The sequence below is a fragment of the Gynuella sp. genome (genome assembly GCF_050297175.1).
Classification (GTDB): Bacteria; Pseudomonadota; Gammaproteobacteria; order Pseudomonadales; family Natronospirillaceae; genus Gynuella.
Genome location: NZ_JBNKSF010000019.1, coordinates 1 through 115,343, shown reverse-complemented (window position 1 = coordinate 115,343; position 115,343 = coordinate 1). Strand labels below are relative to the sequence as shown.

Annotated in this window: 80 protein-coding genes and 4 pseudogenes (1 of these 84 running past the window's edge); 32 read left to right on the top strand and 52 right to left on the bottom strand. The window is 48.8% G+C overall.

The window, feature by feature from the left end; genetic code table 11:
* Together dusA and nhaB are read right to left on the bottom strand one after the other, a co-directional pair.
* Positions 1 to 690, bottom strand: the 5' portion of a protein-coding gene (dusA, locus tag ACQY6I_RS07690; protein WP_428240891.1) for a tRNA dihydrouridine(20/20a) synthase DusA. The gene continues 279 nt to the left of window position 1, outside the view; only the first 690 of its 969 coding nucleotides appear in the window; the start codon lies at positions 688 to 690; its stop codon lies beyond the left edge, outside the window.
* Between the two features lie 5 nt (positions 691 to 695).
* A complete protein-coding gene (gene nhaB, locus ACQY6I_RS07685; RefSeq protein ID WP_428240890.1) occupies positions 696 to 2,240 on the bottom strand; it encodes a sodium/proton antiporter NhaB in 1,545 nt (514 codons plus the stop codon).
* Positions 2,241 to 2,507: 267 nt separating this feature from the next.
* Here nhaB and ACQY6I_RS07680 point away from each other — a divergent pair, with 267 nt between their 5' ends.
* The gene (locus ACQY6I_RS07680) at positions 2,508 to 4,178 is read left to right on the top strand and encodes a hypothetical protein (RefSeq protein ID WP_428240889.1); all 1,671 of its coding nucleotides are present in this window, start codon (positions 2,508 to 2,510) and stop codon (positions 4,176 to 4,178) included.
* 28 nt (positions 4,179 to 4,206) lie between these two features.
* A complete protein-coding gene (locus tag ACQY6I_RS07675; RefSeq protein WP_428240888.1) occupies positions 4,207 to 4,854 on the top strand; it encodes a hypothetical protein in 648 nt (215 codons plus the stop codon).
* 5 nt (positions 4,855 to 4,859) lie between these two features.
* Here the strand turns inward: ACQY6I_RS07675 and ACQY6I_RS07670 are convergent, their stop codons facing one another.
* Positions 4,860 to 5,174, bottom strand: a complete 315-nt coding sequence (locus ACQY6I_RS07670) for an SCP2 sterol-binding domain-containing protein (RefSeq protein WP_428240887.1) — start codon at positions 5,172 to 5,174, stop codon at positions 4,860 to 4,862.
* A gap of 152 nt (positions 5,175 to 5,326) precedes the next feature.
* Here ACQY6I_RS07670 and sohB point away from each other — a divergent pair, with 152 nt between their 5' ends.
* Positions 5,327 to 6,337: a protease SohB gene (gene sohB / locus ACQY6I_RS07665; protein ID WP_428240886.1), complete on the top strand. Its 1,011-nt coding sequence runs from the start codon at positions 5,327 to 5,329 to the stop codon at positions 6,335 to 6,337.
* Between the two features lie 46 nt (positions 6,338 to 6,383).
* Here sohB and ACQY6I_RS07660 read toward each other — a convergent pair whose 3' ends face one another.
* The gene (locus ACQY6I_RS07660; RefSeq protein ID WP_428240885.1) at positions 6,384 to 8,093 is read right to left on the bottom strand and encodes a LysM peptidoglycan-binding domain-containing protein; all 1,710 of its coding nucleotides are present in this window, start codon (positions 8,091 to 8,093) and stop codon (positions 6,384 to 6,386) included.
* 311 nt (positions 8,094 to 8,404) lie between these two features.
* On the opposite strand from ACQY6I_RS07660, the gene ACQY6I_RS07655 reads away from it, so the two are divergent.
* The 3 genes from ACQY6I_RS07655 to dnaQ are packed head-to-tail and all read left to right on the top strand — an operon-like array spanning position 8,405 to position 10,354.
* Positions 8,405 to 9,202: a methyltransferase domain-containing protein gene (locus ACQY6I_RS07655; RefSeq protein WP_428240884.1), complete on the top strand. Its 798-nt coding sequence runs from the start codon at positions 8,405 to 8,407 to the stop codon at positions 9,200 to 9,202.
* Complete coding sequence (gene rnhA / locus ACQY6I_RS07650; protein ID WP_428240883.1) at positions 9,195 to 9,650, top strand: ribonuclease HI; 456 nt, start codon at positions 9,195 to 9,197, stop codon at positions 9,648 to 9,650. The genes ACQY6I_RS07655 and rnhA overlap by 8 nt, the downstream gene beginning before the upstream one ends.
* A complete protein-coding gene (dnaQ, locus tag ACQY6I_RS07645) occupies positions 9,647 to 10,354 on the top strand; it encodes a DNA polymerase III subunit epsilon (RefSeq protein WP_428240882.1) in 708 nt (235 codons plus the stop codon). The genes rnhA and dnaQ overlap by 4 nt, the downstream gene beginning before the upstream one ends.
* A gap of 13 nt (positions 10,355 to 10,367) precedes the next feature.
* Here dnaQ and ACQY6I_RS07640 read toward each other — a convergent pair whose 3' ends face one another.
* Positions 10,368 to 10,910 carry a hypothetical protein gene (locus ACQY6I_RS07640; protein ID WP_428240881.1) on the bottom strand — a complete coding sequence of 181 codons (543 nt, stop codon included), beginning with the start codon at positions 10,908 to 10,910 and terminating at the stop codon, positions 10,368 to 10,370.
* Between the two features lie 42 nt (positions 10,911 to 10,952).
* Complete coding sequence (locus ACQY6I_RS07635; RefSeq protein ID WP_428240880.1) at positions 10,953 to 11,285, bottom strand: hypothetical protein; 333 nt, start codon at positions 11,283 to 11,285, stop codon at positions 10,953 to 10,955.
* Positions 11,286 to 11,369: 84 nt separating this feature from the next.
* Here ACQY6I_RS07635 and ACQY6I_RS07630 point away from each other — a divergent pair, with 84 nt between their 5' ends.
* A complete protein-coding gene (locus ACQY6I_RS07630; protein WP_428240879.1) occupies positions 11,370 to 12,404 on the top strand; it encodes an NADP(H)-dependent aldo-keto reductase in 1,035 nt (344 codons plus the stop codon).
* A 6-nt stretch (positions 12,405 to 12,410) separates the two neighbouring features.
* Here the strand turns inward: ACQY6I_RS07630 and ACQY6I_RS07625 are convergent, their stop codons facing one another.
* Positions 12,411 to 13,184: a hydroxyacylglutathione hydrolase gene (locus ACQY6I_RS07625; RefSeq protein ID WP_428240878.1), complete on the bottom strand. Its 774-nt coding sequence runs from the start codon at positions 13,182 to 13,184 to the stop codon at positions 12,411 to 12,413.
* Between the two features lie 116 nt (positions 13,185 to 13,300).
* Here ACQY6I_RS07625 and ACQY6I_RS07620 point away from each other — a divergent pair, with 116 nt between their 5' ends.
* A complete protein-coding gene (locus tag ACQY6I_RS07620) occupies positions 13,301 to 13,873 on the top strand; it encodes a YajG family lipoprotein (RefSeq protein WP_428240877.1) in 573 nt (190 codons plus the stop codon).
* A 50-nt stretch (positions 13,874 to 13,923) separates the two neighbouring features.
* Here the strand turns inward: ACQY6I_RS07620 and ppc are convergent, their stop codons facing one another.
* The 7 genes from ppc to ACQY6I_RS07585 are packed head-to-tail and all read right to left on the bottom strand — an operon-like array spanning position 13,924 to position 23,260.
* Positions 13,924 to 16,545, bottom strand: a complete 2,622-nt coding sequence (ppc, locus tag ACQY6I_RS07615; RefSeq protein WP_428240876.1) for a phosphoenolpyruvate carboxylase — start codon at positions 16,543 to 16,545, stop codon at positions 13,924 to 13,926.
* Positions 16,546 to 16,557: 12 nt separating this feature from the next.
* Positions 16,558 to 18,219 carry a BatD family protein gene (locus tag ACQY6I_RS07610; RefSeq protein WP_428240875.1) on the bottom strand — a complete coding sequence of 554 codons (1,662 nt, stop codon included), beginning with the start codon at positions 18,217 to 18,219 and terminating at the stop codon, positions 16,558 to 16,560.
* A complete protein-coding gene (locus ACQY6I_RS07605) occupies positions 18,213 to 19,958 on the bottom strand; it encodes a VWA domain-containing protein (protein WP_428240874.1) in 1,746 nt (581 codons plus the stop codon). Before ACQY6I_RS07605 ends, ACQY6I_RS07610 begins: the two co-directional genes overlap by 7 nt.
* Entirely contained in the window at positions 19,949 to 20,947 is a 999-nt protein-coding gene (locus ACQY6I_RS07600) for a VWA domain-containing protein (RefSeq protein ID WP_428240873.1), read from the bottom strand. Before ACQY6I_RS07600 ends, ACQY6I_RS07605 begins: the two co-directional genes overlap by 10 nt.
* A complete protein-coding gene (locus ACQY6I_RS07595; protein ID WP_428240872.1) occupies positions 20,944 to 21,393 on the bottom strand; it encodes a DUF4381 domain-containing protein in 450 nt (149 codons plus the stop codon). Before ACQY6I_RS07595 ends, ACQY6I_RS07600 begins: the two co-directional genes overlap by 4 nt.
* Positions 21,393 to 22,304: a DUF58 domain-containing protein gene (locus ACQY6I_RS07590; protein ID WP_428240871.1), complete on the bottom strand. Its 912-nt coding sequence runs from the start codon at positions 22,302 to 22,304 to the stop codon at positions 21,393 to 21,395. Before ACQY6I_RS07590 ends, ACQY6I_RS07595 begins: the two co-directional genes overlap by 1 nt.
* Positions 22,304 to 23,260 (bottom strand): AAA family ATPase, encoded by a 957-nt coding sequence (locus ACQY6I_RS07585; RefSeq protein ID WP_428240870.1) that lies wholly within the window; start codon positions 23,258 to 23,260, stop codon positions 22,304 to 22,306. Before ACQY6I_RS07585 ends, ACQY6I_RS07590 begins: the two co-directional genes overlap by 1 nt.
* Before the next feature lie 280 nt (positions 23,261 to 23,540).
* Here ACQY6I_RS07585 and ACQY6I_RS07580 point away from each other — a divergent pair, with 280 nt between their 5' ends.
* From ACQY6I_RS07580 to ACQY6I_RS07570, 3 genes are all read left to right on the top strand, one after another.
* Positions 23,541 to 28,361: an NAD-glutamate dehydrogenase gene (locus ACQY6I_RS07580; protein WP_428240869.1), complete on the top strand. Its 4,821-nt coding sequence runs from the start codon at positions 23,541 to 23,543 to the stop codon at positions 28,359 to 28,361.
* Between the two features lie 27 nt (positions 28,362 to 28,388).
* Entirely contained in the window at positions 28,389 to 28,619 is a 231-nt protein-coding gene (locus tag ACQY6I_RS07575; RefSeq protein ID WP_428240868.1) for a DUF2835 domain-containing protein, read from the top strand.
* 79 nt (positions 28,620 to 28,698) lie between these two features.
* Positions 28,699 to 29,715 carry a quinone-dependent dihydroorotate dehydrogenase gene (locus tag ACQY6I_RS07570; RefSeq protein WP_428240867.1) on the top strand — a complete coding sequence of 339 codons (1,017 nt, stop codon included), beginning with the start codon at positions 28,699 to 28,701 and terminating at the stop codon, positions 29,713 to 29,715.
* A 218-nt stretch (positions 29,716 to 29,933) separates the two neighbouring features.
* Here ACQY6I_RS07570 and lexA read toward each other — a convergent pair whose 3' ends face one another.
* Positions 29,934 to 30,539, bottom strand: a complete 606-nt coding sequence (gene lexA / locus ACQY6I_RS07565) for a transcriptional repressor LexA (protein ID WP_428240866.1) — start codon at positions 30,537 to 30,539, stop codon at positions 29,934 to 29,936.
* A gap of 205 nt (positions 30,540 to 30,744) precedes the next feature.
* Here lexA and ACQY6I_RS07560 point away from each other — a divergent pair, with 205 nt between their 5' ends.
* The 8 genes from ACQY6I_RS07560 to ACQY6I_RS07525 all read left to right on the top strand — a co-directional run bounded on the left by ACQY6I_RS07560 (position 30,745) and on the right by ACQY6I_RS07525 (position 44,620).
* Entirely contained in the window at positions 30,745 to 31,611 is an 867-nt protein-coding gene (locus ACQY6I_RS07560) for an alpha/beta hydrolase (protein ID WP_428240865.1), read from the top strand.
* Between the two features lie 592 nt (positions 31,612 to 32,203).
* Positions 32,204 to 36,055: a CHASE domain-containing protein gene (locus ACQY6I_RS07555; protein ID WP_428240864.1), complete on the top strand. Its 3,852-nt coding sequence runs from the start codon at positions 32,204 to 32,206 to the stop codon at positions 36,053 to 36,055.
* Positions 36,056 to 36,173: 118 nt separating this feature from the next.
* Positions 36,174 to 37,115 (top strand): GGDEF domain-containing response regulator, encoded by a 942-nt coding sequence (locus ACQY6I_RS07550; protein WP_428240863.1) that lies wholly within the window; start codon positions 36,174 to 36,176, stop codon positions 37,113 to 37,115.
* Positions 37,112 to 40,597 (top strand): ATP-binding protein, encoded by a 3,486-nt coding sequence (locus ACQY6I_RS07545; protein ID WP_428240862.1) that lies wholly within the window; start codon positions 37,112 to 37,114, stop codon positions 40,595 to 40,597. The genes ACQY6I_RS07550 and ACQY6I_RS07545 overlap by 4 nt, the downstream gene beginning before the upstream one ends.
* 33 nt (positions 40,598 to 40,630) lie before the next feature.
* On the top strand, positions 40,631 to 43,084 hold the full coding sequence (locus tag ACQY6I_RS07540) for a two-component system response regulator (protein WP_428240861.1): 2,454 nt from the start codon (positions 40,631 to 40,633) through the stop codon (positions 43,082 to 43,084).
* Between the two features lie 115 nt (positions 43,085 to 43,199).
* Entirely contained in the window at positions 43,200 to 44,054 is an 855-nt protein-coding gene (locus ACQY6I_RS07535; RefSeq protein ID WP_428240860.1) for a hypothetical protein, read from the top strand.
* A gap of 56 nt (positions 44,055 to 44,110) precedes the next feature.
* A complete protein-coding gene (locus tag ACQY6I_RS07530) occupies positions 44,111 to 44,362 on the top strand; it encodes a hypothetical protein (protein ID WP_428240859.1) in 252 nt (83 codons plus the stop codon).
* Positions 44,363 to 44,398: 36 nt separating this feature from the next.
* A complete protein-coding gene (locus ACQY6I_RS07525; RefSeq protein WP_428240858.1) occupies positions 44,399 to 44,620 on the top strand; it encodes a hypothetical protein in 222 nt (73 codons plus the stop codon).
* A gap of 359 nt (positions 44,621 to 44,979) precedes the next feature.
* Here the strand turns inward: ACQY6I_RS07525 and ACQY6I_RS07520 are convergent, their stop codons facing one another.
* The 5 genes from ACQY6I_RS07520 to ACQY6I_RS07500 form a co-directional block, all read right to left on the bottom strand.
* Complete coding sequence (locus ACQY6I_RS07520; protein ID WP_428240857.1) at positions 44,980 to 46,839, bottom strand: hypothetical protein; 1,860 nt, start codon at positions 46,837 to 46,839, stop codon at positions 44,980 to 44,982.
* Between the two features lie 273 nt (positions 46,840 to 47,112).
* A complete protein-coding gene (locus tag ACQY6I_RS07515) occupies positions 47,113 to 47,547 on the bottom strand; it encodes a COG4315 family predicted lipoprotein (RefSeq protein WP_428240856.1) in 435 nt (144 codons plus the stop codon).
* Between the two features lie 877 nt (positions 47,548 to 48,424).
* On the bottom strand, positions 48,425 to 48,796 hold the full coding sequence (locus ACQY6I_RS07510) for a DUF4288 domain-containing protein (RefSeq protein WP_428240855.1): 372 nt from the start codon (positions 48,794 to 48,796) through the stop codon (positions 48,425 to 48,427).
* A gap of 247 nt (positions 48,797 to 49,043) precedes the next feature.
* Positions 49,044 to 49,202: a hypothetical protein gene (locus ACQY6I_RS07505; RefSeq protein WP_428240854.1), complete on the bottom strand. Its 159-nt coding sequence runs from the start codon at positions 49,200 to 49,202 to the stop codon at positions 49,044 to 49,046.
* Positions 49,203 to 49,305: 103 nt separating this feature from the next.
* Positions 49,306 to 49,887: a helix-turn-helix domain-containing protein gene (locus ACQY6I_RS07500; RefSeq protein WP_428240853.1), complete on the bottom strand. Its 582-nt coding sequence runs from the start codon at positions 49,885 to 49,887 to the stop codon at positions 49,306 to 49,308.
* A gap of 123 nt (positions 49,888 to 50,010) precedes the next feature.
* Here ACQY6I_RS07500 and ACQY6I_RS07495 point away from each other — a divergent pair, with 123 nt between their 5' ends.
* Positions 50,011 to 50,757, top strand: a complete 747-nt coding sequence (locus ACQY6I_RS07495) for an SDR family NAD(P)-dependent oxidoreductase (RefSeq protein ID WP_428240852.1) — start codon at positions 50,011 to 50,013, stop codon at positions 50,755 to 50,757.
* 141 nt (positions 50,758 to 50,898) lie between these two features.
* Here the strand turns inward: ACQY6I_RS07495 and ACQY6I_RS07490 are convergent, their stop codons facing one another.
* Positions 50,899 to 51,351 carry a hypothetical protein gene (locus tag ACQY6I_RS07490; RefSeq protein WP_428240851.1) on the bottom strand — a complete coding sequence of 151 codons (453 nt, stop codon included), beginning with the start codon at positions 51,349 to 51,351 and terminating at the stop codon, positions 50,899 to 50,901.
* 363 nt (positions 51,352 to 51,714) lie between these two features.
* On the opposite strand from ACQY6I_RS07490, the pseudogene ACQY6I_RS07485 reads away from it, so the two are divergent.
* Positions 51,715 to 51,867, top strand: a pseudogene (locus ACQY6I_RS07485) (transposase); the annotation flags it as partial.
* A gap of 35 nt (positions 51,868 to 51,902) precedes the next feature.
* Here ACQY6I_RS07485 and ACQY6I_RS07480 read toward each other — a convergent pair.
* The 17 genes from ACQY6I_RS07480 to ACQY6I_RS07400 all read right to left on the bottom strand — a co-directional run bounded on the left by ACQY6I_RS07480 (position 51,903) and on the right by ACQY6I_RS07400 (position 65,203).
* Positions 51,903 to 52,274 (bottom strand): hypothetical protein, encoded by a 372-nt coding sequence (locus tag ACQY6I_RS07480; protein WP_428240850.1) that lies wholly within the window; start codon positions 52,272 to 52,274, stop codon positions 51,903 to 51,905.
* Positions 52,275 to 52,420: 146 nt separating this feature from the next.
* Positions 52,421 to 52,702: a hypothetical protein gene (locus tag ACQY6I_RS07475; RefSeq protein WP_428240849.1), complete on the bottom strand. Its 282-nt coding sequence runs from the start codon at positions 52,700 to 52,702 to the stop codon at positions 52,421 to 52,423.
* Positions 52,703 to 52,933: 231 nt separating this feature from the next.
* Positions 52,934 to 53,557 carry a DUF2931 family protein gene (locus ACQY6I_RS07470; RefSeq protein WP_428240848.1) on the bottom strand — a complete coding sequence of 208 codons (624 nt, stop codon included), beginning with the start codon at positions 53,555 to 53,557 and terminating at the stop codon, positions 52,934 to 52,936.
* 38 nt (positions 53,558 to 53,595) lie between these two features.
* A complete protein-coding gene (locus ACQY6I_RS07465) occupies positions 53,596 to 54,234 on the bottom strand; it encodes a DUF2931 family protein (protein WP_428240847.1) in 639 nt (212 codons plus the stop codon).
* Complete coding sequence (locus tag ACQY6I_RS07460) at positions 54,221 to 55,795, bottom strand: T6SS phospholipase effector Tle1-like catalytic domain-containing protein (RefSeq protein WP_428240846.1); 1,575 nt, start codon at positions 55,793 to 55,795, stop codon at positions 54,221 to 54,223. Before ACQY6I_RS07460 ends, ACQY6I_RS07465 begins: the two co-directional genes overlap by 14 nt.
* Positions 55,796 to 55,846: 51 nt before the next feature.
* Entirely contained in the window at positions 55,847 to 56,704 is an 858-nt protein-coding gene (locus ACQY6I_RS07455) for a hypothetical protein (RefSeq protein WP_428240845.1), read from the bottom strand.
* 729 nt (positions 56,705 to 57,433) lie between these two features.
* The gene (locus tag ACQY6I_RS07450; RefSeq protein ID WP_428240844.1) at positions 57,434 to 57,841 is read right to left on the bottom strand and encodes a hypothetical protein; all 408 of its coding nucleotides are present in this window, start codon (positions 57,839 to 57,841) and stop codon (positions 57,434 to 57,436) included.
* 34 nt (positions 57,842 to 57,875) lie between these two features.
* Complete coding sequence (locus tag ACQY6I_RS07445; protein ID WP_428240843.1) at positions 57,876 to 58,160, bottom strand: hypothetical protein; 285 nt, start codon at positions 58,158 to 58,160, stop codon at positions 57,876 to 57,878.
* Positions 58,161 to 58,244: 84 nt separating this feature from the next.
* On the bottom strand, positions 58,245 to 58,802 hold the full coding sequence (locus ACQY6I_RS07440) for a hypothetical protein (RefSeq protein ID WP_428240842.1): 558 nt from the start codon (positions 58,800 to 58,802) through the stop codon (positions 58,245 to 58,247).
* A gap of 65 nt (positions 58,803 to 58,867) precedes the next feature.
* Positions 58,868 to 59,329, bottom strand: a complete 462-nt coding sequence (locus ACQY6I_RS07435) for a hypothetical protein (protein ID WP_428240841.1) — start codon at positions 59,327 to 59,329, stop codon at positions 58,868 to 58,870.
* 146 nt (positions 59,330 to 59,475) lie between these two features.
* On the bottom strand, positions 59,476 to 59,805 hold the full coding sequence (locus ACQY6I_RS07430; protein WP_428240840.1) for a hypothetical protein: 330 nt from the start codon (positions 59,803 to 59,805) through the stop codon (positions 59,476 to 59,478).
* 66 nt (positions 59,806 to 59,871) lie between these two features.
* Positions 59,872 to 60,189: a hypothetical protein gene (locus tag ACQY6I_RS07425; RefSeq protein WP_428240839.1), complete on the bottom strand. Its 318-nt coding sequence runs from the start codon at positions 60,187 to 60,189 to the stop codon at positions 59,872 to 59,874.
* Positions 60,190 to 60,442: 253 nt separating this feature from the next.
* The gene (locus tag ACQY6I_RS07420; RefSeq protein ID WP_428240838.1) at positions 60,443 to 60,739 is read right to left on the bottom strand and encodes a cyclic-phosphate processing receiver domain-containing protein; all 297 of its coding nucleotides are present in this window, start codon (positions 60,737 to 60,739) and stop codon (positions 60,443 to 60,445) included.
* A 1,036-nt stretch (positions 60,740 to 61,775) separates the two neighbouring features.
* Positions 61,776 to 62,705, bottom strand: a complete 930-nt coding sequence (locus ACQY6I_RS07415) for an alpha/beta fold hydrolase (protein ID WP_428240837.1) — start codon at positions 62,703 to 62,705, stop codon at positions 61,776 to 61,778.
* Positions 62,706 to 62,732: 27 nt separating this feature from the next.
* A complete protein-coding gene (locus ACQY6I_RS07410; protein WP_428240836.1) occupies positions 62,733 to 63,356 on the bottom strand; it encodes a class I SAM-dependent methyltransferase in 624 nt (207 codons plus the stop codon).
* 642 nt (positions 63,357 to 63,998) lie between these two features.
* Positions 63,999 to 64,577: a GNAT family N-acetyltransferase gene (locus ACQY6I_RS07405; RefSeq protein ID WP_428240835.1), complete on the bottom strand. Its 579-nt coding sequence runs from the start codon at positions 64,575 to 64,577 to the stop codon at positions 63,999 to 64,001.
* Between the two features lie 215 nt (positions 64,578 to 64,792).
* Positions 64,793 to 65,203 (bottom strand): hypothetical protein, encoded by a 411-nt coding sequence (locus ACQY6I_RS07400; RefSeq protein ID WP_428240834.1) that lies wholly within the window; start codon positions 65,201 to 65,203, stop codon positions 64,793 to 64,795.
* A gap of 227 nt (positions 65,204 to 65,430) precedes the next feature.
* Here ACQY6I_RS07400 and ACQY6I_RS07395 point away from each other — a divergent pair, with 227 nt between their 5' ends.
* Positions 65,431 to 66,282: an AraC family transcriptional regulator gene (locus ACQY6I_RS07395; RefSeq protein ID WP_428240833.1), complete on the top strand. Its 852-nt coding sequence runs from the start codon at positions 65,431 to 65,433 to the stop codon at positions 66,280 to 66,282.
* A gap of 600 nt (positions 66,283 to 66,882) precedes the next feature.
* Here ACQY6I_RS07395 and ACQY6I_RS07390 read toward each other — a convergent pair.
* The 3 genes from ACQY6I_RS07390 to ACQY6I_RS07380 all read right to left on the bottom strand — a co-directional run bounded on the left by ACQY6I_RS07390 (position 66,883) and on the right by ACQY6I_RS07380 (position 69,247).
* A complete protein-coding gene (locus ACQY6I_RS07390; protein ID WP_428240832.1) occupies positions 66,883 to 68,037 on the bottom strand; it encodes an alpha/beta fold hydrolase in 1,155 nt (384 codons plus the stop codon).
* A gap of 278 nt (positions 68,038 to 68,315) precedes the next feature.
* Entirely contained in the window at positions 68,316 to 68,918 is a 603-nt protein-coding gene (locus ACQY6I_RS07385) for a LysE family translocator (protein ID WP_428240831.1), read from the bottom strand.
* A gap of 20 nt (positions 68,919 to 68,938) precedes the next feature.
* Positions 68,939 to 69,247: a hypothetical protein gene (locus ACQY6I_RS07380; protein ID WP_428240830.1), complete on the bottom strand. Its 309-nt coding sequence runs from the start codon at positions 69,245 to 69,247 to the stop codon at positions 68,939 to 68,941.
* 135 nt (positions 69,248 to 69,382) lie between these two features.
* Between ACQY6I_RS07380 and ACQY6I_RS07375 the strand changes: the two are divergent.
* Positions 69,383 to 69,658, top strand: a pseudogene (locus tag ACQY6I_RS07375) (transposase); the annotation flags it as partial.
* 261 nt (positions 69,659 to 69,919) lie between these two features.
* Here the strand turns inward: ACQY6I_RS07375 and ACQY6I_RS07370 are convergent.
* The 10 genes and pseudogenes from ACQY6I_RS07370 to ACQY6I_RS07325 form a co-directional block, all read right to left on the bottom strand.
* Positions 69,920 to 72,034 carry a methyl-accepting chemotaxis protein gene (locus ACQY6I_RS07370; protein WP_428240829.1) on the bottom strand — a complete coding sequence of 705 codons (2,115 nt, stop codon included), beginning with the start codon at positions 72,032 to 72,034 and terminating at the stop codon, positions 69,920 to 69,922.
* A 59-nt stretch (positions 72,035 to 72,093) separates the two neighbouring features.
* Positions 72,094 to 73,665: an ABC transporter substrate-binding protein gene (locus ACQY6I_RS07365; RefSeq protein WP_428240828.1), complete on the bottom strand. Its 1,572-nt coding sequence runs from the start codon at positions 73,663 to 73,665 to the stop codon at positions 72,094 to 72,096.
* A gap of 886 nt (positions 73,666 to 74,551) precedes the next feature.
* A pseudogene (locus ACQY6I_RS07360) lies at positions 74,552 to 74,654 on the bottom strand (IS5/IS1182 family transposase); the annotation flags it as partial.
* 216 nt (positions 74,655 to 74,870) lie between these two features.
* A pseudogene (locus ACQY6I_RS07355) lies at positions 74,871 to 74,999 on the bottom strand (IS5/IS1182 family transposase); the annotation flags it as partial.
* Between the two features lie 225 nt (positions 75,000 to 75,224).
* On the bottom strand, positions 75,225 to 75,599 hold the full coding sequence (locus ACQY6I_RS07350) for a nuclear transport factor 2 family protein (RefSeq protein ID WP_428240827.1): 375 nt from the start codon (positions 75,597 to 75,599) through the stop codon (positions 75,225 to 75,227).
* Between the two features lie 105 nt (positions 75,600 to 75,704).
* Positions 75,705 to 75,989, bottom strand: coding sequence for a hypothetical protein (locus ACQY6I_RS07345; RefSeq protein WP_428240826.1), 285 nt, complete (start codon positions 75,987 to 75,989; stop codon positions 75,705 to 75,707).
* Between the two features lie 199 nt (positions 75,990 to 76,188).
* Positions 76,189 to 76,566, bottom strand: a complete 378-nt coding sequence (locus ACQY6I_RS07340) for a tetratricopeptide repeat protein (RefSeq protein WP_428240825.1) — start codon at positions 76,564 to 76,566, stop codon at positions 76,189 to 76,191.
* Between the two features lie 627 nt (positions 76,567 to 77,193).
* Positions 77,194 to 78,228 (bottom strand): hypothetical protein, encoded by a 1,035-nt coding sequence (locus ACQY6I_RS07335; protein WP_428240824.1) that lies wholly within the window; start codon positions 78,226 to 78,228, stop codon positions 77,194 to 77,196.
* 432 nt (positions 78,229 to 78,660) lie between these two features.
* Positions 78,661 to 80,091 (bottom strand): diaminobutyrate--2-oxoglutarate transaminase, encoded by a 1,431-nt coding sequence (locus tag ACQY6I_RS07330; protein ID WP_428240823.1) that lies wholly within the window; start codon positions 80,089 to 80,091, stop codon positions 78,661 to 78,663.
* A 9-nt stretch (positions 80,092 to 80,100) separates the two neighbouring features.
* Positions 80,101 to 80,316, bottom strand: coding sequence for an MbtH family protein (locus ACQY6I_RS07325; RefSeq protein ID WP_428240822.1), 216 nt, complete (start codon positions 80,314 to 80,316; stop codon positions 80,101 to 80,103).
* A gap of 232 nt (positions 80,317 to 80,548) precedes the next feature.
* On the opposite strand from ACQY6I_RS07325, the gene ACQY6I_RS07320 reads away from it, so the two are divergent.
* The 9 genes from ACQY6I_RS07320 to ACQY6I_RS07280 all read left to right on the top strand — a co-directional run bounded on the left by ACQY6I_RS07320 (position 80,549) and on the right by ACQY6I_RS07280 (position 114,487).
* Entirely contained in the window at positions 80,549 to 81,553 is a 1,005-nt protein-coding gene (locus ACQY6I_RS07320; protein WP_428240821.1) for a TauD/TfdA family dioxygenase, read from the top strand.
* A complete protein-coding gene (locus tag ACQY6I_RS07315) occupies positions 81,540 to 83,546 on the top strand; it encodes an AMP-binding protein (RefSeq protein ID WP_428240820.1) in 2,007 nt (668 codons plus the stop codon). Before ACQY6I_RS07320 ends, ACQY6I_RS07315 begins: the two co-directional genes overlap by 14 nt.
* Positions 83,546 to 88,456: an amino acid adenylation domain-containing protein gene (locus ACQY6I_RS07310; protein WP_428240819.1), complete on the top strand. Its 4,911-nt coding sequence runs from the start codon at positions 83,546 to 83,548 to the stop codon at positions 88,454 to 88,456. Before ACQY6I_RS07315 ends, ACQY6I_RS07310 begins: the two co-directional genes overlap by 1 nt.
* The gene (locus ACQY6I_RS07305; RefSeq protein WP_428240818.1) at positions 88,453 to 97,998 is read left to right on the top strand and encodes an amino acid adenylation domain-containing protein; all 9,546 of its coding nucleotides are present in this window, start codon (positions 88,453 to 88,455) and stop codon (positions 97,996 to 97,998) included. Before ACQY6I_RS07310 ends, ACQY6I_RS07305 begins: the two co-directional genes overlap by 4 nt.
* A gap of 6 nt (positions 97,999 to 98,004) precedes the next feature.
* Positions 98,005 to 107,472, top strand: a complete 9,468-nt coding sequence (locus ACQY6I_RS07300; RefSeq protein ID WP_428240817.1) for an amino acid adenylation domain-containing protein — start codon at positions 98,005 to 98,007, stop codon at positions 107,470 to 107,472.
* The gene (locus ACQY6I_RS07295) at positions 107,472 to 111,641 is read left to right on the top strand and encodes a non-ribosomal peptide synthetase (RefSeq protein ID WP_428240816.1); all 4,170 of its coding nucleotides are present in this window, start codon (positions 107,472 to 107,474) and stop codon (positions 111,639 to 111,641) included. Before ACQY6I_RS07300 ends, ACQY6I_RS07295 begins: the two co-directional genes overlap by 1 nt.
* Positions 111,638 to 113,317 (top strand): cyclic peptide export ABC transporter, encoded by a 1,680-nt coding sequence (locus tag ACQY6I_RS07290; protein WP_428240815.1) that lies wholly within the window; start codon positions 111,638 to 111,640, stop codon positions 113,315 to 113,317. Before ACQY6I_RS07295 ends, ACQY6I_RS07290 begins: the two co-directional genes overlap by 4 nt.
* Positions 113,318 to 113,668: 351 nt before the next feature.
* Positions 113,669 to 113,926 carry a hypothetical protein gene (locus ACQY6I_RS07285; protein WP_428240814.1) on the top strand — a complete coding sequence of 86 codons (258 nt, stop codon included), beginning with the start codon at positions 113,669 to 113,671 and terminating at the stop codon, positions 113,924 to 113,926.
* 348 nt (positions 113,927 to 114,274) lie between these two features.
* Entirely contained in the window at positions 114,275 to 114,487 is a 213-nt protein-coding gene (locus ACQY6I_RS07280; protein ID WP_428240813.1) for a hypothetical protein, read from the top strand.
* Positions 114,488 to 114,739: 252 nt separating this feature from the next.
* Here the strand turns inward: ACQY6I_RS07280 and ACQY6I_RS07275 are convergent.
* On the bottom strand, positions 114,740 to 115,343 hold a 604-nt coding region (locus ACQY6I_RS07275), incomplete at its 5' end, for a HEPN domain-containing protein (RefSeq protein ID WP_428240812.1).

Here is a 115,343-nt window from a genome sequence, read left to right as displayed (position 1 = left end):
TTCCCGGCCAATCATGACGCCATCAACATGCTCTAGGTGTTTGTGACACTCATCGATGGTTTTGATACCGCCATTTAATATGATTTCACAGTCAGGGAAGTCTTTTTTTAAAGCATAAACTGTATCGTATTTTAGTGGAGGAATCTCTCGGTTCTCTTTTGGAGAAAGGCCTTGGAGTATGGCTTTACGGGCATGTACGATGAATACCCGGCACCCAGCATGATATTGAGAGCCAATAAAGTCCCTGACAAAACTGTAGGAGTCTAGGTCATCCACGCCGATGCGATGTTTGATTGTCACAGGCAGGGAGCAATGATCGGTCATTGCTTTAAATGCGTCTTGCACTTTTTCCGGATGCTTCATCAACACCGCTCCGATCAGACCGTTTTGTACGCGATCAGAAGGGCAGCCGACATTGAGATTCAATTCAGAGTATTGCCATTTTTCCGCCAGCCGGGCCGCAGTAGTCAGTTCCTGAACGTCATATCCACCCACTTGGAGTGCCAGAGGCTGTTCCAGTTCTGAATAATCCAGAAAACGATCAACATTTTTGCTTCTGGCCAGAGCTGCGCTGGTTACCATTTCAGTATACAAAACCGCATGTTTGGATAGCTGCCGCCACATATAGCGGCAATGCCTATCAGACAGGTCCATCATGGGGGCAGTGCAGAATCGTCTGTTTATCGTCATCCGAACTAATACCATACCAGAACAGCGACGATGGACACTCCCGTTAACACCACGGTATAGGGCAGCGCCATCCATACCATTCTCCCATAAGAAAGTCTTATAAGTGGAGCAATTGCAGAGGTTAACAAAAATAAAAAAGCGGCTTGTCCATTAGGTGTGGCCACAGAAGGCAGGTTGGTGCCAGTGTTGATTGCGACGGTCAGGACATCAAAGTGTTCTCGACTGATATGGCCGTGTTGTAACTGTTCGTATACTTCGTTGATATATACAGTAGCAACGAATACGTTATCGCTGATCATCGAAAGGACGCCATTAGCCAGAAAGAACATGACCGGCTGTATCTCTGTATCCAATGTCAGTACCCATGAGATAATGGGGGTAAATAAATGTTGCGCGTGTATGACGGCGACAATGGCAAAAAAGACTATGAGCAGTGCAGTGAAGGGTAGGGCTTCGGTGAAGGCTTTACCGATAGCGTGTTCATCATTTATCCCATTGAGTGCAGTTAACAAAATAATGACTGACAATCCAATCAGACCAACTTCAGCCAGGTGAAAAGCAAGGGCCAGCACCAGATAGGCAGCGACAACTCCTTGCATGACTAATTGAATGATGTCAGCTTTTGTACGATTGCTCTGCTCATGATGGTCGTACTCTTCCAGTATGCCTCTGACTGAATCAGGCAATAAATCTCCATAACCAAACCATTTCGTTTTTTCCAGTAGTAGACAGGTTAATAATCCAGCCACCAGGACTGGCATGCTTACCGGAGCGATACGGATAAAGAACTCAACAAAATCCCATCCGGCCACATTGGCAATTAAGAGATTCTGTGGTTCTCCCACCAGAGTGCATACTCCTCCCAGTGCTGTACCTACAGCTCCGTGCATGAGCAAGCTTCGCAGGAATCCTCTGAAATTTTCCAGATCATCGCGATGGTTCTCACCCAGCTGATCATCATCGTCGTGATTATGTTCATGAGTGAAGTGTTTGCCCGAAGCGACCCTATGGTATACAGAGTAGAACCCCACGCTGATACTGATTAGTACCGCTGTAACGGTAAGTGCATCCAAAAATGCGGATAATATTGCTGCCATTATGGAAAATAGCAGTGACAGTAGCGCTTTTGACCTGACTTTAAGGAAGACCTTGGTAAATGCAAATAACAGCAGGTCTTTCATGAAGTAAATGCCTGCAACCATGAACATCAGCAGCAGAATGACTTCAAGATTATGCTCGGTTTCTATCATAACGTTGGCAGGACCAACAAAGTTTCCATCATCGCTGACACCGGAACCTGCCAGGCCAATGATGACGGCCTCTATTGCCAATAACCCACCCGGTAACAGTGGATAACATTTCAGGGCCATGGCAAGCGTAAAAATGAACTCGCCGATTAACAGCCAGCCAACTACGGTTGGGCCAGTATCACCTAAAATAAACAACAAAATTGGATTAATGATCAAGAAGGCTATAATAACCTGCTTATACCATTGAGGAGCGTTTCCTAAAAAGTTGTGGGTGAGGGCCTTTGAAAGAGTTGCGACCATTAAGTTTTCCTCAGGTTCATAATATAAAATGACTACTAACTGACCTACAAAAAAAGACGCAACAAAGTATAGACTCTTGCAAATATTGCAACCATTTTAGCGGAGGCTATCCTTAACATTGATGTTCGTGTGTATATCTTGCTTAGTTTTGCTACGGTAATCATCAAATTGTGAGCAAAGTGCTGGTGGTTAAATAGTTTTTAAGGCAGCATTAAGTGGTTAAAACTGACGCTTAGTTTCAATATATCCTAATGACGATGGAGTTAAATGAGCAGTACAGCCTCTTTTAAACTGGTTCATGAAGAACTGGAAAACACTATTCAGGAAGCTCAAAAAAACCTGGAAACCTTTTTGTCAGACCCCAGTGACATAAGGGTTTTAGAGAGTGCTATTGATGAAATAAATCAGGTTCGTGGTACTTTCGTTATGCTTGAGGATAAAGGCGGTGCGATTCTATGTGAAGAATTCGGGCGTCTGTTGACTGAGCTGCCAGTATCTGACCTCCAGGCACAGAATAATCGTGGCAAAGTGGTCAGTGATGCTGTTACCCAGACGTTGTTGATTCTGGGGCGTTATTTTGAATATTTGGGGATTCGTCAACAGACGCGCCCTGAAATCCTGTTACCTTCTATCAATAGGGTACGTAAGGCTCGAGGGTTGCAGGATCTCCGTGAAAGCTATTTTTATAATTACACAGTCACCCATATTCTGAAACCGCGTACTCAGGCAGTGTTAAAGCTTGATAAACAGACTTTGATCAATCTCAGAAAGTATCGTCATATCTATCAGGCCTCATTTCTTTTCCTGCTTAAGGGTGAGCGTACCCGTGGGGCATTCAAATATATGCATAGGGCTGTTTCCCAGGTTGTACGAATTGCAGCCAACAGTAATATTGCCCCTATGTTCTGGCTGGCTGCATGTGCAATTGACTGTATGGCGGCATCAGGAGCTCAGGTTGGGCCCGCAAGAAAGTTGACGCTGGCTCAGATTGATCGTCAAATCCGATTGCTGATAACTCATAAAGAAGCAGCGTTTCAACAGAAACCAGCCAAGGATCTTATTAAAGAGCTGCTATATATCATCGCCCTTTGCAAGGTAGATGCTCCGCTCGCGAACCAAATCAAGCGTGTTTATAAACTTCCTGATACCGACGTCAGTGATCATGAATTGTCGGAACAGATTGATTTATTGAACAGCCCCGGGCAGTCAGTAATGCAATCCGTCTCAACAGCCTTGAGTGAGGAAATTCTTAACGTCAAAGAAATGGTGGATAATGCAGCCCGTAACAATCAAAACATTCCTTTTAGTGCCAAGGCGTTGCATGCAGCATTGATTAAGATTACCGATATTCTCAAAATGGTTGGGTTGGTCTCTCCGTCTAATGTTCTCAGGCAACAGGCAGATATGGTTGGTGGGTGGGCTGATCGTGCGGCTCCTTCGACGGATCAGTTGCTGCGAATTGCCGATGCTGTTTTGTATGCCGAGAGCGCTATTGGCCGTTTGAGTCGCGGTGCTCCTGTGGCGAATGTCGAAGATCATATCAATGAAGCTGCCGGCGCTCAGCTGCGTGAAGCCAAGGTCGCTTTGATTGATGAGGCATCCAGTGGGCTGGCAACGGCGAAACGGTCCATTACCGCCTTCATTGATTCCAATGGCGATACTATTCATTTGGCTAATGTCAAAGCAACTCTGGCCGGAGTCAAAGGGGCATTGGTCTTCCTTGGCAGTCAGAAAGCTGCCCAAATCGTGCAGGTATGCTCAGATTTTGTTGAGAAGAAACTGCTCTCGAAACAGGTTTCGTATTCAGCAGATGTGCTCGAACATCTGGCAGATGCATTGTCCAGTATGGAATTCTTCATTGAAACCACAATCAGCGATGACACCAATGATATGGAAGCGCTGAAGGTAGCTTCTCATGCGGCAGCGCATCTGCACTGAGCAGTGAATAAAGAAACAAGGAAAGATCATGTCATATTCCATTTTTTTTGCAGTTGGAGCGCTGATCGCATTCCTCACCCTGATAGGTGGTCTGTTCATTCTTGTACGGAGTAGATGGATACTTGGGTGGATAAAAGGAAGTTTTGGTCTATTGATGGTGTTAGGGGCTGTTTTTGGCTTTTTTACTTTATTCGACCTGAGTTCTTATCGCGCACTTCACATGGAGCGCAATCTTGCAACAGTCTCTTTCGAGCAGCTGTCAAAGCAGCGTTTTAAGGCAATGGTTTCAGTTTCCAATGATGAAACCTGGGAGTATGAGCTCGCTGGTGATATGTGGCAGATGGATGTCAGGATTATTACCTGGAAAGGGCCTTTAGCTGTAATGGGAATGTTGCCTGCTTATCGGTTGGATAGGCTATCTGGCAGATATCTGACAGTTGAAGATGAGAACGGCAATGAGCGTACTGCTTATAGCTTCCATGACCAGAAAGGCATTGATGCCTGGGCCATGATGCAGAAAGTAGGGGGGCTGGGTTTGATTGATGCTTCTTACGGCAGTGCTACCTACATGCCTATGCGTCACGGTGCTTTGTATGCAGTGGGCCTGGCCGCCAAAGGGTTGGTTGCCAGACCTATTAATGAGCCTGCCAAGGAGGCTCTTCAGCAGTGGAAGTAGCTCTCTTACATTGAGAACAGATCTCCAAGTTTGGTTGCCAGCATCATATTGCCTTCGGTTTTCAGCTTTCCAAGCATAAATGCCTGCATACCGCTGGTTTTGCCTGAGATGATTTTCTCCAATGTTTCCTTGCTGAGTATCAACGTGACACTAGGGTCTTCATGATCACCCTGGTGTAACTCGCAGCTTTCGTTGGCGACCACCAGGTAATAGTGATCATCATCGGATATATTGAACTGAAAGATTACGTCCATGCCAGCAGCTGCGGATGCATTAAATTTTCCAACAATTTGTTCGAAAATTTCTGAAACTGTTCCCATATAAATCTCTCTTTTAGTCATGATGTAATTAGGCTGTTATTCTAGACAGTCTGGCTGATTAAATTCAAACGGTTGTTTGAAAATATTCTGGATTATGAATATAGGTCATAAAAATAGGTTGTAGAAATTATTGATGAGCTGAGGAGCACAAATTGGCTGAGTATGGCATTTTTCTATTGAAGACAATCACATTGGTGATTGCATTTGGCTTTATTGTAATGATTGTGGCGTCGGTTGGCAGCAGGCACAAGAAGTCCGGGAAGGGGCATCTGGAGATTCACAAACTGAATGACCGCTTGGATGGATATAAAAAGCAGATTAGTCAGGTTCTGCTGGATAAAAAAGAACAAAAAAAGATCAATAAAGAGGAAAAGAAACGTGAGAAGGCCAACCGAAAACGGTCGGAGCCTGCAAAACGCAAGGTTTTTGTGATTAATTTCGTGGGTGATATGGCGGCTTCTGCGGTCACTAATCTTCGTGAGGAAGTTTCTGCAATACTGGCGGTTGCCAGTGAAAAAGACGAGGTTGTACTGAAGCTTGAAAGCCCTGGTGGGGCGGCGCATAGCTATGGGTTGGCTGCATCACAGTTAACTCGCATCAAAGAGAAGGGTCTTGGATTGACTGTCTGCGTCGACAAAGTGGCGGCCAGTGGTGGCTATATGATGGCTTGTGTGGGAGACAAGATATTATCTGCTCCTTTTGCCATTATTGGATCCATTGGGGTGGTGGCTCAGCTCCCTAATTTTCATCGTTTGCTAAAGAAAAATGATATTGATGTGGAACTGCATACTGCGGGTGAGTTTAAGCGGACTTTAACGATGTTGGGAGAAAATACCGAAGAAGGTCGGGCAAAATTTAAACAGGAGCTTGAAGCACTGCATCACCTTTTTAAGGAATTCGTGCGAAAAAACCGCTCTCAGTTGGATATCGATAAAGTTGCAACGGGTGAGTTTTGGATGGGGGCAGAAGCATTGGATTTGAAGCTGGTCGATAAGATAGGTACCAGCGATCAGTATCTGATGGATTTGAGTGCCAATGCCGATGTGTTTGAAGTGATTTATCGTAGAAAAAAAGGTATCCCTGAGCGTTTGGCAAATTCGGCTAGTCAGGGAATGATAGAGTCTTTTTCAAAGCTCAGTCAGGTCTGGAGCTGGCAGAAATAAGGACTGGAAAGCAGCTCCAGAAAGGTACTGGAGCTGCGGTTAGCAACTAGTTTGAGGTGACATCCACATAAATTGTGATGTAATCACCAGGTTGCAGGTATTTGCTGTCAAAGCTGTTCCATTTTCGAAGGCTGGATACTGTCACATTAAAACGACTGGCGATTCTGGATAGTGAATCTCCAGATCGGACTTTATAACCTACCTTGCGAATAACGTTGCGACCCCCTGTATTGGTCATCGCTACCATTTGATGGTTCTTGTCGACCCAGACAACGAGCTCCTGGCCAACTCTTAAAGTATCCGTGGGAGCCATGCCGTTCCATTTGGCTAGTTCCCTGGTTCCCACTTTGTACTTCCGACTGATTTCCCAGAACGAGTCACCGGTTTCAACAATATGAACGACTTTGGTCTTTGATTTTGAATCCGGGTTGTAGCTTTGGCGGCTTGCCAGACGATTATCCGAGCTGAGGGTATACTGATTTTTGTCCAGTGAAGAAGAGGGAATCATAAGCGTTTTGCCTGCAACAATAATATTGTTGCTAATGTGATTGGCATTCCGTATCACATCGATAGTTGTGCCAAATTTTTCGGCGATGGTACTCAGAGTGTCGCCTGACTTAATAGTGTACCGGCTCCAGGTAACCCTCTGTTTGACTGGAATTTCCGACAGTCGTTGCTCAAATAATTCCGCATTTTTGATTGGAACCAGGAGGCGGTGAGGCCCGTCAGGACTGGTCGCCCATTGATTAAAGCCTGGATTCAATAAATAGAGTTCGTCAAGCTCTACTTCCGCCAGTTCTGCAGCCTGTGCCAGGTCTATCTGGCTGCCGGTATCCACTGCCGCGAAATAGGGGGCTTTTGGAAGTACAGGAAGGGATACACCAGCGGTTCGAGTATCCCAGACGATTCTGGAAAGAGCCAGCAGCTTGGGAACGTATGCCGAAGTTTCTTTAGGTAATGAAAGTGACCAAAAGTCAGTTGGCAATCCTTTTTGTTTGTTATGTCGAATTGCTCTGGAAACCGTACCGCCACCAGAATTGTATGCGGCCAGAGCCAGCAGCCAGTCTCCTCCAAATCGATTGGATAGACTTTGTAGGTAGTCTAAGGCGGCATCTGTTGAGGCAATAACATCTCTACGCCCGTCATACCACCAGTCTTGTTTAAGACCATATATCTTGCCTGTGCCAGGAATGAACTGCCACATCCCGGAAGCTCTGCCATGAGAATAAGCAAAAGGGTCATAGGCACTTTCAACAATAGGTAGCAGTGCGATTTCGCCAGGCATATTACGTTTTTTCAATTGTTCGACGACGTAATATATATAACGCTTACTTCGATTGCTGACTCGTGTCATATAAGACGGATGCTTGCTGTACCAGTTGTACTGAGCTTTTACTCGAGGATCATCGTGATATATATCGAGAGAAAACAGCTTGCGCATATCCAGCCATAAATCATCCGGATACAATGTCGGGATGTTAGCATATTCGTATTGGCTGCCATCGAGACGGGTATTTAGCTGTTTTAGCGCGCTGATGTATTGAGTTATGTTAAGGTCTTTTGCTGTTTCATTCGTTTTCTCTGTCTGACCGGTTGCCTGTTCGTCATATGTATTGATCTTTCCGGAGGCAGAGTCTGTTGTAGGTGACTCTACTGTATTTGAATTCTGTTCTTGTTGTAGTCCAATAGTTTGGCAGGCTGTCAGAATGAAGAGAAATTGAACACAAATGAGTGTGTACCAGTGGTTTCTGATCATGAATTTTTCTTTAATTAAAACAAATAGTTAAAGACAATATCTCGACCAAAATATAACATTCTTAATATTTCGCTGCTTAGGCAGGAATAAAACTGTCATTTTGGTAGACTGTTTATAGTTTATAAATATATGAGTCGCAATTAATTCCGGTCAGCGTGAAAGAGAATTCTAAACACACCGAATGGATGTGACTCTTATTTACGAGGTTCGAAATATTACACAAATTGTTGTGCCAGTAGGATTTTTTTTTATGTTAATTGACTCTGTTGATGAAATTTTATTCAAATGTGTGAACATGGGGGCAGTTACTGGTGGTAAGCATTCTGGCTAAGCCATTAAAAAAGATCTCTGCGCTGGCCAAGATGAAGCCGGCTCTCAGAGAGGCTCTGATGCACCATTGGTTTGATTCGGATCTTGGCCAGGAATTGTTAAAAGTTGAACGCAAATGCCTGGACAACATTTTTAAAAATAAGCTTGGGCATCATTTAATACAGATTGACTCAGGGTTATATTCTCCACTGCTCAGTAACCCGCCGATAGGGTGTTGTACGCTGTATACCCGGCAAGAAAACCGGGCGCCTTGTCCCTTGGTTAGGGGGGTGCCGGAGCAGTTACCTTTTAAGCCGGATTCGATTGACCATATTATTCTTCATCACACTCTCGATTTTTGTGAAGCACCTTATCAGACCGTCCGAGAAGCCAGTATTGCCCTGATGCCAAACGGGCACCTGGTCGTGGTTGGTTTTAATCCAGCAAGTTTATGGCTGGCCCGAAAGTTTAGAGGGACGCTGATTTCCCAGGTTCCATGGATAGGCCGGTTTATCAGGGCCGGCCGGGTAGCTGAGTGGCTGGAGTTGCTAAATCTCGAAGTCGTGGAACAATACTCTCTGATGCATCGTCCAGCGTTCAATCGGGCAAGTACCCTCAGACGATTCAACTGGTTTGATCGAGCATTTAGAGTGCTTCTGCCAAGAGCGGGGGCCGTATATATATTGGTTGCCCAAAAACGTGTCGCAGGTCTGATTCATCGAAACCTGGAATGGTTGCCTCAAGCCAGTCCAAAATCACCCATAACCGCACCGGAGATTAATAGTCCCAAAGATGTCTGAAATTGTTGAAATATATACTGATGGAGCCTGCAAAGGTAATCCTGGGCCTGGTGGCTGGGGGGTTTATCTGTCTTACAAAGGCACTGATAAATCGCTGTTTGGTGGTGAAGCTGATACTACAAACAATCGAATGGAGCTTCAGGCTGCCATTGAAGCTCTTAAAACCCTGAAAAGGGAATGCGAAGTTAACCTATATACTGATTCTACCTATGTCAGAAAGGGCATTACTGAATGGCTGGCTGGCTGGAAGCAAAAGAATTGGACAAATTCCCAGAAAAAGCCTGTGAAGAATGCAGACCTGTGGAGACAGTTGGATGAGCTTAACAGTCTCCACAACGTTCACTGGATATGGGTAAAAGGTCATGCTGGTAATCCAGGTAACGAAATGGCCGATCAGTTGGCCAATCAGGGGGTGGAGCAGGTTATGCAGACGAGGGGAAAAGCGTGAGACAGATTGTATTGGATACTGAGACAACCGGTATCAGCCCTAATGAACACCGTATTATTGAGATTGGTTGTGTTGAAGTGATCAACCGTAAGCTGACGGGAAATCATTTTCATGTCTATATTAATCCTCAAAGGGAAGTGGAACAGGAGGCGATTGCGGTACACGGTATTACCAATGAATTTCTGGCCGACAAACCCCTCTTTGCTCAAATAGCTGAAGAGTTCATTGAGTTTATCCGCGGTGCCCAGTTGGTTATTCATAATGCGCCCTTTGATGTTGGCTTTATGGATATGGAATTTAGCCGGGTACCTGGTGCTCCAAAGGCAACGCGGGATATCTGTACGGTACTTGATACGCTGGTAATGGCGCGGGAAAAACATCCTGGTCAGAAAAACTCTCTGGATGCACTCTGCAAGCGATACTTTATAGATAACAGTCATCGGGAGTTGCACGGCGCCTTACTCGATGCTGAAATTCTTGCGGATGTGTATTTGATGATGACCGGCGGCCAGACCGCATTGTCTTTATCGAATGAGGATTACACAGACCAAGATAATGACGATCATCAGACAGCCCATCGTGTTGTCGTTGATGGGGCAGGGCTGCCTGTTATTGCGGCTTCTGCTGAAGAGGCTGCTGAGCATGATCAATTTCTGGCTATGATGGCTCGAAAGTCTGAAGCGGTGATCTGGAAGAAGTATTGAGCACTGTCGGTGGCTAGAACCCTTCTTTTCCAGTAAGGATGTTTGGATTTATTGGCGAGTAGATTAGCTGGTGCATGAATTTGCCTTCTTTGTTGGCCAGCTGTTGGCGGATTATGGTCGTCGAAGTATGCCAGACTGTCTGCAGGATCAGGCCATCGTCAAAAAGAGCAATTGGTATGCTACCATTTTTATTGGGATAGTCTTCCTGCCAGAGTTGGTTTGACTCGTCGGGTTGACCATAAATACCCGTAATTGTTTTGGCAATCTTATCAAACTGGTTGACCGCAGCGATGGCATCCGTGCGGACATTGGTGAAAAGAAATCCTCCTTTTATCAGCAGTCCATCACTGAACCAGTAGACCAGCCGTACATTTTGGATACCCGAAATATTTGCCTGATAAACGAGATAGTTTTCCTCATCAGGAGGCGTTAAATCCAGGTTGGTTTCATTTTCCATAATCCACTGTCTGGATTGGCCCCAGACTGCCACGCCAAAATCCTGCGCCCAGGCTATACCGCTCATCCAGAATAATAGAAAAAATCCGCATACTCTCATATGTTTCTCATACCAGTGGTTCTTGTCACAGTATAGATCGTTTTATTGGTTATCCCATTGCTGCCATAGTTCGTCGTCGTTGAGCTGATCGAACTGTTTTGCGCTTGGTGCTTCTTTTTCCTGGCTGGCAGGAGCATCCTGTTCTGCAGCCAAAGAGCTCTTTTGTTTGGGAGAGCTGGTGCCTGACGACGTATCCTGAACTTTCTCCTGTTCCAGAAATTTTTGGTAGGCTGATTTCTGCCGTTTTTTGTGCTTGCTCAATTTATTCTTGCTTGGAATTTTGCCAAGTTCTCCAGCGGCTATGAAAGATTTCTTAGAGCCGGTTTTAATTTCCAATTTATTTTTTAGGGAGCGGGTTTTTTTAACGCGCGACATATGGGTATCCTGTATGCGATCTAAAGTCTGTTATCAGACCATCATTATATCAGCTATATCGTCTCACTGATCGAGGAGAAAAAAATGAAATACAGTAAACTTGGGGTAACCGATCTAGAAGTGAGTAAAATCTGCCTGGGAACGATGACCTGGGGGGAACAGAATACTGAGGCGGAAGCGCATGAACAACTGGATTATGCCTATGCTAATGGTGTCAATTTTATTGATACTGCAGAAATGTATCCTGTACCCCCTAAAGCAGATACTCAGGGGCGAACAGAAAGTTATATTGGCAGCTGGTTTAAAGCTCGTGGTAATCGCCATAAGTGTGTTTTGGCCACTAAAGTGGTAGGTCGTAGTGATGCTACCTGGTATCGGGGAGAGCCGGCTACTTTGAGTCGCAGGCATATAATGGAAGCGGTCAATACATCCCTGCAGAGACTGCAGACTGACTATATCGATGTGTATCAACTGCATTGGCCGGATCGCCACGTCAATAACTTTGGTTCCTTGGGTTACCAGGTTGTTGAAGAAGGTAAACGGGTCGCTATTCTTGAGACTCTGGCGGCTATGGATGAGTTGGTTAAAGCTGGAAAGGTTCGTCATATTGGTGTCAGCAACGAAACCCCATGGGGGGTGGCGCAATATCTAAAGTTAGCTGAAACCAAGGGGTTGACCCGCATTCAAAGTATTCAGAATCCTTATAGCTTATTAAGTCGCAGCTTTGAGATCGGTTTGGCAGAATTTGCTCATCGGGACAAAATCGGGTTGCTCGCCTATTCGCCAATGGCTTTCGGAGTATTGTCTGGAAAATATCTTGATAATACGCCAGCAAATGGGAGGCTGACGTTGTTTGAACGTTTCAAGCGTTATAGTAAGCCTCATGTTGCTCCTGTGGTCCGGCGCTACGCTGATATTGCCCGTCAGCATCAGTTGAGCCCCGCACAAATGGCGCTCGCCTATGTCAACAGCCGCCCTTTTGTGACGGCCAATATCATTGGTGCGACCACCATGGAACAGTTACGGGAAAACATAGACAGTATTAACGTCGAATTGAATGACGATATCTTGGCTGCCATTGAATTAGTCCACCAGGAAGTCTCGAATCCCTGCCCATAAATCTCATCACCATTCATTGCGGAGTTTTCTCAAGGATGAGAAAACCTCCAGATCTGTCGGTAATTTGCGTGAGAGTTTGTCTGATACTGATTGTCTGAGTTCGGCTGAATCTAGTCTGAGAAATGGGTTGAATGTTAGTTCATCTGACCATTCAGTCACTGGTCTGGACTCTGCGTCGGTTTGCATTACCTTTTCCAGCCACAGGTCTATGGCCTTATTTCCAGGTTCAAGGCTTTTGGCAAAGCGTAGATTGTTTTCCATGTAATCATGAGCAGGGTAGATCTTGGCATGACTGGCAAGCAAGTCCTTGATCTTGTCGATTGACTGAAACAACACCTCAGTATCGCCGGAATACGTATTGCCGACACCTGCATTGAAGACGGTATCTGCAGTGACCAGAAAGGGTATACCGTCTTCATCATTACCGTACAGGCAGGTGTGAAGAAAGGTATGTCCAGGAGTATCCCAGCATACGACGGTTTGACTTCCAACAGGTATTTCATCTCCGTCTTTGACTGGCTGAGTCACCAGAGGGATTTTGCCATTGCCATAAACAGGAAGGTTGAAGTGTTTTGCCAGTGGACCGCTGGCCCGAATATGGTCACCATGTTCATGAGTCAGATAAATTGCTTCCAGCGTTGCTCCGAACGCGGCAACCATCTCCAATGTCTGGGTTTTACTGAACGGGTCGATTGCCAGTGCTCTCATGGAGTCGGGGTCAATCAACAGATGGTTGTAGTTGTCATAAGAGTTTGGAACGTAGTAGCGAACAACTTTCATTGTACTTCCCCTTCAATATTCAACTGGCAGACGTGATATGCAATTGTTTCATGTTTTTTTTTTATTTATTGTTGGTGATGCATAGTATACGTCCAAAAACATCCGGGAGTTGACGAATGAGAATAAAGTTGCTGTTTTTTGTAATGATCGCACTGTCACTGGTTTCGTGTGCTGAAACTCCTCAACAGATTTCTGTCCTACCACCGCTGGCTACAGATAATTTGATAGTGGGGCAGGGGCAAAGTGTGGCGCTGACTGTGACCGATGAACGTGCTGATCCCGTTCTGGGCAGTCGTGGCGGAGTATATGCGGAAACCAGTGTCATAACCCTTCAACCAGGCTTCGAAAAAAAGCTACAGGAAGAGATCAGTCGTAAACTGGCACAGCGGAATTTCATCATAGACCCTATGTCTCTGGAAGTAACCTGGCAGGTGAAACTGCTGGAGCTGAGTTACGAAATAGTTCCCGTAGACCAATTGAAAGACAACATTGTTGTGAAGGGAAAGCTTGGGTTTGAGATGAACAATGCAAACAAAACGTTCACTAAGAGCTACGGTGCTACCAGAGTTCAACCAATGTTTGGTAAGCCGAGTGATAAAAAGAACAGCGACTTGGTGAATATGGTGATTGCGGATATGGTCAATGCGATGCTGTCAGACCAGCAGGTAGCAGACTTTCTCAATGATTAAGTGAGTAGCTGTCCGGACATATGTGCCGGACAGCTGTTATGCAGTTGGCTTCAGCCGGTGTTGCGAATGCCGGCTGCAATACCTGCGATGGTAATCATCATGGCCTGAGTGATTACATGCTGGTTATCCACTTCCGGCATTTCTCTTAACCTCTGTAACAACACCACCTGCATCAGGTGCAACGGTGCCAGATAGGATGCGCGTAAGCGAATCGATGCTTTGTTCCAGGGCTCGTTCTGCATGAGGCTTTCTTTGCCGGTAAACTCCAAAATAAACTTCAGATCGTTTTTAAGTTGCGTACGCAGACTTTCACCAATGGGTTTCAGTGCATCTTCCTCCACCAGAATGTCTTCATAAATGGCAGAGATGGCGGGGTCAGCTTTGACGAACACCATCTCCAGCATATCCAGACGAGTGGTAAAAAACGGCCAGTGCTCTTTCATCGCCAGAAGTGGCTCGCTGTTCCCTTGCTCATAGAGTTCCTGGATAGCCTGTGTAGCACCCAGCCACGCCGGCAGTACCAAACGGTTTTGTGCCCAGGCAAAAATCCATGGAATTGCCCGCAGGCTTTCAATGCTGTTGTCCTTTTTCCGTTTCGAAGGTCGGCTTCCCAGCGGCAGGCGTCCCAACTCCTGTTCGGGAGTTGCCTGGCGGAAATAGGTGACAAACTGGTCATTGTCTTTGACATAGGCACGATAATGATGGCAGGCCAGATCCGAAAGTTTATGCATAACTTCGCGCCACTCGGCTTTGGGCTCAGGTGGTGGCAGAATCATCGCTTCGAGAATTGCATTGGCATACAGCGCCAGGCTTTTTTGCGCCACTTTGGTGGTGCCAAATTTCAGTCTGATGGTTTCACCTTGTTCGGTCACACGGAAACCGCCCTCCAGAGACCCGGGAGGTTGTGACAGAATCGCAGAATGAGCCGGACCGCCGCCGCGACCGATTGTACCGCCGCGGCCATGAAATAATGTGAGTTTGATATCCTCTTGCCGACAGAGTTTCACCAGGCTTTCCTGTGCCTGGTACTGGGCCCAAGAGGCTGATAAAACCCCGGCATCTTTGGCAGAGTCGGAATAGCCGACCATGACATACTGATGTCCATTCATGTAGTCACGGTAATCAGTATTGGCGAACAGTTTTTGAATGACCTGCTCAGCATTATTTAAGTCATCCAGTGTTTCAAACAATGGAGCGATAGGTAGTTTAAATGTCAGCCCGCATGCCTTCAGCAACAGTTGAACAGCCAGAACATCCGAGACTTCACTGGCCATGGAAATAATATAGATACCAAGTGCTTCAGGATTTTGCTGGGCAATCAGTTTGAGGGTGTCGAGTACTTCCCGGACATCATCGCTTGGCTGCCACGATAACGGAATCAAAGGCCGGTTGCTGCTAAGCTCCTTAACGAGAAATTCCTGCTTACGTTCCTCTCCCCATTGTTGATAACTTCCAAGACCGAGGGCTTGGGTAATTTCTTCGATTACTTGAGAGTGGCGTTCGGAATGCTGACGAATATCCAGTTTGACCAGAAAAATGCCAAAACAACGTGCTCTGATCAGAGTATCCATCAGCTTGCCATTCGCCACAGAATCCATGCCGCACTCAACCAACGAGCGATAACACAGCAGTAATGGCTCCAGTAGCTGCTGATTGTCGTGCATCACATTCGATTTATTCCATTGACCGGTTGTGACTTTCGCTTCGAGCTCTGCGCGAGTATCGCGTAATTGCTGGCGCAACAGCTTAAGGATCTGGCGATAAGGTTCTTCGCTGTTCTGGGTAGCGGCTTTCAGCTCCTCACTGGCGGTTGTCATCGACAGCTCTCCAATGAGTTCTTTTATGTCCCGTATAAATAAATCGGCAGCTTCCCAACGTGCCAGCAGTAATACCGACTCTGTCACTTCAGAGGTGACGAACGGATTACCATCGCGGTCTCCACCCATCCAGGAGGAGAATTTAACCGGCGAAAAATTTTCCGGCAGTTCGATATCCGCGTGCTCTTTAACCTGAGATTTCAGTTCTTTAATGAACCGGGGAACAGCGTTCCACAGTGTTTGTTCGATAACCGCAAACCCCCATTTGGCTTCGTCGATCGGGGTAGGGCGTTGGGAGCGAATTTCATTGGAATGCCAGCTTTGAGTAATCAAATCTTCCAGGCGTCTGTTGACTGAGGGCACAGCACTGCCAAATGGTTTGCCACGTAGACAGTGGTTGATTTCATTGAATTTCTGAATCATGGTCCGACGACTGACTTCCGTCGGATGAGCTGTCAGTACTAAATCAATACTTAAAGCATTAATGGCTTCCTGGATCTGTTTCTTGCTCAGGGAACTGTCTTTGAGGTTGCTAAAGAACTCTTCCCGGGTTTTTTCTTTACCCGTTAACTCTTCACCTTCGGCGGTGTTGGCATATTCCTGTTCTGCAATGTTGGCCAGATTCAGAAATTTTGCGAATGCACGGGATAACACCAGTAGCTCATGATTACTGCTGGTGTTGAACTGATTGAACAATTGTTTGAAAGCTTCCTCATCATCGCGAGAGGATTTGCCCAGTTCGCGGATGGTTTCAATTTTGGTAAGAGTCTCTAATCCCTGATCTTTTGCAATGGTTTGCCCAAGGATGGCACCAAGATTCTGGATTTCCTGATGCAACTGGTCAGGTAACTTCATAAATGACTCCTTCTATCCATACAGAATATCTGAGTAGGATTGCTGATGATTGGTCGCCCGCCGGAAAGCGGTCTGTTTAAGTAACGCAGGCAATTTCTTACATTCTGGAGACTGATCAGGCCGGCTGGAATAGCGGTATTGCATCATCTGTTCGACCAGTTCATTGAATTTCGGATTGTCTGAACAGCTCATGGCCTGTTGAATCGTGGTGAAATTCTGACCTGAATGTTCATTAATTGCGGCTACGAGCACTTGTAATACTTGGGGGAGTTTATCCTCTTTACAAAGCTGCTCCAATAATTTGATGAATTTCCGTGGTTTTGGGTTTTTCCCTGTACTTACAGTGGTTTTTTTGAATGATCGTATCCGAAACAAGTAATAAAGCGTTGCTAGCCAGAGTAGCAGAAAGACCAGTGTCGTCAGTATCCACACATTAAACCCCTGTGGTTGCGATATTGCCGATGATTGTTCCGGAGCAACTGCAGCCGAACCTGTATCCGATTCAGGCACATCCTGTAGCACCGGTTTAATGGGTTGTGAGGTAGTAGAGCCCACCGCTCCGGCAATAGTGAAACTATGCTCTGGAAGGGTTTCCTTGTGCACTTGGTTTTGATTCACATCCCACCAGTACAGTTCAGTGGCAGGCAGAGTGACGTTGCCATTGTCAGAAGGTACCAGGGTCCAGGTTTCGGTCTGGGAAAAGGTTGGGCCGGATGATGCCTGAGTTTCATTGAGTTGTGGCTGGTCGCGATATAGTTTGAGCTGGGGAACATCCGGTGCCTGAAATACTGCCTGGCTACTCTTATCCTGACCTTCCACGTATAAGCGAATGGTGCGGGTGACATTATCGCCAACCGTCAGCTCAGGTTTGAGACCTACCCAGCTTTCAGTTAGTTCGACATGTGAGGCCGGTAGCCATTTTTGATTTTTTGGCCAACTGGCGGGAATGTCCTGGACCGTCAAGGTAAGCGGGTCTGATTGAACCTGAAAACGGGTCCAGCGCCGGCTGTTATTATTGCTGTATTCGCCGGAGACACTGAAGACTGGAAGGCTGAACTCTCCAGGAGCCAGTACCTTAAGGCGATATTTTTGCTCTACTAACTGATAGGTTCGACCCTTCGTATTAACGGTTCTTCGGCTGTCATTGCCATAAGGCTCAAATATGGCGTTATTGACATTTACGTCACCCCAGGCACCTTGGATATTATCCTGATAATAAAATTTCACGGAAATAATAAGATTTTCATCAACATAGATCTCTTTCTTGGGCACCGAGACATCTATGAACATACGTTTTTTCAATTCAGCTTTTTGTTGGCCCGTCATAGGAGAGACCGTCACATCAATGGGGTCAGATTTCTCCTGACCCACTTTAATCGATGGAATCCTTAATACCCCCGTTGCTTTCGGTGAGAGTGTCAGTTGCCATTCTGTGACTCTGACAATGCCGGTACTCAAGCCAATTCTGGAGTCGGTGAACTGTTTGGAACTGAGAATATCGAAATTAACTTTCAACAGTTCGAAGTCTGCATCAACGTTAACCTGGTCCGTTCGCAGGTTGAATTCCAGTGTTTGTCCTTCCTGAATATGATCACTGGAGACCGTTGCGAGTACCGCAGCGTTAGAATAGATACTGCTGAGTAATAATGTGATTAACAGGATAACTCTCACCATAGTGGTCCTTCGTTTTGCTGTTGTTTGCCGCTGAGTTGATATTCAATACTGAACTTCTGTTGTAATAATTCACCAGGGTTGTCTTCTACCTGGTTCATCCAGCGCTCCACTTCCTGATCTGACTTTTGGGGGATAGGCTGGTTGCTCTGGGCCATTTTCTGCTGCTTCGAATCATCATCACTTTTATCTTTTTGTGGTTCTGGTGACTCGGACTTGTCCTGACGGTCTTTATCAGCCTGAGATGGTTGTTTTTGTGAGTCAGAATTGTCTTTTTGTTGTGCCTGGGACTTGTTCTGGTCCTGGGAATTCTGATCATTTTGTTGCTGTTGCTGTTGCTGTTGCTGTTGCTGTTGCTGTTGCTGTTGCTGTTGCTGTTGCTGTTGCTTCAGCATCTTTTTTACCAGGTCATAGTTGTACTGTGTGTCGGGGTTATCCTGCAGCTCCAGAGCTTGTTGGTAGCTCTTAAGTGCTTCTTCTAATTGCCCGGCTTTAGCCTGAGCATTGCCTAGATTGTGCCAGGCTTTGAAGTCTTTTGGCGTTTGCTTAACCATATTTTGCCACCCCTGGGTTGCCGCCTGATAATCTCCCTGTTCGTAAGCGCTACTGGACTTCCAGTCCGGACGATTAAACATTTGTTCTGCCTGTTTGTACTCTTGTTGCTGGAACGCTTGATAGGCCTGTTGATCGTTGTTTTTCCATAACTGGTCCCAGAATGAGGCAGAATAGCCTGTATCGGGCAATCCGGCTGCAATCAATATGACCGCGGGAACCATGATGCCTCTGCGAAACAGAGGCAAAAACAGAGCCATTGCTGGTAGTAGCAGCCAGTAACCAAAATCTTTGGCCTGATGTGTTCGGGTGAGTGACTGACTTTGTTCCCGGGTCAGTTCGGGCTTGATCAGTGCAGATAAATCTTTGTCTCCGACGGTTAATGGATACATTTGACCCTGAGTTTCGTTGGCCAGTCTGGTCAGCCGATCAAAATCAACGCCTGCCACAACATTCTGGCCAGAGTTAAGTTTGAGAAAGCCCTGATTTTCCGGAAGAGGGATGGGTCCACCTGCACGAGTGCCAATTGGTAGGATAGCGAGTTGTCCGGGATGCAGTTTGAGATCTTTAATGCGCTCAATATCTGCTTCTTCGATACCATCTGTGATCAATAACAGTTGTCCGTGTGGGGCACCGTAGTCATTCAGCATTTTCTGGCCCAGGGTCAAGCCATCCACCACAGAGCTGCCGAATGCCGGCATAATGTAAGGGCTGATCTGAGCAAGCAGGTTCTTCAGCGTTTCGCTGTCGCGCGTAATGGGCGAGACAATATGAGCGCTGCCGCTGTAAACGGCCAGGCCAAACGCATCGGCAAGATCCGTTTTTAGTAAATCCTCAATCTTGCGTTTTGCCAGAGTCTGACGGTCAGGGTTTACATCCTGGGCCATCATTGACAGGCTCTGATCCAGCACGATGACAACTGGAAAATCAGATTGATTGGTTGATTGCAGTGCATTTTTGATGGCCGGGCCGCTTAATCCGAGTGCGGCCGTTATCAATGCCAGGCTGTTCAGAATAACCGGCCATCGTTCACGCGCTTTACCACTGACAATCAATTCAGGTAGTAAGTTTGGGTCGATCACCTGTTCCCAGGTATTCATCGCATTGTGTTTTTTGAGTTGCCACCATAACCAGATAAGTACCAACGGAATAGTGATGAGCCACCAGGGGCGGAGTAGTGTCAGTTCCATTGTTTTCTCCCCAGTATCAAAATGAGGCCCCAAAGTGCCATGGCAGCGGCTGCCGGCCAGTAAAACAGTTCTGTGGCAATTCGTACCTTGGCATCATTACGAACCGCCGGTTCCAGTTTATCGATCTCATGATAAATATCTTCCAATGCAGAGGCTGATTTGGCGCGAAAATATTTTCCATCGGTCATGCTGGTGATTTTTTCCAGGGTATCTTCATCCAGGTCTGCACTGGGGTTGCGTTTTTGCAGACCGAAAAAACTGCGTTCAATGATTTCATCAGCACCGATACCAATGGCATAGATTTTTATGCCGGATTTTTTAGCCAGTTCAGCTGCCTGGACAGGGTCAATCGAGCCGCTGGTATTGGACCCATCGGTCATCAGCAGTACTACTTTATCCTTGAGGTCTGTTTTATTGAGTTTTTTGACGGCCAGGGCCAAGGCATCACCGATGGCGGTTTTTCGTCCGGCCATACCGATTTGAGTCTGTGATAACAGTTCTGAAATGGAGCTCAAGTCGCGGGAAATTGGTGCGTACATGTAGGCTCTAGAACCAAAAACAATGAGTCCCACTCGATCACCTGTGCGGGTGTGCAAAAACTGCTGCCCGAGATCTTTAACGACGACAAGGCGATTAACGTAGCGATCACTGTTGTTCAATTGCAGATCCTGTTCCTGCATGCTGTTTGACAGGTCCACGGCCATCAGTAGCTCACGGCCGCTGTTCGGTATCATTTCCTGTTCTCCCAATTGCTGGGGGCGTGTTAATGCCAGGCAGATCAGCAGCCAGAATAACAATAGCAGAGCCAAACGCAGGCGGTTATGTCCGGTCTCTTCTGCCAGGTTGGCTGGTTGGGAGAAGAAACGGCGCCATTGCTGATAAAACGGTGTTTTTAACGCACTGCCTTCGGCTTTGAAGGCCGGAAGTTTCCAGAGTAACAGCGGTGCGACTGGTATTAATAACAAGGCATATGGCCAGGCGAGTATCATTTTTGCTGTTCCAACTGTTTACAGATAGGTATCAGATGTTGCTGCCATTGGTTGACATCATCAACGGTGGCACTTTGTCCTGAATAAGGCAGCATCAGAAAATGCCGGCCGGGGCTACTGTCAAACCAGGGGTCGAGCTGAGTTAGCCGGCTCATCCATTGTTGCTGACTGAAAGCGGCAGCCTGGTTGTCAAGGAACAACCATTCTCGCAGGATCAGATTCGCCTGTATCCCTTTTTGCCGGGCAGTCAGATCTGTACTCCATAGTCGCTGCAGCTGTTTTTTCAGCGATGGTTTTTTGGGTGGTTTGTGTCTTAACCAGAGCCAGATGCCGGCCACCAACAGTATCGTAAGTATGATTGCCAACCACCATCCTGGCGCCAGTGGCCATAAGCCAGGAACGTCCGGCAGGATGATGGGTTTGAGGTCTGCGAGTGCATCGTTCATCAGGCCATAATCTCCCCGACATATTGCAATAGATTCTCGCGGCTGATGTGGGTTGGAAACGAAAAATAATGTTGATAGCCGGAGATGGTTTTCAATTGCGCAATCCTTTCTTCGTAGAGTTGCTGATAGCGCTGCCGTTGCTGGCGGTTACCTGAGTGTATGACGGCTTTTTGCCGGCCATTGGTAATGACATATTCACCGGCCGGGGGCAATTGCTCATCAAGTTGATCGTGGCAGTGCAACACCGCAATGTCGCGGTTGGCTTTCAGGCCGCTCAGTGGTGCCAGGGCCTGCCAGTCCGGAAAATCACTGATCAGCAGTATGCGATATCCCGGACGGGTTGAAAGAGACAGTTGCCGGACCAGTTCATCCATGCCTGTAGCAGTATCGCTATCGATTGTCATGCGAGTGGGATCCGCTTGTTCCAGGTTTTGAATCAGATAATCGACCGCACGTTCCCTCATCATGGGTTTCTGGCTGAGAATCCCCTGATTGGTGAGCAGAACAAAGCCAACGCGGTTGCCTGAATAACACGCCAGCCAGCCACATAATGCGGCAATGTGCGCAGCCAAGACCGACTTAAACCGGACCTGACTGCCAAATGCCATGGAGGATCTTAAGTCACATACGATACTCACTGGCTGTTCGCGTTCTTCGTGATAGAGCCGGGTATGGGTTTTTCCTTTTCGTGCAGTAACTCGCCAGTCAATGGCGCGAATGTCATCACCAGGCTGATAAGCGCGCACTTCCGCAAACTCCAGACCACGACCGCGGTGACTGGAGATACGATGTCCCATCATATGGTGTGGCCGGCGTTGTCGGGATAACGCTGCCTGATGTTTGGCCAGTGCTGACCAGGCATGCAGCTCACGCGCAATGATATGGGTTGGGGAGGTGTCTGTAACCGTCATCAGGCAATGGGTACCCGTTGCAGAATGGTTTGTACGACTGTTTCTGAGCTAATGCCCTGGCCCATGGCTTCGTAGCTCAAGTACAGTCGGTGACGATAGACACTGGGAAAGACCGACTGTACATCGTCAGGGGTTACGAAATCACGACCGGATAACCAGGCCTGGGCTCGGGCGCATCGTTCCAATGCGATGGTGGCACGAGGGCTGACACCGGCCGTCAGCCAGGACGCCAGGTCATCTCCCCAGGTTTGGGGGTGACGGGTCGCCAGCGTCAGCTGCACCATGTATTCCTCAATGGCTTCGGATACGAATAGCTCCAGAATCTGTTGTCTGGCGGCCATTGTTTGCTGCTTCGTGATCTGTAGTGCAGCGGGCTCCGGCTGTTTTAGTTCTCCCCGCACCAGACGAAGAATTTTGAGCTCAGCTTCCCGGTTGGGGTAATCCAGAAACACGTGCATCAGAAAACGATCGAGTTGGGCCTCCGGAAGCGGGTAGGTACCTTCCTGTTCCAGAGGATTCTGTGTTGCCATCACTAGAAACAGATCGTCCAACTGCCGGGTTTCACCGGCAACCGTTACCTGCCGTTCTGACATGGCTTCCAGTAACGCTGACTGTACTTTCGCGGGTGAGCGGTTTATTTCGTCGGCCAGAATCAGGTTGGCAAACACCGGGCCTTCCTGGAAAACGAACTGATTGCTGTCCTGGTGGTAGATTTCGGTACCGGTAATGTCTGAAGGCAGCAGATCCGGGGTAAATTGAATGCGGTTAAAATGTCCATGCAGCCTGGCAGCCATTTCTTTAATCGCTTTGGTTTTAGCCAGTCCTGGAGCACCTTCCACGAGCAGGTGACCATCCGCAAGTAATGAGATGATTAAAGAACGGACGAGTTGTGGTTGGTCGATTACCTGTGACTCTAAGTCCTTCTCCAAGGTCTGGAACGCCTCGCTCAGTGACATTCAATAGGTCCCCTTATTTTGGTTAATGGTTATTGGGCTGAGTATTCTTAATCAGAGAGTTGATTGGTTCAAGCCGGTACATATGCCGACTCCCGCTGTTAAGGTACATCAGAGACGGAATTTTTTACATTCTGTACACAGTGACAACATACTGGAATGCGGCTGGATCTGTTAGTCTGAACCGGTGTTTGAAACACAGCTTGTACAGGCTGGATTAGTCTTTTTAAGCAAGATTGACTAGCCTGAAGGAAAGTAAAAAAATAACCTTTATGAGGGATATATGTTTAGTCCGACTCAAATTTCCAGGCAGGAAATTATCGAAACCGTCCAGCAGCGAGTAGCCTCTGAATTTCCCGAATCTTTACAGCAATCCATTCAAACCCTAATCCACAGATGCTTTAGCTATGTGGCACCAGAGGATCTGGTAAAGATTGAGCTTGAGGATTTAAGGGGGTTGATATTAAGCCTTTGGCAACATCTTGAGCATTGGCCGGCTAAACGTCCCAAAATTAATATCCTGAATCCCAATCTCGAAGAAAACGACTGGCAGTCGAACCATTCGACTATCATGATTCTGACGAAAGAAATTCCGTTTGTGCTTGATTCTGTCCGTCTCGGATTGAACCGTGCGGGATTGAATATTCACATTGTTTTCCATTCGACCCTTGGCGTGGAGCGTGATGCTCAGGGGCACTTGACCGGCATTAATCAGAACTCAGATAACAAAGAGTTGCTGGTCTGTTTTGAAGTCGATCACGTTTCTGATGTAGAAAAAATCACCGATCTGCACAAAGAGATAGAAACCATCCTGTCCGATGTTGAACTGGCCACTGGTGATTTTGATGCGATGCAGGCCAAAGTGGCTGCCAAGATTGATGAGTTGGGTAAAACACCACCTGTCGGAATCCCCTCGGATGAAGTGGATGAAACCAGGGTGTTTCTAAAGTGGTTGAGTAACAACCATTTTAGTTTTCTGGCTTACGATGAATATGAACTCAAAGACGCCAAAGTCATTCAGGTGGCGGACAGTGCCTTGGGGTTATTTAAAAAGAACAAAAAACTCAAAGTTGAGGATCTCAGTGAACTGACTGAAGATATGCAGGGATTTGCTTATGAAGCGAAACTGCTGACGTTCATGAAGTCAGGCCACAAATCCAAAGTACACCGGGAAACCTATTCTGATTACATACTGATCAAACAGTTTGATGAGAAAGGAAACGTCATCGGTGGAGTTCGGATTCTCGGTCTGTACACCTCTTCGGTGTATAACAACAGTGCCCAGAATATTCCGGTTGTAAGGAAAAAAATCCTGTTGGTATTGGAAAAGTCTGAGTTCTTTCCCGGTACCCACAATTACAAAGAGCTGGCGCAGATTCTTTATTCTCTGCCCAAAGACGAATTGATTCAGTCCACTATCGAAGAGCTGTTAACTGTCTCACAGAAAGTGTTGGCTATTCAGGAGCGTAAGCGCATTCGTTTATTTGTCCGTAAAGATGTTTACGGCAAGTTCATTTCTTCTTTGTTGTATATCCCCAAAGACATCTATAACACCGTGTTGAGAGAACAGATCCGGCTGATGCTCATGGAGCATTTTGATGTGGAAAGCTGGGATTTCACAACCTTCTTCAGTGAATCTGTGCTCGCGCGCACCCGCTATGTATTCAAGCTGAAAAAACCCATGACGGAAGAAATTGATGTCATGGCGCTGGAGCAGAAAGCCATTGCCATTTCCCGTCATTGGAAGGATGACTTTAAGTCTGCATTGATTGACAGTGTTGGTGAAGAGCGGGGTATAGAGCTTTATCGACGTTATCACAACTCATTTCCATCCGGATACCAGGATAATTACAGTCCCAGAGTAGCAGTTATTGATTTGCAACGAATGGAGTCTCTGTACTCAGATGACAGTACCTCTCTGGCGCTGAGTTTTTATCGTAGCCATGAACCGTCGGGCAGTCAGCTGAATCTCAAGATATTCCATCAGCAGCATTCACTGCTGTTATCTGATCTGATTCCAGTATTAGAGAACCTGGGCTTAAAGGTGGTTGATGAGTTTCCCTACCAGATCAAAATTGAAAATAACCAGAGCTGTTGGGTTTACGACTTTACGTTGATGTATCCGGATGATGAGAACCTTGAGCCTGCTAACTATCGTGAACAGTTTAATCAGGCCTTTCATGCTATCTGGTATGGCAAGGCGGAAAATGATGAGTTTAATCGACTGATACTCAAAGGAAATTTGAACTGGCGTCAGGCAGCAGTGTTGCGTGCTTATGCGAAATATATGAAACAGATCGGTTCAACGTTCAGCCCTCAGTTCATTGCCGAAACCCTGTTATCCCACTCCGCCATCGTCGAGCAACTCAATAAGTTATTTGAACTCAGGTTTGACCCGAAACAGAGTAAGCGCAGTGAGAGTCGTGAAGAAAAGATCGTCAGTCGTATAGAGACTCTGCTGGATGCTGTTGAAAATCTCAGTGAAGACCGGATTCTGCGCAAATATGTGGAGCTGATCAGAGCAACAGTCAGAACGAACTTTTATCAGACCCGTGATGGTCACGAAAAAGAATATGTCAGCTTCAAATTCCTGCCGCGCATGATTAGCGATCTGCCGTTACCTTATCCAAAATACGAAATTTTCGTCTATTCACCCAAGGTTGAAGGTGTCCATCTGCGCGGTGGTAAAGTTGCTCGTGGGGGCTTGCGGTGGTCTGATCGTAACGAAGATTTCCGAACCGAAGTGCTCGGTCTGGTCAAAGCCCAGCAGGTTAAAAACTCGGTGATTGTACCGGTTGGAGCCAAAGGGGGATTTGTTGCCAAGCAATTACCGGCCAATGGCAGCCGGGAAGAAATACAGGCAGAAGGAATCGCCTGCTATCGTTGGTTTGTCCGTGGTTTGCTTGATATCACCGATAACCTCATAAATGGTGAAGTGGTACCGCCAAAACACGTTGTACGGTATGACGAGGACGACCCTTACCTGGTGGTTGCAGCAGACAAGGGCACCGCAACATTCTCTGATATTGCCAATGAACTGGCACTTGAATACGGACACTGGCTCGGGGATGCCTTTGCTTCTGGGGGATCCCACGGTTACGACCATAAAAAAATGGGCATTACGGCGAAGGGCGCATGGGTCAGTGTTCAGCGTCATTTTCGCGAACTGGGCATCGATGTTCAGCAGGAAGAATTCACCGTCATCGGCATTGGTGACATGGCCGGTGATGTGTTTGGTAATGGTCTGTTGCGGTCTGATAAGGCCAAATTGATCGCTGCATTTAACCATATGCATATTTTTGTCGATCCAGATCCGGATGCGTCGGCTACGTTTGCAGAACGTAAGCGTCTGTTTGATTTGCCACGTTCATCCTGGAGCGATTACGACACCAAACTGATTTCCAGTGGTGGTGGAGTGTTCCAGCGCTCGGCCAAATCCATCACCATCACTAAAGAGATGAAAGCGCGGTTTGAAATCAAAGAGGACCGTCTGACACCCAACGAACTGATTTCCGCCATTCTTAAAGCACCGGTTGACCTGCTCTGGAACGGTGGTATTGGCACCTATGTTAAGTCCTCCCGAGAAAGTCATGCTGATGTGGGTGATAAAAGCAATGACAATGTCCGCATCAATGGTTGTGATGTGCGTGCTCGTGTTGTGGGTGAGGGGGGTAACCTTGGGTTAACCCAGTTGGGCCGGATCGAATATGGCTTGAAAGGCGGTCATTCATTTACCGATTTTATCGATAATGCCGGTGGCGTGGACTGTTCTGACCATGAGGTCAATATCAAGATTCTGCTGGATCGGCTGGTACACAACGGTGATTTGACGGAGAAACAACGGAATATCCGACTGGAGGAAATGACCGAAGAAGTCTCCAGACTGGTTCTCACCAATAATTATCGGCAGGCTCAGATTCTATCCTTATGTGACAGTGAATCCCTGGCACGTATAGAAGAGTATCGTCGTTTAATTTCCACGATGGAAGCGAGGGGTAAACTCAATCGCGAGCTTGAGTTTATTCCATCTGATGAACAGATTTCCGAGCGGAAAAACGCCCGCCTGGGACTGACCCGGCCAGAGTTGTCGGTGCTGATCAGCTACGGTAAAGGCGATTTGAAGGAGCAGTTGATCAAAGCCAATATTGGTGACGATCCTTATGTCGTTCGGGAAGTTGAGACGGCGCTGCCTGCCGTGCTGGTTAAGGACTATCACGATGCTGTATATAACCATCCGTTGAAAAATGAGATTGTTGCCACTCAGGTGGCCAATGATCTGTACAACCATATGGGGATTACGTATCTGACCAGAGTACAGGAATCCACCGGTTCCTCAGTATGTGAAGTCGCCAAAGCATATATTGCTGCCCGTGATGTGTTTGGTCTGAAACAGATCTGGCGTGACATTGAAGATCTTGGTTCCCGGATAGAATCGTCGGTTCTGAACCGTATGATGTTAAACACTTCCCGCAGTGTCAGACGCGCGAGTCGCTGGTTTATCAAAAACAACCGGCTTGGTATTCAGGTGGAAAACATAATTGCGGAATACCAACCCGCTATTGAGAAGCTGTCTGATAATTTCCCTGATATTCTGGTGGGCGAAACACAGCATCAATGGCTGGAAGCTGTGCAGAAGCTGGTGGATCATAAAGTGCCGGAAGTTTTGGCGGCCAAAGTGGTGACAACAGACTTTCTCTACAACTGTCTTGGAGTCATTGCCATTGCCGGCACGACCGGTACCAGCGTGATAGAAAGTGCCAGAACATTCTTCCGAATTGGAGATGAGCTGAATTTGATCGACTTTGGTGATCAGCTTAATCAGCTGAGTGTTGGGTCGCACTGGCAGGCACGTGCTCGTGAGGCCTATCGGGATGATCTGGAATGGCAGCAACGCAGCATTACCCACAGCCTGCTCAAAGCAAAAACCAAAGATCAGGATATGGACACCGTTTTGTCCAAGTGGCGAGAGAAAAACGAAGTGTTGATAAATCGCTGGCACCGCATGATGAAAGAAATCAAAACGGCCAACGATGTCGAGTTCAGTATGTACTCGGTCGCGATACGAGAGCTACTTGATTTATCCCAGGTGACCAAAATAGAGTAGGCGGATATCATTACATCAGGCTAGGTTATGAGTTCCGGACAAAGTTTTTTAATTGTTGATATCAGTATTACCGCTGAAGAATTAATAAAGTTGTACCGGGGCTCAGCGAATCAGGTCAGAGCCACGGCCAGAGATGGCCGTGTTGTTCGATTTCCAGCTCGTATCTTACAGCCATATGTGACCCGTTCAGGCGTGCAGGGAAGCTTCAGGATCATATTTGACGGACATCATAAATTTCAGAAGATTGAACGTTTATAGCCCGCTCAGTTCGCTTTTCAATATTCAACAGCTGAATGACAGACTATAATCCGCCAAATTTTTCAAAGGGCGGATACCGATGTACGACTTGTTGCGCAAAGGGCTTTTCTTACTTTCACCAGAAACGGCTCATGAAGCCTCCCTTGAACTGCTAGGGGCTGCAGCCCGCTTAAACCTGTCAGGCTGGGTGGGGAATAAGGTTTCTTCAAAACCCGTCCGGGTGATGGGAATTGATTTTCCAAATCCAGTCGGTCTGGCAGCAGGTATGGATAAAAATGGCGAATTTATCGATGGCCTTGCGGCACTGGGATTTGGTTTTATTGAAGTTGGCACAGTCACTCCCAGGCCGCAGCCGGGCAACCCTAAGCCCCGCTTGTTTCGCTTACCGGAAGCCGAGGCTATTATCAATCGCATGGGCTTTAACAACCACGGTATTGATCAATTGATTACCAATGTCCGGCAAAGTCGTTATGACGGAGTACTTGGCATAAACATTGGTAAAAACAAAGATACTGCCAGTGAGCAGGCCGTGGATGACTATTTGACCTGTTTGCGTAAAGCCTATCCGTATGCCTCATACATAACGATCAATATTTCCTCTCCCAATACCCCGGGTCTTCGTGATCTTCAGTTTGGCGATCAGCTGTCCAGTTTGCTGGCGGCACTGAAAGAAGAGCAGCTCCATCTTCAACAACAGATTGGCAAATATGTTCCACTGGCCGTCAAAATTGCACCGGATATGGATGAGGCAGGTATTGAACAAATCGCAGAAACTCTGATTAAGAATGGTATCGATGGCGTGATTGCCACCAATACCACCGTGAGCCGGGAAGGGGTCAAGCACTTGCTGCATGGGCAGGAACAGGGAGGTCTCAGTGGTCTGCCGGTGCTTGATATGGCGACTGAAACCCAGCGTTTAATGGTACAGGCCTTGGATGGCAGGCTGCCTGTAATGGGGGTTGGGGGGATTCTCAATGGCGAACACGCTTCAGAAAAAATACTGGCAGGTGCCGAACTGATTCAGTTGTATACCGGTTTTATCTATCGTGGTCCGAAGTTGATCACCGAGTGTGTAGAGGCGATACGCAATATTTAAGGATGTATTGTGTTAATGCCGAACAGAGCATTATGACCGTGCAACTTTGCAGTATTGTTTGATTAATACATAGGGGATAACACGCGACTATCCCAACAAAGTCAGGTTGGTGCCGATGCAGAAAGCGACCGTCGGTACGTAATAAAAAATCGCTTGCATAAAAAACACGCGCTGAATTTTGATATTCAGCGCATAAAACGAAGTGTTTTGAAAACTGACTAGTGGATTGTGTTTCTCAACACACCCACATATAAGCCCTCAATGGCAAAGTCATCTGATTTCAGGTCAACAAGGATATCATCGTAATCCTCGTTTTCGGCCACCAGAGTGACAGTATTGCGGCTTTTGTAAAACCGTTTGACCGTTACATCATTATTGATACGCGCCACAATGACATCACCGTTTTTGACTTGATCAGTCTTGTGTACTGCTATCAGGTCATCTTCCAGAATACCAATGTTTTTCATGCTAACACCTTTTACGCGCAACAAATAATCGGCTTTTGGATAGAAGAAGCTTTCTGGAAAATTCACCCGGTTCTCGATGTGCTCCGCCGCCAGAATCGGTGAGCCGGCAGCAACACTGCCTACAACGGGTAAACCCGCATCCAGATCTTCAGGCAGACGAATACCTCTGGAGGCACCGGGAATCATTTCAATTGCGCCCTTGCGGGCCAGGGCTTTTAAATGTTCTTCTGCAGCATTGGGTGAACGAAAGCCGAGTTTGGCGGCTATTTCTGCACGGGTAGGGGGCATGCCGTTATCATCCAGATACGATTTGATGAAATCAAAGACCTGTTGTTGGCGGGCGGTAAGCTTTACCATGATGGATTCCTGAATTTTTTTACAGTATTGGAAGTATATACAGCTGCCATTGGCCGTGCAACCTTGTCATCGCACTCCTGTTCGAGGGAAATAGATAAAGATAAACATACAAAATTAGTATTAGTGTTATGGTAAAGCCTTATGTTGATCTCGTTTTTTTGGGACAATGGTCAGCTTTTCGATGTGTTTTGGATTTTCATTTGCGATGAAAAGTAGCAGTCAGCTTTTTCCCGTTACATTATTTAAGGCCGATTTCTGGGAGGGCTATTCTGAAGATGTATATTTGTTAAAGCCTAACAATAGCCCTGATAAAACCGCTGAATTTGCGGTTACCCGTTTGGGCCATCCGGATGTTTGCCGTAATGGGCTGAGCCGTGGGGAGCCTGTCATTCTGTTACACGGTTTGTATGAAAACCGGACCGTCTGGATGTATGAACAACATGAGATGCTGTGCCAGCTGCTGAATGCCGGGGCAGATGTCTGGATCATGGAAATGCGCGGTCATGGCCTCTCCAAAGTCAATCACGATAGCCGTCAGAATCATTGGCGTAATTATGCCCGTTATGATTTACCCGCCTTACAACAGTTTATTCGTGAACAGAATCCGGCCAGACAGACATGGTTGGCCAGGGAGCAGGGGGCGGTTTCGCTGTTGCTGGCACTTGAATATGGTTTGTTGGATAAACAATCGGAGGACCGCTTTTTTGTGACCCGTCTGGGAGATCTTCTGCGTCGGGACTTTCCTGGGCTGATTTTGGCGCGCTCGCTGTTTAATCGAAAATCAAGGTTTATTCCAGCTGGCCGTAATGAATATGAGTCGCGCCTGGCTATCAAACAGATCTGGCGGCAAAAATCATGGTTTACCGGGCCGAAATCCCTCGATGGAAAAACTCCTTTGTTAAAAAGTATGCAGCAAAATCCGCTGTCCAACTTGTTTTATCTGTCGGACATGAATGATCCTCATCAGCGGAAGTTGATCAGCCGCGCAGGTTTTACTGTGGTTGAAGAGAAAGCGTTTTCAGAAGCCTTGTTGGTATCCTTGATAACTAACCCGGTACATAAAGTTGGTTGAGCAGGCTATGGTCGCTGGAAATGAATTGAGCCAATTTTCAAAAAATAATAATAGTCCTATTGGGTTTCTTTAATGTCTATTAACCCGGCAATCATATAAATCGTGCTGATCATCCTTGATGATTGCCACGGGAAATCTGGCGGTGGCTTGCGAAATGCCCAATCGCCGGACTGCTTTATTTCCAGGGTTCGCATTGGCTATGGCCAATAGTGAGCTCCAACATTTCGGTGTATTCCTGCATCACACGATTAACCCGGCATAAATGCTTGCCGGGTTAAGAATAACCCAAACGATTGATCGATTTCTAAAGTATGTTTGCTGGCACCAAATGCTCGTCGTCAGTTTGGTGCTTTCCGCACGAGTTTCAGAAACTTTCAACCCGACCTAATAGCTTATCGGGTTAATAGATTGATGATAGCCGCCTGTAATTTTGTTGCTATGCTTTCATAATGATGGCGGCCAGAAGCTAATATCTGCGCCTGTAATCGCCCTTATAGGGATAGGATGCATACTGATTTCTTTGATAGTTCGCATCTGTCTCCTATATTTCTTACTGATCTTTTTATTTCTGGTGAATAAGGTTCAGTAGACTATGCGTCTCGATAAACACTTTCTTACCACGTTGCAATGGAGTGGGTTTTGTCTCATTTTGGGGCTTGCTCTCACTGCCATAACGACGATCGAACTCAGCCGCGCCAGCCAGTCCAGAATTGCCAGTGCTGTTGAAACGAGCCGCCAGCAGACCGTGAAGAAAGTGTTAGACCGGATACAGTTGTATCACTATGGTCTGTATGGCTTCAAAGGCATGGTTCAAGCCATTGGGGCTGATGCGCTGAGTCGGGAAAGAGTGAAAAAATATACCCATTCCAGAGATTACGAAACAAGCTTTCCTGGCGCGCGTGGTTTTGGTTTTATCCGGCGCGTGGCTCAGGATCAGGTTGAGTCGTTTCTGTCAGAAGCCCGCCGCGACGACTGGCCGGATTTTAATATCCGCGAGTTGGCTCCCAATACCTCCGAACGTTATGTCATTCAGTACATCGAACCCGTTGATCGCAATATCCAGGCAGTAGGGTTGGATATTGCGTCGGAATACAATCGTAGAGAGGCTGCCTGGAACGCTCTCACAACCGGAACCATTCAATTAACCGGGCCTATAACGCTGGTTCAGGCCAGTGGTGATCCACAGCAGTCATTTCTGATTCTGATGCCGGTGTATCAGACGCCAGTGATACCCACGTCTGTTGAGGAGCGTGTTCAGAAAGGCATTGGCTGGTCATATGCACCTTTACTGATTACCGAAGTTCTGCAGGATATATCTGTTGATACCACTCGGGAGTATTTGAGTCTCAGCGACGTGACTGATGATAAGACAGTGTTTTACGAGAGTGAGAGTTCCCCGGAGCGGCTTTTGTATCTGTCTTCGGAGCGTCATCTGGTAGAGGGTCGAATCTGGGAGGCCTCATATGCGGTAAAGCCCTTGTTTGTTGCACAACTGAACCCGTCATCCACGCGGCAAATAATGTCGATAGGTGGCCTTCTGAGCGTACTGGCGGCGGCGTTGATAGGCTTTTGGTCGCAAAGCCGCTCCAACCGACAGGCTGCAATTCAGGAAAAAGCCCGAATGGCATCTATTGTTGAGGAGTCACCGGATGGCTATTTGGGATTAGCAACAGATCTCACTGTCAACAGTTGGAACCATGGCGCGGAACTCCTACTGGGGATTCAGGCTGATTTTGCTCTGGGGAGAAAGTTGCCGGAAATTATTGGTTATCGCCAACGGTTTATGAATGCCCTTGAAAGTCTGAATATGGAAAACAGCTCGTATTATTTTGAATGCAAATGGGGTGGCGAGAACAGCCACAATATAGACATCGCTGTTACGGTCTCGCTGATTGGCCGATTTGATCAACAAGCCGCAGGCTACTCGATTGTTATGCGTGATGTTTCCCAGCAGAAAGAAGCTGAGGAAATGATACGAGATATCAACCTCAGCCTGGAACGCAAGGTGGCAGAACGGACTGAAGAGCTTGAGTCTGTCAACCGACTGTTGAAATCGGTGATGGATGCTGCCTCAGAAGTCGCAATCATTGCGATTGATTCTGAAGGCTTGATCTGGTTATTCAATCATGGTGCCGAAAGACTGCTGGGGATTGCAGCTACCGATGTCATCAACAAAGTAAATGTCTTGCGTTTTTATGACCCCGCCGCAATCCATAACCGGGCGAGTGAATTACAGCATGAATATTCCACTCAGCTAACTGATATTGAAGTCCTGACCCATGTTGCACGACAACAGGGATCAGAAATCCTTGAATGGAGCTATCTGAACATCAGCGGTGAACAGATTCCAGTCTCCGTTGTTGTAACACCCATTAGTGATCAGGAAAATAATCCGGAAGGATATTTGATCGTTGCCATGGATATCTCCGAGCAACAGCGTAATCGTAAAGAACTGCTTGCCACCAGAGACCGTTTGTTGTTGGCCTCTGATGTTGCGCAGCTGGGCATCTGGAGTTGGAACGTCATTGATGACCGGTTGCAATGGAATGAAAGGATGTTTGAAATTCATGAACAGTCAAAAGAAGTGCTTGCTCAGGGACTGACCTATGATCACTGGCGAAACCGGATCCACCCGGATGATCTGGAACGCGCGGAATCTCTGATTATGGATACCCTAAAAGGCACGCATAACTTTGATATCACCTACAGACTGCTGTTTCCGGATGAACGGATCAAATATATAAAATCAGCTGCTCATGTGCAGCATGATGACCATGGTTCGGTTATCAGTCTGACAGGCATCAATCTTGACGTAACTTCGCAAACGCTGGTGGAAGAGAACCTTCGGATTGCCAAAGAAAATGCCGATGCGGCGAGTGCAGCCAAAACCAGGTTTCTGGCCAACATGAGCCATGAAATCCGTACGCCCATGAATGCTGTTATGGGTATGCTGCAATTGATCAAAAAGACAGACATGACGACCCAGCAAACCGAATACGTAACCCAAGCCCACATTGCCGCAGGCACTCTATTGGCATTACTCAACGACATTCTGGACTACTCCAAAATTGAAGCCGGAAAAATAGAAATCGATCCACACCCTTTGGATGTCGATGAGATGCTTCGTGAGTTAACTATTGTGTTATCAGGCAGTCATCGTAAACAAGGCGTGGAGCTAATGTACGACATTGATCCGGAGATCCCCAAATCAGTGTTAGTGGATGGATTGCGTTTCAAACAGGTGCTGATCAATCTGGCCAGCAACGCACTGAAGTTTACTTCTCATGGGAACGTGACCATCAGTGTCAAACAGGTTTCGGCGGATGCCCAAAAGGTGTGGTTGCAGTTCCGCGTTACGGATACCGGCATTGGTATTGCTGAGGAGCATCAGAAACGCATCTTCGAAAGTTTCAGTCAGGCGGAGAGCTCGACCAGCCGCCGTTTTGGTGGAACCGGACTTGGTTTGGTGATCTCTCGAAATCTAGTGGAACTCATGGGAGGAAAACTGGATTTCTCAAGTCGTCCCGGTGCCGGCAGTGAATTCTGGTTTGAGTTGCCGGTAGCCGTTTTGGTACCGGCGGAGCAACCACTGCTGAATACTATAAACACCGGCGTGCCAGACCATGTTCTCATCGTCGATGACAACGAGGTTTCCCGGAATATTCTGAACAAGGCAGTACAGAAAATGGGTATGCAGGTTTGGGAAGCTGCCTCCGGTTACGAAGCGAATGAATGCATTAAAAAAGCATTGAGCAATGATATAACGTTTAAAACCGCGCTGATTGATTTGATGCTGCCGGACATATCAGGGTTGGAAGTGGCGCGTGCTGTACGCAATGCATTTGAAGCCAAAGTATTGTTAATCACCAGCAGTCAAAGGAGTGAGCTCACTCACCTGATAGGCCCCAAAGCCAGTAACGATTTTGACGAACTATTGTTTAAACCAGTGAGCTTCAATACTTTGCGTAACTTATTGCTGGACCCATCCAACGAGGACCATACCAGAGAATCTGAGTCAGCCAATCGCGACAATATAACAAGTGGTCAAAGGCTTCAGGGGGTCTCCATTCTGGTAGTGGAAGACAATGAAATGAATCGTTTTGTGGCCGAACAATTGTTGTCTGGCGAATCAGCCCAGGTTATCTGTGCCAATGACGGCCAGTCAGCTTTGCAGACCCTACACTCAGGTGAACAGTTTGATATCGTCCTTATGGATATGCAGATGCCCGAAATGGATGGTTTGGAAACCACGCGGCATATACGAGCCTCGCAGAGATTTTCAGAACTGCCAATAGTTGCCATGACAGCTAATGTTTCTGAAGATGATATCAAAGCCTGTCTCGACGCCGGTATGAACGATCACATCGGCAAACCGTTTGAAATAGACGATGCTGTTCACAGAATTCTAAAAGTACTCAGCCAGCGAAAGAAGGGGATGACTTGATATTGAAGTGGCGCATTTTCGATTTTTAAACTTTACTGAACAAATCGGGAGACTCGTGTTTTATGGCCGCAAGGCCTTAAAACCGCTGTCACAAAGCTCTTAACCAGGTACTGAAGACTTGCTTAAATCATTTTCACATCGTAGCAGAGAAGTTTCAGACGCCTGGGTGCTGATCGTAGATGATGAGCCTATTAACTGTCTCGTGTTGGAAGAAATATTGGCAGATATCTGTCATGTCCAGGCGGTTAACAGCGGTGTTGAAGCTATGGACGCTTGTATTAAAAACAAGCCGGATCTGATTCTGATGGATGTGATGATGTCTGATCAAAACGGTTTGGAAACTTGCCGGCAACTGAAGGCGGATCCTGAACTAATGGATATACCCGTAATATTTGTCACATCACTCACTAACGATTTTGACCAGGAAGAATGCTGGAATGCAGGTGGCACAGATTTCGTGACCAAGCCTGTGAATGCTACAACGGTGCGTAACCGGGTTAAGACTCACCTGACTTACAAACTGCAAACTGACATGCTGATGCATTTTACCTATGTGGATGGTCTGACCGGTGCCTATAACCGGCGTTTTTTGGATGCGGCCTTACCACCCTGTTGTAAACAAGCCCGACGAACAGGTAGTCCATTTTCCCTGATTATGTTCGATATCGATTACTTTAAAAAATTCAACGATCGTTACGGCCATTTAAATGGTGATGATTGCCTCAAACAAATCTCCTCAACTTCCATAGCTATACTGAAACGCCCGACCGATATGTTTGTCCGTTACGGAGGAGAAGAGTTCCTCTGTATTCTGCCTGATACTGATGAGAAAGGGGTGAAACATCTGGCTGATGAATTGCAGCAGGCAATCAGTGCACTGAATATAACGCATGAAGACTCGAGCTTTGGTCATGTGACTGTCAGCATTGGAATCTTCACCTTTCATCAAAGCAATTCGTATGATATCCCGAGTATTCTGAAATCGGTGGATGCCGCGCTTTATCAGGCCAAACGTTCCGGTCGTAACCGTATCTGTGTGGCGGGGCAGGAGTTGGCATGAGCTATCATAAAAGCAGCTGGAGACTATGGTTACTGGTATTCATCGTGCCGGTGGTACTGCTGGGGTTCACCATGCTGTACGACGCTCAACTGAAACGTCAGGCCAGTCATGAAGCGGACGCTACAATGTCCAGAGTTTCAGACGAAATTGCCTATACCATTGTGGAAAGTATAGAACGGCAGAAAAAAAACCTGGCGTTTTTGTTTGGCACCCCGCCTATTTCGGGACTGTCGAGAGCTGAACTCAATGATGGCATTGATCCTTTGGACGGAACCCGGTGGGAACAATGGAAGCAACGTCTCGAAATGATCTTTGTGTCGATGCTTCAAAATAACCCGGAAATTGATCAACTGCGAGTGATCAGATTCGAACCTGAAGGAAGGGAAATGCTTCGGGTTGACCGCTTGGCAGGAAAAATAGAAACCCGTCGGAGTGTCCAACTACAATCCAAAGCAGATACTGATTATTATCGCCATGCCGGCGAACTGTCCCGATATGAGCTGTACGTGAGTCGTATTGATTTGAACAAGGAATTCGGCAAGGTGGAATTTCCCTATCAGCCAACGATTCGTATGATTTTTCCTATTTTTTCTGAAGACGGTAGCCGCTACGCGTTTATTGTTCTGAATATGAATGTCAGTAGTTTGTTTCAGGAGGTGCAGGCCCTGGTAACGGACGAGACTGAGCTGATGCTGCTGGATAGTGACGGTTACTTCATTCTGCACCCTCTCAAACAATATCGTTTCAGCCGTGACCTTAATCCGCAATACCGTTTTAGTCAGCAATACAGCCTGGAATTATCCGATTACAGTGATAGTGGTGCCATTATTGACAAAAATGGAGAAAGTAGACCTGTATATGTGCGCGAAATTCGATTGTCCGCAGATAACGCTAGCACGCTGAGGCAACTCATCGTCTTACCACCCAACTATCTAGAGAGGTTGGTTTGGAATAAACGCCTGGTGAACTTTGGGTTTCTCGCAGCACTGACTGTGATCCTGATAGTGGGTGTTCTGATTTTCTGGCGTAGCTATTACGCCAGTCTTCGCAGTTCGTACCTGCGGGCGGAATATGAAGCCATTATCAACGGCTCTGCTGATGCAATTATTGGTGTGGATCTCTCCGGTGTTGTGACCAGTTTTAATCTGGCTGCCAGCAGATTGTTGGGATTGGTCAAAGAAAATATGACGGGTGGATCGATCAGCCGGTTTTTATTCTTTGAAGACGAGACGATCAACCTGCGCAAACTGATTGCAGATGCTTCTCACCATCAAGTAATTGGGCCGATTGACACCCGATGCCGGGGACGTTCGGGAGATAGGATAGATGTATCTCTCACGGTAGTGCCTATCAAAAATGAAAATGGCACCGTGTTTGGAATCGCGCTGTTTATACGGGATATTTCCCAGCAGAAAAAAGCCGAACGGGACATTCTGCAAGCAAATGTCACCCTGGAACAAGAAGTCGCCAGTCGTACTGAGGAACTGAAGCAGGCTCATAAACAGGCTTTGCAGGCCAGTGATTTCAAAAGTGTGTTCGTTTCCAACGTCAGCCACGAAATGCGTACGCCATTGAATGGTATTTTAGGTGCCATCAGTCTGGTTAAACGTGAAAAACTGTCAGCCAACCAGCAGAAATATGTAGAGATGGCTGAAGCCAGTTCTCTCGCTTTGTCTCTACTGATCAATGACATCCTGGATATCTCAAAGATTGAAGCCGGCAAACTCGAATTTGAAAACAAACGTTTTGATTTGATTCAAACCATAGAGACGATTGTGGATTCGACGGCCATTCGCGCCTATGAAGAAAAAATAGAGTTTATTCTCGATATCATCGATTTGAAGCATCGACATATCGTTGCTGATGCCAATCGTATCAAACAGATTTTGAATAATTTGCTGGGAAATGCGCTTAAGTTTACCCATCAAGGTAATATCAGACTTTCAGCATCCAGTACTATGACCGATGACCGGAGGGTTCGAATTGACTTCTCCATCCGTGATACTGGTATCGGCATTGCAAAATCCAACCAAGGCCAGCTGTTTCAGAACTTCACTCAGGCGGATAGCTCCATTTCCAGTAAATATGGTGGAACGGGACTGGGTTTATCCATTTCGAAACAGCTTTGCCGGTTAATGGGCGGGGACATCAATTTTGAATCGGAAGAGGGAAAAGGCAGCCACTTCTACTTCCATATTGTGTTGAATCAAGCCGATGCGACTGTTGAAACAATCGATCCCGAGCTGCAGGGTCAAACCGTTGCAGTGATGGCACCCAATGTGGAGATCCGTAAACTGCTAAATCGCATGCTGTCGGCTTATGGTGCTCATGTGATGCCTAATGATGAGCTCAATCTAATGCTTGAAGGTCGGCAGATCGAAGAAAAAGGTATCCCCTCGATACTAATTGTCGAATGGTCGCTGATCGCAACCGATGAGCGTTATCGCCGCTTTATTGAATCTATGGGTATCTCCCGACTAGTGGCCCTCTGTAACCTGACAGAGCTCGATATCGTGCCCCCGTGGCATGCTCTAAATAAACCCATTACACCGACTGGTTTCAATGTGGCCGTGCTTGGTCATCAACAACAGCAGGACACGGTTGTTGCTGTTGATGCAGTGGCCAATGTAAAACTGAATGGAGGGGTCATCCTGATTGTGGATGACAATGAGATTAATCTGGAAGTGGCCTGTGGGCTCTTGAATGGGCTCGGGTTGACAATAATGACGGCCTCAAATGGGAAGGACGCTATTGAAAAGCTGCAGCAGCTGACCGAAAACGACAAACCCCTCCATTGTATCCTGATGGATTGCCAGATGCCCTACATGGACGGTTATCAGTGTACTCAGGAAATCAGGCGTGGTGCAGCTGGGCGGAAGTTCATGCGAATTCCCATTATCGCCATGACCGCAAGTGCGATGTCTGGTGAACAAGCCAAATGTATTGCGGCCGGTATGGAAGATTACATGACCAAACCGATTGGCTACGAAATGGTGCTGACCAAACTGCAAAAATGGTTACCAATTGGAGAGCGGCTGAACCAGAGTATTGGTCAAACAGAGAGTCCACCTGAACAGACAGTGGCACAAGAGGAAATAACCGGGACTCAATCGCCATCCGAACCGCAGCTGCCGGTATGGGACCGTGCATCAGCGATGAAGCGCATGTTGAACAACCACAATCTGGTCAACAAAATCACCCGTATGTTTATCGAAACCATACCCAAGAAAATGGATCAGCTGCATGCCATGGTAGAGCAGAACAATATGACAGAAGTGCGTGAGTACAGTCATAAAATCAAAGGCCTTGCAGGTGATGTCGGTGCTGTCCGGCTGCACCGTAATGTTTCCCTGCTGGAGGACGCAGCCAGAGCTAACCAACAAGAACAGATCAACGAATTATATGATCAAGTGCAGCACGACTACCAGGCACTGATGACAGAGCTGGAAGCCTATATGAATTCCACCGAGGAGGTATCGTGATTGTGTTTGGAGTACATGTAAAGGAGCACTGAAATGTTGTTTTCGGCATCCAGAGAGAATCGCGTTAACCTGCTGGTGGTTGATGATGAGCCTGCCAACCTGTTGATTCTGGAAGAGGCGCTTAAGGGGTTTGGTAACATCATAACCACTATATACAGTAGCGAGGTCGAGGAGCTGGCTGAGCGCTATCAACCAGCAGTTGTATTGCTCGATATCGAAATGCCGATCATGGATGGTTTTGAGGTGTGCCGGAGACTCAAGAAAAACCCAATCACTCAAGATTCAGCTGTAATTTTTATTACCTCTCATAGTCAATCAGAATTCGAGTATCACTCACTGTCTCAGGGCGGTATAGACTTTATCAGCAAGCCGCTGGATATGCAGTTGTGCCAACTGCGTGTAAAAAATCAGATCATGCTGCAACAACATGCCAAAGCATTGAAAGAGGCGAGAGAAGACCTCAACGATCTGGTCTCCCATTTGCCGGTGTTTATCTCCTTCTGGTCGAGCGAGTGGGAAAATCTGTTTTGCAATGACTTTCAAGGCCAGTGGTTTGGTATGGATGCCGATACAATGGTCGGACAAGATGCCGCCAAAGTATTGCCCAGACCATTGCTGCGGGAGATACTGCAGGAACTTGCCCACAACTCCAGCGACGCTGCCGTATTCAGTGTTCACCTGCCTGATTTCAATGAAGGCATAGAGGACATTCAGGTGTATCTCTCGGCAAAATATAACGATACCGAATTGTCGGGTTTCCTGCTGACGCTGGTAGACGTAACCGAAATCAATCGCACCAAACGTAGCCTGTTTCTGGAAAAAGAACATCTCAAGGTCACCCTTAATTCTATCGGTGATGCTGTGATCGCGACTGACGTCAACGCCGTGATCACCTTTATGAACCCCATTGCCGAGCGCATGACCGGTTGGATGTCCCGCAAAGCGATTGGTCGTGATATCACTGATATCATGAATCTTAAAGATGCCTATACCCAGCAGAACTGCATAAATCCGTTGATGATGGCGATTCAGGAAAAACGTATTGTTGCCATGGCATTGAATAGTCAGTTGACCAGCATTGATGGTGTGGTATATCGGGTCGAGGATTCGGCAGCACCCATCTTCAATGAAAAAGGTGACGTTATTGGCGGCATAATTGTATTTCACGATGTTAGTGAAACAGTTGCCATGGCAGTGAAAATGAGTTACTTGGCAAACCATGATCAACTGACGGACCTGCCAAACCGAATATTACTGCATGACCGGATTATTCAGGCTTGTCAGATTGCAGAATCCCATTCCACGATGGTCGCATTGTTTCTGATTGATATTGATCATTTTAAGTATTTGAATGACTCACTGGGCCATCATCATGGAGATGTACTGATCAAACAGGTGGCAAAACGCTTGCAAACACTCGTCGATGTCGGGTCCACGCTGGCCCGTACCGGGGGGGATGAGTTTGTCCTGGTAGTGCCGGATATCGAGTCTCCCGGCATCATTGATACCATTGCCACTAGCATTATCCAATGTATGCAGCAGCCGTTTGCCATTAACCAACGCGAATACACCTTAACCGTCAGTATTGGCATCAGTGTCAATCCGACCGACGCACGCTCAGAAAGTGGTATGATGCGACATGCCGATGTGGCCATGTATCGGGCCAAACAACATGGCCGCAATGGTTACTGTTTCTTCTCCCACGACCTTGAGACCGATTTATTGAAGCGGCACGAAGTTGAGCTGTTGTTGCGGGATACCCTGGAGCATGACCGTCTGGAAGTGTATTTTCAGCCTCAGTACGACCTTCGTACCAGGCAGATCAATGGTGCCGAGGCACTGGTGCGCATGCGCGACAAACACGGGCAGCTGATTTCGCCATTGCAGTTTATTCCACTGGCTGAAGAAACCGGGCTGATAAACCAACTGGGTTTACAGGTACTGAATAAAAGCTGCCTGGCGGCTAAAAAATGGGCAGATATGGGCCACAGTATCCGGGTCTCTGTCAATGTTGCCGCCAAACAGTTTGCCAACATCAACTTCTGGGACGAAGTAGCCACCGCGCTCGAAGCCACCCAACTGCCCAGTCGGTTGCTGGAGCTGGAACTCACCGAGAGCGCCCTGATGCATGATTTTGACAAAACCAGAGGCATCCTCGAAGAACTCTCTGAGCTTGGCCTCTCTATTGCTATTGACGACTTTGGCACCGGCTATTCCAGCCTCTCATATTTGAAAGCCTTTCCGATCGACGTACTCAAGATTGACCAGTCATTCGTAAAGGATATGCTCAACGACAAACAGAGCGAAAATATCGTCAAAACCATCATCCACCTCGCCAACTCACTCGAGCTAAAGCTGATCGGCGAGGGTATCGAATACGAACAACAACTACAGCGATTATTGGAAATGGGCTGTGAAACAGGGCAGGGGTATTTGTTCAGCAAACCCATTACCGAGCGGGAAATGACTGAGCTCTTGATGAGATAATGAGTGCTCGCCAAGCCCTCCAGCGGTGAATCGATAGCACGGTTTTCCAGATGGTTCCTAATCATGGTTGATGTGCCATATTGGCTCACCGTCACTAACTTGCTACGATGCCGGCATGAAAACGACCCTTGAACATCTCCCCAGCGACAAACAGCGCCAACTGCATCGGGCTGTGGCCATTATTGTCGAGACCGTAAAACCGGAACTGCTCATCCTGTTCGGCAGCTATGCCCGTGGTGATTGGGTGGATCATCTTGAAGACGACGGCGTGCATTATCGCTATCAAAGCGATATGGACTTTCTGCTGATCACCAAAAACAGAGCCCTGGCCCGCAAAGTAGAGTTCAAGGAATCCCTGAACAACCGCTTGCGCCGGGAAGTGCGAACCCCCGTCAGTGTGATTGCTGAAGACATTCATTTTGTGAACGCCCGGCTGAGCAAAGGGCAGTATTTTTTTGCCGACATCTACCACGAAGGCATCCTGTTACACGACACCGGCAAGCTGGAGTTGGTGGAGCCGAAAGAACTCTCCCAGGCAGAGCGGAAAATAGAGGCTCAGGGGTATTTTGATTACTGGTTAAGTGCTGTGAAAGAAGAAAAGAGTATTTACCAGTTTTCATTCGAAAACAGTTTTAATTCCAGGGCGGCTTTCTCGCTACACCAAATAACAGAACGCCTTTATTCCATGATCCTCCTGGTATTCACTCACTACAAACCCAAAAGTCATGACCTCGAAAAACTACGAACCATGACTGGCAGTTTACAACCCGAACTGCTATCGGCATTTCCGCAAACCACGCCCTATGAGTGCGCCTGTTTCGAACTGCTGTGCCAGGCCTATATCGACTCCCGTTACAATCCCGACTACAACATCAGCGCCGAACAACTGAACTGGCTGGCGGAGCGAGTCGACCATTTACAGCTCCTGGCTGAAAAATACTGCCAGGACAAAATCGATCAGTTTAACTGATGAAGTAATCATGAAATCGATATTACTACTCATCGTGTTTTATTCCCTCAATGGTCATGGCGGAAATTCATAAAGAAGCACAAGTCTGTGAAGATAGTGGCAAAATATGTTTCCTCTGGTGGCCCAAACTTCCTGAGATTAAAGGCTGGCACCAGGGTGTCGGATCCAGCTACCGCTATCGATTCAATGCACACGTGCCCGACCAGTACACATTCGCAAATGCTGAAGCTGTCATGTATGCCAATGCGGAGTACCAGGATGCATCGACCGAAGCGCAAACACTTGAAGCGTTCATCGTGACGTCTTAACAACAGTTTATCAGCGCTGCACCATACACAGTTGATGTGAGCAAAACCGGTGAACTCATTTCAAATGGCAAACAAACATTCTTCAGCGAATCTTGTTTTCCAAAAGGGGAGGGGAACTGGGAGCAAGTATATTATGCCGAGGATTACGATCATGATGGCAACCAGTACTACATCATTTTTGTACTAAGCGCCCGCTCCAAAGAAGGTTATGAGAAAAATATCGGCGCATACAAAGAGTTTATCTCGCAGTATCAATAATAGCGTGGTTTGAGGACTGCGACGGCCAACCACCGTATTGGGTCAACCATATATTTGGGAAAGTGTGCGCGAACTGGGTTGTAAGTGTGGTTGGTAATGAAAGAATGCCATGTTATACAGAATGAATAACAACCTTTGATATGGACAGGCATCCAGTGGACCTCTGAAAAATGACGTGTGTTGCGCAGGCTTTGTCAGCTACGTCAGAAAACGGCTCCCTCTCTCATCCTTATTTAGTCGAGTAAACTGCGGAGCTGTGCTTGTTGGCCTGTATAAAGAACTCTTATTTTTCAGAGATCCTCTAAAAGAACAATAAACCGGAGCGTGACCAATATTTAATTCACGCTCCGTAGCACTGTTTAATATATTGGGTTTTCGTAGCTATAGAAAAAGTGATGCAAGAGGTAACTCAAACCATCTTCAATAAAGTTATCATAACTCATAGTGTATAAAAATGTCTGATCCGCTACTCCATCATTGTTTTTATCTTCATTGTATAGGGTGGACAAACGATTACCGTTGTCATCATAGGTATAGGTATACTGATAAGTATAATCAATGACACCGTCAACATTGTTGTCTCTGGTATATTCACTACTTAATATGTTGCCGTTGTTGTCATAACTATAAGTATACGTCTGTTTAAAATTGATGCTGCCATCACCGCCATTATCTTTCATATATTCTTCAAAGACTTTGTTTCCAGCTTCATCATAGCGATATGTCTTGTCGATAATGGTATCCACAATACCATCATAATTGCTGTCTACTGTTTGTTTATAAGTCAGCACATTACCATTCTCATCATAACTATAGATGTGAGTCCTAACGTAATCTATGTCGCCATCCCCGTCACTATCTTTTGTATAATGTGTACTCAACTCGTTGCCATTGTTGTCATAAATAGAGCTATAGAAATCACTGCGCTCGGCTGTTCCATCAGCGTTTTGATCCGTCTGACGCTGATAAGTTAGCCGATTACCATCAGCATCATAGGTGTAGGTTGAGGTCCTTTGGGAGTCGATCCTGCCATCTGTGCCCCTGTCCGTAGAATAAATATGTGTCAGCGTATTGCCTGCATTATCGTAGCTGTAATGGCTGGAATACACGTTATCAGCCCCGCCATTAGCATTAGTATGCTGATACCTGATTTTCGAAATCAGTCTGCCGTTGTCGTCATAGTTATAAGTGGTAAGGATTGTGGATTCATTAGTGCCATCCCCATTCTTATCTTCCTGATAAATATTAGACGTTGGTTTTCCGTTAACAAAACTATGTTCATAGCTTTCGACGTAGTCATTCTCACCGTCTGCATCGGAATCCCTGGTATATAGATCAGACAACGTATGACCCATCTCATTGTAGCTGTACGTCTGGTTACTAATTTCGTCGATGGTTCCATCGTCATCCCGATCATATTGGTTGATTCGACTGATGACCATACCATTCGTGTCGTACATATAGCTGATGATACGGTCGTCGTTACCATTATTGTCTTTGTCTTTCCTTACCGACTCTACCTGGCCACTTGCTGTATACGTGTAAGTGGTTGCTGAGTCTGCGCTGCCGTCATTATGAATGTCAGAGGTATTGACGGTATTTTGATGTGCCGGTATGACGATGCCAACGGCATCATAGAGAAATTGCAACGGTGTTGCCGGATCTATTTTGTTAATGCCATAACGATCTGAAAAATATAAAAAGGTGTTGTAGTAAAAATCACCCATGTTGTTATTGAAATCAAGTTTGGCATTGGCCAGTACGGTGTCCCAGCCACTGAGGTCGAGGCCATTATCCGGATTGTGATCGTTGTCCAGTGATGTCAGTAGCAGCATAATATTAGCGACGCGATCAAAGTTGGTCAGCGTTCCAAAAGCATTGAGGTTGCTATTTAATGCCGCCTCCGTACTGGGTAATGTGATATTGAATAAATCCATCGGAGTAACCTGCTCGGCGGCAGTTGTAGTTCCCAGCTCGATACTGCCAATACTGAACGTGACGCTTTCGCCAGTGTTGAAACTGAATTGTCCGTTATCTCCGGTGAGTCCTTCTTCTGTCGCTGTTTTAAAGTGCAATCCCTTAATAGAACTCAAGAAAACACCTTGTTTGGTCGAGCCTGTTGCATCAGGTGATTCAGCATCCGATGAGCCCGTGCCACAGGCCGTCAGTGCCAATGCACAGGTGCCGGAAAAAATCAGTGTACAAATACTTGCTTTCATTCAATCTCTCTCCTTACTTCAAAGCACATTCAATTGGAGGTCTCTGAGTGATAGTCTTCAGAGACCCTTAATAGTGTTGGTTATGGGTTAACGAATTTCTCAATAAAAATCGTGCGGGTTATGACCTTTTTTCCTGTTTTTATGTCATTAGTCACGGTGCGATTGATAGCCCTTGATTGACGGGTGGGTGTTGAACGGGCGCAGATAGCATGCCTTTTATCTGCGCCTGTTCGTTCAACTCCTGTCTCCACATCCGTGTATGGAATGAATGTTTTATTGATTTGCTTGTGCGGCGTACCACACGCCACCGATACCCTGGCCATGAGTGTCGCCCAATTTGTGATCACCCACCCAGGTGTACAATGGCTGATCTTTGTAAGCCCACTGATAATTGCCGTCATCACGTTCAATGATGCTGAAATCACCCCAGGTCTTGGCATTTTTCTGGGCTTTAAAAGGCGGCCAGTTTGCGGCACAACCGTTGTAACAACTGGACGTTGCTACTCCATCCTTGCTAAAGGTATAAAGTGTCAGGCCATTTACCGTCGCAAACACCTCACCGACCGAAGTATGAGTTTTTATAACGACTGTATCCGCCTTAGCCATCGTATGAGTGGAAGAATAGGAGGATGTGCCATAACCATCGGCAAAAGCATTCAAAGAGAGCAGAGAAAAGGCCGTGGTGATGAGCATCATATGTCGTTTCATGTGTTTTTCCTTTTCGGTTTGATTTCGTTGTCTTTAACTTAACGACTGAAACGTGTATTTGGATGCAAAAAAAATATTTTTTTATCTTACTGCTCTAATAGATAGCATCATCATTATTATTTTCCGGTATCCGCGAGGTATCATGAGATAAAAAATGAGATCTTTGTCACACTTGGTCGGGTGGATGCGTTCTTGGGGGCGCTGTCTGAATACACTAAGATCATGGTGTTTGATCCGTCAGTACCTCATGGGCGGAAAATAGCGGCAGATGCACCGGGCGATGGAATTGTCATGGAGACCGTGAAGTTGGAGTGATTCATTCGTTGGGGAGTGATGCTGTTGAGGGAGGAGAGTCTTTTGAAGAGATGTCCGGCTATTACAAACCCAAAAGCCATGACTTCGAACACTGGGCACTATGATCGGCTTTCTTTAATCTGCGCTACTGATATGGAAACATCTACCCGGATCATGATCCGCGCAGATGGTGATAAAGCTTTAAGACTTCGCATAACTAAAACGGTTTGAAAAACGCCACAGATATCGAAGTAAGTTTTCACAAAAAAGACATCTATTTTTTCGCTTTATGTATTCCACCGTAAATCAAAGGGGCCTCTGATAAATAGGAATAGTTTTGAAGCAGGCGAGGAAGCACCGATCACAACACAGCAATTTACGGGCTTAAATGAGGATGTGAGACTGGGGCTGACAACATCCTGCGCGAAAATAGGCCATTTTTCAGAGCTTTCCAAAGCTTCTTCTCTTGCATAATGCGTGCTTTGCAAAGCTTGCAACACCTTGTATGGGCTGGAGTGTAAGGGATGATTTTAGTGGAAGTTGCCACAAAAAAGCACCAACGGAACAGAGGTTTCTTAAGTGTTTATTCTCTAAATGCCCTGACATCTTTTACCATCGATTTAAGGTTTTTGAGCTTCTTGGGGTAATTTGATGCCCACATTACTTCTGAACCGTCTTCAAGTTTTTCATATATAGGTAGAAGATTGATTATTCCGAGGTACTCCCATTGTACTTGAACGCCAGTTTCACCTCCTTTATATGGTTCAGAGTGTTCGATACCAATTTTTTCTACTTTCTCAAAAGCTTCCTCTAACGTAAGCGCTTTGACTACTACTGTGTTTTCCCACGTTGCAAATCGGGCCTCTGGATCATTGTTGTGCTCATCTTCAATTTCGATAAACCGAGCCAAATATGTGCCGATATACCAGCCAACTGGTGAGGTGTTCTTATCCATGATGATACTCAATGTTTGCCATAGGTGAGTCCGTTGCTGCATTATTTATACTGATTTTGCAACAAGACCTGATATAAACTCACTATATAAATCTTTCATAGGTAAGTCATAGTCTACTTTTAAGCGCTTCGCGTGCATATACTGCCTTACCTGTGTTTGGGGTTATTGCTTCTTTTTCATATTCTTCCCAATAAACGCCGATATCACGTTTTTGCCAATTAGGTAGCTCATTAAAATTAATGCCGTTTTAGAACAGATATTCATTCTTCTCTGCAGCGGGCATTTTTAAGAATTTTGCTGATGCCTCGTTTGGTGATGCGCCATTACCTCTTGCATTCCAGTAGCAGTGAGAGTTGAGGGCATTTCTGTGCGCATTTTCATTTCTCCAACGAGAATAATCCGTCACTAATTACTGGGCTCGCTCACTTGAAGGTCAGCACGGAGTGCTACGACTTTGGTTTGCTTGTTAGCTTTAGGCGCTTCAAACATGATAATTTGTCTTTGACTTATTAATAGGCCACAAAGAATAAGCCTTTAGCAAGCTTCTGAGTAGCGCTTTCGAACCTGTGCGGTACTGACGCACTAAACGTAGTCAGTGTTTGGGGAGAGATAGGGATGCGCTTATCTGCGATATATACGGTCAATGTACCTTCTTCCAGCCAGACGTGTTTTAGAGAGCCCGATGTATTGGCGGAAAACAGCGTTTTGCCAGGAGACTTAAAATAAAAACGATATACTTCTGTCGAGAAGTGCCGGTGTTCGTTAGCAAGTAAATGACACACGAAAACACTGTCTTTCTTGCTGACAATATTGTCATCATCGGGGCTACTCGATCGAAGATTTAATGAATCTTCGGGCGGTTGAACCAAATCCCTCAGACTAATTTCCATAGCCCACGCTAGTTTAGTTAAAACGGCTAGCGTTGGGCTTGTTTTGCCCGACTCAATTTGCGCAATCATGGATTTGCTTACGCCAGACCGTTGAGCCAGTGCTTGTAAACTCTCGCCCTTCGCACTACGAAAACTACGTATAAAATTGCCAAGATAATCAAAGTTCAGATCATCCTGTTTATCTAGCTGAGACAGACTCATGAGGTATTTCGTCCGTTATATTGGATATATTCCATAATAGTGTAGATGACCTTCTGCCAAGATGCCACACTTTAGCCATCGACTTTCCCCACATAACGAAACCGACTTAAGAGAGTAAATAACATGAGCAAAACGTCAAAACATATAGTGATTACGGGTGGTAATTCCGGTATCGGATACGCCATTGCCGAATACTACTTTCAGCAAGGCCATCGAGTTTCCATACTGTCTCGTCAATTTCGTCAGCCCAATATTCTACAAATTAAATATCCTGACAGTTATTTTGGTTTTGAAGGGAATGTTGCGTCAGTCAAGGATATAGAAAGCTTTTACCGAGACTGCACGTCTAAACAGGGAAAGCTGGATGTGATAGTGGCCAATGCCGGAGTAGCCACGGCTGAGGCAATTAGCGAAGTAACCGAGGAAAGCTTTCAAAACACCTTTGACACTAATGTAAAAGGTGTATTTTTCACTGTTCAGAAATCGCTGCCATACCTTAACAGTGACGCGGCAATCACCCTGATTTCGTCTATTCAGGCTAGTCGAGGGGCAGGCGTTTGGGCAGCTTACGGTGCAACTAAGGCAGCCGTGCGATCTTTAACCCGGTCATTTGCTGCAGAGCTAGGCAAGCAAAACATTCGCGTAAACTGTATATCTCCAGGCGTTACGGATACTCCGATTTTGCAAAAATTTGGATTTGATGATTCGACGTTAACCGATATTTTAGATCAGGTTAAAATAGCAACCCCACTTGAGCGATTAGGAGAGCCCGAAGAGATCGCGCGAGCCGTCGCATTCATAAATTCAGCTGATGCAAGCTTCATCACAGGTGCAGATTTGCAAGTGGATGGGGGATTGGCGCAAATCTAGAGGCCTCTGAAAAATAGGAATAGTGTTAATGCAAGCGAGGAAGCCCCACTCGCAACACCGCAATTTACGGGCGTAAATGAGGGGGTGAGACAGGGGCTGACAACGTCCTTCGCGAAAATAGGCCATTTTTCAGATGGTTCCTTAAGTATTGGGCGCCACTACATAAGTAGTGCCATACTCATTTACCAGAGTGCCGATTTTGAATTGTTTTGGATTTACCAGCCTAGACAAAACCTCGTTGTCATTTTTACCCCAAACCACACCCTCAAAATCAAAAGGAAATGGAGAATTATTTTCATTGGGGCTATGTAGGTAGACTGCATCGTCGTAGGACTGCTCGTGAATAAACCACCAACTTTGAATAGGCCCACTCACCCTGGATTTGAAATCTTCAGCCATATTTAGAATTTCATAACCCAGGAAAATTGAAGCCTCACGGTTTTCAGGTCGCTTGTCTCCTTTGCCTTGAAAATCAACATGACAATGCCAGTAATCAAACCATCCTTTCGGGTCAAGATTGGAAAAGCTATTAAAAGCATAGCCTCTCATCTTGTCCCAGTATCTATTCATTCTTTTTTGGTATCTACGATCCATGATGTTTTGATGCCTAAGGTCTCGCTCACCCGAACATACAGTGGAGAGCGTTTTCGTGTATGGTGGCGCACAGCGAGCTAAAAAGTGTAGTAGTGCAGAGTCTTATATTGGCCGGATGTAATAGGGGATTCTCGTGGTGCTTGCAACAAAAAATGTCGACGGAATGGAGGTTCCACTATTAGCTGCGACAGCCTAAAATCAGGATGGTCATCCTAATAAGAATGCCTGAATGATCTCGAACTTCAATACTACTGGTTTGAAAATACAAAACAAGTCGCTGGAGGCTAGGGTGCCTAAACCAAGAAAGAACTCATATCACTCGAAGCCACCCATTACTGCCACGGTGTTTCGCGCTGAGCAAGGGAAGACTCCCTTTATGAAATTGAATCCATGCGCCGGTTTGCAGGCATTACCATTGATACTGTTCCGGATGAGACCACTATTCTAAAGTTTCGTTACTTATTGAAGGAACATCGATTAGGTCAAAAAATCTTTGATCGCATCAGTGCCGCTCTCTCCAAACAACAAGTTTGTGGATGTCCTTATTTTTTTCATCCATCTTGAGAGGCGTTGATTAACCTTTGTTTATTTTCAATGATCTGAATTTCCACTGGCTTTAATGCTTTTACATGCCGCATGATCAAATTAGTTTCTTGCTTAATCATATCTTCATACTCATCATCAGAGATTCCAGGATCGTCTGCCAAATAATCCCATTTAATCATCGTCTTGTATGCGTTAAGTCTTACTCCAGCTGGAATTTTCCAATCTGCCATCCAGTCTATTTTAAGAGCAAGTAACGTTGCTGTTTCACGATTAAACTCCAGCGATATTCCTTGGTTATTAATGGTTTTTACCTTATTCCAAAACTCTTGGATTACGTGTTCAGAAAACTCATCATGTTGCAGTTCGATAAAATTCATATGTACCTCCTTACCTTGCTGCTGGCCAGTTTGGATAAGCTAGCCCCAACAGCTCCACAAATCGTCATACCACTAACAACCCCCTGTAAATGGACACTAAAAAATTAAACTGTGAGTTTACTTACAATAATTGCATACTTATTGTCTCAATCATTTTTGTTCTCTAAGTTTTGTCGATATTGTCTATTTGATTTTCTGATTCTTATGATGATGTGTATAAAAAACGCAACAAAACATACCAAACTACATAATGCGACAAACCAAAATCGATAATTCAATAGTTCTATAGCTTCTCCGTTTTTTGGAAATGCTGTCTGCCAAGCGTTAAAAATAGCTAAATTCCCAAAGTAGGCAAAACCCAAACAATAAATAAGAAGCACTGAAATAAACAACAATGTCGACACCCAAGCTTTATCATTTTTTTCCATAATATTACTCCAACCTATATACTCAGATACTTAATATGAATATTGTCTATAGATCGACTTGAGGCCCTGTTCGACACCGGTTGACAATGCCCCAAGCAAATGATCAGCAACGATTATAAGATGGAATAAAGCCCCCCAGAGGTTTTCCAATCTCTAACAAATCATTAACACATTGCTCATCAACATTATGCATGTTGGTTGAATGTTTCAGTGTTATCATTTGAGTGATCATTAATATAGCGCAGTTTCTGGTGGTAGTAGATCCAGCGCTTCCGCCGGAATAGTGCCGTCTTTTATTTCACCTTTGGTCCGCTCGCGGTATTGACTCGGATCCCCCTCTGCCACGATGGCCGGGATGCGGGGAATTAGTTCAAAATAATGCTCTTCCAGATGGTCTTTCGGGCAACTGGGGCGAATACACATTGCAGTCCACCAGATTTGTATCTCTCCCTGACCTGCAAACCCCGTGCTTAATGTGTGGCTATACTTTGTGGTTGGATACTGTTTAAACCATTGTTTGATTTGTTCTTGCTTGGTTTTAGAGATTCCAACGGTGATTTCATAAAATGTTTGGTTGCGGTAAGAAAACCATCGTGCCCAGGCACTGTGAGGTAAAGGTATTTCATTAAAACTGGCAATGGTTCCAAATGGAGGTCTTTCATCTTCCTCAGTTTGGCCAGACAAATTACCTACAGGGACACCCCAGGATTCATTAAACACCAGTTTCTCCACCCAAATGGGCCAACCATGACCCCCAATGCCGCCTTCCGCAAAACCATAGTCATAAGTATCAGACGCTTCGCAGGCGCTGATAACGATTAACAGCAGACTGATCCAAATGGCGTGTTTAAGCATCTGTTCGTTTTTCCTTGGGTTTAGAGTCGGCTACGGGTTTATTTCAAAGCGCTGCTATCAGTTTCTGGTGGTAATAGATCCAGCACCTCAGCCGGAATAGTGCCGTCTTTTATTTCGCCTTTGGTCCGCTCACGGTACTGGCTCGGATCTCCCTCTGCCACGGTGGCCGGGATGCGAGGAGTGAGTTCAAAGTAGTGTCGTTCCAGATGATCTTCTGGACAGTCTGATTGTACACAGCTTGCGTTCCACCAGATTTGTATCTCTCCCTGACCCGCGAAGCCGGTAATCAATTTATGATTGTATTTAGATGTTGGATACAGTTGAAACCATTGTTTGATTTGTTCCTGCTTGGTTTTAGAGAGTTCAACGGTGATTTCATAAAATGTTTGGTTGCGATAAGAAAACCATCGTGCCGAGACAGTGTACGGTAGCGGAATGAGTCCGAGGTTGGCAAAAGAGCCAAGTGGGGGGCTATCATCTTCTTCCGTTTGGCCAGACAAATTACCTACAGGGACACCCCAGGATTCATTAAACACCAGTTTCTCCACCCAAATGGGCCAACCATGACCCCCAATGCCGCCTTCCGCAAAACCATAGTCATAAGTATCAGACGCTTCGCAGGCACTGATAACGATTAACAGCAGGCTGATCCAAATGGCGGGTTTAAGCATTTTCATGTTGCTTCCTTGGTTGTATGGCTAGTTTAGGGCGGTTGGGAAATACCTGCCGGCGGTTAAAGAGAATCCCGGGAGTATTAACCAGGCTGAGGCCGCGTTCAGATGTATGAATATAATCCGCGAGATCGATTTTAGCTTGTTTGAGGTCGGCGCCATTGTTTTGCCAGTTCCGGTAACACCAGGCCAGGTCGTCAGGGATGATGTAGTGTTGGTTGCTGGGGTCAATGGGTTTGAGAGGTACTCCGCCAGCAATGGCGGCTTCGTACATCTGTCGCAATGGATAGATAGACAACTCTTTATGAATCGGCGTCAGTTCATAAATATTCGTGCCTTCCATCATCACTGTGTTACCACGCCGTTCAATCTCTCGCTGCAACTGTCGTACTCTGAAACCATCCCAGCCGGCATCGTACACATGTTTAACCTGGTAGAAATCACGCCAGTCGTCAAAACTGGTGGCCGCTCCGGGCAACGGGTTTTCATAGCCGCCACCCACATCGGCATGAACGCCGGGGACAATGGTTTCTGTAAAGTTGGCGGGCAAATGCTTGCGAGCATCTGTGATACGGGTTGAGGGGAAATTATGGCGAACTTCATGGGCAGCGACCAGATGTACGACCTGTTCGGCACTGTGCTCATGGAGGTTCAGGTTAAACTCTCCCTGTTTGTCGTTACCAGGCCAGTAAAAGCTGCCGACGGTATCCCAGAGCCCGACAAATGCCACACGACCAGTTAGATGCTGAGGAAAGGCATCAACAGCGGCCAATACCCCATAAGGTCGATATTCCGCCTTCCACTGGTTGACCATATTGACGAAATGCCGCGATACCGCCGCGCCCCGGCTGAAACCAAACACATCGAAGATGATTTCGTCATACTTGCTGTTTTTAATATGTTCCCGCATATCACGCAGCGCTTTTATTATTCGAGCCTGTCCACCCTCTTTACCAACCCCAAAACCAAGACCAATGATATCTTCATTGGCTTTATATCCGTTATGGATGGTATAGCCATCGACGGTGCCGACACCAGAAACGTAAATACGCCGTGTGGTCACGATCTCATAGGGTTTGTGTACGGTAACTTCTGGATATAAGTCATGCATCTTCGCCACATTGGAAATATCCCGGTCTGGCAGCTGTTCGTCGTTGTAGCGATTTTGATTCGTACCGTCGAAAAATAGCCCCAGCCTTAGAATACGTTTGGGTTTTGACAGATTTTTTGAGGGTAGATAGTGCCAGTTGGAAGTGATCGCCGGTACGGGGAGGGTTTTGAATAGCAGGAGGTTATTCTGCTCTGTTCGGGTAAACACTTTGTCCTGTTGACGTTGTAAACAGGCAAGCTGATACAGATTCTGACCCAGCTGTTGCAGCGGGTTGAAATAGGGAGAGTAGTTACCAGGCTGGTTTTTTGGGCGTTGTCTGCTGGTTCGGTATATCAGTGCAATCAGAGCGGCTTCTCTGGCCCAGGCGGCGGGCTCGTTGTATTTCAGCTGTTCAGCGATGCTGCACAGTGGTTGTAACCAGTCTTCATTGGCCAGCAGATAAATCAGATCAACCATGCACTGCCCAACGACAGGGATAAGAGTGCCGAGTATGCCACAGCTCTGATCCTACTGCCGGGACAGCTGCTGAGAATTAGTCTTTTGTCTGCGGCTGAACTGTCTGGTAAAAACATCCGGGCGTTGATATTGCTGTTCCCAGATGGTTTTAGCGAGCGTGAACAATGGTTCTATTGGATAGCCGTCATCCTGAAATAATGAAGGATCCATCTGTTCCGGATCTCCAGGATAGAGAAACTCGGTATTAATTAAATGTAGCCGCTGGACTCCCCGGGGCCAGCTCTTGAGCGGTTCTGCGTTTTGGCGCTGCTCTCTCAACTGCTCGCAAGTTTGCGAAAGAGCATCATGTGCCTGTTGCCATTGCTCATCAGTGACCGCAGTGCCAACCTGGTAGCAAATCTGCTCAGGAGCGTATAACGCCAGTTTGCCAGTACTGCCGGTCAGCCGATTCTGAAAGGACTGTGTGGGTGTGGTAATCAGGTAGTCTGTCAGGACACTGGTTTGGTTATCGGGATAGCAGTATCGCAACTGAGCAAAATAATCGGGGTTGTCGAAATTATCCACACCGGGGGTGCCGGATGGCAGTGTATCCACAATGTCTGCGGTCCAGACTGGCTCGGGTTTGTCCAGGTTTATCCTTGGCCGGGCGGGTTTTGTGGCACCATGAACCTCACGAGGTCCACATTCATACACAATGCCTTGTTTCAAACGATCCTGACGCTTCAGTAAAGACAACCGTCCGCTGCTTTCTAATATAAAAAAATGCAGCCTGGTTTGTTCCGGAGTAAATGCATTTGCGTCTTCAGGATATTGATAGGTAGCTTGCCAGCACAATGGATTGAGTGAATAACCCTGACGGTTAATAAAGTCTTTAATGGGTTGGGGAAGGGCAGTGATGTCCTGGAACATGGAGTAACGTTCCTTATTTTGTTAGCTGATCCCAATGGCTTCGCCGAGTGTACTGCCGGCTCACTCTGACTGGTTTTCAATGTTTAAAGTCTTATCTCAATAAACCATCCAGGCCGTCAAATTTTAATGTTATTTTTATAAACGAAGTCACATTTCAGTATCATTTTTGCGTTTTCCTGAGTGGCAACAATGTCACTATGATTCTTCATTATCTCGCTATCGACAAAGCACGGCAGTAACATCGTGCAGTGGAGGTTATGCTCCGGACCGTGAGTCCGAAAAAATTCTTCAGTTGGGTGAATGCTGCTGGTGGGGAACGAGTGGATTGACTCTAAGCGCTTATCCGTACCTTGTTCGGCCCCCTAAGGCAACTCTGAAAAACTGAGTTGGGACATCATGCATTCCTCTATGGATCGATCATGGCTGGATTATCGCAGATTTTTGTGTTTTTCAGAGTTGCCTTAGAATTGGCATGACCGGGAAACTGCTGAACTCTAAATCACAATTGCCATCGGACTTAGCCAATTCCTGATTACTTGGCCCCAAACGACTGACGTTGAATGCCTCCTGATTTTACCTGTGCACCGTCGCGGATTTGTCGGTGCCACAGAATGCTCACTTACAAAGTGAGGAAAACAATTCTAACGCTGCCAGCACAAGCGAGGCTCAGCGATTCCAGGCCGCGTGTTTTCGCGGCCGATTGTGGCTGGCCTTGTTAGGCTATTGATTTTAGATTGATAGAAATAGATTCGCATAGCCTTCATTCTCATTTAGAAAAGCCTGCAACCCAACTAAGTACTGCTTTAACTGCTCGTCTGGCTCGCCACCAAATTCTTCAATGGTTGACCACTGACTGACTACTTCAGTTATTTCATTATCACTAAGCACTCGAATTTTATCTTGAAGTTTTTTGGGAAATGATAGAATGAAGGCCTCACCTTCAGGGGGGTGTATGGGCTGAAACCCCTTCATTAAATCTTTGTAGTCTGCTACATCAAGCATTTCACCAAGCTTCGAAAGCGGAATCATATCTATGTTGTTAGCTCTGAACCATTTACCCAACAAATAAGGGTCTTCGCTGTTCACAACTTCTTCAGGATCATTCCCTTCGAGAAATATCACATCTGAAATTGGCACTAATCTCTCCTTTTTAATTACGTCTAACGCTTCGCTAATGGGCGCTGTTGTTGGCGTCTTTTTCAGCGCCTTGTTCTATTTTGTATTCGTATAGTTTGCAGATATCCCTAAACATATCAACAATAACAATTAGTGATATTCCTATCAGACCACCGATATTATCCCAAGTAATTTGGAGTAGATCTGGAATATCTCGGAAGTACCGACTTATGATTAATCCAGTAATAAAGCATGCAATAAACAATACAAACCTAAAGAAAGCCTTCTTGGCAATCTTTCCCGAGCCAGGCTGCTTTATGCCTTCAATTAATTCGTACATTACGAGTTTTCCTTTTCGTCATTCCGTGAACATTTGAAATAGAATGCCGCCATAATTTGCCGCCTGGTACGTAACCTAAGGCGGTCAAATTGATGGCTTTGTTAAGGCATTTCTCTCGAAATACCGCTCATATACATTTGTGTAGTTGTTTCCAAGTTGAACACAACTGATGTCTTCGTAGTAGATCTCGGATACCTCATCATCCCAATTAGCCGCACCGCTAAAACCAAGAATTGATACACTGTCGGCTCCAATGTCACGAATTTCTCCGAGATAGAATAATGGATATTCTGGATTTTCGTCTTCGATAGTGATAAAGCGATGTGATGAGCCTAATGTGGAGAATACCGAATTCCAGTTGCTCAAATCACATTTGGTATGAAAATCTACTTTTGAATAAAGACCCTCTTCTTTTAATATTTGTGTTTGCAGAAAATCAGTTTTGTCCGATTTTATTTCAGATATATCTGATTGCCTTAATACCATTAAACCGTCAAGAATAAAGTCATAGACGTATTTAATCAGAATTAACTCTTTCGAGTAGTCGAGCAGAAATGCCTGAATTCTACGGTTGTCGATTTCATCTCGACGAATCGAAATCAAGTTTCTACCTTCTTTCAGATTTGACAAATGCTTAGCCATTACTGAGCCCTAACGACTACAGTTGGGGCGAGGAACGAGTCCCAAGCCTGTGATTGTTAGTTTTACTACCAAAACTTCCACCAAGGTTTCTTTTGTTTAGTCTCTTGAACTGGAACCTCAACTTCTGTTTCAAAAGCGCCACCAAAAGCAGTCGCCATCTCTCCAAGGGTCTGGGTCAGGATCTCATCTGGACCGTTACCAGCCAGGTTTCCAATTGGAGTTCCTTCAATAGCTAGCTCCCACGAAATATTTTTCCTCGCTGAAAAATCGGTGAGCACATCTATTAGGTGTTTGATATCGCTCATTACTTTGGGCGACTCATCCGCTGGGTCAAGCTCTTCACCATCTTCATCAAATAATCTAAAAAGCTTAGAAGCTCCGGTTAAGCTTCCGCTAGATTCAATTAGTATGGCAGGCTCGATATACCATTCATAGTCACCTGAAATCCGAGCAATCTCAGCGTTTACTTCTTCCAAGGAATCAAAAGAAATATCGCCTATAACTGAGTATTCAATGCTTGCGCTCATAAATTTCCTTTCGAAACTAACGACCTTGTCATTTGTGTTTTGGTTGTAGTGGAGTTTTGGCGTAAAGTGGCGAAGCCAGGCCAAAACGGAGTGTAGACCAAAACGTCAAATGGACAAATTTGTTATGTTTTTCTACCAACACAACTCTAAATAACTCCCCAGCGAATTAAGAATAGTATAACCACAACAAAGAACAGTGGGATTGCTAACCAAGAGATTATGCCGGCTAAACGGTTGATGTTCTCTAACTTTTTATCGTTTAAATGGTGAAATTCCTTTTTATTTAGATATGCAACAAAACGTGTATTTACGTCCGGATCGCCAGAGAACAATTTTGGTTTTCCCAGCTTTATCCACTCATAAGGGTGCATTCTCTCTATCCTTTTTGCTATTAGTACTCTCAGAGCTATCAGAAGCGCGCCAAGACTGAACAGAGAAATAAAAGCTATCGGTAATAGGTTCTCAAATTCATGCATATATTATTTCACAGTAAAACTTTCCGTTGGCATGTATTGTTAGGGCTGTACTGGAAATTAAATTTTCTAGTCAGCAGAGATAAAGCTATATGAAGCATACAAACCTTTTTCAAATTTAACTTCACACTGATATCGAAAGATAAACGATTTATGATTTAAGATCGCTATCCGGTCATCGCTTTCTTGAAATGAAAATACGAAAAAGCTATTTTCTTTTGCGTCATTCCATACCTCAATCGGCGTAGCATCAGCAGCAATATTTTTACAGTACGCCTCTAGAGGTTCACGGTAGTACCAATCTAAACCTACCATCAAAGTTACAAATGCGCCTATTACAAATATAAATACGAAAAATACCTTTAAGATCACTCGTATGAATTTCATTCAACTGGAGCCCTAACGAGGTTGTAGAAAAACTCTGAGATTTTCACATCCTCTAAAATTGAACAAAATACGACCTTCCAAATACACTTCTACGTGAATTCTGCATAGCTTTCAGCCTTAACTTTCTTCGAAATTTTACGTACAGCACGGTCAGAAAAATACGCTGAGGTCTTCCTGCAGCCTGAACGCCGCAATAAAAGGCAAGCGTTAGCGAGTCCACTTCACGTTTTTGTGGCCGATTTTCATTGCCTTGTTATGTGTTTTTACTATTTGCATAAATATTAGTGATTCCCAATTCCATTTTTTGACGAGCAGGCGAGTTGGCCGAGTGTACTTTTATTCTAGGTGGAACAAAATTATGAACTAAAACTTGTTCTTCTATCCAAAGCACAACATCGTAGCCTGTTCCGTGTTCGTCATCGCCAAGATCATGATCAAGGCTTATTTCTTCCACTTGCCCCGATTTTAAGAGTTCGATTGCTTCTTCGGGCCAATAGACTCTTTTCCACCCTTCGGGTGTTTCTCTTTCATCATCCAGATAAATTTTCATTACTCCAATCCTGGTTTACACATAACGCCTAAAACTGCGGACACGACAGTGGTCCGCAGTTTTGTACTGTTGAATTGGCATGGTAATCCCCCCATTTTAAACCGCAGTTATTCGTAGAAAGTTATGCGCCCTACAATAGTTTGTTGGAGGTATTTCCGCCTATTGCCGTATTTTGCCTTTCATTGTTGTACCGCCATTGCCACTTTGTTGCAACTTTTATTAACCCGAGATTTGCTCTCTAGACAAAGCAGGCGATAAGGTCAGATTCCCAAACAGATGAGACGCTACGTAATTTGTTACATCGAGGTTTTTTCGACGTAAGTTTGAATTTGTTCTCCGGCGATATGAGTATTTAGTTCAAGTATTGATATAGCTGACTCTATGAGATCAATAACGGCATCTTGCCTCAAACTATCACTTAATGAAGATGCCTTTGAATAAGTCTGCCACGTGAATAGCAATGAAATAAAAAAATAGATCCAGTACTCATAAGTAATAACTTATTCTTCAGAGATATATTTTCACAATATAACTTCTTAATTAGCGAGATTTTCCGCTAATTATCTTGGTATTCGTTAAGCACAATTTAACACGACTGCTATTTATATTTGTATCTTTAAACCTATTTGCTCACTTTTCTTCTAAAAATTGATAAGACCCCACTCTAAGAAAGTAACAAAATTATCTCCACATAAAAACGCCCTAAGAACACAGCAGGAAATGAATTTTCTAAAAAGGAGAAGGCGTACGGAATAAATTGATTTGTTGAAATCTGGAAACTCCTTTTTCCAACTAAAATATACTGCATATATTTAAAGTGTATTTATCAACCAGCCACAAAGGTATGGGCCTTATTGAATGCGTTGAATGTCGACAGATAGTTTCTAAATTAGGTAACGATTCTTTTTGCTGATATTTAACTTTACTCTGACCACAATTATTCAATTTCACAAGATTACAATCGCTTCATCTTCATCTTGAAATTATAACTTTTCCGAAGCACACAATATATATTGTGAAAAATCCGTGACACTCATTATTGACTCAATATTATTTTCTCAAAAAAAGTCAGTAACACTTCAGCAGTTTTATCCGGCTGTTCTTCGCTGATCCAATGGCCTGAGTTTTCTATCGCAGCCGTTTCTATATTGCTTACCCCTTGCGCCCGAAAAGACTTTTCCATCAAAGGTAGCAATGCCTGCGTGGAATACTGAGCGCCAACAATCAGCAATGGCAAATCGAGTGTTGAGCTCTGCGCTTGAAAGAAATCGGCGTCCCGTGAAAAAGCACGATATAACTCAAAACCTGCTGTCAGTTTCTCCTTCGTGCCATAAGCTTCAGCATAAACGGCTACATCTGCGTCGCTAATGGCCTTTGGATTAGCCGCTACTTTATTAATGAAGTAACGGATGTAAACCGCTTCCTGACCCGCGACTAATGTTTCGGCCAATCCTTCCTGACGATGGAAGTCAAAGTGCCAAGCATGAGAGCTGGTGGCAACAGTTTGCCAAGGAGCGAGTCCAGGAATAGGTACATCAAGTATGGCAACAGCAGTAAGATCATCAGCGAACTGACGAGCATAAGCATAAGCCACCATACCGCCAATATCGTGACCAACCAGCAGTGGTTTATCCAGCTTCAGCGCTTTGGCAAACCTATGGACATCTTGCGCAAGCGCTGCTTTACTCCAGTCGTTTCTTACCGCAGTAGTACCTCCAATACCACTGAGGTCGGGAGCAAACACACGATACTTTTCAGCCAACGCAGGTATGACATCACGCCATTCATCCGCACTTTGTGGCCAGCCATGCAGCAGTATAACTGGTATCCCTCTATCACCAGCCGATAAGTAACGTACACTTTGCTTGCCCACTGCAATGGTCTCGTCTTTTATGGTCGTTTGGGCAACGGATACAGACATGATTGTAGATAACGCAATCACGCTCAAATACTTTAAAAATGACATCTGATAACCTCCGTGAGCGCTCATTTTTTAAGTTCGTTCTAATGCGATAACGGAATCGGTGACGGTTGCAGTTTCACCGTTCGGCCCAATTGCCTGGCGCTCAATAGGGCCGACAAAAAGCTGCTTCCAACGAGTGTCATCTAATGACAGTGATTTCAGCTCTTCCTCAGCAGTAGGGTACTTAAATTCAGGGTCGGCCCAAGACCATGGGGCGTGTGAGCCATGAGCAACAATTAACAGCAAACCACCACTGGCTGTTGATGCTGCTGCGCGTTGTAGTGTTGCCACTCGGTGAAACGTATATTCAGCCGGAGAATGCAAGTACATTGCAGAAATCAGGTCGAACTCTCCCTCGGGAAAACTGGTATTCAGATCATGGCACTCAAAATTAGTCTGACCAGACAGGCCGACTTCGCGCGTTTTATCCCGCGCTACCTGCAATGCGGTTTCTGAAATATCAACACCAGTGACTTGCCAGCCTTGCTTTGCTAACCAGATGGCATCGTCACCACGCGAACATCCGATGTCCAGCGCGCGCGCAGGAACACGCCCTTCTGTAAAATGTTCCAGCAATTTTGAAGGCTTGCCGCTGGAAGGTTTTACCAGCTTCGAATAATGTGCTTCCCAAAATGCTTTTGAAGTATTTGTCATATTTAATCGCTCTCTACAATGAGTCTATCTGTGGTTTAGTCGCAATACTCTTTTCTTGTAACTTTTAAAGTAACATTAAAACCAAAGAGCTTCAACTCATGATACATTTAATGTTACATAAAAGATCATGGAGTTAAATCAAGTAACCTATAATACGTTCATGGCGGGCAAAAGATGGGTTGGCGATTGCTACCTCGTTGGATGGTATGTTCGGCATAGCCTAGAATAGAAACCCACGGACGACGTGGCCTGGAGACTCTTTTCTCGCATACCTTAAGATAGAAAAGAATAATATGAAGAGGGATTGGCTAGGGAGTCGATTCAATTTTACTCTACCCCCAATGAATGTAGCCAATTTGGCCTCAAGGGATATTACCATTGCCATTTTTGAATAATCGGGATCATCAAAATCCAGATCTGAACTGTTGGAATAGGTAATGATGTATTGTGAACATCGCTCATCAGAGAAACAGATGTAAGTACAATGCCAGTTGTAGAAATTAGCTTTTCTTTAGACTTTTTTATTCGGAAATTTCTTCTCATTCATCGCACGAATCTCTCTGAGAAACTTAACCCCTCAAACACCTGCGCATTTTGCTGTACCCGCGTGCTTTGACTTGTTGACGCTTAGCTGAGAATGCCTCATGGTAAGCAACGTCCCCTTTTTGGGAACTCACCGGAAAACGATAGCGCCTGAAAATACTCTGCAGGCACACCGGGAAAGACCAGCCCACCTATAACCTTGAACCCCAAGCGACCATAATAAGCAGGGCCTCCGAGTACCACGCAGCCAGATGCATCTATTTCCTCAAGCGCGGCTAGAGCGCTCTGCATTAACTGAGATCCAATACCGAGCCCTTGAAATTGAGGAAGAATAGATATTGGCCCAAGCCCAAACCAGCCAGTTGCACCAGTTGAGAGAGTGACTGGAGAAATTGCAACATGACCAATAATTTCTCCTTCAGCTTTAACCACTTTAGAAATAGTCAGCGCTTCCGCACGGCGGAGGGTAATCCCTCCCAAAACCACCCTGGTGGCGTCATGAAATGACCCGCCATCGTTGCGGGAATTGAGCAGGCTGAGTTTGTTTTTATCGGGGGCTTCGTTGACGATCACATAATAGTTCGGAGCCCATGGTCGTTTGGGATAACCCCCCAAATTACAGGCATATAGGATTAGATAGTGGGCAAACCTGCGTCTAAAATCGATGTGCTCTGACATCCCAAAAGCTGAGGGCCTTTATGATAAGAAAATCAGAACCGCCCTAAGTCATATCGTTAAAATAGCTGCCGCCAATCCTGCAAATAAAAGCTAGTCGTGGAAATCTAGCAGCGTGAAATGCCATTCATCCATTCATCCATTCATCGATACTGTCCAAATTTACCCGAAACCAATTGGGCGGCGATTGATGAGACCATCCTTGTCTTCAGTCGGGCTTAGCGTGCCCTTGCATCTACCTGTTCGTTTGATAAGAACTGCTGTGCCAGAGTCAGTGCATCGTCCTTGGTGGCCACCATGAGCATAGGATAGCCCCAGAACTTCTCGTACACTGAGGCGAATGCTTTAGTCGCCATTCGTTTGGCAATATTTGGCTCAATGTAGATCGCTGCTTTAACGAAGGCTTTCAATTCGCTCTTGTGGCGTTTCATCCAGAGCGAGGTTTGCTTCTTTTCTTCCGGCGAATGTTCGTGATCGCCTTTCTCAAGTCCCTCGTCGTTGAGCAGAACGAAGGTTTCCTTACGTGCGAGCAATGCCTCGAATTCGGCAAAAGGCGAGGCTTCGGGATCAGTGCCCGGCGCGTTGAATCGCATCCAGACCAGGGGGAACTGCGAGGCATTAATCTGCATACCAATACTCCTACAGAACATAACAAGAAATTGCTGGCAGCCATGCCTCATTGGAAAAATGGAGTCTCTCCAAGTCATGAGGAGCCCAGATCCCATCAAACAGAACGGCCAGTATGGGTAATCCTAAGATACCTGGGGGGCGGCTGGACGTCATTGCATAATTTAGCCATAATATTTTTCAATTCGGCCAAGATACCTCTTCTTCGATCTGAGGTTCAGAACTTACTATGTCCAGCACTGCAATCACCGACCTGATCACCACCCGAGACGTTGATAATGTTCCCCGGCCTGCTGTCGCTTTGAGTGCCACATCGGTAACGCAGGACTGGGAACATGCGAGTCATCAACATCATAAAGCGCAACTGCTTTACTCTGTTCGCGGCATTCTCAGCTGCGAAATCGAAGACGGCGTCTGGATCGTGCCGCCGCAGTGCGCTGTATGGATACCGGGAAACTTGCCTCACTCGGCCCGGGGATCGGGTGAAACGGAGTGTTATTGCTTATTCGTCGAGCCCGATGCCGCACCGGATCTTCCAAAAACCTGCTGCACGATTTCGGTATCGCCACTGCTACGCGAGTTGCTCCTGAAGGTGGTCGGTTTTCCTGAATTGTATGCGCCAGGGAGTCGGGAAGACCGACTGATCGCCACCTTGCTGGATGAGTTGGCGGTGGCTCCGGTAGAAGACCTCCATTTGCCGATGCCGCGAGATCCACGATTGCGTCGGCTTGCGGAGATGCTACTGGCTGACCCCACCGATAAAACGTTGAAGGGCGATTGGGCTACCCGCATTGGCATGAGCGAGCGAAGCATGAGTCGGCTTCTACAGCACGAAATCGGCATGAACTTCGGGCGTTGGCGCCGGCAACTGCATGTGATCCTTGCACTTCAACGTCTGACTAAAGGCGAAAGCGTGCAGACGGTAGCGCTGGAATTAGGTTACGAAAATGCCAGTGGCTTCGTCACGATGTTCCGTAAGGCTGTAGGCAAGCCTCCAGCGCGATATATCTCAGAACGAACGACTGGCGGAGAGACTACGGCTGTGCCAAGCATCAAGCTTTCTGATCGTGGTCTAACCTGATTGGTTCCTCGGCAGATCGTTCTGGACACCCCGCCGAGTCAGGACATCCATGGGAACCTCGTTGGAGCAACCGGGAAGCCATATCTATAAGCAGCTAACACTTTGCTCACAGGAAAATTGAAAGCGAGTGTTATCAGTTAGGCACTCTACATCCTTAAACCCAAGGTTATTAAGGCCTCCGGCCATTAGGTTTGGATTATTACAACGTTAATTCAGTCGACGAAGTATTTTAGGTGTGTTGTTGGGGGAGGGGAGGAGCATCTCTATCATCACGAGTGAGTCCAAATAATCACTGAATTTAAAGGGCAAGTCTGTGGCATGAATTCGCGAAGGTTGCCAATACATGGAAGTGGCGTTTTTGGCTGATGCGGTATTGTGGAATTGGCCGGTTTTTCTGAGTGTTTTTATCCGTTTTTTTAGCGGATGGATGGTCGGAATGTTCCAGAGACTAAGCTACGCTCGCTCGGATAGGATTCAGGTCGATCAGCGACAAGCGTCTTCTAATGAGCGGCTGTCGGCACCGCTCAGAAGGGCTGAGAGCTTTTATGCATGGGGTTATCATAGCCCTGCCTCAAGCTCCCTGCGTTGTGTGGAATGAATTTACCACCCGACTCCTGGTGCATCTTCCGGCGCAGCGTCTCCGGCCTTGACTGCGATCGGTCTCACATCCTGAATAAGGTGGAAGAGAAATCTTCCCGGTTGTTCTATATGCATCATGTGGGCTGAGTGCTCAAACCAGACGATGTGTTTGGTAGGGGCATGTAACGCTTTAAGCCATTCGGTGGACACGGCAGATGGCGTTGCGTAATCATGGCGACCGGCAAAGAGAAATATCGGTACGTCGAGATTCCGGGTATCCCGGTAGTCGATACCTTCTAACTGAGGAAGGAGCTTAAGAACAACGTTTACCGTTTCACTATCGGCATTCAAATCAGCCTCGGAATACGCGGGCGATAACGTGCGCAGGTCAAATTCGTAGTCTATATTAGAGTGTCCCCAGGCCATACCGCCGTAGAATGAGACCCACTTTCTCTGAATGAGAACTTCCTGAACGGAAAGAGTCCCGTCTTCCTCAGGATAGGGAGCAATTGACTCAAGCTCTGCGATAGCGGTCTCGTTGTGGTTCCGGCGTGCCTCGGCCAGGGCAAATTGGTAACCGAGAATCTCATTCTGCTGCGTAGAGATCACCTGGCCCATTCCGATATAGGCGTGTAACCAGTTGGGATGCCTGATTGCAGTCTCCAGGCCGATCAAAGTGCCCCACGAATGACCGAGTACAAAGATCTTTTCTTTTTCATATTCGCGCCGCAGATAGGAGACAACTTCCTCTCCATCCTCGACCATACGCTCAAAGGTAATTGTCGGAATAACCGCTGCCTGATCGTTGGACGCCACCGACTTTCCGCTTCCGCGTTGATCCCATTGGACAACGGTAAAGTAATCTTCTAAAGGCGATTGATAAAACCAGCTCACCGGCATTTCGGTCGTTCCTGGCCCGCCATGAATGAAAAGAAGGACTGGATTTCGGCGGTCACGTCCGCGAACGGAGATCCACTGTTTAACGCCGCCTATCTCGATCTCTTTCAATTCATTGACACCTCGCGGCGTTTGAATTTCCTGTGCCTGACGGATAATTTCTTGCACTTCATTTCGGGAAAACCCTGGCGCTTCTCCGTCCGCTTCATTGGCATGGGCGACACCAAAGAATGGCATTAACAGCACCAATACACCAATAACTCCATTAAAATTTATCATTACAGTTTTTTTGCTCCCAGATTGTTGCTCTTGGAATAAAGTTTAAAAATATGAATCCGACATAGTATGAGAAGATCACTCGATGGAGAATTGTAGGTTTTAGCTCTAAGCGATACAAGCAAGTGTCACGGCCAAAACAGTCGACTGGTTCTACTTCTGAAACTTAACGGGATACCTACTTTAAGTATCATTAACGTCCGCAATGAGGTTGTTTTTTTTGCACTTCCGATGACTCGTTAAATGGAGCAAAGTGCCATTCAAGCTACTACGTGTGTTTGTTAATTGTATAAGCCGATAGCGGTATTGCATGTGACGATGATTAAAAACACTCCTCCAATTGAGTTTATTACCCCACTTAACACATTCAATCGTACTGCCTTTTTAGCAATCTTGATGAACAAGCCAATAGTTATAATCCATGCAGCCATCAACGCTACATGCAAAGACGACAAAACAACATAATTAATGAACTCTGTACCCGCAAAGTTAGGAACGACCGTCAGATACAGTATTATTGCTTTCGCATTGAGTAGATTTAGGAGTAAGGCCTCTCTAAAACCAGCCAGTGTGCCACTTTGAACCGTTACCTTCCTAAAAGAAGATATTCCGGATAAGATCAACTTAACGCCTAACCAGCCTAAGAATAAAATGCCAATAATTTGAAGCACACTCATCGTAAGTGGGCTTTTAACTATGAATGCAGATATGCCTAAACCAACGAGTAGGCCATGGATGATAATACCCAGCCCTGTACCCCAAATTACATTGAATGCACTTCGCAACCCGGCGATTGAGATATTCGAGATGGCAAGAGTGAAACTTGCACCGGGTGACAACGCGATTGGAATAATTGCAACTAAAAACCCTTTTATGTCTATCAAATTCTAATACACCTAAGAGATTACAATGAATGCCGCCAGCACCAGCTGGCTGGTGCGATGATGTCTTTGGATGGAATATATTCGTGCATTGTGACTTTAGATCCTTCAATAACTCTTATAAAACGTGTCTGGTCAGGCGATTCAGCCATGGCTTCAATTAGGTCTCCGTACTGAACCGATTCCGCCATCAACGGGTGTTTTCTAAGCAAATACTTATTTCCATCTAAGTCCTCAACTTCACACCCAGTGCAGAGACCTTCTTCCGGAAAGTTTATACTTACGTTTCTAATTGATGAGCTCACGGTAACTTCTTTTTGGGCTGTCGGCATGACTCAATCATCCCACTCAAAGACGATATACCATTCATCGTGAATTTGGCCACCTGTTAAGAGGTGATATTATCATCATAATGAAAACAGGTGGATGTATGAGTCAGAAATCTTGTCGTCGTTTTCAGTGACGAATATAAGTTAGAATTAGCCCAGCTTGTTGTGAATCAAGGATATTCAGTTTTGGAAGCCGCAGACGCCATGAATGTCGGCAAATCAACCATGGATCACTGGGGTCACCAACTTCGACAAGAGTTAAGCGGTGGCGCTATCTCTGCGAATTCAATGACAGAAGATCAAAAACGGATTAAAGCACTCGAGCGACAAGTCAAACGGATAAGTGAAGAGAATGAAATTCTAAAAAAGGCGACCGCTCTCTTGATGCCCGACTCGATGAAAGGTGTGTGCTGATTCAGCGACTGAAAAAGAGCTACAGCACCCGTTGTTTGTGCACTGTCTTTGACGTACATCACAGTCGTTTTAAATATTGGCTACAGCCCCTAAAAACGCCGAATAGATCAACACGGTTATTGCATTCAGTCGCCCCTAACTGGTTGCATGGGCAATTTACCCCCCGCGCTCCAACTCAAGTGTGGTGATGTCACTTATATCTGGGGTGGTAGTCGATGGTCATACTGAACAGAGGCTCGCGTAGCAAGCCCCGCCAGACACTTACAAACCGTGGTTAGAATGAGTAGAGTCGGGACTGAGGATAAATTTCTCCACAATGCCTTTAAGTCCAGACGACATCTCTGTTAGTTTCTGAGAAGTACCGGCGCCCTCTTTAGCTTCTGATGTTGTTTCAACATTTTTAGCCGCTATACGATTTAAATTGTTACTCGTATCATCAATGGTTCTGGCCTGCTCTTCGGAAGCAATAGCAATATTACCCATCAAGTCGCATACCACTTCAATAGAATCAACTATTTCTTTAAGGCTCTCAGACGAGCTTTCAGAAACTTCTGCTCCTACTTGTGTTTTTTCAACCACCACTTCAATTAGCTTGGCTGTTTCACTTGCCGCTTTGGTACTTTGTGCTGCCAACGCACGAACTTCATCGGCAACCACAGCAAAACCTCTGCCTGTTTCGCCTGCTCTGGCAGCCTCAATCGCCGCATTTAAGGCTAACAGATTCGTTTGATTTGCAATGTTTTCTATCGCAGAAAGAATAGAAGAAATATTACTGCTAGCTTCTCTGATATCATTCATAGCTGACACGGTCCTGCTAACAAGGTCACTCCCAAGCAACGCTGACTGCTTCGCTTTTTGGCCCATTTCATCAGCCTCCTTAGCCGTATTGGCCGTAATCTTGACTTGCTCGTTTACCTCAACTATTGCTACTGAAATTGACTGTACTGATTGTTCAGAACTTGCCGTATTAGACAATATTGTTTCGCTGGAAAGCATTACCTTATTGCTTTGCTCAACGATGCTATTGGTATAACCTGAAATATCAGTAACGACACTTTTTAGATCGGCATTTGTTTTTATCAATGCATTGGTGATGACATCCTGTTGGCCGTTAGACGTTAAATTGCCTGTCAAATCACCTTCAGATATTTTTTCTAAACTACTAACAAAAACTGTTTCCAGCTCTTCTGCAAAGTTATCTAACGACGATGCCATATCTCCAAGTTCATCTGAGCGTTTTATATTTGTTCTCTTACGAACATTACCGCTTGCCAATTGATTCACAATTTCGGTCATTTTAAGAATAGGATTGGTAATAGAGCGACTTAATACAATACCTATTACAATGATGATGGCGGCTGTAATCAACATTGAAAATATGATTGCCCATTTTATTTCACTTATCGAAGCGAAAGCTTCCCCGCGTGACTTCTCTGCTACAATCGCCCATGTCGCTCCCTCAAATTCTAGTGGTGCATAAGCAGACAGTACTTCATGTCCTAAATAATTGTTGATCAGTTTTGAACCTGTTTCACCGGACAGTGCGGCGTTAATTGCGATACTTTCTGTTTTATTACTTTCTGGATTGGCAAATGCATTAGCAACAGAATAACGTGTGCTATCCAAATAAGAGTCTGAGCGCATTAAGTTGTCTTTACCAACGAGATAGGTTTCACCTGTTTCTCCGAGCCCAGAACGCTGAGACATAATGTTATTAATTACGTCTCCGGAAAGCTCTAAAATTACGACAGAGACCACATCGCCACGCAAATTAAACACTGGCGCGCCAATAAAGGATCTCGGACTATTATCCCGATAGCTATAGGGTGTAAAATCTTGAAACGCCACACGTTTTGTTTCTAACACCTTTCTCCATAAAACTGAGACAGGGTTTTTTTCATCAAAGTTCTTTTTAATATTTAAACCAAGTTCCGCACCTTTTTTTACACTATAAATAATGTGCCCCTTATCGGCAGATAATAGTAAAAGGTCACGATAGCCCAGAACATCCACATATTTTAATAGATTTTCACTTCTTTCTTCCCAAATTCCTTTATAGTCTATATTGTCCACGCCAAACGTATCATTTTCAGAAACAATTTCTTCTAGCTCTTGATACACTTGCAACGCATGGAACAACTCATATATATCCCTGCTATTTGACAGGATAGAAATATCTTTCTCTGCATTCTTAAGATAGCTTTCTATTTGATTCGCTTTCTCATCTCGTGAACTTATTAGTTGCTCCAGTGCATTGCTTTCCAATGCTGAACTCGATTTCATTACTGAAATAGTAGCAATAATTGCAACTGGTAATATTCCTATTAAAGAGAAAACAAGTAACAATTGACTTCTAAGTTTTAACTTTATTTTCATATTACTATCTCGATAAAAATAAATTTATAAATATTTAAGCAAGTGGCTATGTATTTTCGTTATTGTTTTATCGACCAGTGATTATCACTCACCTCAATTTCCCATAATGGAAGAGAAGCCATTGGTAATGGGGTGTAAGAAACCTTCTTATTGACTGCAACAACCTTGTTAGGAGCCGGTACAACAAGCATATAAGCATTTTCGTATACATGATTAATAATTTTAGTGAGAACTTCACTGAATTGTGGTGTGTTGGCGGTTTCTTTAAACATTTCATCAATATACTTACCCATTACAGGATCCGCTGGCATCGTACTCCAAACACTGTTTGGCTGATAAACAAAGATTGCCGCCCATGGATGATTGAAGTACCAATCATCATCACCCCAAACAATCAAATCCCAGGACTTTGTGTTCTTACCCGTATTGGTAGACAGAACTTGTGAAAAAATAGTCGTCTCATCAACAATTTCAAAATCAAGTTTTACCCCAACTTTGCGCAAGTCGCGGTCTAATGAGCGCCAAAGAAACATGAACTTCTCTTGTGTTAGTACCTTAAGTTTTAGTCCACCTAAGATGCTCTTCAGTTCTTCCCGTATTTCTTTTGGTGACTCAACTTCTGAATAGGCCTTCAAGTTTTTTACAGCGTCTTTAACACCAGGAAAATTCGGCGAAGCTAACGTAGGCTTTATTTGAGCATAACCAGAAAATGCATAAGTTAATAACTGTTGCTGATCTATTGCCCTGTTTAGAGCAAGACGAACGTTTTTATCTTTTAGTTTTTCGTTGCCATTAACCATATTTATATGAATGGCTATATTATCTGTTGATGGCCCTGTCACTAATTTGGCGTAAGGAGAAGAACTGACTAATTTAACGTCAGAAAATGCGATTGGCATAATATCCAGAAAGCCTTCAGATTCAATGACATCAGATAATGCAACCTTGGAGTCCAGCTTTGTGTAAATAGTGAATTTTTCTACTTTCACTAGATCTTTATCATAGTAGTTGGGGTTAGCAATTAGTACTGCTTTGTCTGTTTTTCTGTCTCCTTCTATATAACCTTCACTTAGAATATAAGGTCCTAATCCATAAGGACCGGCTTCAGCCAGATTCGGGCAGGTGGCTTTACCGTTCCAGCCAAATTTCTTGAGATATTTTGTTGTATAAAATTGAATCCAGATTACATCATTCAGGAATGTTCCGTATTTTTCTTTTAAATAGAACCTTACTGTATAATCGTCAATTTTTTCCGTATGGTCATATACAGTGTTAATTTTGCTAAACAAAAAAGGTTTCTTTTTAAAGTACTCCATATTTTCAATGACTGAATCAGCATTAAATGGCGTTCCATCTTGAAACTGAACACCTTGACGTAACTTAAATTCATAGACGGTATCGCTAATTTGAAAATGGGATGTGGCCATATAGTATTCCCAGCCACGTTCATTATTCGCGGGTCTTAAAAGTGATCCATTTACAGCATGGGATGTATAAAGATAAGGAAGACTTGAGATATATATTTTAACGTGTGAGCCTTTTACTGGTGCTGCATTAGCCGTCGGTAAAAAAGATAAACTTAAAAACATAAAAAGTAATAAAAATGTGTTGCGTAAAAGTGAACTACACATATATTTCTCCGAAATTCAGCAACGTAGAGTGAATTATTTTGATTAGCTTTCTCATTCACCCTGTACTATTAATAAATATTGAATCAGACTAAAAATTCTGATTTGTTAATCTATTATGATGCTTAAGAAGATATGTAGTCCTGTTCACTATCTAGCATCATCATACTTCTAAAGTCATCACTGACTTGGCGTACCTATAAGGTGATAACTAGAGTCAATACTTCAGGCGTAGCATGTTTTTCATCTATTTTATTCATGTTAAAAAAGCATAGCAGTTGTTTTGGGGAGTGCAAAAATAACAGTTTCTTTTCTCAATTTGTCAGTGTTGGCGTATGTAATGGAAAAGAGCCTTATGCTTGGTTGCTTTAGAGCTACTACCTTTCGCTGCCCTTAAGCATGGTCAGTCATTCATACTGCTCAGAACAAACTTTAACTTGGCGCATAATTGCCCTGTTATTTGACCAATATGATTTAAATCGTGGTCAGAAATCTGACTCCAGGAACACCAACCTTATATCGGTAACGATTTCAGATTCATTACATTGACAAAAATACACAACAGATACCGCCTGTTCGTATTCCTGGCCAAACCGCGATAACGAACTTTGCTATAACCTAACATCCGTTTGATTTTAAAGGGCCTGTGTTCTGCTATCGCTCTTATCTGTGTTGTGATGGTTTTCATCCTAAGTTCCAGATTGTTCTCTTCCAAGCTATGCGCACTGTCCAAGCCAAGATACAATGTCATTCCGGAATACGATTCATTGCTTTTTCGATCTGATGCATCTCTGGGGCAGGATGTTGTTCTGGCTTTGAGTCGAGGCTAGGGCAGCAACGAACGCGGCATCCTAGAGAGTGCTTTCTTTGAAGGTCAGTTCTTGTTTATCAAGGGCTGCATTGATGCGATCAAAGATCTTTTGACCCGGTGGATGTTCTTCCAGTAAATGGCGAACGTTGAGAATAGTGGTTTCAACTGGAACGGTATCTAGTTAGTGTCTCAAATAAAACGCATATTTAAATGGGCCGCCGAATTCACTTCGCAACTCTACGTTAAGTTCAGCCAACGGCGTCCCACTCCTTGAGAATCCCTCAATATGCCCATCGCTTCGTTCCAGCTCTTGATAAGGGAGTGGCCATTGCCTGCGAGCGGCGCCTCGCTGTGAACATCTTGAGGTGCTTTTTTAATATAGGTTTTATTCAAGACACTACACTAGGGTGATGTCGGCGAGCCGGTGTATGGCGGCAATTTCATAGGCAGAATCTTCCATACCGGGATCGCTGAGGCTATAAAATAGTCGCCTGCAGTGGATCCGTAGCATGGCCGATAACGGATAGGGGGTACGACCTCTGAGGAATTTGAAGGAGTATCACCGAATCGGTTTTTCCGTCTGTATCCAGCTCAGTAGGGCATTCATCTTAGCCAGAAAATTTTTCGCCGAGCTTATTTGCGCTTGGTTTGGCTCCCTGCATCTGAAAAGCTGAGTGATGGCATAGCAATTTCCCATTTGGATAATTCGTGGCTGGATTATCGCAGGTGCTGGTACTTTTTCAGAGTTGCCCTAGATCCTTTTGACCCATTTCGAACGCCACTCTGGCGCGGGATAATCATCTGGCCAAAATTCTACTTGTTTTATAATTAAACCATTCTCTACTGTGTGAAATGTGATTGCGCGCGCTTTGAGTTCTCCATCAGTTATTGATACATCCGTCACAACGGTATTGTTCTCGCAAACAATAGAATTTATATCAAATAACCATTTACCATTCGCAGGATAATAATTATTTATTGCCGTGAAATTTTCCCTTCCAACAATAAGTTCTGAACTCTGGGGCCAAAGACCTTCAAAATCTTCGGAAAGCCATTCACTCGCTTTGGAAAAATCATTGGATTTCATCGCATCCCAAAATGAAATGACTACTTCTTTTGACGTCATTAACTTCTCCGAATTTTATACAATTAAAGCCTCAAACTCCGGCTTGGTGCGGCGTGCGCGCGTCCAGTCTGTAGGGTGATACTACTTTTGATTGTTGGATATTTATTACATTGTAGCATCATGAATTTCTCTTTTTAACGCGACTGAAAGTTTCGCGCACATTTGAGTGAGCCAACCAACCCAAAGATCATCATTTACTTTGCCCGTGAACAGTAAGCCGCTTGGCTCATAAGAAACGGAAATGTATTTATCCTCGTGTTCCGTACCATACCAGTATGGAAAGTTTGTACCTTCAACCCAACCATCCATGCTTCGATATATCTCAGATATTTTTTCCCATTCGTCATCTGACAAATCTTGGGGAATATTTAGAGTTATTGATTTTTCCATAACTTCCTAAATGCCTAGTGACCGTGAGTGCCGAAGCAAACCGGAAGTGTAGTAGGGTGCATGAAATGGCCTATTTTCGCGCAGGATGTTGTCAGCCCCCGTTTTACATTCTCATTTACGCCCGTAAATTTCGGTGTTGCGAGTGGTGCTTCCTCACCTGCATCAAAACTATTCCTATTCTTTGAGGCCCCTTTGGTTTTTAGTGACCCATTGGATCAAAATATGCCTCCCATGTTAAGGCGCCAGCTTTTTTTGACTTCGCCTTTTTCATATAAACCATCGCATTTTCGTGAGTAGAGCAATTAATTAAAGCGACGCCAAGATTATAAAATGCGTGCTTGTTTTCACTGCCTTGGTCAATCGCTTTTTTAAGATACGTGGTGGCTTCTTTATGATTGCCCATATCACATAAGACAGTTCCATAGTTTATCAGTGTGGACTTATCATTAGGAGCCATAGCCAAAGCACCTTCTAGCAGCCTCCTGGCTTCATCAAAGTTTTGATGCCACTTGGCGCTATTTTGCCAAGTGCCATCTATCAATATTTTTGCCTGCTTGTTTATATTTTTGATGTTCATGTTTGAAACGTTACGCGGCAACGTGCGGCCGTAGTGTAGGCGCGTAGCGCCACCGAAACGAGAACCAAAACCAACCTGCTGGGTTGGCGCGCAATTACTCTGTTAAGCATTTTCAGTCTTGTTCCAAATATTGGCATCCTGTAAGAATATTGCCCGTTTTTCATGATCCTCAAACGCTCTCGGCGGGACAATAAATGCATTTTTGTTCTTTCCTGTAATGACTACCGAGCCATTCCTGTCTTCAATGAGCTCCACATCCTTCCATGATATATTGCCTGACTTAGACCCGATGGTGGTGGAAATACTGTGTTCATCGATGGTTAAAGTTCGAATCGACGACTTGAACATTATTTGCGGATAAATAGGGAAGGTAATTAAGCATACTAAAAAAACTGCCAGAGCAGCAGCAAGTAACCAGAGTGCCGTAAACGGCTTATGAGATAGAACAATATATATGGTCGCAAATGCAATACTGAATAATGCGTGATAGATCCAAAGTCCGTTGGTTTTTGCCCCAGTAAACCTCAAGTGGAGTATTTGACGAACGCTTATTCTGCATATTTGCTTCTACCTAATGCCTGGCTCACAGGAAAATTATGAGCGCAGCGATTAATTCTTTCTCTGTAGCTACTTGTTAACATCTTTCATTGCTTGCACTGTTGGTCTAGACAATATTTCGACCATAGATTTTTGATTGGCAAAATCATTTTCGCCGCCTGTTGCATAGCCTGTTGATTGCGGCGAGAAAATGCAACTTGCGGCTTGAAGCAATACAGCGTCACGTACACCTTCGTCGCTGGAAGCTTCAACTAAGGCACTGTGGGTCATTAGCGCATTTTGACGATGCTTATTAATAATTGCGTTGTGCTTGTGGTTAAGAAAGTTCTTGGCAGAAAGAAACAACATATATGCCATAACTGAGAAGATGAGGACTTTACTTATTGATAGCTGAATAGCGTCGTATGTTGTCTCGGGCTTGAGAAATGGGATTTTGTGTAAAAACAAACTGATGATAGCAAATAAACCTAAGCCAATTGCTAGTTTGACTGCATAACCTTGCCAACGCTCTGCTTCGACAGTGTGATGCTCAAATTCAGCATTAAAGTGAGCCGCTTGTTTTGTAACACCTTCTTCCGCTGCGACGCGCCGGATTTCCTCAAGAACAGCTTTTGCATCTTCTTCGTGTTTGGCTAGGTCACTTGATATTTTATTGGATTTATCTTTAATTGCTTGAAGAGTTTTTCTTGCGTCGGAATCAAGCCGCTGAAAATCAGCAGACCTGTGTAGCGAATACGAAATATATTGATGAAGAGCCTGAAATGCAGGTTGATAAGTATTTACTACTTGCTTAATAAGATTTGTTCTTGCGGTAACTGGATCTTGTTGTTCTAGGTCAAACTCTATTATTTGGGTGAATAGATTATAATGATTGTTAGAATTATCTCGAATTCTGATGAGCACGTTGTCAGGAAAATCTTGTAGAGCAGTAACAGATAGCCGTTTGTATAAATCGATTAATATTTGTGCTGGTTCAACTATTTCATTAAAGTTTAACCTGGCACCAAGATCTTCAACTCTAGGGAGAGTGGCTACCTCAAAGTTCTGCATCCTGCTTAATGATTCCTTTGCTTCTTCATAAAGTTCTTGTTTTCCAACTATCATTTTTTTCTTCCTAGACAGATGTTCGATTGGATGAGATGTAACGTCCGCATTTGTAGTTTGTTAGGAACGCATCGAAAAACCTGTTTGACAACATGTGTTTATTAGGGCTGGCCTTTGCTACTGTACACTTCTGAGATTGTAAAGGTCTGTCTTATTATACAGAGAGGTCTCGAATACGTTTCCAGTTTTCTATGTCAGGTATTGGTTGTCAGTAGGTAGTTTTTAGTATGGACGGAAACGATCTCAAATGCACAGCCGTTAGAATCAAAAAATATCGGCAGCAGGATTTTATATTCAGTATGTTCAGGGTCGCCAAAATAGATGCCCGTGACAAGGCACCATGCAAGCATGGTGCCTTCACTTTTTTTGATCAAACCAGTTCACTTATTCTGACGATCGGCATTATCGAGTGAGTCGATTGACGAGTAGGGGTTATTGGTTTTCGGCCCGCATAATTGCCTCGCTCAGAATATCGGCCATCACGTCCACTTCGGTTTCATGAATGATCAGCGGTGGCAGTAGTCGCACGGTGGAGCCATGCCGTCCGCCCACTTCGGTAATGAGCCCAAGAGTCAGGGCCTGGCGTTGAACCTGACGGGCTCGCTGGCCATCCAGAGGGTAGTTGCCCAGCGCATCCTGCGGTTGTTGCGGGTCGACGATTTCCACACCAACCATTAGACCGCGACCACGAACTTCACCGATGATCGGGCTTTGAATTTGTCGCAGTCTGGCTAATAGCCGTTCGCCCATTTGTCCGGCGTGCAGGTGCAGCTGTTTGTCGTACAGCCAGTTCATCACCACCTGACCGGTGGCCATAGCCAGCTGGTTGCCACGAAAGGTTCCGGCATGGGCACCTGGCTGCCAGGTATCCCAGTCTTGGTGATACACCAGGAGTGCCAATGGCAGGCCGCCGCCAATGGCTTTGGAGAGCACTATCATGTCCGGTTCGATACCGGCGTGCTGGAACGCAAAGACTTGACCGGTGCGTCCCATTCCTGCCTGTACTTCATCCAGAATCAGAGCAATGCCGTGCTGGCGGGTCAGTCGTCTGAGTCCGCGCAGCCATTCTACATCCGCAGGCAAGGCGCCGGCTTCCCCCTGAACCGCTTCCACAATCACGGCTGCCGGGGGCAGAACGCCCGATTCCGGATCCGTCAGCATGCTGTCCAGTTGATTGAGACTGGCCTGTACCCCGGCAGCGCCCAATCCATACGGGCACCGTCTGGCGTGAGGGTAGGGAAGAAACTGCACGCCCGGTACGGTTGTGCCCAGATGACGCTTGGGTCCGAGATTGCCCATTAGGCTTAATGTGCCCTGAGTCATGCCATGGTAGGCACCGGCAAAGGCAATTACGTTTTGTCGACCGGTAGCGGTTTTGGCCAGTTTGATGGCGGCCTCTACGGCATCCGCACCGCAGGGGCTGCAAAACTGGACCCGGCTGTTCGACTGTAAACCTGTCGGCAGCAGAGAAAATAATCGATCGATGAAAGCGTCTTTGACCGGTGTGGTCAGATCCAGTGTCTGCATCGGTACGCCACAATTCAAAGTATGGCCGATAGCTTCCTGTATGTCCGGATGATGATGACCTAACGCCAGTGTACCCGCTGCTGCCAGGGCATCGATGTACAGCTGGCCGCGGCTGTCTTCAACGTAGATGCCATGACCACGGACCAGCGCCAGGGGTAGCCGGCGGGGATAACTGCGGGCGTTGGATTCGCGCTGTTGCTGGCGTTCCAGCAAGATATCGTTATCAAGATTCCGTTCTGATTGTTGCCGTAATTGGGTGAGTGGGGCTGCGGCCGTGTTTTCGAGCGCGACGCCGGAAGTGGTCTGGGGCTCATCGTTGATACAGAGGTTGTCCATGGTTCACGCTCATTCATTAGTATTAGATGCCATGGCATCTTTAAGGCTTTTGGGGCGCATATCTGTCCAGGTTTCCTTGATGTAGGAAAGACATTCGTCTTTAGAACCGCTTTTGCCTGCTTTTTGCCATCCACCGGGAATGTCCTTGTAAGACGGCCAAATGGCGTATTGTTGTTCGTGATTCACCACAACTTCGAAGTGGGTATCCGGATCATCAAAACTCATAAACTCTATACCTCTTGTTTGCCTCTTAACGGGTTTGCCCGACGTTTCGTTTCATAGCATATCTCTAAATGAAAATAATTATCAATAGTATTTAGTTTCGGTACCAAATATGTATCATATGCCCGTATTCGAATCGGGATGATTGACATATCAACCATTTGCAACCTGCTGTGATGGGGCAAAGTCGTGATTGCAGCGGTTCACCAATGAGACATACAAGGCGGAAAAAATAATGACGGAAAGTGAAACGATCGCAGTGCAGTCAGGGCTACTTGCAGGACATTTACCTTTTTTAGTGAAGCCGGATAGTGAAGTGTTATGGAAAAACTGCCTCGACCGGTTGCATACCCTCATCCATGAAAACCTGGAAAAATACGGTGGTATTCTGCTGCGTGGTTTTCAAGTGGATGGTGAAGAGGATTTTCAGGCGTTTGCCCAGTCTTTTGGTTTCGAGTTGTTGAACTATGACTATGCCTCCACTCCACGGGCGGAAGTCAGAACGGGTGTGTATACCTCCACTGAATATCCGGCACATCAGATTATTCCGTTACACAATGAGCAGGCGTATACCCGCAGCTGGCCGATGAAGATCTGGTTTCATTGCATTACCGCATCTGAACAGGGAGGTGAAACTCCCATCGTCGACAGTCGCCTCGTGTATCAGTCCATCGACCCCGCTATTCGCCGGAAATTTATCGATAACGGTCTGCTATATGTTCGTAATTATGGTAACGGCCTTGACCTTCCATGGCAGAAAGCCTTCAGTACCGACGATCCCGCAGCGGTGGAAAATTTTTGTCGTGCTAATGAAATAGAATTTGAATGGAAGACTGATGGTGAATTGAGAACCCGTCAGCGTTGTCAGGCAGTGTCGGTGCATCCGCGTACCGGCGAAACAGTCTGGTTCAATCAGGCGCATCTGTTTCATGTATCCAATCTGCAACCCCATGTTCGCGAAACTCTGCTGTCGATTGTTGATGAAGCTGACTTGCCGCGTAACGTTTATTATGGCGATGGATCGGCCATCGATGAAACCGACTTGGATCACGTGCGCGAGGTTTTGCAGCGCCATCAAGTCAGTTTTCCCTGGCAGTCCGGCGATATCCTGATGCTTGATAATATGCTCGTGGCGCATGGTCGCAATCGTTTTCAGGGTGAGCGGAAAATTGTCGTGGCAATGGCCGAACCGGTCGTAAATGGCTCTTTGGTAAAGGAGTCGAACCATGTCACGGCATAACCCGGTCGACTGGATTGAGTGTTTGCAAAACCAGGCTGCCGGTTATGGTGATAAACCCTGTTTTGAGTATTCCTCCGACGGCGTGAGTGTGTCTGGCAGTATTACTTTTGCACAGCTGGATCAGCGCGCCAGGGCATTGGCTGTGCAGTTGCGTCGTCAGCTTGATACTGGTGAGCGGGCGGTACTCATGATGCCGAACGGCATCGAATATATTGTCGGATTTTTTGCCTGCGTTTATGCCGGCATCGTAGCCGTAACCGCCTATCCACCCCAATCCCGTCGGCGCGATTGGGGCAGGCTCAGTGCTGTGGCGCGTGATTGTCAGGCCCGTCAGATTATTTGCCTGGACCAGCATGTTGGCACCGTCGAGGAATGGTTATCGTCAGAATCATTAGCGTGTGAAGTAACGGTTGTGCCTGCGCAGGGGGATATGGCAGCAGCAAACGACTGGTGCCGGCCGGCGATACAGGCGGACGATCTGATGTTTCTGCAGTACAGCTCCGGTTCCACGGGGATGCCAAAAGGCGTGATGTTGTCGCACGCCAATCTGTTGGCCAATGCCCGAATGATTCAGCAGCAACTGGGGTTTTCAGCACAGCGAAATTGTGTGTCCTGGTTACCCATGTACCACGATATGGGATTTGTCGGTTATGTGCTGACTCCGTTATTGAGTGGGGCAACCGTTCGTCTGTTGCCACCACCATTGGTGGTACAAAGTCCGTATTTATGGCTGAAAACCATTTCTGATTGCCGCGCTGCTATCAGCGGCGGGCCTAACTTTATCTTTGATCACTGCGTGAGTCGCATTAATCCGGCGCAGCGGGCATCACTGGATCTATCCTGCTGGGAAGTCATTCCCAATGGCGCCGAACCGATTCTGGCAACCACCCTGCAACGCTTTGAACAGGCGTTTGCCGGTACCGGATTGGCGGCGGAAGCAATGAAACCGAGTTACGGCATGGCCGAAGCCTGTTTGTTTGTTTCCACCACGCCCGCGCAGGAACGTTATCGGGTATGGTCGGGAGAGACTGCTCAGTGGGTCAGTTCCGGTCGCCTGCATGATGGCCTTGATATCTGCATTGCTGATCCGGTTACCCTGGAACCGCAGGCTGAAGGCGAGGTTGGCGAGATTTGTTTTCGTGGCACCAGTGTCAGCCGCGGTTACTGGGCAAAGGATGAAATCAATCAGCAGGTTTTTAATCAGACCATAGCGGCGGAGTCCGGTTATTTCCGAACCGGTGATCTGGGATTTATTCGGGACGGTTACTTGTACGTCAGTGGTCGCCTGAAAGAAATGCTGATCGTGCGGGGCAACAATTATTTTCCTCAGGACATAGAAGCCACCGTACAGGCAGTGGATGATGATCTGACCGATCATGGTGGTGCTGTATTTGCCGTTCAACAATCCGGGCAGCCGGAGCAACTGGTGCTGGTACAGGAACTCACTCGGCAGGGCAGTCGCCGTCATGATCTCGAACAACTGATCCATCGTATTCGTCAGGTGGTTACCGAAAGTCATGATATCAGCCTGTCCACAGTGGTGTTGATTTCTCCGGCATCGCTGGCCAAAACCACCTCCGGCAAAATTCAGCGACTCCGCAGTCGGGAGTTATTTTTGGCCGATCAACTGAAAGTGATCCGGCAATGGCAGGCCTCGGCTTTGGAGGAAGATGAATCACTGGTGGAGCTTCCGACATTGGCGGCTCCGGTGACTGCCGGGGCGATCGAAAACTGGATTTGTCATTGGGCCGCACAGCAGACGCAATTGCCGCTGACAAGTATCGATACCGGGCAGCCGTTGTCTGCGAGCGGCCTGGATTCAGTGGATGCCATGACTCTGAGCGAAGCCCTGAGTCAGGCATTGCCGCAGGATATTGACTCCGAACTGATCTGGCAAAGCGATACCATCAGCGCCCTCGCGCAAGCCGTTGCGGCGGCGCTTGCGCAGCCTGAACCGGATCAGACAGAAGCCATGGTCGAGGGAGAGATCTGATGCTGGTTTCACTGATCAACCGCTGTCGTCGACTGAATATTCGTCTTTGGGTGGAACAGCAAAGCCTGCGTTTTCAAGCCCCCAAAGAGGCCATGGATGATGCCTTGCTGGCCGACATTCGCAGCCACAAACCCGCTCTGATTGACTATCTGCAACGGCACCCAGAGACATTCGAGGCGCGCGCGCTCAGTGCCAATGAACGGGCGTTATGGTTCCTCTATCGACTGAATCCGACCAGCAATGCTTACAACATGGCCTATGCCGTTAAGTTGCAGCCTCATGTGCAGCCGGATGTCGTTGCCAGTACCTTTGACCTGTTGATGCAGCGTTACCCCATTCTGTGCCGTGCCTATGTCGAACAGGATGGTGAAGTGGTGCAGGAGGGCGGTTCGGCCTGTCGGCCGCAGCTGCAGATCCATCGGGTCAAAGGCCTGCACGAGCAGGAAATTCATCAGCTGCTGGCCAACCTGGCGGATCAGCCTTTCCGGCTGGAAGTGGGTGATATCTGTCGAGCGCATTTATTGCTGCATCAACAACCACACGGACAAGAAAGCTACCTGTTGCTGATGGCGCATCATATCGCCGCAGACTTTATGTCGTTCGAACACCTCCGGCATGAATGGTTAACTGCCATACAAACCGGAAAATTACCGTCATTATCATCGAATTACCGCTATCAGGATTGGTTGGCGGAACAGGAAATCGCTTTGCGTCAGGCTGATCAGCAACGACAGTTCTGGTTGCAAACTCTGGCAGACGTACCGCAATTGCAATTACCCGTGGATCAGCCGGCCAGCGCCCATACGGGGCAAGCCGGTGGCGAGCTGCAGTTTACCCTGTCTGAGACTGATTCCGAGCGTCTGCGACAACAATGCCAGACGCTTGGTGTGACACCCTATGTCTGGTGGTTGGCAGCATTTCAGTGGTTACTCGGCCGATTGTCCGGGCAATCACGGTTTGTCATCGGTACACCGGGGTCGGGGCGTCTGAAACCGGCGCATCAGCGATTGGTCGGTTATCTGGTCAATCCGTTGGTGTTGCATTGTCAGCTCGATAAAGGTGTTGTATTTGCCGATTGGGCAGCGCATGTCCGGCAGCAGGTACAGGCTGCCATGCAGCATCAGAGTTATCCCTTTGCGCAGTTGCTGGAACAGCTCGATCTGCCCCGACAGGCCGGACGCAGCCCGGTGTTTCAGCACATGTTTACCCTCAACAGCGAACGCCCGGAACCTTTGAAAGAGGCCCTGATTGAACAGGAAATTATGGCCGGGCAGCGGGGCGCAGCCCATGAACTGAACCTGGTCATCGTTGATAACCGACGGGCATTCACCGGCCAATGGCGCTACAACCGGGAGGTTTTCACAGCGGAAAAAGTCACTGTGATTGCGGCGATGATGAATACCGTAGTGCAGCAGTTGTTGCGTGATCCCCAGCAGACGTTGCCGCAGCTGACCCTGACCACGGGGCAACAGTGTTCAGAGCTATTGGGTGAGCGCTTATCCTTAACCCATGACAGTGCCTTGCAGGCCTGGCTGGGCCAATGTCAGCAACGGGGTGATCAAACCGCGTTAATCATGGCCGCTGACCAACTCAGTTATGCCGATATGCGGATCCGTGTGGACGAGTGTGCCGGTCGACTGGCCGCCTTGGGAGTCCAGAGCGGTGACCGGGTTGGTATCTGGCTGAGGCGGGATCTGTCCCAGATTATCTGGATGTTCGCCTGCTGGCGGCTCGGCGCGGCCTATGTGGCATTGGACGCCGGCTGGCCGCTGGTGCGACTGGCGTTTATCTGTCAGGACGCCGGACTGCGGTTGATGATCGGCAACGGCGCGCAACCTGATTGGTTGCCGGAAGGACCACGCTGGCTGAATGCCGATCGGACTGAAGTGTATTCCCCGGCACACTGGCAACCGGTAAAACCCGCCCCGGAACGGCCGGCTTATCTGATTTATACCTCTGGTTCCACCGGTCAGCCCAAGGCCGTGGTGATCAGCCATGGCAACCTGATCCATTATGCCGAGGCGGTGATGCAGCGTTTGCAGCTGCCGGCTGTCGCCAGCCTCACGGCGCTTGCCGGCAACGGTGCCGATCTTGGTTATACCGCCGTGTTTGGCGCACTGTTGACCGGTCGCACCCTGCGTTTGCTCGACGAAGAACTGGCCCACGATGCCGATGCCCTGACGGCCCATCTGCAACAGTATCCGGTGGACTGCCTGAAAATTGTGCCATCACATTTGGCCGGGCTGCTGGCCGCGACCCGGAACAATGCGTTGTTACCCCGACACACTCTGATGTGTGGCGGTGAAGCGCTGTCGCCGGCGCTGTTGGCACAACTGCGTGAACGGCAGCCGGGGTTGCGTATTGTCAATCATTATGGACCGACCGAAACCACTGTCGGCGTGTTGGCGGATGCCATCGATGATGACGGACCGGTGACTCTGGGGCGGCCGCTGGCGAATGTCCGGGTGCGGGTGGTGGATGATTGTCTGCATCCCGTTGCCGTGGGATTTCCAGGCGAGCTGCTGATTGCCGGACCAACCGTGTCCAGTGAAGGCTACTGGCGGCAACCGGAACTCACGGCGCAGCGGTTTATCGATGATGCTGACCGCTGGTACCGCAGTGGCGACAAAGTGGTGATGGAAAACGGCCGGCTGCGGTTTATCGGCCGAATGGATTTTCAGGTCAAGATTCGCGGTTTTCGGGTGGAACCGGGTGAGGTGAGCGCCTGGCTACAGCAACATATCACCGATGCACTGGTTGTGAATCGACCCGATGAGCGCGGTCAGAACCGTCTGGTGGCCTATCTGCGAACCGATGCCGACACGGCACGCCGGGTCTGGCGCGAGATGCAGGCGCAATTGCCGGATTATCTGGTGCCGTCACGCTGGCTGTTGATCGAATCCATACCGTTGCTGGCCAACGGTAAAGTAGACCGGCAGGCGCTGCCGGATCCTGATCAGCCGGTCGATGCCGTCAGTTTGACGCTCGATGGACAGACCTCCGGCGAAGCAGGGGAGCAACACGATACTGCCACGGTTCTGAGCGAGACCGAAACCACATTGCGGGAGATCTGGCGAGCGTTGCTGAACCGCCCGCAGCTCGGCATCCATGACAACTTTTTTGCCCATGGTGGCGACTCCATTCTCGGACTGCAGATTATCGCCAAAGCCCGTCAGGCGGGTATCAAACTGACGCCCAAGGCCATTTTTGAACACCAGACCGTGGCTGCTTTGGCACAGGTAGCGCAATTGGCAGAGCCGCCGGCCGATTCGATGGAGCAGGCGTTGCTGAACATCGCCCGCGAGGTGCTTAACCGGCCCGATTTGCGCGCCACTGATAACTTCTTTCAGGTGGGCGGGGATTCCATTCTCAGTTTGCAGATTATCGCCAAAGCCCGGCAGGCAGGGATCAAACTGACGCCAAAAGCCATCTTTGAACACCAGACCATGGCAGCCCTGGCAAAGGTGGCCGAACCACTGACCGGGGCGACACCGGTGGCGCAAACCGCCGCTGTGGTGTCATCGCAACGGTTTGCGCTGACGCCGATCCAGCAATGGTTTTTTGATCAGTCGCAACCGCAGCCGCAACATTGGCATCAGTCCCTGTGGCTGCAATGTACCGAAACCATTGATTGCACTCGCCTGCGACAGGCGCTGGCAATGGTGGTACAGCGGCATGCCGCGCTGCGACTCAGCTTTGAACACGATGGGCAGCAATGGTGGCAATGCTACCAGCCCTGGCAGCCGGACTGGCAGGCAGTGCTGGTGATGGAAGAGGGGCGTCAGCCTGATGAAACCCTGCTCACTGAACTGCAAGCAGGATTCAAGCTGTCGCAGGCCCCACTGATCCGGCTGGTCTATTTTCCAGCCACCCGGCAGCTGCTGGCCTGTGCCCATCACCTGATTATCGATGCAGTCTCGTGGCAGATCGTCCTGGATGAACTGGCCCATCTGTATCGAGGCCATGAGCAATCGGCATTGGCTCCGGTCACGATTGATGTAGACCAATGGCAGCAGCGGTTGCAGGAAACTGCTGACCGGCTACCTCCAGCCAGCGAGCATTACTGGACGCGCCAGACACTGATGTCCACGGAAGTTTTAAATGCTCAAGGCTTTACAGCTGAAGCGACCAATACCTATGCCAACAGCCGTCACTGCCTGGTCCATCTCGATGCTGAACGGACCCGGCAACTGCTGAGTGAGGCGCATCGGGCCTATCGCACTCAAGTGCCGGAACTGCTGCTGACGGCGTTGGTGAGGGCGCTCGGTGAGTGGCTGCGCAGTGATCAGGTCGTGATCGAACTGGAAGGCCATGGCCGCGAAATGCCCGGTACGGACGTTGACCTGTCCCGCTCGGTGGGCTGGTTTACCAGTCGTTATCCGCAAGCATTTACGGTATCGGACGATATTGCCACCGCGCTGATCAGCGTGAAGGAAACCCTGCGACGGATCCCTGGCAACGGTCTCGACTATGGTCTCTGGCGCTATCTCGCGGCTGACCGGAGCCCTGATCAGTCCTGGCCGGATTCATCGCTGGTGACGTTCAACTACCTGGGCCGGGAACCTGTCGCTGCTGCTGATGGTCTGTGGCAGCTGGCGCAGTTGTGGTGCCCCGGGATGCGCGCGCCGCAAAATCTGCGTTCCCATCGGCTCGATATCAACGCCCTGATCGTTGACGGCTGTCTTCAGGTTGACTGGTGTTATCCCGGTCAGGACCCCGCATTGACCGACACCCCGGCATTGGCGCAACGGTTTATCGAACACCTTCAAAATCTGCTCGACCATTGCCTGGATGAGCATAACGGCCGCGCCACGGCGATTGATTTCCCCGATGCCGGCATTGATGACGATGCATTCAACGCATTGCTGGAAGAATTACTCGCCACTCCCGCATACGAGGTACAACCATGAACCGCCCGATCCAGCCATCGCACAACCGTTTAAAACGGGATCTGGCCAACAACATCGAAGCAGTGTATCCGCTGGCACCCATGCAACAAGGGTTGCTGTTTCATAGCCTGATGAACCCAGGCAGTGGCATGTATCTGCTGCAATACCGCCATGTCATGGTCATGGAGAACCTTGATCAGCAAGCCTTCGAGCGTGCCTGGCAGGCAGTGGTGCAGCGCCATGAATTGCTGCGCACAGCGTTTGTCTGGAAGCAGCAGCAACAACCGCTGCAGGTGGTGTTCAAGCATCGGCCGCTGGCCGTTGAGTGGCTCGACTGGCGGCATCTGAATCACGGCGAACAGCAGCAACAACTGGAAAGTCTGTTGGCACAGGAACGCCGTGAGGGGCTGCCTTTTACCCAGGCACCGCTGATGCGGGTACGGATGATCCGGCTGGCGCAGCACGAATGGCAGTTTGTCCGCAGTTATCACCATATCCTGATGGATGCCTGGTGTTTCTCCATCATCATGATGGACTTTCTCAACTATTACCGCGCCTTTTGCCGTGGCGAAACGCTGGAGTTGCCGGCACCACGGCGTTATCGAGAGTTTATCCACTGGCTGGGTCAGCAACCGGCGGACGGTCATCGTGATTTCTGGCAACAGCGCTTGCAGGGATTTGACACCCCAACATCCCTTGGCATACGGGAAGCCATGGCCTATGAAGACGAGGTACCGGTGTGTGACGTGGTGCAACCGTTGAGCGCTGCCCAGACCGAACGCCTGCAACAGGCCGCCGCCAGTGCCCGCATTACCGTCAACACCCTGGCTCAGGGAGCCTGGGCGCTATTGTTGTCGCGTTACAGTGGTGAACAGGATGTGTTGTTCGGGGTCACGGTGGCCGGTCGCCCGGCGCATCTGCCGGGCATGGAAGCCATCGTCGGTCTGTTTATTAATACGCTGCCATTACGCTGGCGGGTTGATCCGCAGCAGTCGGCGCAGCCGTGGCTACAAGCCTTGCAGGCGGAAAACCTGACCCTGCGGGATCATGAAACCAGCGCGCTGGCGGATATACAACAGTGGAGCGAGGTACCGAAGCAGGATTTGTTTCAGAGTCTGTTTGTGTTCGAAAACGCGCCCATGGATGCCGGACTGAAACAGGAGAATCTGGAATTCATCATCGAACAGGCTGCCAATCGCACCCATACCAATTACCCGCTGACGGTGGTCATCATTCCCGGTCAGCAGTTACACCTGCAATTGACCTATCAGACCACGGATTTCAACGCCGCCGCCGTTACTACCATGCTGACGCACTATCAGTCCCTGTTACTGGGCCTGGCTGATGTCTTGTTGGACAGTGACGCATTGCTGGACAGTCATCAATCGGCACCGCTATCGGCGCTGCCGATGTTGAGCGCCGTGGAGCTGTCAGCTCAGCAGTGCTGGGGCGAAGGCGCAAGCGCTGCCATCAGCGATGACTATGTCACCCTGTTTGAACGGCAGGTGACGGCCGCCCCCGACCAGCCGGCGGTGCATGATCAGGATGCCGGTTTCAGTTATGACGAACTGAACCAGCGCGCCAACCGGCTGGCCCATACTCTCATACAACAGGGTATCGGTGCAGATAGCGTAGTGGCCGTGCTGGCCGACCGTGACCGGCACCTGCTGGTGATGATCCTGGCGATTCTCAAGGCCGGTGCCGCCTGGCTGCCGTTGGACCCACAACATCCGCCCTTGCGGCTGCAAACGGTCATCGCCCGCAGCCGTACCGCACTGGTGCTGGCACCGGCGACATATCAGACATTACTGACCCGGGCGCTTGAGGGAATCACAGCGTGTCCGGAGACATTGATCTATGACGCCAACAGCGCGCCAACCCAACGATATGAAAACCCGGTACAGAGTGCTCAGCCGCAGCAACTGGCCTATGTCATTTTCACTTCTGGCTCCACCGGTACCCCAAAAGGGGCCATGGTTACCCGCCAGGGCATGCTTAACAACATGCTGGGCAAGTTTGAACCGCTGCAACTGACCGCCACCGATGTCATTGCCCAGACCGCCAATCAATGTTTTGACATTTCCGTCTGGCAGCTGCTGATTGCCGGGCTCCTTGGCGCTCGGGTGGAAATATTGCCTGATTGCATCAGCCAGGATCCGGCCAGATTGGTACCGGCCATCAACGATAAGGGCATTACCGTTCTTGAACCGGTGCCAGCGCTGATGCAGGGCATGCTGTTGCAATCAACATCGGTCGATACACTGCGCTGGATTCTGCCAACGGGCGAAGCTCTGCCACCGGCGCTGGCGCGGCAATGGTGTCAGCGTTATCCGCAGATTCCGATGATGAATGCCTATGGTCCGGCGGAGTGTTCTGATGACGTGGCGTTCTATCCTATTCATGCCCTAACGGATGCTGCTCTGGCTCACGTTCCCATTGGCCGACCGACTCTTAACAACCGGCTGTATCTGCTCAGTCCGCAGCTGCAACCATTACCGGTGGGCGCCATTGGTGAGTTGTATGTGGCCGGTACCGGTGTGGGGCGGGGATATCTGCATGATCCGGCCCGTACCGCCGCTGCATTCATTCCCAATCCGTTCAGTAATGCCGGCGAGCGCCTCTACCGCACCGGCGACCTGGCGCGCTGGCTTGAAGATGGCCGGCTACAGTACGTTGGTCGGGTGGACTATCAGGTCAAGGTACGTGGTTACCGGATCGAACTCGGGGAGATCGAATCCCGGCTGGCACAGTTTCCGGATATTCGGGAAGTGGTGGTGCTGGCCACCGAAGACACTCAGCGCGGTACCCTGCTGGTGGCGTATCTGGGGGTTCCCGGTGAACTGGCGCGCACAGAACTGGCCGGGCAGGGGAGCTGGCAGGTACTGAAGGATTTTGTCGCCGCCGGCCTGCCGGAATACATGGTCCCTGCTGCATTTGTGGCGCTGGCTCAGCTGCCGCGTAACCGCAACGGCAAAATTGACCGCCAGGCTCTGCCAGCGGTGGATTTCAATGCGGTACAGCAGGCCGAGTATGTGGCACCTGCCAATGCCTTGGAGCAGACCATTGCCAGCGTATGGGAAACCGTGCTCGGACTCGACAACGTGGGTACCGCAGCAGACTTTTTTGAACTGGGTGGTCATTCTTTGCTGGCCACCCGGGTCAGCGGTCAGCTCAGTCGTCAGCTGCAACGGGAGGTTCCACTGCGGGTGATCTTTGAACATCCGACCATTGCCGCGCTGGCCGGCTGGCTGCAGAGCCACCAGCATGAGGCTGCACGATTGACGTTGCAGAAGGTGGATCGCAGCGCGCGAATTCCGTTGTCCTATGCTCAGCAGCGGATGTGGTTCATGCAGCAGCTGGAACCTGACAGCGCCGTGTGGCATCTCGCAGCCGCAGTACGGCTGACCGGGGAAGTACAGCCACAACGCATCGAAGCCGCCTGGAATCAACTGCTGGCGCGTCATGAAATTCTGCGCACCGGTTTTGTCGTTATCGAAGAAATGCCCTGTCAGCACATCGCGCCGCATCTGACCCTGCCGTTGACGCAGCTGGATCTGCGTGGCGAGGTTGATCCAGCTGCGCGTTTGCAGTCGCTGCTGCGGCAGCAGGCGCAACAGCCCTTCAAACTGGATGAGGCACCATTGATCCGCATCGCGCTGATACAGACGGCGGATCAGCAGTGTGTGCTGTCGCTGTGTTGCCACCACATCATTGCCGATGCCTGGAGCCTGCAACAGCTGATCGCGGAATTCTGTCAGTACTATCGTCAGCCGGACGCCGAACCGGTACCGGCAGCGCTGCAGTACGCCGATTACGCAGTGGCTGAGCTGCAGTGGATGCAATCACCGGCGATGACCGGTGCCCTGCAATTCTGGCAGCAGCAACTGAGTGGTGAATGGCCGGTGCTGACGCTGGCGGCGGATCGTCCACGGCCAGAGCGCCCTTCCGGTCATGGCCGGCGTTTGCAACTGCCGCTGAGCGATACCCTGCAACAGCAATTACAGCAGCAGTACCGCGGCGATCAGCGGTTTGCGGTGTTGATGGCGGCATATCAGTTGTGGTTGTCCCATTACAGCGGCCAGTCGGAACTGCTGATCGGGGTGCCAGTGGCAAACCGCGAGAGCGTGGACACCCATGAGATGCAGGGATGTTTTGTGAATACCCTGGTGTTGCGGGCGAAATTGTCGCCGGCCATGACCGTGACCGAACTCGTGGACAGCGTGCAGCAGCAGATGCTGGCCGCTCAGGCGCATCAGCAACTGCCGTTTGATTATCTGGTCGAACAGCTCGGTGTGCCACGTCAACTCAGCCATAATCCGGTGTTTCAAGCCTTGTTCAACTATCTGCCGGAACCGGCATTGAGTGGCTTCGCGCTACCGGATATCGACGTTGAGGTACTGGATAACCGTCCCGACACCGCCATGTGCGATGTGAAGCTCGATATCATTGGCCAGCAACTACAGCTGGAATACAGCACCGATCTGTTTGACGCTGCCCGCATGAACGCCATGGCCCGGCACTTCATCGATGTCGTCAGCCAGTTGCTGGCTCATCCCCATGAGTGTCTGGGACACTTGCGACTGGAGGATGCCGCAACCTTGAATACCGTTGCCGATGATCAGCCGTCGTTACCGCAGCCGGCATTGCTGGAGCGGTTTGTCCGTCAGGTGCAGGCAAATGCCGATGCCGTGGCGGTGATTGGGCCGGCGCATCAACTCAGTTATGCCGAACTGGACCGGCACAGTGATGCCCTGGCGGCAGCATTGTACCGACAGGGCGTCGGTGTAGGAGATCGGGTTGCCTTGTGCCTGCAACGTGAGGTCACCCTGGTGGTAGCCATGTTGGCGGTGCTGAAAGCCGGCGCTGCCTACGTGCCGGTGGAACCGGAATGGCCGCGTGAGCGGGCAGCCTATGTGCTGGAACATGCGGCGGTAACCGTAGCCATCGTCGATGACAGTCTGCGCCAGCGTCTGAGTGACTGGTACCCGGCGGTCGTGATGATGTCGCCTTGGGCCGGCGACGATGAGCGATTTGATTGGCAGGCGACCCCGGTCAGTGCCACTCAGCCGGCTTATGTGCTGTATACCTCTGGCTCCACCGGCCAGCCCAAAGGCGTGTCCATTCAGCGTAGAAACCTCGATAACCTTGCTGCTGATCTGGCCCATCAGCTGGATTTGCAGGCGGGTCAGGGGGTGCTGGGGCTCACCACTTATTGTTTCGATATCGCCTTTACCGAACTGCTGTTTCCGCTGACTGTCGGCGCGCATGTGGTCATTGCCTCCAGCGCTGCTGTCAAAGATCCGGCTGCCATTGCCAGGCTGGTCAGCGACCAGGATATCCATCTGTTACAGGCCACACCGGCCACCTGGAGTTTGTTGCTGGCTCATACCGGACTGCGTTTTGATGGCATGGAACTCATTGCCTGTGGCGAAGCGCTGTATGCCGAACAAGCCAGCCAGTTGCTGGCGCGCGGCGGGCGGCTGCTGAACGCCTATGGCCCGACCGAATTTACCGTATTTGCGAGTTATTACCCGGTCGAGCAGGTCGATCAGGACATACTGCCTATTGGTTATGCCGGTCAGGGAGCCCGTCTGTACGTGCTTGATCAGGCCCTGCGGCCAGTGCCTCAGGGGGTGGCCGGAGAGCTGTATCTCAGTGGTGACAATCTGGGCAGTGGCTATTATCGGGCCGCCGATCTGACTGCGGCTGCGTTTCTGCCGGATCCCTTCAGCCAACAGCCGGGCGCGCGCATGTACCGGACCGGTGACCGGGTCAGGATGAATGCGGCCGGAGCCCTGGATTATCTGGGACGCATCGATTTTCAGGTGAAACTACGGGGCTTCCGCATCGAACTCGGTGAAATCGAGGCCAGAATGCTGAGCCTTGAAGGCGTGAACAACGCCGCTGTGCGACTCTGGGGTCAGGGCGAAGATGCCCGTCTGGTGGCCTATTGGAGTGGCGCGCCGACGACCACTGCTGACTGGCAGGCGCATCTCACGGCGGCGTTGCCCGATTATATGGTGCCGGCGCATTACCAATGGCTTGAGCAGTTGCCGATGAACAGCAACGGCAAGGTGGACCGCCGGCAACTGCCACAACCGCAGATGAGTGACCGGACGACTGCCGAACGACAACCGCTACAGACGTTGTGGCAGCAGCGTCTGGCCGCCATCTGGAGTGAGCTACTGAACTGTGAAAACGTCGGCGCGGATGATCATTTCTTTGCCCTTGGAGGCCATTCCCTGTTGGCTGCTCGCCTGGTCAGCCGGGTGGCGGAGCGGTTTGCAGTGACCCTGCCGCTGGCGGCGGTATTTACCCACCCACGGCTGGATGCCATGGCCGAGCAGCTGCAACAGGCCGGGCAAAGTATGACGATCAGCGCGTTGGAAGACGAGGCCGCGCTGCAACCGCTACCCATGCACCCAACCCAGCAGCGGCTCTGGTTTCTGGAACAGTTCAGCGGTGCCGGCCGGGCTTATCAGTTAAATCTGACCATGCGTGTGCGTGGTACGCTCGATGTTCCGCGATTGCGGCAGGCATTAGTGGCGCTGGTGCAACGTCAGGGCAGTCTGCGAACCCGTTTTGACGAAACGGCTGACGGTCCGGTGCAACAGCTGCTGGCACAGATCGAACTGCCATTGCATATCCATCAGACCGAGGTGACGGCGGAGACCTTGCCGACCGTACTCGCCACGACTGCTGATCAGCCACTGGACCCGCGTTCCGGTCCGCCGTGGCGATTGGATCTGTATCGTCTGAACCACGAGACCATACTGCAACTGAATATGCATCATTTGCTGGCCGATGCCTGGTCGTTGCAGGTATTTGTGCAGGAGCTGGAAGCGCTGTATCTGGATCAACCATTGCCACCGTTGGCCTTGCAGTTTGTGGATATCAGCCATTGGTGGCGCAGTGATGTTGCCCAGCAGCGCCTGGCCGCGCAGCGTGACTACTGGCTGCACCAGCTGGCGGGTGAGGTACCGGTACTGGACTTGCCGCTGGATCTGCCGCGACCGGCGCAACAGAGTCATCATGGTCGTCGCCTGCGGTCGGAATTATCGGCACCACAGATAGCGCAGCTGCAACAAGTCTGTCAGCGCTATTCATTGACGCCGATGGTGCCACTGCTGAGCGCCTGGCAACGGTTGTTATCCCGTTACAGCGGGCAGCCGGATGTCTGGCTTGGAGTGCCGGTGGCCAACCGGCAGCTGCCCCACACCGAACAACTGATCGGTTTCTTTGCCTCGACCCAGGTCATTCGGGCACCGATACAGTCGAGCCAGTCCGTCGCCGAACATTGGCTCAGGCTGCGTCAGGTGCTGATCGACGCACAGCAACACCAGGATCTGCCGTTTGAGCAGTTGGTGGAGCTGTTGAAAGTACCGCGCGATCCGGCCCGTTCGCCACTGTTCCAGGCCATGTTCAACCTGATACAGGTGAGCAACCACGAGTCACGCGAGTTTGCCGGTATGCCGTTACAGCGCATCGACAGTGACGATCACACCGCGCTGGCGGATATTGGTCTGCAATTTGAACAGCGTGGTGAGCGCTGGTGTGCGGTGTTGGAGTACAACACCGATCTGTTGTTTGAAAGCACGGCCGAGCGTTACCTGCGCCAGTATCTGGCGCTGTTGGATCAGATGCTGTCGGCGCCGGAACAGCCCATGGCGGCTTTAACCCTCCACGAACCCGCAGACCTGACCCGGTTGTTGCAGTGGAATCCCGCAGGCGTGTCTCTGGATCCCGAGGAAGACACCATCAGCCGCTTTGAGCAACAGGTGGCGCGTACCCCGGATGCCGTGGCTCTGATTCATCGTCAACAGTCGTGGAGCTACAAGCAGCTGAACCAACGGGTCAATCAGTTGGCGCACCGGTTGCTGGCCTGTTCACAACGTCCGCAGCGGGTGGCGATTGCCGTTCATCGTGGTCCCTGGCTGCAAATTGCGCTGTTGGCCGTGCAAAAGGCTGCCGCCACTTATATTCCCCTGGACCCGGACCATCCGGCTGAGCGATTGCACTACATCTGCCGCCACGCCCGTCCCGAACTGATTCTGACTGAAAGCACGCTGGCCGGGCGGTTGGCAGCGATAGAGGATGATGGCAACGCCGCAGAGATCTGGCCGCTGGACCAGTGGTCACTCGACGACGTTCCTTCGCAGTGGCAGCACAACCCGCAGGTACGACGCGATCCCTGGCAACCGGCCTACATCATTTATACCTCGGGTTCCACCGGTCAACCCAAGGGCGTGATGATCAGCCGGCGTAATCTCAATAATTTTCTGCATGCGCTGGCGGAAGTGTTACCGCTGTCATCGGCCGATACCTGGCTGGCGGTGACGACGGCATCCTTCGATATGAGCGTACCGGAGTTCTACCTGCCGTTGCTGCACGGCGCTTCAATCCTGATGGCCGACCGTGCCGAGGTTGTTGATGGCCGGCAACTCATGGCGCTGTTGCGCCAGGCGACGGTCATGCAGGCCACACCGGCAGGCTGGCAGATTCTGCTGGCCGATGGTGACGAAGCATGGCCACCAATACGAGGTCTGATCGGTGGTGAAGCGGTGTCGGCAGAGCTGAGCCGGACTCTCATGGCCCGGGGCGTACAGCTGATAAATGCCTATGGCCCAACCGAAACCACGGTATGGTCGACCAGTCAGCCCCTGAATGATGCTATCCAGGGTATTGCGCCGATTGGCCGGCCGTTGATGAACAATCGCTGCTATGTGCTCGATGCCGATCTGCAGCCGGCACCGGACGGTGCCGTGGGTGAACTGTTCATTGCCGGGGAGGGAGTGGCGCTCGGCTATGACCATGCCGCGGATCTGACGGCGGCAGCTTTTCTGCCGGACCCGTTCCAGCAGGATGGTCAGCGTATGTACCGCACCGGTGATCTGGTGCGACGGCTGGCGGATGGTTCGTTGCAGTATCTGAGCCGGCGGGATTTCCAGGTCAAGGTACGTGGCTACCGTATCGAACTTGGCGAAATCGAAAGCGCTTTGCGTCAGTGTGACGGGGTACAGGAAGCCGTAGTGGCAACCGATGAACAGCAGCGTCTGCTGGCCTGGGTCACCGCTGAACACGACGATGCCGCCGCATTGCTGCAAACCGAGCCGCTTAAGGCAGAACTGCAAAACCGCCTGCCGGGCTACATGATTCCCACGGCCATCATTCCGCTACCGGAACTGCCCCTCAACAGCAACGGCAAAATCGACCGCAAAGTACTGTTGCAGGAACTCGATGAATTGCCGGTACAAAGCCACAGCCGGGCGCCAGAAGGCGCAACCGAAACCCGGCTGGCGTTGATCTGGCAGGAACTGCTGCAACTGAGTCCGGGAGCCGAAGACAGCTTCTTCGAACTGGGCGGTCATTCGCTGCTGGCCATGCAGATGATCAGCCGGGTGGAGACAGAGTTCGGGGTGCGACCGGATCTGCAGTCACTGTTTGCCGCACCCACCATTGCCGCCCTGGCGCAGGTGTTAGATGCCCGCCATGCCAACGGCCACGATGCCCAGGACGATCGCCTCGACCTGATGGATCAATTGCTTAATGAATTAGAAGGATAAGTTGTCGTGACCAAACAGACACGTTCCCACGAAATTGCCCGCCGACTGGCGGCACTGCCGGCAGAACAGCAACAGCTGTTCCGCCGCAAACTGGCTGAACAGGGCATCGACAGCTGGCAGTTGCCAATTGTGCCGATGCCTGGACAAAGCGCTCTGTCATTTGCCCAGCAGCGTTTTGTCATGGCCGAATCCATGAGTGCGCGGGCGCTTTACAATCTATGTTCGGTGCTGCGCTTTGATACACAACTGAACCCTGAGCGTCTGCAACAGGCATTGAGTCGGCTGGTTCAGCGACACACCATACTGCGGACTGCCTACCATCAGCCGGAACCTGGTCAATGGCAGGCCGAACTGCTCGATCAGCCCTGGCCTGGTCTGCAACAACACGCCCTGTCAGCCGTTGCTGATGAAGACTGGGTGCAACAGCGTTATGAGGCCGAACTGGCCGAGCCTCTGGATCTGCAACAATGGCCATTCCGGGCACGCCTGTATCACGATGAAAGTAGCTATTGGCTGTTTTTTACCGTTCATCATGTCGCGTTTGATGCCTGGTCCGCGCAGATACTGGTCAATGATCTCTGTGAGTTGTATCAGGCCGATACTGCCTTGCCGGCACTGCCGATCCAGTATGCCGACTATGCCGCCTGGCAGCGACAATGGCACCACAGCGACGACTACCAGCGCCAGCGACAGTACTGGCAACAGCAGCTCAGCGGCATTGCGCCGCATTTGAAATTGACCACGGATTATCGCCGCCAGCCGCTGCATGCGCGTGATTTTCGTGGCGATATTGCCACCCTGGTATTGGACGAGGCCCTCAGTCGATCGTTGCGTCAGCGCATTCGGGCCCTCGACAGCACCTTGTTTATCTATTTGCAGACGGCCTTTGCCTGGGTGCTGTCGCGCCATAGCGGTCAGACAGACCTGTGCATCGGTTCGTCGGTAGCCAACCGTGGCCGGGCAGAGCTGGCAACTCTGGTCGGCCCGTTGCTGAATACTCTGGTATTGCGCCATGACCTCAGTGCTGATCCGTCTTTTCAGCAATCGCTGCAACGCAGTCAGCAATTGATCGCAGCCGCGTATGATCATCAGGATCTGCCGTTCGAACACTTACCCGAACTGCTGCAATGGCGTCACGATCCGCTGCATTCTGCCATCATCCAGGTGATGTTTGTGCATGTGGCGCTGCCGGTCAGCCAGCGTCTGACCTTGGGAGCCAGCACCGCTGAAGTGCTGCAGCCAGGCCACAAGCATGCCCGTTTTGACCTGACGTTACGGGTGGTGGAAACCGAACAGCGGGACGAAATCTGCCTCGAACTTGAATTTGCCGGTGAGCTGTTCAGCGCTGCCACCGTCAATCGTTGGTTAGCGCAGATGCAGCGGTTGTTGCAAAGCACGTTGACGCACCCTCAACTGACGTTGTCGCAATGGCGCTTCCAGCAGGATCGCAGCCGGTTGGCAGGCGAGCCGTTGCAACAACCGCCACAGGATCTGTTGGCGCGGGTGCGGCAGTGGAGCCAGCAGCGGCCGCAGGCCATTGCCCTGGAATCCGGAGATGAACAGCTTTCCTGGGAGTGGCTGAACCAGCGACTGAACGAACTCAGTCATTGGTTACAACGGCATGAACTGCAGCGCGGCGACCGCCTGGGCATTGCGCTGGCGCGCTCACCCTTGCAGGTCGCGTTGATGCTGGCGTGCTGGCAGCGGGGTATCGTCACGGTATTGCTCGATCCGCGTCAGCCGGTTCAGCGTTTGAACGTGGTGCTGATTCAGGCTGACGCCCGAGCGGTCGTAGTGGCCGAGCAGCTTGATGCGTTGCAGGCCGTACCGTGTCTGCTGCTCGAAGACTGGCCGGCCGGCTGGTGCAATGCTGATTTTATACCGTTATCTTATGAAGTGGATCCTTGCGCTGCGGGTGAGCTTGGGCCTGACATGACCGACGGACCTGATGCCATCGATAACACGGCAGCTCCGGCATATTTGTTGTTTACCTCCGGTTCCACTGGTGTTCCCAAAGGAGTGGTGGTCAGTCGCGGTGCGGTTAATCACTATTGCGCAGCCATCGCTCAGGCACTGGGTGATACCGGTCATCCAGACATCCGTTGGCTGACACTGGCAACGACTGCGGCGGATCTTGGCATGACCTCGGTACTTGCAGCCTTGTATCAGGGGCAGACATTATTATTGCCGCCCGCCGAGCTGGCTTTTGATCCACCGGCACTGGCCGAGTTTCTGCATCAGCGACCGGCTGACTGTCTGAAAATCACGCCATCACATTTAAAAGGATTGCTGAGTGTTGAGGCTCCGGAACGATTGTTACCCCGCCAGCGGCTGATTCTGGGGGGTGAGGGCAGTGATATCGAGCTGATCCGGCAGATCCGCGAACTGGCCCCGGCGCTGACCATCATCAATCACTACGGGCCCTCGGAAACCACCGTTGGCATTAGCTGTACCGATTTGAATGGCTGGCACGGCCATTCCGGTCGCGCTGCGCCGCTGGGGCGGCCGTTACCCGGCATGGTGGTAGACATTCGTGATGACCACGGCCGATCAGTACCAAGAGGGCAGGCGGGTGAGTTGTATATCCGGGGACCACAATTGGCTGAAGGATACTGGCGGCAGCCGCAACAGACCGAAGCAGTATTTGTGACCGATGCGGAAGGGCGTTGGTATCGCAGTGGCGACCAGGTGCGCATCAATGGAGCCGGGCAGTTGGAATTTCTCGGGCGGGCAGACGATCAGATTAAACATCGCGGCTACCGGCTGGAGCTTGGCGAAGTGCAGCAATGGCTGTTGTCCCGATCCGAGGTAGAGCATGCCTTGGTCATGGTCCGGCAGGATCGCGGCCGTCAGGTGCTGGTAGCCTATCTCCAACCGGCAGATTTAAAACTGGATGCTTTGAAGCAGGCCATGCAGGCGGCAATGCCAGATTACATGGTGCCGGACCGCTGGTGCCTGCTCGATCATATAGGTTTGAACGATAACGGCAAAATTGACCGCCAGGCACTGCCATGGCCACTGCCCGAATCGAAAGCCGAAACCTCTGCCGGGATACTGACCTCTATTGGGACACCGGCACAGACGGAACTTGCCGAACTTTGGAAGCAGATACTGGGTGTGCAAACAGTGACCGCCGATGATGACTTTTTTGCTCTCGGAGGCGACTCCATTCTGAGTCTGCAACTGATCGGTTTAGCAGCCAGACAAGGAGTTCGACTGTCGCCGGCGGCTATCAGTGCCCATTCAACCCTGGCAGCCATGGCAACCCTGTGGCCGCAGCCAGCGACGTCGGCCACCGTCGAAACCCTGCTGGAACTGTATCGGGACATCCTGCGGCAACCTGGCCTCGACGCCGATGCTGACTTTTATCAGGTGGGCGGCGACTCCATTCTGAGCCTGCAACTCATCGCCCGCGCCCGAAAAGCCGGGCTGGCCATCAGCCCAAAACAACTGGCCAAACTGCCAACACCCGCCGAACTTGGAGCCTGGCTGGATCAACAAAACCCGACCACTCATGGGACACCCACTTTAGCTGCTCATGGGACACCCACCGTAGTTTCAGAAGACGTTCAGGGGACACCCACTTCGGCTGATGCTGTTCACGGGACACCCACTGTAATTTCAGAAGACGTTCAGGGGACACCCACTTCGGCTGATGCTGTTCACGGGACACCCACCGTAGTTTCAGAAGACGTTCAGAGGACACCCACTTCAGCTGATGCTATTCAAGGGACACCCACCGTAGTTTCAGAAGACGTTCAGGGGACACCCACTTCGGCTGATGCTGTTCAGGGGACACCCACTTCAGCGACTGGCATGAATGGCATTGTTCAAGGGATACCCACCGCAATGGACCCAATCGATTGCCCGCTGCGGACAGATTCTGATCAGCCGGTGCCGTTGTCGCCGGCGCAGAAGCGGTTGTGGTTTTTGCAGCAGCTGGAGCCGGACAGTCGTAGTTATCACGTGACGCAGTTGTTTGATGGGCAGGGGCCGGTCAATCATCGGGCTCTGAAATCGGCGGTGAATGGTTTGCTGGGCCGGTATCCGATTTTGCGTTGTCGGATGTTTGAGGCAGATGGCGAGGTCTGGCAGCAGCCTCTGATTCAGTTGCCCGAGGTGCTGCAAATGGTTGATTCCGGCGATGCTGCGGTTGTGCTTGATCAGGCATTGACCCGAGAGTTTGATCCGGCAGCCGGGCGGTTGTTTTACGTAGACCTGATTGCGCGAGAATCTGGTCATTGGTGGTTGCTGGTGAACCTGCATCATCTGGTGACCGATGGCTGGTCTATGGGGCTGCTGGTGCAGGATTTTCTGACCCTGTATCAACAGGCGGAGAGCGGAGTCGCTGAAAAACCGGCAGCGGTGCGACCGGATTTTCTTGATTGGATGGCCTGGCAATCAAATGAACACGGCCGGGATCGGGATCAGATGACTGTGCAATACTGGCTTCAGCGTCTTCATGGTATGCCACACGAGCTGGCCTTGGCGACGGTGAATCCCTGGCCGGATCAGCAGACGGATTCTGGTCAGACTTGGGAACATCGTTTGGATGACTCGGTTACCCAGGCTCTCGATCGATGCGCCAGACAATTGCGGGTTACGCCGTTTCAGTTGCTGCTGGCCGCCTGGCGGCTGCTGTTGTGGCGCTACAGCGGACAAACCGATTTCGGTATCGGTGTACCGGTCGCCGGCCGCGATCATCCGGCCAGTCAGCAGATGGTTGGATTGTTCGTGAATACTCTGGTTAATCGCGCAGTAGTACTCCCGGAAGCGATTTTCAGCCAGTGGTTGTCTCAGTGCCATGAGAGGTTTCAGCAGGATCTGGAACATCAACAGCTGCCGTTGCAGTCACTGTTGGAGGCGTTGCAGCCGGAACGCAATCTGGCCCGGCCACCGTTGTTTCAAACTCTGTTTAATTATCAGTCCGATTATCACGGGCAGCGACAGCTGACCCTGCCGGGTCTGCAGTTGGAGGTGGTCACTGCTGCCCGCAGTGCCAAGTTCGAACTGAGTCTGAATCTGTTTCGTCAGCAGCATTTGCAAATGGAGATAGAGTTCAACAGTGATCTGTTTGACCGCCCCCGGATCGATGCCATGGCAGCGGATTATCTGGCGCTGCTGCAACAGATTTGTGAACAGCCGGATGCCCCTATCGGTCATTATCAGTTGCCGTCGATGACCGTGCCTGACAGTTCTGCCGTTGAAGCCATTGCCGCGACGGAGGATTTTTTGTGCCGGTTTGAGCAACAGGTAGCACGACAACCCCATGGCACGGCTGTGGTGGCGCAGGTCTATGGCGGCGAGCAGATGCAGGCTATCAGCTATCAGGATCTCAACCGCCAGGCCAATCAGCTGGCGCATTGGTTGTTGGCACAGGGAATTGGAGCGGAGCAACTGGTGGCTTTCTGCCTGCCGCGCAGTCATGCATTGTTGGTGACGTTACTGGCAATTCAGAAAGCCGGGGCTGCGTATCTGCCCCTCGACCCGGATCATCCACCGCAGCGGCTCGACTATATTCTGCAACATGCTGCTCCGGCACTGTTGTTGACCGCCGAGACACTGCCAACTTCGGTCAACTCCGTTATCTGGTCTGTCGCCATGGCTGAAGCGACTGCGCTGGCGGATGATAATCCGGCAGTTGAGCATCCTCCAGCCAGTCTGCTGTATTGCCTGTATACCTCCGGTTCGACCGGAAAACCCAAGGGTGTGGTAGTGGAGCGAAGACAGTTTGCTAATTTCCTGACGGCGATGGAGCAGCAATTGCCACGGTTTCAGCGGGTTCTGGGGCTGACGACCATCACTTTTGATATCGCCGGGCTGGAGTTGTGTCTGCCGCTGGCAACCGGTGCCACGGTGATCCTGGCACAGGAGCACGTCCGCCGGGACAGTGAGGCGTTGGCGGCACTCATTCAGTGTTATGAAGTGGATCTGATTCAGGCAACACCCTCAGGCTGGCGGTTATTGCATGAGCTGCCGGCTGAACAATTGGCGGGGATGACTGCTGTGGTGGGTGGTGAGGCACTGGACCGGGAACTGGCGCGACGGCTAAGCCAGGACTGCCGGGCATTGTTCAATGTATACGGGCCGACCGAAACAACGGTGTGGTCGACGTTGCAGAGGATTTCCGGCATGGAGGATTTGAACCTCCGGCCATTGGCACCCATCGGCCGGGCCTTACGCAACAATCAGTGTTTTGTGCTGGATAAGCGTTTGCAGCCGGTACCGAACGGGGTGACCGGGGAGTTGTATATCGGTGGCGCGGCGGTTACCCGGGGCTATTTGCATCAGCCGGATTTGACCGCTGAACGGTTTTTGCCGAATCCCTTTGATGATGATGGCAGTCGGATTTACCGGACCGGAGATCTGGTCAAAACACTGGCCGATGGACGATTGGTTTTTGTGGGTCGGGTGGATCATCAGATAAAACTGCGGGGTTTTCGGATCGAGTTAGGGGAGATCGAGAGCCAGTTGCTGGCGCATCCGTCGATTGCTCAGGCGGTGGTGTGTGTCTGGCCGCAACAGCAATGGTTACAGGCATATTGCGTGGTGACGCCGGGGCAGGATTTTGATCAGGCTGAACTGCACCGCCATCTGCAGGCCCGGCTACCCGAATACATGCTGCCTAATGGCTATCAGGTGATGTCCGAACTGCCTCTGAACGCCAGTGGTAAGGTAGACCGGAAAGCCTTGCCGGAACCCACCCGGCAAGGGCTGTCGACTACAAATTCCGGGGTGTCTCAGAGGGTTTTGCAGGGGGCTTCTCAGCGTTTGCTGGCACAAGTCTGGCAACAGGTACTGGGGCTGGCCGAACCGGGGCCGGACAGTCATTTCTTCCATTCAGGTGGACATTCACTGCTGGCGGCTCAGGTCCGGGCGCGGCTGTTACCGCAAGGCTGGTCGTTGCCACTGAAGGCCATGTTTGAACATCCACGGCTGGCGGAGATGGCTGCTCACATGCGTGCTGTCGAGACGCATTGTATTCCGAAGCTGTCCCATTCTGGGTTTATACCGTTATCTCATGCGCAGCGCCGGCTGTGGTTTATGCAGCAGCTGGAGCCGGCGGATGCCAGTTTTAACATGAGTTTTGTGGTTGAACTGCACGGAGCATTGTCCGTTTCAGGGTTGCAGGCGGCGGTAGATGCCGTGGTGGATCGTCATGACATTCTGCGGGTGACGTATCACCAGCACGAAGGTGAGCCAGTGCAGCGGCTGGAGCCGCAATTGCGGGTGACTGTCCAGTTACAGGATCTGCATGATTGTTCGGCTGAGGTTGTGGACAAGCGATTGGATCAGGCGGCTTCTGAGGTATTTGACCTGACCCGGGAAGCGCCGCTGCGGGTTTATCTCTATCAACTCGGAGAGCAGCGGTGGTTGTGTCAGCTGATTCAACATCATATTGCCTCAGATGGCTGGTCTGGTGAGCGGCTGGTCGGTGATCTGACAGAAGCGTACCGGCAGTTGCAGGCTCAGGGACGGGCACAGCTGCCGCCGTTGCCGGTTCAGTATCTGGATTACGCCTGCTGGCAGCACAGCGAAGCGGTTCAGCAACAACAACGTGTGGGGCTGAACTGGTGGCGGCAGAACCTCAAAGGCATTCCGGCACAACTGCAGTTGCCGTTTGATCATCCACGACCGGAGCGGGGAGGCAATGAAGGCGATGCTGTCGTACTGACGCTGACCGCATTGCAGACCGAAGCCCTGTATGCCCTGGCGGAACGCTATCAATGTTCGCTGTTCATGGTGCTGGCGGGGTTGTACAGCAGTGTGATTTACAGTGAAAGCCGCAGTCAGGATCTGGTGATCGGTACCGATGTCGCCAATCGGGAGCTACAGCAGACCGAGGCATTGATCGGTTTCTTCGTCAATTTGATCGCGCTGCGCTTCCGGCCCAGGGCGACGCTGACCTTTGGCGATTATCTGCAACAGGTAAAACAGGTTTGTCTGTCTGGCTTTGAGCATCAGTACGTCCCGTTTGAGCGCGTGGTGGAGGCCGTTCGCCCGCAGCGCATCGCTGGCCAGCATCCGTTGATTCAGGCGCTGTTGGTGATGCAGAACATGCCAACGGCACAGCAGTCAGTGGAGGGCCTGACTGTTATCCCAAAACCCGGTCGCCAGCGTCACTCCAAATTTGATATGGCGTTATTTGCCAGCGAGCACACAGAAGCGTCCGGGCGTGTCCTGGAACTTCGCTGGGTCTATCGCCGGAGCCTGTTTGAACCGGCCACTATCCGCCGAATGAGTACCACCCTGATGGCGCGTATCGATCAGGCTGTGCAACAACCGCAATGGTTATCCACTACGCCGATGACTGCTCTGGTGGCGGCATCGAGTCGTGTACAAATAAATGCTATGGAATCTGAAACCATGTCCAGTGAATCTGTTTCCTCTGAAACACCGCCGGTGGCGGCCAAGTCAGCCAAACTGAGCAAACTCAGCAAAATGAAAAACAGCCGTCGTGATCACCGCCAGTCGGCGAGTCAGGCTCCGCGTGTGAACGTGGCGCCGTTGTCGTCAGCGCGGCCATTGCCGCTGTGTGTGGAAAATCAGGAGCCGGGACTGGATCCGGTTGCCTGGGCCAATGGTCATCAGCAGCAGATTCTGACCTGGCTGGAGCAGTACGGCGGCATTCTGTTCCGTGGTTTTGATCTGCCGACGCCGGTGGCGTTTGAGGCGTTCTGCCAGGGGATGTATCCGCAGTTGTATGGCCGTTATGGTGACTTGCCGAAAAAAGAAGTGGGGCAGAACATCTATCAGTCCACACCGTATCCGAATGATCAGATGATCATGTTTCACAACGAAAGCTCGCATCAATATCGTTGGCCGAGGCGGCAGTGGTTTTACTGCGAAATGGCTGCTGCGGAAGGTGGGGCAACGCCAATTGTCGATTGCCGGGAAGTCTATCGCCGGCTGCCGGCGGACATACGCGCCAAACTGATGCGCAAAGAACTCAAGTATGTGCGTAATTTCAGCAACCTGGATGTCAGCTGGCAGCATTTTTTCAAAACCGATAGCCGTGAGGTGGTGGAGAATACCTGCCGCGAAGGCGGTATCGTGTTTGAATGGTATGGGCAGGACAATTTGCGCATCAGTCAGAACTGTCCGGCCATGATCCGTCACCCGATCACCGCAGAGATGAGTTTCTTCAATCAGATCCAGTTGCATCATGTCAGCTTTCTGGAGCCGGATGTACGTGAATATCTGCTCCGTGCCGGGGGTGAGGAGAACCTGCCTCGCAACGTTTACTACGGTGACGGTGAACCGCTTGAACAGAGTACGGTCGATCTTATCAGCGAGCTGTACGAAGCCTGTGCCGTGCGTTTTCAATGGCAACCGGGTGATGTGGTCATGGTCGATAATATGTTGGTGGCTCATGCCCGCGATCCGTTCAAGGGTGAACGCAAAATGGCGGTGGCCATGGGGGACCTGTACCAGCGCAGTGATTTGCCGACGGTTGACGGGGAGGAGTGCTGATGAGCAGTCTGATTCAGAATGGTTCGGCCTTAACCCTGCAACAACAGCGACTTGAGCAATCCTCGGCGGCGATATTCTGGCTCAACCTGGGGCAGCAGTCGGAAGCGCAGGTGGAGTCACGGTTACGCGCCCTGATGCACCAGCATGAAATTCTGACCACGGTGTTTGGTGAGCAACCGGGTTTTCATGGTTTGCGCCAGAGTGTCGTTGACGGGCAGCTCGATTTTCGCCGTATCAGTGGTGATCAGGACGAACAGATCGAAGCTGAGGCGGCTTCGGTATTTGCCGATCAGCGGCCCCAATTGCTGGCCTGGTTCTGGCCGGGCGATGAGAGCAATCGCCTGTTGCTGGTGGCGTCTGCTATGCAACTGGACCCCGGTTCGGCTGCCAATATTGGTCGGTGGCTCAGGGCACCGCAGATGCCTGAAGAGGTGGACATGCAGTATCTGGATTATGCCGACTGGGTGGCGGATTTACAGCAGGAGGAAGACGCGATAACGGCCCGTACCTTCTGGCAAGGGCTGGAACTGACGCGGCTGCCTGCCATTCAGCTGGCGGAAAATCATGGCTTGGCCAGTCGCCAGTATCACTCTGTGTGTCGGCCGTTTGGGGCGGATCTGGCGACAGCCATGAGAGACGTCAGCCTGGCCTGTCACTGTTCAGTGGAACAATTGCTGATCACTGTCTGGGCGGCGCTGTTGGGCCGTCTCAGTGGACAATCTGAATTTCAGCTCAGTCTCTATCATGACTGCCGACAGAATTACGATGAGCTGGCGGCTACCCTGGGTGTGCTGACCCAACCGATACCGATGCCCTTCCATGATCTGCAACAACAGTCGTTGAGCCGACAATTACCGGCTCAGGAATTACTGTGGCAGCAGATGCTGGAATGGCAAGAGTATGTCGGGGTGATCGAAGCGGAACATCATAGCGATGTAGCCGGGATTTACTGGCAGAAGCGATCGGCAGAAGACATGCAGTTACTGAGTCCGGCTGGCAATTGTGGTCTGCTGTTGCACGGATGTGCCGATGAACAGGGTGGTGGCTGGCAACTGTTCTATGATCAGGGGTGCTATGGTGCTGCAATGGCTAAACAACTGCTGCAACGGTTCGAACAATTGCTGTGGCAGGCACTGAGTGCACCGGAACAATCCTTTGAGACGTTCGGGCTACTGCTTGACGGTGAGGACTGCGGACTGATCGGTACTGGTTTGCAACAGCCTGCGGCGGGACACTTTATGCATCAATGGCGGCGTTCGGTTGAGATGGCTTCCGAAGCTGCTGCGTTGCAGTGTCAGGCCGATGTGATCAGTTATACCGAACTGGATCAACGCAGTGATCGGCTGGCCGCCGTACTGCAACAACACGGTGCTGCAGCCGGCACTCTGGTCGCGCTGGACTTACCACGACAACCGGCATTTGCAATGGCTCTGCTGGCAGTATGGAAAACCGGAGCCGCCTATCTGCCCCTGGATCCCGACCAGCCCATTGGTCGACGGGCACTGATCGTCAAAGAAGCCCGCCCGGTCGTCATCCTCAGCCATAATTCCGCTTTATGGGACACCCACTTAAGCAATGCTTCGCAGGACACCCATCCGAACCATTCAGTGGACACCCACTTAAAAGCTTCACAGGACACCCACCTGAGCTGTTCGGTGGACACCCACTTAAATGATACTTCGCAGGACACCCACCTGAGCCGTTTAGGTTTAGGGGAAGGTTTAGGGGACACCCACTTAAGTGAAGCTTCACAGGACACCCACCTGAGCCGTTCGGTGGACACCCACTTAAGCGATGCTTCACAGGACACCCACCTGAGCCGTTCAGGGGACACCCACTTAAGCGATGATTCACAGGACACCCATCTGAGCTGTTCAGGGGACACCCACTTAAACGGTGCTTCACAGGACACCCATCCGAACCATTCAGGGGACACCCACTTAAGTGATACCTCGGAGAACACTGGACTATTGCGACCGGTGGTGCTGTCGCCCGATCCGTTGCCGACATCTGGCCTGACGCTGACAACACCGGAGTATCGCATTGAGGATCTGGCCTATGTGTTGTACACCTCCGGAACCACGGGGACTCCGAAAGGGGTTCAGGTCAGCCACGGGGCGCTCAGTCATTATTGTCAGTCCGTAATTGAGGCGCTGGAGCTGCCACCAGGCGGGCATTATGGATTGGTGTCTTCGCCGATGGCGGATCTTGGCAACACGATGTTGTTTCCATGCTGGATTCTGGGCGGCTGTCTGCACCTGCTGGATAAAACCAGTTCTACTGATGCCGGCGCGTTTCAGCAATATCTGGCTCATCAGCCGCTGGATTGCCTGAAAATCGTGCCGGCACATTTTCTGGCACTGAGCGAAGGTCTGCCGTTGGATCAAGTGCTGCCGGCACAGCGGCTGGTATTCGGTGGCGAGCGTATTCCTTCACATCTGCTAGAACAGCTGTCGCTGCATGCTGGAGCGTGTCGGGTGTTTAATCATTACGGTCCGACGGAAACCACGGTAGGGGTGTTGTGGCGGGAAGTTGATCTGTCTGCCGCGTTGTTGCGCACGACTCTGAGCCGGGTCATGGGAGATAACCGCGTCTATCTGCTCGATGACCAGTTGCAACCGGTGCCGTCAGGTCAGGTTGGGGAGTTGTATATTGCCGGACCTCAGCTCAGTCTTGGCTATCTGAATGATCCGGTTCGCACCGCTGAAGTGTTTTTACCTGATTTTCAGTACCAGGAGGAGCGCATGTATCGCAGCGGTGATCTGGCGGTGAAGTGCAGTGATGGTTCCTTGGAGATGCTTGGGCGTGCCGATCACCAGGTGAAGATCCGTGGATTTCGTCTTGAACCGGGTGAGGTGGAAGCCACTCTGTTGGCTCATCCACTCATTCAGCAAGCCAGTGTTCTGGTGCAGGGGCAGGGTGAGCAGGCCAGACTGTGTGGTTTTGTGGTACCGGTGGACGATGGCGTTGGTGACGAATCCTCTCTCAAAGCCTGGCTTGGCGAGCAGCTGCCGGATTATATGGTTCCGGCCAGGTTGATGACGGTGACGGAGATTCCGTTGAATGCTAATGGTAAGGTTGATCGGCAGTTGTTGCTGGAACGGATGGAACAGCAACATCGGCGTCAGTATGTGGCACCACGCAACGATACCGAACAGCAGATATTGACGGTGTGGCAGCAGGTACTCGGCCAGGATGATGTCAGCGTGATGGATAACTTTTTTGATCTTGGTGGCCATTCATTGGCAGCCATTAAAGTCATTGCCCGGTTACGCAGTCATTTTGACCGTGAACTGCCAACCGATCTGTTGTTCCGGCTACAAACTGTCGCGGCACTGGCAGAACTGTTAGGGCAGGAAACATCCGCATCGGTTCAAGCACCCTCACGCCTGCTGCCGTTGAGTCACGCAGCCCAGGGTCCTGCCATCGTGCTGATGCATTCCATTGGCGGTCATGTACGATACTATCAACCCATGGTGGAACGATTGCAGGGGCGTTTCAATGTTTATGGTTTGCTGGCAAATCCGACACTGTTAGTTAATACACCGGCAGAACAGTGGTCGTTACTGATCGAAGACTATCTGCAACAATTAGAACCATTGAAGTCGCAGTCTCTGGTGCTGGTGGGTTGGAGCCTGGCGGCCAGAATGATGATGATTCTGGCGGAGACATTGCAACAACAGGGATTTACCGTACAGACCCTGGCGTTGATCGATTATGACCCTGGCAAAAATCTGGATAACGCCGATGATGAGCAACAGCAGCTGCTTGAGGATATACAGCATTATTGCCGTGAACACCGGATAGAAATCAGCACCGCTGACTGGCAACAATTGCAGAACGCAGTGGCACAGGATTATGCCGCCGGCCTGAAACAATTGCTCGCCAATGAGCATTTTCATCAGGCCCTGGCAGCGGAAGTACCCGTGGAATGGATACATGAACGGATCATGATGCGTTGGGCCATCAAGAAAGCATTTTACCGGGCGCCGATGCCGGTGCTGGATATTCCCTGTCTGGTCTGGCGCAGTGACGATAACCCCGCTGCCGTGGAAGCATGGCAACTGTATAGTATGCAACCCCTCAAGGGCTGGTCGATCAAAGCAAACCATTACAGCATTCTGGAGTCTGAACAGTTGGTTGTGCAGTTAACGGAAAATATAAAATGAACATGATGAAACAACTGCTGGCGCAGTCCAAAGGCACCATGATGCTGGCCGTTCTGGCCAGCCTGTGTAGCGCCGCCGCCGGTATCACGCTGGTGGGCGGCATTAACCATGCGTTGGAAAACGGCATCCACTCACTGGCCGGTTCTGGAGGATTTTATCTGGCCCTGGTCGCGCTGTTGTTCGCGAGCGGAGTCTGGTCGCAGATATTATTGGTGGGGTTGGGTCATAAGATGGTTTATCGACTGCGCTGCCGTTTAGTGGAACGTATTCTCAGCACTCCGCTGGCCCGTCAGGAAGCGTTGGGGGCTCCGGCGCTTTATAACGCCTTGACCCGTGATGTCACCATGGTGGCCAATGCCACCAGACAACTACCGGTCTCCCTTTACAACGGTTTATTGCTGGTGACGGGTTTGGCCTATCTGGCCTGGTTATCACCGCTGCTGTTTGCAGCTCTGGTGATACTGGTTGGATTGGGAGTATGGGGGGATTTTCGTCTCGCCGGACGTATTAAAACCATGATGCAGCAAGTGCGCCGGCTGGATGATGAATTATTCCGACAATATGAAGCCGTGGTGGAAGGGCGGAACGAACTCGGCTTAAGTGAGCCCCGCCGTCGGTTTCAGTTTCATCAGCGCTTTAAACCCCAGGCACAGCAGGCCAGAGATACTGCAATCAATGCAGAGGTACTATGGGCCATCAATCTTAACTGGACCACGGTACTGGTATTTGCGCTGATTGGAATGATCTTTTTTGCCGGCATGGCACTGGAAAGTGTCTCTCAGGAAGTCATTGTTGGTTATGTTCTGGCCATTATGTTTTTAAGAACGCCAATTGCGATGATTTTAGATGCTATACCAGCGGTGATTCGCGGCAATGTGGCGCTGCGGGCGATAGACCGGCTGCAATTGGGGGAGACGGCAAACGGAATATCCGCGCCATCAGAACACTCCGCATTACAGACTCCGGTGTTTGAATCTCTGCATCTGAAACAGGCTTTATACCGTTATCTTGATCAAGGTGACGAAGCTGGATTTCAGCTGGGGCCGGTTGACCTGGACATTCGATCCGGCGAACTGATCTTTTTGATTGGTGGCAACGGCAGTGGCAAATCAACACTGGCAAAATTGTTAACCGGCTTATATTTACCCACGGATGGATCTGTCAGCCTCAATGGCGAGCCATTGACGGAGCAGACAGCCGAAAGACATCGCAGCTATTTTGCTGCGATTTTCCCCAACTTTTTTTTGTTCGATGATGTGCTGGATGCAACGGGTGTTGGCGCAGAACACCCACGCATCCAACACTATCTCAAGCGATTGGCAATTGATCATAAAGTAACCGTGGAAGACGGCAAATTATCTACCAAAGCGCTCTCTCAAGGACAGCGGAAACGACTGGCTTTGCTGTTAATGTACCTCGAAGACCGTCAGGTACTGTTACTGGACGAATGGGCAGCAGACCAGGACCCGGTATTCCGCGAAGTGTTCTACCGGGAAATATTGCCAGAACTCAAAGCCGCTGGAAAAACCGTTATCGCCATTACCCACGATGACCGATATTTTGACGCTGCGGATCGTTTATACAAACTTGAACAAGGCAAAATATTTGAGTTTGTGATGGGCAGAGACCAAGTGTTTGAGGTGGCGGAAAAGCTGAAAAACAGCGGGGCGGTTTGACTGCCACATCAGTAAAAACAACGAAGTGCATAGTGTGCATCTCACCATGGCAACTGCAGTATTTGTGTTAAGGAACCTGTGGATGAAGGGCAGAGTTTAAGTAAGAGGGGAATTTATAAACTGTCTCTTGTAAGCTGCGGATTTGATGAATATCTCTGTGGAGTCGAAACAATTGATATTGTAAAGAATAGGCTTGTTTTGTGTTTGAGAGAGCTGTTAAATACCGCGCTCCTGGTTATTTCCAGACAAATTTATTATTAACTCATCAGAGGTTTTATGAAGCTCTCAATATTTTTCTTGCTGTTAATATCTTCGTTTTCATGGTCAAAAAACATACAGGATTGTGGAACTGTGTCTATTGTAGAATTAATTACAGGGCCGAGGCATGGTGCTTTATTAAATGTCAGCAATAAGCAGTGTGGTAACTCGGGTTACGTTTGCATCGATTTGGAAGGGGAATACGGTTCCGCAGAAGTAGGGCGTGCAACATATTCCATGGCGCTATCCAGCAAGGTTGCTGGCAACAGTGTCAATGTCTCCGTAGACCTGGATTTTAAACCTAACCTGTGTCATGGATATCCAGTCTTAGAAGATATCCGTACTCGTTAAGGCTTACTCGCGGCAGCGTTATTGAAGGGCCAATTATTAAGGGGGGCGATTAATTTGCTAATCACGGCAATTTATCGGTTCTCTTTATATAGCTGGCTCTTTTTATTTTTTGTCTAGATTTTTTAAAACCGTTTTATACCCCTGGACGTTTGTACTCAATAGGAGTCTTAACTTCAGCTTCACAGTGCTGTTACGTTATCCCACTTTGTTGCAATCACCATCCCACCCCGGTCTCCAAGGATCGGCTACGGGCCATGTTTTTAACGTCTTGTTGCACTACAAATCAATTGCCCTCATGTTACGTACCTGATGTACTAAAGCATACCGATTACTGGAGCATTTGATGACATGAATAGTGAAGCATGGAATCATGCCGACGGTGCGATTGAAATGCTTTGTGAGTTTAAAAAGCAATCGCCACAGTTGTTTCTGGACAACGTATATAAGTTACAAAGCTACTACATTTCATGTTGTCGAAGGAAACTTCATCTATTGCCTCAGAAAGATTTTAAAAAAGTATTAGATCTGGCCGAGTCTTACATTAAAAAATCAAACGAGTGAGGACGAAGTAAGGAGGTAACATCGGAATACAGAAGGTGCCGTGTTTGGAACGGGCTATGACATTGGACTGGATCAAGCGAAGAGTTATGCAGTGAAGCTTGGATATTTCATAGATTGGGCCTCGATTTGTGCTACGAGCTTTAATGGGAAAATTCCCAAAAAATATTCCGAATTTCTGGATGCAGATTTACTGAGAGAGGAGTTCGGAGCAAGGAAAATAGGAAATCACTGACAAGTCGAGACGAATACAATTCAAACCAGTCTGGCCTGACAAATTCTTTCCACCAGCACTTTCAGCTTGGTCACTTCCGATTCCAGGTACTTCAATTCTTCCTCTGTAATTTCGTAATGTTCCGAATAACGCGCTTCGATATAAGCTCGTTGCAGGCGGCGGAAACAACGCCGATGAAATTTACTGTCGAGCGGAAAAATGCCGGTAAAGTCGGAATCAATCTGTATGCAAAAATGTTGGAGCTTTTCGATATTGTGGGTTTTGGGCAGGTAGTTGGAGCAGGTGAGTAGTACGCAGGAATAGAGGCGCTCAGCGACCTGATGAAGATCGAAGGCGGCCTCATCGATCATTGATTCTTTAAATGAAAATTGGAATTTGATAAAGCTATTTTTTGATTTGGTTATCCACTGATCATAATGCTTCTGCGCAATCTCGCGTTGTTCTGCGTCGGTTAAATTTCCAGGTAGTGCCAGCGGCCTGGGGGTTGCTGCAAACAACTCAATGCCTTCCTCCCGGATATCCTTAAAGAAATAATGACCCTGAATCAGCCGGTTATTCACATCTTCAAGGTCATGCACAATCAACCCAAGCGGCGCAGAGGTGACCTTTCGGCCGATCTGCTCT

Excerpts from the sequence above, each read along its gene's own strand:
- nhaB (WP_428240890.1), bottom strand. The coding sequence starts at position 2,240 with ATGGTCGCAACTCTTTCAAAGGCCCTCACCCACAACTTTTTAGGAAAC.
- ACQY6I_RS07680 (WP_428240889.1), top strand. The coding sequence starts at position 2,508 with ATGAGCAGTACAGCCTCTTTTAAACTGGTTCATGAAGAACTGGAAAAC.
- ACQY6I_RS07675 (WP_428240888.1), top strand. The coding sequence starts at position 4,207 with ATGTCATATTCCATTTTTTTTGCAGTTGGAGCGCTGATCGCATTCCTC.
- ACQY6I_RS07670 (WP_428240887.1), bottom strand. The coding sequence starts at position 5,174 with ATGGGAACAGTTTCAGAAATTTTCGAACAAATTGTTGGAAAATTTAAT.
- ACQY6I_RS07660 (WP_428240885.1), bottom strand. The coding sequence starts at position 8,093 with ATGATCAGAAACCACTGGTACACACTCATTTGTGTTCAATTTCTCTTC.
- rnhA (WP_428240883.1), top strand. The coding sequence starts at position 9,195 with ATGTCTGAAATTGTTGAAATATATACTGATGGAGCCTGCAAAGGTAAT.
- ACQY6I_RS07640 (WP_428240881.1), bottom strand. The coding sequence starts at position 10,910 with ATGAGAGTATGCGGATTTTTTCTATTATTCTGGATGAGCGGTATAGCC.
- ACQY6I_RS07635 (WP_428240880.1), bottom strand. The coding sequence starts at position 11,285 with ATGTCGCGCGTTAAAAAAACCCGCTCCCTAAAAAATAAATTGGAAATT.
- ACQY6I_RS07630 (WP_428240879.1), top strand. The coding sequence starts at position 11,370 with ATGAAATACAGTAAACTTGGGGTAACCGATCTAGAAGTGAGTAAAATC.
- ACQY6I_RS07625 (WP_428240878.1), bottom strand. The coding sequence starts at position 13,184 with ATGAAAGTTGTTCGCTACTACGTTCCAAACTCTTATGACAACTACAAC.
- ACQY6I_RS07620 (WP_428240877.1), top strand. The coding sequence starts at position 13,301 with ATGAGAATAAAGTTGCTGTTTTTTGTAATGATCGCACTGTCACTGGTT.
- ppc (WP_428240876.1), bottom strand. The coding sequence starts at position 16,545 with ATGAAGTTACCTGACCAGTTGCATCAGGAAATCCAGAATCTTGGTGCC.
- ACQY6I_RS07610 (WP_428240875.1), bottom strand. The coding sequence starts at position 18,219 with ATGGTGAGAGTTATCCTGTTAATCACATTATTACTCAGCAGTATCTAT.
- ACQY6I_RS07605 (WP_428240874.1), bottom strand. The coding sequence starts at position 19,958 with ATGGAACTGACACTACTCCGCCCCTGGTGGCTCATCACTATTCCGTTG.
- ACQY6I_RS07600 (WP_428240873.1), bottom strand. The coding sequence starts at position 20,947 with ATGATACTCGCCTGGCCATATGCCTTGTTATTAATACCAGTCGCACCG.
- ACQY6I_RS07595 (WP_428240872.1), bottom strand. The coding sequence starts at position 21,393 with ATGAACGATGCACTCGCAGACCTCAAACCCATCATCCTGCCGGACGTT.
- ACQY6I_RS07590 (WP_428240871.1), bottom strand. The coding sequence starts at position 22,304 with ATGACGGTTACAGACACCTCCCCAACCCATATCATTGCGCGTGAGCTG.
- ACQY6I_RS07585 (WP_428240870.1), bottom strand. The coding sequence starts at position 23,260 with ATGTCACTGAGCGAGGCGTTCCAGACCTTGGAGAAGGACTTAGAGTCA.
- ACQY6I_RS07580 (WP_428240869.1), top strand. The coding sequence starts at position 23,541 with ATGTTTAGTCCGACTCAAATTTCCAGGCAGGAAATTATCGAAACCGTC.
- ACQY6I_RS07575 (WP_428240868.1), top strand. The coding sequence starts at position 28,389 with ATGAGTTCCGGACAAAGTTTTTTAATTGTTGATATCAGTATTACCGCT.
- ACQY6I_RS07570 (WP_428240867.1), top strand. The coding sequence starts at position 28,699 with ATGTACGACTTGTTGCGCAAAGGGCTTTTCTTACTTTCACCAGAAACG.
- lexA (WP_428240866.1), bottom strand. The coding sequence starts at position 30,539 with ATGGTAAAGCTTACCGCCCGCCAACAACAGGTCTTTGATTTCATCAAA.
- ACQY6I_RS07560 (WP_428240865.1), top strand. The coding sequence starts at position 30,745 with ATGAAAAGTAGCAGTCAGCTTTTTCCCGTTACATTATTTAAGGCCGAT.
- ACQY6I_RS07555 (WP_428240864.1), top strand. The coding sequence starts at position 32,204 with ATGCGTCTCGATAAACACTTTCTTACCACGTTGCAATGGAGTGGGTTT.
- ACQY6I_RS07545 (WP_428240862.1), top strand. The coding sequence starts at position 37,112 with ATGAGCTATCATAAAAGCAGCTGGAGACTATGGTTACTGGTATTCATC.
- ACQY6I_RS07540 (WP_428240861.1), top strand. The coding sequence starts at position 40,631 with ATGTTGTTTTCGGCATCCAGAGAGAATCGCGTTAACCTGCTGGTGGTT.
- ACQY6I_RS07535 (WP_428240860.1), top strand. The coding sequence starts at position 43,200 with ATGAAAACGACCCTTGAACATCTCCCCAGCGACAAACAGCGCCAACTG.
- ACQY6I_RS07530 (WP_428240859.1), top strand. The coding sequence starts at position 44,111 with ATGGCGGAAATTCATAAAGAAGCACAAGTCTGTGAAGATAGTGGCAAA.
- ACQY6I_RS07520 (WP_428240857.1), bottom strand. The coding sequence starts at position 46,839 with ATGAAAGCAAGTATTTGTACACTGATTTTTTCCGGCACCTGTGCATTG.
- ACQY6I_RS07515 (WP_428240856.1), bottom strand. The coding sequence starts at position 47,547 with ATGAAACGACATATGATGCTCATCACCACGGCCTTTTCTCTGCTCTCT.
- ACQY6I_RS07510 (WP_428240855.1), bottom strand. The coding sequence starts at position 48,796 with ATGGATAAGAACACCTCACCAGTTGGCTGGTATATCGGCACATATTTG.
- ACQY6I_RS07500 (WP_428240853.1), bottom strand. The coding sequence starts at position 49,887 with ATGAGTCTGTCTCAGCTAGATAAACAGGATGATCTGAACTTTGATTAT.
- ACQY6I_RS07495 (WP_428240852.1), top strand. The coding sequence starts at position 50,011 with ATGAGCAAAACGTCAAAACATATAGTGATTACGGGTGGTAATTCCGGT.
- ACQY6I_RS07490 (WP_428240851.1), bottom strand. The coding sequence starts at position 51,351 with ATGGATCGTAGATACCAAAAAAGAATGAATAGATACTGGGACAAGATG.
- ACQY6I_RS07480 (WP_428240850.1), bottom strand. The coding sequence starts at position 52,274 with ATGAATTTTATCGAACTGCAACATGATGAGTTTTCTGAACACGTAATC.
- ACQY6I_RS07475 (WP_428240849.1), bottom strand. The coding sequence starts at position 52,702 with ATGGAAAAAAATGATAAAGCTTGGGTGTCGACATTGTTGTTTATTTCA.
- ACQY6I_RS07470 (WP_428240848.1), bottom strand. The coding sequence starts at position 53,557 with ATGCTTAAACACGCCATTTGGATCAGTCTGCTGTTAATCGTTATCAGC.
- ACQY6I_RS07465 (WP_428240847.1), bottom strand. The coding sequence starts at position 54,234 with ATGAAAATGCTTAAACCCGCCATTTGGATCAGCCTGCTGTTAATCGTT.
- ACQY6I_RS07460 (WP_428240846.1), bottom strand. The coding sequence starts at position 55,795 with ATGGTTGATCTGATTTATCTGCTGGCCAATGAAGACTGGTTACAACCA.
- ACQY6I_RS07455 (WP_428240845.1), bottom strand. The coding sequence starts at position 56,704 with ATGTTCCAGGACATCACTGCCCTTCCCCAACCCATTAAAGACTTTATT.
- ACQY6I_RS07445 (WP_428240843.1), bottom strand. The coding sequence starts at position 58,160 with ATGTACGAATTAATTGAAGGCATAAAGCAGCCTGGCTCGGGAAAGATT.
- ACQY6I_RS07440 (WP_428240842.1), bottom strand. The coding sequence starts at position 58,802 with ATGGCTAAGCATTTGTCAAATCTGAAAGAAGGTAGAAACTTGATTTCG.
- ACQY6I_RS07435 (WP_428240841.1), bottom strand. The coding sequence starts at position 59,329 with ATGAGCGCAAGCATTGAATACTCAGTTATAGGCGATATTTCTTTTGAT.
- ACQY6I_RS07430 (WP_428240840.1), bottom strand. The coding sequence starts at position 59,805 with ATGCATGAATTTGAGAACCTATTACCGATAGCTTTTATTTCTCTGTTC.
- ACQY6I_RS07425 (WP_428240839.1), bottom strand. The coding sequence starts at position 60,189 with ATGAAATTCATACGAGTGATCTTAAAGGTATTTTTCGTATTTATATTT.
- ACQY6I_RS07420 (WP_428240838.1), bottom strand. The coding sequence starts at position 60,739 with ATGAAAATTTATCTGGATGATGAAAGAGAAACACCCGAAGGGTGGAAA.
- ACQY6I_RS07415 (WP_428240837.1), bottom strand. The coding sequence starts at position 62,705 with ATGTCATTTTTAAAGTATTTGAGCGTGATTGCGTTATCTACAATCATG.
- ACQY6I_RS07410 (WP_428240836.1), bottom strand. The coding sequence starts at position 63,356 with ATGACAAATACTTCAAAAGCATTTTGGGAAGCACATTATTCGAAGCTG.
- ACQY6I_RS07405 (WP_428240835.1), bottom strand. The coding sequence starts at position 64,577 with ATGTCAGAGCACATCGATTTTAGACGCAGGTTTGCCCACTATCTAATC.
- ACQY6I_RS07400 (WP_428240834.1), bottom strand. The coding sequence starts at position 65,203 with ATGCAGATTAATGCCTCGCAGTTCCCCCTGGTCTGGATGCGATTCAAC.
- ACQY6I_RS07395 (WP_428240833.1), top strand. The coding sequence starts at position 65,431 with ATGTCCAGCACTGCAATCACCGACCTGATCACCACCCGAGACGTTGAT.
- ACQY6I_RS07390 (WP_428240832.1), bottom strand. The coding sequence starts at position 68,037 with ATGATAAATTTTAATGGAGTTATTGGTGTATTGGTGCTGTTAATGCCA.
- ACQY6I_RS07380 (WP_428240830.1), bottom strand. The coding sequence starts at position 69,247 with ATGCCGACAGCCCAAAAAGAAGTTACCGTGAGCTCATCAATTAGAAAC.
- ACQY6I_RS07370 (WP_428240829.1), bottom strand. The coding sequence starts at position 72,034 with ATGAAAATAAAGTTAAAACTTAGAAGTCAATTGTTACTTGTTTTCTCT.
- ACQY6I_RS07365 (WP_428240828.1), bottom strand. The coding sequence starts at position 73,665 with ATGTGTAGTTCACTTTTACGCAACACATTTTTATTACTTTTTATGTTT.
- ACQY6I_RS07350 (WP_428240827.1), bottom strand. The coding sequence starts at position 75,599 with ATGACGTCAAAAGAAGTAGTCATTTCATTTTGGGATGCGATGAAATCC.
- ACQY6I_RS07345 (WP_428240826.1), bottom strand. The coding sequence starts at position 75,989 with ATGGAAAAATCAATAACTCTAAATATTCCCCAAGATTTGTCAGATGAC.
- ACQY6I_RS07340 (WP_428240825.1), bottom strand. The coding sequence starts at position 76,566 with ATGAACATCAAAAATATAAACAAGCAGGCAAAAATATTGATAGATGGC.
- ACQY6I_RS07335 (WP_428240824.1), bottom strand. The coding sequence starts at position 78,228 with ATGATAGTTGGAAAACAAGAACTTTATGAAGAAGCAAAGGAATCATTA.
- ACQY6I_RS07330 (WP_428240823.1), bottom strand. The coding sequence starts at position 80,091 with ATGGACAACCTCTGTATCAACGATGAGCCCCAGACCACTTCCGGCGTC.
- ACQY6I_RS07325 (WP_428240822.1), bottom strand. The coding sequence starts at position 80,316 with ATGAGTTTTGATGATCCGGATACCCACTTCGAAGTTGTGGTGAATCAC.
- ACQY6I_RS07320 (WP_428240821.1), top strand. The coding sequence starts at position 80,549 with ATGACGGAAAGTGAAACGATCGCAGTGCAGTCAGGGCTACTTGCAGGA.
- ACQY6I_RS07315 (WP_428240820.1), top strand. The coding sequence starts at position 81,540 with ATGTCACGGCATAACCCGGTCGACTGGATTGAGTGTTTGCAAAACCAG.
- ACQY6I_RS07310 (WP_428240819.1), top strand. The coding sequence starts at position 83,546 with ATGCTGGTTTCACTGATCAACCGCTGTCGTCGACTGAATATTCGTCTT.
- ACQY6I_RS07305 (WP_428240818.1), top strand. The coding sequence starts at position 88,453 with ATGAACCGCCCGATCCAGCCATCGCACAACCGTTTAAAACGGGATCTG.
- ACQY6I_RS07295 (WP_428240816.1), top strand. The coding sequence starts at position 107,472 with ATGAGCAGTCTGATTCAGAATGGTTCGGCCTTAACCCTGCAACAACAG.
- ACQY6I_RS07290 (WP_428240815.1), top strand. The coding sequence starts at position 111,638 with ATGAACATGATGAAACAACTGCTGGCGCAGTCCAAAGGCACCATGATG.
- ACQY6I_RS07280 (WP_428240813.1), top strand. The coding sequence starts at position 114,275 with ATGAATAGTGAAGCATGGAATCATGCCGACGGTGCGATTGAAATGCTT.